Below are 100,184 nucleotides of genomic sequence, written 5' to 3'. Positions count from 1 at the left end.
TCTGGGCCCTCTTTTGCTTGATGGTAGGCTACGCCCAGGGACTCTCTACTCTGGTGGGGGACTATCTTAAGGAGTCGGGGCATTGCTTTGCTTGGACACTCTTCATTTATATCGTAACTTATTCATCGGACTTGATATGATAGGGTGATGAGGAGATAGGGGGGCAAACAACGGACTTGGTAGAGTTTTTAGCTGTTCTAATTATCGTTATACCAAGTCCGGTTGATTGGCTATGATGCAATACTTCACGTTGGGGAATAGAGAATGTTCTACCGGAACAATGTAGGAGTGCAAACGCACTGTACATAGTTAAACTGATTACTCGGACTTGATATTACAAACTAATGTACCTCATCGTAGAGGAAAGTGCCGCATAGCGCTGCGCACTCTAGCAATAGGTACGAATAGCAAAAGTTTGTATAGCACTACGTTTTATGGTTAGGACAGTTCTAAATCCTATAAGTCTTTCACAGTCTACTGTTGCCTGTTGCCTATTGCCTTAAACCATAACCTAACTTTCCTCACCAACTCCTTTTCTGCTATATAGCTTATGGGGTGATTTTCGGCGATCGCGATCGCCGATCCTCTAAGAGTTCTAGAATTGAGTCAAGACCAAAGTTTTCTCCGAGTGACAAAAGAGGCATATCAATTGACTTTCTCGATCCGAGATCCAGAGGTTGGAGGCAAGCTGGGTTTTAATTCTTCCGGTAGCCTCGATACAACTCCCCATTGACGAACGAGTTTGTTAAGGAAGGCTTCTTGCTCTTCTCGAAAATCTTCGTAGTAGCTACCCCCATTAAACATAGCAAACCAAACGACCCCGTTTTGGGCAGTGGGCAAGGCTCCACCCAGGGTACTGACGGCGTAGAGGCTGCCTGATTTGAGGACGGCAAATTTGGGTAAAGGGCGTGACGTTAAGATGCCTTCGTCTTCTCCGACAATAGCAACTACATCACCGATGGTCATTTGATGGGGTTGTAAAAGTTTTTGAATCCCTAAGAATAGGCCGATTGCCGCTCGTGGGGACATTTGGTTTTCTTCCCCTAATCCCGATCCATTAATGAGTTTAATCTCGGCTGGAGGGACACCAGAAAGAGTGGCCGCTTTTTGGGCGACGGTTCCTGCACTTCCCACCATGCCAGCAAACATTTCTGCCATGGGATTATTGCTGTATTGGTTCATTTTTTTCAGCAATTCGGCGACGGGAAGGGAGGAATAACGCACAAGGGGTTTAACGTTAGCGGGTGTTGTGGTTGTTGTCTTGATCAAGCCACCCGTACTCAGTTCCGGTTGCGGGGTATTGTCAGGTAGGGTTTCATATTGCAGATAGGCTCGATCCGGCCACAGTTGCACGTTTAAGCCTTGACGCAATAGAGCGCCAGAGGTTTTAGGGTTCTCTTCGTAGTTCATGTAAAAGGAACCAACAATGACTAAATCCCCCGTCACTTGTTTGATCCCCATATTCATTAAAGCATTACCGAGGGCGATCGCATCTTCCCAGACAAAGAAGGGGTCGCGATCTCCAATAATCACTAAATCCCCATTAATCACTCCATTCTCTAGGGTTCCGGTATAGCCAATTTGAGTAACAAATTGATGTTTCGGGCCAAACGTGTCTAATACGGCTAATGTGGTGGCGATTTTGGTTAGAGAGGCGGCGGGTAATAACGTTGTCCCTTGATAATTCGCTAATAGGGTATCTCCAGACTGCATCCATACCCCTTGATTGGCTTTAGGATATCCCTTATTCGCCATTGTATCTAGAGTTTCCTGCACTTGAGCATTCACCTGGGGATCGGGATTTTCTGGGGCAGCCAGTTGAGTCGTGGGTTGCGCCGCAGGGGTAGGACTGGGTGAGGGAGTTGGTGTGGGGGTTGCCACTTCTGGAGTTGTGGGAACCTCCGGTTGAGAAATATCGGGGGGCGGTGCTGGTGGCAGAAAAGAATCTTCTTCTTCACACCCGATCAGTCCGAAAGCGGCGATCGCCGGTAAAATCACCCCAACACCCAAACGAGAAATGACACGCAACATCATAATTACTGCCTGTTCCTAATCTGCTTTTAAAAGTTACCACAGTGCGAATAGGGGATAGGGTAGGCAGGAGAAGAAGCGATATTATTCAAGTGCGACAACTCTTTCCCTGTCCACCCTACGATGATTTACTGGGTTTTTCCTATTCCCTATTCCCTATTCCCAGCGCCCAGCACTACTCAAACGTTACCACAGTGCGAATTGAACTGCCTTCATGCATCAACTCAAATCCCTCATTAATCTGCTCAATTGGCAATACATGGGTAATTAAATCATCAATATTAATCTTCCCTTCCATATACCAATCCACAATTTTCGGGACATCTGTTCGTCCCCTTGCCCCTCCAAACGCTGTTCCTTTCCAAACCCGTCCCGTCACCAACTGAAACGGGCGAGTCTTGATTTCTTGTCCAGCTCCTGCTACACCAACAATCGTGGAAACGCCCCATCCCTTATGACAAGATTCCAACGCTTGGCGCATCACCTCCACATTGCCAATACATTCAAACGTATAATCTGCACCGCCTTTCGTTAAATCCACCAAATAAGGGACTAAATCTCCTTCCACCTCCTGGGGATTGACAAAATCCGTCATGCCAAATTTTTCCGCCAAAGCTCGTTTTTTGGGATTCAGATCAACGCCTATAATGCGATCGGCTCCTACCATTTTTGCCCCTTGAATTACATTTAAGCCAATCCCCCCTAAGCCAAACACAATGACCTTAGAACCCGGTTCTACTTTTGCCGTATTAATCACGGCTCCAATTCCTGTTGTTACCCCGCAACCGATATAGCAAACCTTATCAAACGGGGCATCTTCGCGAATTTTGGCTACGGAAATTTCTGGGACAACGGTATAATTAGAAAAGGTTGAAGTGCCCATGTAATGATGGAGCATCTCGCCATTAAACGCAAACCGACTGCTGCCATTGGGCATCACGCCCCGTCCTTGGGTAGTGCGGATCGCTTGGCACAAGTTTGTTTTTAGACTGAGGCAATATTCACACTGGCGACATTCCGGAACATACAGAGGAATCACATGATCGCCGGGTTTGACACTGGTGACCCCTGGGCCAACTTCTACCACAACACCTGCGCCTTCATGACCCAGGATCGCGGGAAAGAGTCCTTCTGGATCGGCCCCAGAGAGGGTATAGGCATCCGTGTGGCAAATACCAGTCGCTTTAATTTCAATTAATACTTCTCCAGCTTCCGGAGGTTGCAGACTGACGGTTTCAATGCTCAGGGGTTGATTAGGGGCAAAGGCAATAGCAGCTTTGGTTTCCATGGTTGAGGATGGCGATCGACTTAGAGGGAGATCATACCTTATCACGCTATGTATAGCAGGGAAAAGAATAGTTAGGACATTTTCTATTGCCGATTGCTATTCGTGCCTATTGCCCATTATTAATGGTTGGCGGCAACTGGATGTCGAGGAATAATGGCTTCCGGTTCTATAAAAGTGATGCTTTCTTCTAGAGGCAAGATACGGACTGCTTGATGATAGACGTTGACTTGATAAACTTGTTGGTTTGTCCAGTCTAGGGCGGTTAACCATCCACTGCGGCGATGGTAGGCTCCCGTGTCGATATCTAACCAGCCTTGTCCTTGGACAATTTGACCGGGCAACACACCAGGGAAGGTAAAGGTGATGGTGTGGCCGGTGATAATGGTTTTATCAGGGAAGTAAGGAGTGGGAATGCAGTGAAATTGATCGCGAATCCAACAGAGTTCATATTCGGTTTGCTCGTCGATGGGTAAATCGGGATGAACTCCAGCATGGACAAGCCAAACATCGCCGAGGTCGAGGTATAGGGGAAGATTGCTAATCCATTGCAGATGCTCCAGAAGGAGGTGGGCATCGTGATAACTACTCAGAGTAGCTTGTCCACCACTATAGAGCCATGCTTGGAGGGCGGGATAATGGATTTTGCCGTCTGGAAAACTGTCGATCAGTAGTTGTTCGTGGTTGCCTCGAATGCAGGGATAGCCACTATCACGAACGAAGTTAACGGTTTCTGCGCTTTTTGGCCCGCGATCGATCAGGTCTCCTAAGAAGTATAAGTCATCGCTCTCTACAGGAGCGATCGCCTCCAGAAGATGCATTAAGCCATCATAATTCCCATGGACATCACCAATAAAAACTCGTCGTCCTGTTGCTCCTATCATTGCTTTGTATTCCCTGTGTGCTAATCAAGTCGGTTCCGTACTGATACCATTTCTCTTTAACCTTGCCCTTAATCGATCCTTGGGAGGCAAGTGGCTCTGGGCCAATTGTTAAAGTGCATCATCATAGAGAATATGGTATGAGGAATCCAGGGTAAGTTGCCACAAGTTTCCTCAACACCCAGTTAGCTTTGCCGATCTCCTTTAAAATCTGAGCTATTTTGGTGTTTCTACAGTGTACTGACAAAGTTTAGTCCTGGACAACTGTTCTGGGGTTATTGAGTCAAAGCTTTAATAAAGCGTTCAAGTTCTCCGAAAATCCCCCCTCGCCGTTTCTGAGTCCGGGCGGCTTCTTCCGTATTTTCTCCGGTAGTAGCTCGGATTAAAATCTGATCTAGGACTTCGCCTACAGGTTTTTGCGGTTGTTCGGCAATTTTAGTATAAGTACCGTCTGCGGTTTCGAGCCAAACTTGCCAGGGATGGGGATGGCAGCGATAGAGGGCTGCACCTTCTAGGGGGCGGATGTAATAGCAGGAGTAGATTTGGCTTAAGAGTCTCTCGCGCAGTTGACGGGCCGTATAACCAATACCGACAACAGCGACATCTTCAAGTTTCGGGATTACAAGAATGATGGGACGATCGCCGGCTAAATTCACCAGACGCTCGACTTGTCCGACTTCTACGGATGAGGGGTTAACGATCAGAAAGCTCTCGTCTTCGGGGTCTATTTTATGATCAATGGGCGATCGGCTACTGCCTAAATCCGTGACTTTAAAGGGAGTTTCACCCCAGTCTCGACGGGCTAGAGCTGCCGCTCCGGTATCTGGAAAGAAGATCTTCGGTTGTCCCCCAAACTCTTGCAAAATAGGGATAAAGTCTTGGGCGAGTTTCTGCGCTTCTAGGGCAATTTCGGGAAAGACTAACTCTACTTGAATTAAGCGCATTCCATCTTCGAGGGCTTGCAACGTTGCTGCTTTCGCTTGGGCGATCGCCTCATCTAGAGTTTGGGGTAGTGTGGTCATGGGTGGTTGGTGTCTCTGGGGTTTCCAAGTATTCACAAGTATTCATTATTCATTATCCGTGGCTAGATCGCCTAACAACCGCTCCAGATAAGCCTGTCGCCACTGTTCCCGTTGCTGTTGCGTTTGCTCATCGGGTTGATAGGCTTCAATGTCTTCCAGGGAAAGGATACCTTTTTCCTGGGCTAATCGTTCGAGGGTATCCAGGCGATCGTGTAAGACAGAAACTTCACTGGCCAATGTCATAATCATCGTTAATAACCGATCTACTTTGGCATTATCTAAATAAACGGGGCGTTTTCCCTTGGCTTTCTTCACTCTGGTTATCCTCAAATTTTCACATCATTTTATCGGGAATTGGTAATGGGAAAAATTGGAATTATTCTAGCAACGTATAACCCCAATATGGAATATTTGCGCAAACAAATTGAGTCTTTGCGGGAGCAAACTTGGCAAGATTGGATGTGTCATGTGGTTGACGATCGCTCATCTGAAGCATGTCAAAGCCAGATTCAAGCAACGATCGCCGGCGATCGCCGTTTTCACTTCCATTCCTACTCGGAAAATGTAGGTTCGTATCATAACTTTGAGCGCGGATTAGAATTATGTGTAGGAGATCAACGGTTGGAGGCGATCGCCTGTTGCGATCAGGATGATATTTGGTTACCGGATAAACTGGAGCGTCAATGGCACGCTTTAGAGTCCCAATCTGCTCTTTTAGTCCATTCTGACCTAGAGCTAATCGATGCGCAAGATGACACTTGTCATCCTTCTGCGTGGGAATTTGAACAGCGATCTCCCCAAAATCTCACCCCCCAACTGCTGTTGCTGCGCAACACCTTAACCGGATGTACGATGATGTTTCGCCCCCAACTGCTCTCTCTCGTACTGCCGTTTCCATCCCGAAAGGGCGGCGATTGGTATCATGATTGGTGGATAGCGCTCATTGCTTCCCATCAGGGGAAAATTGCCCATATTTCTACCCCCTTGGTGCGATATCGCATTCATGACACGAACACTGTGGGAGTGGTGGAAAATGCCGGAACTCTTTCCCAAGAAGTGATGACTGGATTGCAGAAAGCTGAAAAACTCAGGGGAAGAAGCTATATCACCCATTGCAACTTGAACCATGCAGTGTGCGATCGCCTAAATCTCAATCCCCAAGAGGTAGAAAACAATCCTTTTGGCGATCGCCCCCTCAATTTTGGTTGGCCGATCTTAGAGCTAGGCTGGCGCAGTTGGCAAGCAGGCTATGGTTCCCAGGGGATTGCCCTGCGGGTTTTTGTCCATAAATGCCGCAAAGATGTTAAAAGATTATTAAGCAGGAGCGGGCCTAGCCTTCCAAACAACTCTCAATAACCGGTTTATGGTCGATTACCTGATTATAGGGGCGCAAAAAAGCGGGACAACTTCCCTCTATCATCATCTGATTCAACATCCAGGGATAAGTGCAGCGACGGAAAAGGAACTCCATTTCTTTAGCTTACACTTCGATCGCGGCGTTTCCTGGTATAAGGAACAGTTTCCCCAACCGGGAATCAAAGGGGAAGCGAGTCCCTATTATCTCTATCATCCCTGTGTTCCCCAACGGGTTCACCAATGTTATCCAGATGTGAAGTTGATTGTGCTATTGCGCGATCCGGTCAAGCGGGCAATTTCCCATTATTATCATGAGGTAAGGTGGGGATTTGAATCGTTGGGATTAGAAGCAGCGATCGCCAGTGAACCCCAGCGACTGCAAACAGAAGTGGAAAAAATCCAAGCCAATCCCCTTTATCATAGCTTTAACCATCGCCATTACAGTTATTTAGAGCGAGGTGTATACATCGATCAACTGCTCCGTTGGCAGCAATATTTTCCTCCAGAACAATTCCTGATTTTACTCGCGGAAGATTTTTATGCTCATCCCCAGGCGATCGCCGATCAAGTCTATGAATTTCTGCAATTACCGCCCTATACTTTAACTGACCCTCCCGTTTATGATGCTGGAGATTACCCCGACGTTTCTCCCCAACTGTATCAACAGCTTACCGACTATTTTACCCCTCACAACCAACGTTTATCTGTTTATCTTCATCAACCCTTACCTTGGACTATGACTAAACCATCCAGCCCCATTGATTATGAAGGCGCTTGGGATAATTACGCCCAAAATTGGACATCTACTGATCCTGACTATCAGCATGTTGGCGATGAATGGATCGGAAAAAAAGCCGGAGCTGCATTTTCCCTGTCTGAATACGAACAGTTAATCGAAACCCATTTAATCGCACCTTATATCGAATCCGGCGATCGCGTCCTAGAAATTGGCATTGGTGGAGGTAAAACCGCTGCCCTATTATTGAACTATTGTCAAGAGTTAGTTTGTGCTGATATTTCCGCCCAAATGCTCAAAGCTACTCAACAAAGATTAGGAACTGAACGGACATCCTACGTCAAACTTAATGGACTCACCCTAGAAGGCGTTGAACCGGCAAGTATTGATGTGTGTTTCTGTTACGATACCATGGTTCATATTGAACCGCGAGATATTTATAATTATCTAGTTCAAATCCCCCCACTTTTGCGCGGCAGACGACTCTGTTTATTCCACCATAGTAATATCCTCTCCCCCCTCGGATGGGAAAAATTCCTCAATGACTATCCCCATAATCTCCTCGGAAAACGAGATGGAACTGCTTTTTCTATTATGACCAATGAAATCATGGAAAAATTCCTTACCACCTTGGGCTATGAAATCTTAGAACAAAATACGGAATTAGTCCCCAGAGATTGTATTTGGATCTGTCGCGCTCCCGAACCCCTCTTCTCTCCTTGAGAGGCAAGGGGCTTCAGCCCCTTGCCCAACCCTTCTCTGTAACACACCCTACTGGATTGTTTCACCTAAAATAGTGCTTTGTTTGGTGTAAGCACGAAGAGTGCTTAAAAGCCTAGCTGGAGAGGGATTTATCCCTCACTACAAACAAAATCTAATGCATCGAATTAGCTGAAAAAGACACTACTGTCGTGACTGTCTAACTGTTTGTAAAAAAACATGAAAATCCTATTTTTACACCCCAATTTTCCCGCCCAATTCCGCCATTTAGCCAACGTCTTTGGCAGCAACCCCAACAATCAAGTCGTTTTCATTACCAAAAATGAACGCCCAGAATGGGTGATTCCCGGAGTGCGAAAAGTTCTGTTTAATCCCAGTCGAGAACCGCGACCCGAAACCCATCACTATGTCCGCCCCTTAGAAAGCGCTGTTTTGTATGGTCAAAGTGTGTATCGAGTTGCGGAGAAACTGAGAGCAGAAGGATTTATTCCCGATATTATGTATGGCCATTCTGGATGGGGGCCAACTTTATTTTTGAAAGAAGTTTTCCCAGAATCTCCCCTTCTGTGCTATTACGAATGGTTTTATCACGCTAGGGGAACCGATGCTGATTTTGACCCCTCAGAACCCCTTTCGGCTGATGATTTATGTCGAATTCGGGTTAAAAATGCTGGGATTTTACAAGACTTATATAACTGTGATTGGGGAGTTTGTCCGACCCAGTGGCAAAAGTCCCAATTTCCGCCAGAATTTCAGAGCAAGTTATCCGTAATTTTCGATGGCATCGACACAGATTATTTTAAGCCCAATCCAGGCGCAAAAATGAAATTCACCGGTGAAGGATACAGTAAATTTATTGAGCCACTCGATTTATCTGGAGTCGATGAAATCGTCACCTATGCCACTAGGGGAATGGAACCCTATCGCGGGTTTCCCCAGTTCATGGAATCGATTGTTTATCTTCAGGAAAAGCGCCCCAATTGTCATGTGGTGATTGTGGGAGAAGACCGAGTGTGTTACGGTAAGTCTTTGCCCGATGGAAAAACCTATAAGCAGGCCATGTTAGAGCGCCTAAACTTGGATATGTCACGGGTTCATTTTACCGGGCCTCTCCCCTATGGACTCTATTTACAAGTTCTACAAGCCTCTACTGTGCGAGTCTATTTAACCCGACCGTTTGTATTATCTTGGTCGATGATGGAATCCTTAGCTACAGGATGTTTAATCGTGGGTTCGGATACTGCTCCGGTACGGGAAATGATCCGGGATGGAGAGAATGGTTTATTGGTGGATTTCTTCTCACCGAAAGAGATTGCTCAACGGGTAGGTGAGGCTTTAGATAATCCCGATCAAATGGCTCCTTTGCGCGAAAAGGCGAGGGAATTAATTGTGGAGCAATATGCGCTCAAGGATTTGTTACCTAAGCATGTTCAAATTGTGGAAAATATTGCCACGGGAAATTTACCCAATGCGGATGGAGATGGGTTTACCCCCCAGATGAAAGCGTATATGCAAAATGGCAATGAGAAGGGGGCGAAGGGTAAGAAGAAGAAGAAATCTAAGGGGTTTGCCTTGCCATAATGGAGTAATTAGTAAGCGGTAGTCGGGAACGTCGTTCCCATGACGATGACGAAATCTATCAACCTGGAGAATTTGAGAGTATCTACACCTAATAGCACTTCGCGCTAGGGAATAGGCAATAGGCAATAGAAAATCCTATTGCCGAAACTCTTCCTGCAAGAAAGCTTCAGCACTAGCATGGTTTGATCTCAATCTTTACAAAATTAGAGGTTCAATTTTAGCCTGAACTTCCTCTACCACATCTTCTGGTACAGTCTCTTTAAAATCTACCTTCCTAGCTTGCCAATCCAAGCACTTAATTTGATCGACTAAGATGACTCCCTGAGTCTGTAGCTGCAAAGGCAACACCACCTCAAAAGGATACCCCTTCTGCTGTCGCGTAATTGGCATGAATAATGCCAGGGAAGTTCTCACATTGTAACTATACGGTGATACCACAAAAGCAGGTCGGGAACCTTTTTGCTCATGGCCTTTAGTGGGATTAAAGTTGATATAGACAATATCTCCTCGCTTGGGAACATAGCCATCTTCTGAAATCACCACACCTCGTTCCCCACAGCTACACCACTGTCTTGCTCTCTATGGCAATTTTCTGGAGTAATAGCGGTAACTAATTCTTCTAGGGAATAGGAGGAATGCGATCGCGGTTTAATCACCAAATTACCATCAATGACCACTAGATCAACGTCAGTTCCTTCAGAAAGAGGAATCTCCTGAGCTAGAGATTGAGGAATACGAATCGCTAGGGTATTTCCCCATTTAGCAATTTTGAAAACCATCGGTTGTACTTAACCTCTCAGTTAATACTGTAATCGTCCTGATTTTAACTACTGTATATACCTATTGCCTGACTTTCGTTATAAAATCAAGTTTGTGCTTACTGTAGTTTGTTATGAACCATCCCTCTCCTGCTGAATTTTCCACTGTAGATCGCCTGGGTGCTTTGTCTGCTGAAGAAACCGATGCTTTTTTGCAAAGCGTGCAAGCGCAAATGGTCGCTGAAGAGTTTGATAGTGGCGATCGCCAAGTGTTGCAGCAAATGGTAGAGTGCTTGGGCGACTCTAGAGGGATGGTGCGCCTCAGTTTTGCGGAAACCATCGGAAAAAGTATTGGTACACCTGCCACCCCGGTCTTATTGGAAGCTCTGCAACATCATACCAATGTGGTCGTGCGACGAGCAGCAGCGAAAACCTTAACCTTAATCGCTGACCCTACAGCAGTTCCCACGTTGGTGCAAGCCCTGCTCAATGATGATGATATGGTGGTTAAAGGCTCTTCTGTAGGTGCTTTAGCCAGAACCGGAGAAGTCGCAGTTCCGGCTCTACTGGAGATTCTCTCCAATCCCAACCATCCAGAGAATTATAAGGGATTAGTCGGTTGGGCATTAGCCTTTATTGGTTCGGAAGCGAAGGATTTGGTTTATGAACAAATGGATTCTGAGTCCCCGGAAGTGCGAGCAGCAGTGATAGAAGTGATTGTGCAAGTGGCTCAAGAAAATCCCGGAAACTGCGATCGCGAACTTGAGCTATTATTACAATCCTTAAATGATGCTGCCTCTATCGTGCGCTGTGAAGCCGCAACCGCGTTAGGCAATTTGAAATATACCAAAGGCATTCCTCCACTTTTAGAGCTACTCCAGCATTCAGAGGCAGAAAGTCGCAAAAGCGCAGCTCTATCCTTAATGAAAATTGGCGACTTGACTGTGATAGACTCCCTACAAACCGCCTTAACTCAGGAGAGCGAACCCCCTGTAGCGCAAGTGATTAAACTGGCAATCACGAAACTGGAAAATAGCGTCCCAGAAGACGATGATTGGGACGAAGAGTAATGAGTAATGGGTACACCACTTTTCCCGAATACCATGTCTCTTTCAGGTTACCATTCATCAATCTTGGATAGACAAGGGGCTAAGAGTAATTTGCCCCTCAACAAAAGAGTTTAGTCGGTTTCATGGATGATCGCCTCTTGCCTCTGAGTCCATGCTTAAAACAATAGGTTGAGAACCCCATTCCAGCCTAAGAATATAGCCATACCTAGACCAATGGTGAACAAGAGATTCTGAGTCGTTGTGGCAATCAGAACAGCGCTGATCGCCCCGACTAAGCGAGCATTCATCCAACTCATATCTAGCCCACCATCACTGATTAACACTTCTGGCACCACAATCGCCGTCAACACCACAGGCGGGACGTAGCGCAAGGCATTCAATAACGAGGGAGACAGGGTGATATGGTGACTCGCCCCAAAGATGACATAGCGAATCGAGAACGTGACGATCGCCATTCCCGCAATCATAAGTTCTTCATGGATCATAGCTGTTCACTCCCACAGAATTACAGTTCGATTGAATTTCATAGATTCGGTCTGGGTTTGAGAACCCGTTCGCTGAGGACACCAGCAGTAATTCCAGCGATCGCCGCTACGATCAGCCCCAGTTTGTGAGGTAAAGGATAGGCAAGCAGAGCAACCATCCCAGAAACGAGGGTGGCGATCGCCATGGGCTTTGTTTTGACATAGGGCACAATCATGCCGATGAAAGTAACAGACATGGCAAAATCAAGTCCCCAATTCGCAGCATTGGGTAGAGTCTGACCGATCGTAATGCCAAGCAGCGTGGACAATTGCCAACTGACATACATCGTCACTGATGCTCCCAAAAAGTACCAGTGCTTCATCGAAGCACCATCAACCTGTTCGTAACGTCGAATGGCAATGGCAAATGACTCATCTGTGAGAAAAAATCCCAGAATCGCCTGCCAGCGTTGGGGCAGGGATTGGACGTAGGGAAGGAGGCTAACCGCGTACAGCAAATGGCGAAGATTGACGATAAAGGTAGTCAACACAATCAGCAGCCAGCCTGTTCCTGCCGCCATTAGACCCACAGCAATGAACTGAGACGATCCCGCAAATACAAAGGCTGACATTGCCAACGCGCCACTAATGGATAAGCCATTGCTGGTCGCCAACGTACCAAAGATAATGCCAAAGGGAATCGCCCCGATAATCAGCGGCAAGATATCCCGCGCGCCAGTCCAGAATTCAGCCTGGGGAGATAGAATCCGCCTCTTTGAATGAGAACCTTCTTGAAGTTGGATCATTGAGGATAGCCAGTAGACTTGATGATGGCTAGCCTATCAGGATTAATTCCGGTTAATCTTGTACGTTTTTGCAGCCTCGGACATACTGTCCTGGAGTGAGTCCAACTATTTTCTTGAAGTGGCGGTGAAGATGGCTTTGATCGGTAAAGCCTGTTTCCAACGCAGTATTGATAATGGACCAGCCTGCTGCGAGTAACCGTTTAGCTTGGTAAACGCGCACTTGGTTGAGATAGGTGTGGGGTGGCAAGCCGACCTGTTTGCGGAAGGTGCGCAAGAGTCGCAATGGAGTTAGATCCACCAAGTTAGCCAGTTCTTCGAGGGAAATATTGGTATGGTAGTTGGCATTTAAATACTCGCGTACCTGTTCAACGGTTGAATGTTCTTGACCGATGGGTTTGACCCAGGAGCGATCGCTTGCATGGGCATTAATCAGTTGCGCCATGCCCCACAGAAAGCGGGATTCCCGTTCTAAGGGGGATGGCATAGCTTCGAGGCTGCGATGCAGTTGGAGAAGTAAGTGATTGAGGCGTTTATCGTGAATGAGGGGTGAGGCAAAATAGGGAATTCCCTTGGGGCGTTCGGCTAATTCGGTGGCAGCTTGCTGGAGCCAATCAGCGGCGGGCAAGAGCGTGCGATAAGTCCACCCTGTTTCCAAGACTGCCCCTCCTGTATGAATCGCCCCCGGTTGGGTCACGACTACGCTCCCGGGTGGAGCAATGTAGGTATCGCCTTCATATTCAAACTCCATTGCCCCAGATTCCACAATGGCGATGCCAAAGCCTTCGTGAGCATGGCGCGAGAAGGAATAGGTAATGTAGGTGGCGTGCAGCATTTCCAGATCGTTGAGGACTGGATCGCGCCAAAATTTGACCTGTTCGGTTGTGGATATCTGATGCGCCATATCGGATCAGCCTCGGGTTCATAACCCTGACAGGGAATATTTCCCAGTCTAATGGATGAGTTGCGATCGCTGTCTTGGATGTTTTTGCAGATAGTACGGGTTTCTTCTGCTGCTTAGTTTTCCGGTGATCGCCCCATCTCTTGACTCTATGTCAAGAAGTCGTTACTCCAGCAAGAATGAATTCAACTGCCGTTTCAGTTTGCTGTTTAACCATTTCAGCACTCAGGAGTGCTTTCTCGCTCTTGAGATACTTCAAGTTTTCATAGGCATCAAAGTAGAAAGAACAAACCCCTAAGATATTAATGGCGGTCAGAAATGGATCGACCGGTCGAAATTTCCCTTCAGCAATTCCTCGCTCCAAGATCTGAACAATGGATTGAAACCCAGCTTCCCAACCGGTCTGTTCGCCGTAGCGTCCTTGATTCTGAATGGCTTCTTGAAACCAGAGCATTCCATGCCAACGATGACTCACCTCAAACTCGATATAGTTGCGCACAACCGTTTCTAATGCCTGTTCAGGAGATAATCTCTCCACATCAATGGATTGAAAGGCCTGGTTAATTTCATCAACCAGCTCCTGCAAGACGGATTGATACAAGGTTTCTTTGTTTTTAAAGTAGTAGCAGAGCATTGCTTTAGTCACTCCGCTACGCGTGGCGATCGCTTCCGTCCTTGCGCCAGATAAACCATACTGTGCAAATTCTTCAATCGCGGCGGCCAGAATATTAGCTTTTGTCACTTCCGGATTACGCCTTTGTTTCTCTTTCTTGGCAGTAGGGTCAGATGGCTTGGACACGATCTAGAGCATTTTCCTAAACAGATTACTCTATCCAGCCTAAACCTTATTTTCCCTCAAATGAAGGTTTGCGGATATTGGATGGACTCAGGAAGTGGGTCTACTGCTGCTGGAATTATGAGTTTTTTGTCCATGCAAACTCCATTTGTTTTGCCGTTCTTAGAGCCAACGCCTCCTCAGTAACTTTTCCTACAATATGTAGGCTCATATCTATCCCAGCAGATATGCCTCCAGATGTTAGCAAGTTACCCTCATCAACCCATCTAACTCCTTCGACTACATCTAGTTTTGGGAACAATCGCCTTAGATCATCGGTATCTTCCCAATGAGTTGTAACTTTGTTGGATTTGAGTACACCAGCTTGCGCAAGTAAAAACGCACCTGTACACACTGATGCAACGATTGATGCTTTATTTGCCTGTAGCGATATCCATTCTATAACGTGAGTCTTCCTCATCTCATGAATGTGTACCCCCCCAACCACGATTAGAAGATCAATCGAAGGGTGATTGGAGAAGCCAAAGTTTGGCAGCACCATATAACCCCCTCTAGCTTTGATTGGTTCATTCGACTCTGCTACTAAAAACACATTGAAAAGATCGACTTCTTCACTAAGCCTAGCAGCCGTAGAAAACACCTCGAACGGACCAGAAAAATCTAATACTTCTGCTTCTTCATAGATATATATCCCGATATTCATTTGATACTCCTTTTACTCATAACGGCAGCGTTGTACGGCGGTAGGTGGTCTTAAATACTCACCGACAACCTATCTTCTATCCTGTACCAACGTAGTGTTCGGTTGCTGGTATAGACTAAAATTTTAGGTAGATTTAAGCTGTTTTTCAACTGAATTTTATCCGCATGACTCACTCCGATCGGGTAAAACATTTAGCTGCTCTCGATCGCTGGGCGAACCGAATGGGCGAAAAAAGACTCGAAAACGGTGAATTATATTAATGGCTAAATTGATGAGGCTTTACCTCTGGACTCCATTTAAGACCAATTCAATAGCAGCCTGGGTGTACTGCTCGATCGTGTCTGCATTGAGTAAATCTCGATCGGGAGTTAAGTGCTTCAGATTTTCATGGGCATTTCCATAAAACACACAGACTCCAATAATATTGAGGGTCGTCATATAGGGATCGAGGGGGCGAAATATTCCGGCTTTGATTCCCCGCTCTAGGAGTCCGGTTAATAAATCGATCGCCTGTTGCCAATTGGTTTGGGTAAAATATTTCCCTTGGTTTTGACTTGCTTCCTGAAACAGCAGCATTCCTCGATGGCGATGTTGGGTTTCATAGGCGATCGCCGCTTGCATCACCGCAGCTAAAGCGCGATCAGCAGATAAAGACTCAAAATCAATTTGGGCGATCGCTTCTTGCATCTCCGTTGCCGGACGTTGCAACACTGTCTGATACAGTCCTTCCTTGCTCTCGAAATAGTAATAAATCATCCGCGAGGCAACCCCCGCAGCCTTCGCAATTGTATCGATTCTCGCCCCTTTGAGTCCATGCTTGGCGAATTCGATCTCCGCCGCATCTAAAATTTGCTGCTTCGTTTGCTCCGCATCGCGGACTCCACGATTGGACTTCGATTTTGAAGTTAATTGACTTGCCACAACTATCTGAGCTTTAGCGTTCAGTCTCCATCATAGTGGTTCGAGAGCGTTAACTAAATATTTAATCCAGGGTTGACATCTGTGTTTTATCCCTTGCATACTAATGAATGAAATTTTTAATTCATAAAATTCGAGGGGCACATGACACACAATTCTTTAACGGTAGGCAGCCATGCTATTGTCATTGGCGGCAGTATGGCAGGACTCCTCACAGCAAGAGTTTTAGCTGACACCTTTGAGCAGGTGACGATTATCGAGCGCGATCGTTTTCCTACCCAAGATCCTGCTCCCCGGAAAGGCATCCCTCAAGCGACTCAGCTTCACATCTTGCTCACCCGTGGTCGTCAAATCATGGAAGAATTCTTTCCGGGACTGGAAGCCGAACTGATCGAAGCCGGAGCAGTCGTCATAGACATGGGGGGAGATGTTGAATGGTTAAATCCCTTTGGTTGGGCTGCCCGTTTCCCCTTTGGATTCCAGGCATTTTCCTTTAGTCGATGTATTCTCGATTGGTTGATTTATCAGCGTGTATCAAAATTGGACAACATTGGCATCATTGAATCGAGCCATGTCACGGGTTTACAAACCAATGCCGACCAAACTGCTGTTACTGGTGTTTTCGTGCGTCAGAGAGGCGACGATTCCCAGCCCTTACAACCCCAAGAACTCACCGCCGATTTAGTCGTCGATACCAGTGGCTACAGTTCCCAAGCGCCGAAATGGTTGCAGGCGATCGGTTATGATGCCCCCGAAGAAACCACCATCAGCACCTCAATGGGCTATGCCAGCCGCCTCTACGAAATTCCCCCTAATTTTTCGGAAAACTGGAAAGGCGTGTATATTCAAGCTGCTCCCCCCCAACGGACAGAGATGGGAGTTCTGTATCCCATCGAAAACAACCGTTGGATTGTTGGCGTTTGTGCCACCGCACCTCATCGCCCATCCAAACACGAAGCTGACTTTCTCGAAGCTCTGAAAAATCTGCCCAGTCCACATATTTATAACGCCGTTAAAAATGCTCAACCTGTTACAGACATTAGCATTTATGCTCCCCCTGGAAATCGTCTACGCCACTACGAACGCCTCAGTCGCCAACCCCAAGGATTTATCGCATTAGGAGATTCAGTTTGCTCGTTTACGCCAATTTACGGACAGGGAATGACTGTCGCTGCATTAGGGGCAGTATTATTGCAACAGCGTTTACAAGACACTGATTTAGCTCAACTTCCTCATCGCTTTCAAAAAGAGCTTGCCCAAGTTAATACTACCCCTTGGATTGCAGCAACGAGTCAAGATGCTAAATATCCGAGCGTGCAAGGATTAACTCAGCCACCGAGCGCGATCGCAAAAGCGATCGGTTGGTATATGGATCGACTCATCCAACTGACGACAAAAGAACCGCAAGTGACCTTGACTCTATTTCAGGTTTTTCATATGCTTGAACCATCAAGTATTCTATTTCATCCGTCAATTGTCTGGCGAGTGATTCAACAATTGTTAGTGCGATCGCCTCAACCCAAGTTAATGCCAGTAGAATAAAAACTTATCGATCCTTTGGAGTTTTGTAATGCTGAAACAATTGACACAGATCTAAGTACAGGACAAAAGGCTTGAAAAGAAGAAGCAGATGGGGTTTCATCAGAATTAGCGTCTTCATCAGAAACCTCATGAACCACTATAGCCAATTAAAGAAAGCTCTCCAACCCCATTTGGGATGGCATGGAACTAGTCTGGCTTTGTTCTTACTGGCATTACTGAGGGAAAGTCCTTACCAACCGGAGTCCTCTTTTCTCATTTGAGAAAGGGTAAGTCTCAACAACTGCAAGGAGTCTGTCGGGTTTGGGGCATGAGAATCTCTGTTGAGTCTTTGCGCTGTCATTAGTCCCCAAGGGAATACAGGAGAGTTATTCGCTGGGTTGAAATTTATCTTTTTTGAGTATTTCCGGGTGTTAGGCTTAAATCGAATCGATCGCCTGAATTAATGTGTATTGTAATGAGGTATGTCTTTATGATAAATAGAAAACTAACCGTTATATGTTTAGCAATACTAATAGTAGTAATTATAATATTTAATCCCTATGACGATGTTTTTTAAACGCTGGGTAAACAAAGAAAATTGATTCAATCATATTTGATAAAAATACCCCTATTAAAAATTTGCCTTCTGATTATTTGTGTTTTCATGAGGTTAAAATAAATGGTGATAATATAGGAATTACAGTATCATATAGTGGTGGTTGCAAGATGCATCATTTTCAATTAATAGCATATTTTTATTTTAAAAAAGTACACATACTCAGGCTGAAGTTGTTTTATCTCACAATGGAAATAATGATACTTACGAAGTCTCTGTGACTGCAACATTGACAGATGAATTAACACCATTAAAAGAAGAATACTTAAAAATTTATCCAAACTCATATGGCTCTATTCTTATTCTAAGAATTAAGGATTTAAGTCAAGAAGACAGTTGTAAAACTATTGAATACCAAGTTAATTAGTGTAGCAATTATCATCCGTCAAAAAATAATAAGAAAATATCTATTTTACATCTTCGATAACTCAATTACTCAACTCTACTATTAATCCCTTCTCATCCGGCCTATGAAGCCACTTTCAATCTCCTTACTTGCCTTCTCCCTTTTAGGATGTATAGCCTCAACCCTGATAAGTTCTTCAAATTCCTCCTCCCTAACCTGCCTAGGGATAGAAGCAGGTTATAGTTCCTCATTTGGTCATGCTTTAGCAGTGAGCGATCGCTACCTAGCCATTGGAGATCCTGGTGCTAATCGTGTTGTGGTGTATAGGCTAAATACTAATAAGCAGTGGTCAAGAATCCAAGAAATACATCCTCCACAAGACTCCATAATTGCTCAAGCTGGAGTTAGCTTTGGCTACGATCTAGACTTTGATGATGGAGTCCTGGTAATAGGAGCTTATAGCCAAGTTGCATTAGAAACTGATGGCACAAACCAAGATTTTGGAGCAATTTACTCTATAGCGTTTCTCTCTTCTATGAGGTACAGCTTGAAGCCTTAGAACCTAAGCTATACCAGCTATTGCGATTCGTGCCTATTGCCTAGCGCGAAGCGCTATACTTCTTTAGAAAACGATGAAACCTTTTTTGAGGTTGAGGAAATAATCTCATCAGTAGTCCCCGTGCGCGAGATGCTTTGCTGGCTGACTCGGCTAGAGTTGTAGAGTGGCAGGTTCATATTGGCTGAGAAAGCGAGCGCACCCAATATGAACCCGCTCAATGTTTTCCCTCAGAAGCACTTGACAGCATAACTAAACACACGTTTAATTAACTAAACGCCTGTTTAACTTACGCTAATTCATTATGCAACCGATTCTTCCTGGTGCGCCTTGGCTAATCGCGCACAAGTCCATGCTGGGGATCAATCACCCCTATAAAGTCACCTTGAATGCCCAAGATTATGTCCTTTGGCAGAATTCCTCTGGAGAAGTTTTCGCTCTCAATAACATTTGTCCGCATATGCAAGCTCCTTTATCCAATGGCTGGATTTGTGAGCAGCGCAATACGATCGCCTGTCCATTTCATGCTGTAGAATTCGATGGGTCGGGTCGCTTGTGGCGAGAAGGTCAATTGAGTCGAGCGCCATTGGCTAACCCCTTAGAGTTAATTATTGATGGCGATTTGATCTGGACTTACGGTGGTTTTGAGCCTCGGCTCCCTGTCCCTGAGTTGCACCGACAGGTTGCTTCTGAGTACGAATTTCTAGGTGTAACAGCCCAGAGAAGCATTCAAAGTGATTTTTTGAGTAGTCTGATGATTAACTATGACCACGATCATCAAAATGGCACTCATCGAGAATTTTTTAAAGTTAAATCCTGTCAGTCGAAATTCGTGACTAAAGAGGGCATCTACGCCAAGGTTTCGCAAACTGCTGAGAAGGACGACTACACGGCAGAGGAAATTACTGCAAATCCTATGCTAGGAGCTATTCCAGAGGTTATGCAGAATTTTCTAGAGTATGTATTTCCATCAACACAGTTCTTTTGCTTGGTTTCTCCCGATGTTCAAACCTATCAAGGTCATATTCTTTATCCGGAAACAGAGACGACCACCAAAACATTTATTGTGCTCTATGCAAAATTCAGCGATCGCGCACTGAAATCAGTCATGCAAGAATCCTTACTCAATATGGCTTCAATTGTGGTTCAACAAGACGTTGAATGTCTTGAAAGTTTGTATCCACGGCAAAACGCTAAAATTCATCTGCCTAATGAAGAAATTATGTTCTACGCAGAAGACCTTTATCAACACTGGAACTCGATGCTTACGCTCTAATGCAGTGGCAACTGGCACAGAAATAAACCAATTAGGACTTATGCAACGATTCCATATATAACCGATCGTGTTAATGCGTAAGTCCTACTATTGGTATTACCATCAACAAAGATAGATTCAAACCACAGGTGATGTTTCCTACTTTGCCCTGCTGCCTTGCCGAAATCCCTGCCAGTGCCGCCAGGTTCCTCGTACATAATGCCACTGTTGGTAGGTGTGGTAGGCAACGAATAGCAAAAAAACGTAAGCCGAAAACTGACGTAAAGTAAAACGTCACAGTCATTTTTACATGGGCTGCTTATGGATTTACTCCTTTCAACGTTGGTCTTCTTTAGCTGAAGAATTAGGGTATCAAATCCCAAGAATCACACGACAAACCAATCTCCGCATCTCCCGCTCAATCATCATAGAGTTCCCTCCTGGGTTGATAAAAAATCAAATGATTCATACCCTCACTCAGACTCGGAGGCGCACCCCAAAGCTGGCGGTACATAGTTAAGATTACCTCTTCAGGAACTTGGCGATCGCGCGATCGATTTCTCGCCAAACACTCCTGTAACCTAGTTCTAATCCAAATCCCGGTAATCGAAGAAAACCCTAATTCACGGCCAAGCTGAATCACGTCGTGGCGGTTGGCTCGTTTCGCATTCGTTGCATCATAAATCGTTGGTGCCCCTTCGAGCAGAGCTGACTGAAACTGTAACCTGACTTGATTCCAGATTAATCTCCAATCCCCTTGAACTGCGGCATTTCCAAACAATTGCCGCCGAATAGCATCAGTAGAAACCAGTCGATAGGTCGGCCAAGCCGCCATCAACTGGTGAGCTAGGGTAGACTTCCCGCTACCTGGAAGACCAATTAATAGAATCAGTCGGCAGGAGTCAGTCATCATCCTTGATTAAAAGAGGATCTCCATTACCCTAAATCTTGAGTAGACTAAATCACTGTACCATCGGGAATAGTGGCATTTTTAATAATCACCACCACTCCACCACGAATTAAAAAGCCTAGCTTTTCAGTCTCTTTATTGTTTCCTTCTTCCACCTGGTCTTTATTAATAATTTTGACATTGCGACCGATGCGAGCATTCTTATCAATAATTGCCCCTCGGATCGTGCTTCCTTCGCCAATTCCCACTGGAACCTTTCCTTTCTGAATCCCGGAGTGGCGTTCAGCAAACGGTTCGTAGAAGTCTGAACCCATCAGCATGGAATCTTCGACCACACAATCGGCTTCTACGCGCGATCGCACACCCAAAACCGAATGATGGATAGTACAATTCTTGAGAATACAGCCCTCTGCCACAATCGATTGAGTCACCTTCGCCTCCAATAGCTTAGAAGGAGGTAAGAACCGTGAACGACTATAAATCGGGGCGGTTTCATCATAGAAACTAAACGGTGGAGTCGGTTGTTCCGTTAGCGCCAGGTTCGCTTCATAAAACGCCTTAATCGTTCCGATATCTTCCCAATAATCATTGAACAGGTAGGCCTGCACTCTGTAATCCTGAGCCGCAGCAAAAGGTAGAACTTCCTTACCAAAGTCTTTTTGCGTCGGATTTTCCGTGAGCAGTTTGCCCATCAAATCTTTTTTGAAGACATAAATGCCCATGGAGGCAATATAGGGCTTTTGTTTCGCTTCTTCTGGAGAAAGACCCAAAATGGTCGTATCCACCGCCATTTTTTTCAGATCATCTCCCTTGGGTTTCTCACTGAAATCAATGATTCGTCCCGTCTCATCGATTTTCATTAACCCAAAATCAGAGGCACGTTCCTCATCAATAGGAACTACCGACAGGGTAATATCCGCCTGGCTTTCCCGGTGGTAGTTGATGAAATCCCGATAATCCATACGGTACAGATGATCTCCCGATAGGATCAAATATTCATCAATATCCCATTCTTGCATTAACCATAGATATTTACGCACCGCATCGGCTGTCCCTTCAAACCAACTGTCAGTGTCATTCGCCGTCTGTTGAGCCGCCAGAATTTCTACAAAGCCTTCCGAGAAGCTAGAAAAGCTATAGGCGCGAGTCACATGGCGGTTTAGGGAAGCGGAGTTGAATTGAGTCAGAACATAGATTTTGAAAATCTCGGAGTTGATACAGTTACTGACGGGAATATCAATCAACCGGTATTTACCAGCTAAAGGTACGGCTGGTTTAGCCCGTAGTTTGGTCAAAGGGTACAGTCTGGTTCCTGCCCCTCCTCCGAGAATAATCCCTAAGACATTTTTCACGAAAAAAACCCTCTTATATCAAAAACCAATAACTTTCCTAGTCCAGTGTCTGACTGAACCGGGCAGTTGGCAAGGGGGATCGCCCAGGAGCTTGGGTTAAGGAACGGTTATGTGAGTAGGGGGAGGATGGGGAGATGGGGAATTGAAGAACTCTGAATTATTGCGATTCCCTTAATTTTTAAGGGTTAATTTTTTAAGGGGGGTTTGGGGTAAGATGAGGGCGATCGCGACTAATAAGGCCGTAACTAGATTTAAGTCTTGGGCCTGAAGTCCCATAAAATTGGCATTCAGGGCAATAGCGATGGCTAAACGATACGCCAGTGCACCTAAAATGACGCTTAATGTACCTTGAAAGATGGTTTTTCCAGGGATAAAGGTTTCGCCAATAATCACGGCGGCTAATCCAAGGACAATAGTTCCTACTCCCAGGGTGACATCGGCAAATCCATAAATTTGGGCAAAGAGTGCCCCCGCCAGGGCAACCAGGGCATTGCTTAAGGCCATACCCACAATAATCATCATTCCGGGATCGACCCCTTGAGCGCGAGCCATGGTTGAGTTGGCACCAGTTGCCCGCAATGCCAAGCCCCATTGGGTTGCTAAGAGGGCATCTAGGCCAACTTTGAGCAAAATGACAATGATGACCAAAATGATGGGAATGACCACTTGACGGGGCACAGAGAGGCTATTCAGGGGAGTAAAGAGGGTGGTTTCTCCCAAAAGGGGAACATTGGGGCGACCCATGATCCGCAGATTGAGGGAATAGAGGGCGATCATGGTGAGAATGCTAGAGAGCAGATTGAGGATCTTGAATTGTACGGTTAGCCAGGCAGTGCAAGCTCCTGAAAGTGCCCCAGCAGCGATCGCCACTGCTGTGGCAATGATCGGATGCATTCCATTGACGATTAAGGTGGCAGCTACAGCACCTCCAAGGGGAAAACTGCCATCGACGGTTAAATCGGGAAAGTCAAGGACACGAAAGGATAGATACACGCCTAAACCGACGAGACTATAGAGTAAACCCAGTTCAATGGCTCCTAAGAGGGCAGTCATAAGCAACAATTAAAATTACAGAGCTTCGTGCAATGGGGAATAGGCAATAGACAATCCGCTCGATTCCCCTAATCTACTACCGTATCCGCCTGATCGAGGACTGACGCGGGAAGGGTTACACCCATGGCTTCGGCAGCTTTGGGGTTAACATACAGTTTTAGGGTATCGACGGATTCTACAGAGATATTACCAGGGGATTCTCCTTCCAAAATACGGATGACTTGTTTGCCGGTTTGTCGGCCAACATCATAATAATCAAATCCTAAGCTGGCGATTGTCCCCCGCTTTACAGAAGCAGTATCTCCAGAATAAATGCCAATTTTATTATCAATCCCCACTTGAATCACTGATTCTAGAGCTGAAACCACCGTATTATCCGTGGGCACATAAATTACATCGGCTTTCCCAACCAAATTTTGGGCAGCAGTGACTACACCACTGGAATTGGCAACGGTGGCTTCTTCGACGGATAATCCTTTAATTTGGGCTTGGTCTTTGAGTAAATTGACTAAGGAAACGGCGTTGGCTTCTCCGGCATTATAAATTACACCAATTGTCTTCAGATTAGGATTAATTTCTTGCATTAAGGACACATGGCGATCGACAGGAGATAGGTCGCTCACTCCCGTGACTAGACCACCAGGTTGATCGAGGTTTTCCACTAATTTGGCTGCGACTGGATCGGTGACCGCACTGAAAATTACAGGAATATCGGTACTGGCAGAAACGGCTGCTTGGGCGGATGGAGTGGCGATCGCCACAATGACATCCGGTTTTTCTGCTACAAACGCAGACGCAATTTGGGCGGCAGTTGCCGGTGAGCCTTGGGCGCTCTCCCACTTCCAGGTTAGGGTTCCTCCAGCCGTATATCCGGCTGCTTTTAACTCATCCTGTATGCCATCACGGGTAGCATCTAGAGCCGGATGTTCTACAATCTGAGTGACTGCCACAAAGGGCATGGTTTCTGCAGCAGGAGGAGCAGAGGAGTCTTGAGGGATTTGGGGAGTACATCCCCAGTTCAGGGCAACGAACAGCGTTGTACTGAGCAAACTTGAAAAGGAGTTCCACCGTAGAGTCATAGGAGAATAGGGAATTAAGAAATTAAGGAATTAGGGAATAGGGAAAACCTGGTTTTCCCTATTCCCTACTCTAATGGGAAACTGCGGGAATTTGAATCACAAAGGTTGCGCCCTGACCCAATTCAGAAACACAACTGAGTTGTCCTTGATGTTTTTCCACAATAATTTGATAACTAATAGCTAATCCTAAGCCGGTTCCTTTACCCACAGGTTTGGTCGTAAAGAAGGGGTCAAACAACCGTTGACGAACTTTTTCGCCAATTCCTGGTCCATTATCCTTTAGTTTGACGACAGCTTGGTTATTGTCGATTAATTCAGTCGTAATTGTGATTTTGGGTTCAGCTATATTAGACTCTTCCAAGGCATCAATCGCATTACTAAACAAGTTCATAAATACTTGATTAAGTTGTCCTGGATAGCAGAAAATCTTGGGTAATTTACCATAATATTTGCTTACTTCTACCCCTGGGCGATCGCCTTTGGCTTTTAACCGATTTTGGAGAATCATTAAGGTGCTATCAATGCCTTCATGGAGATCAACCTTTTTCATTTCTGCTTCATCCAATCGGGAGAAGTTACGCAGAGATAGGACAATTTCCCGAATCCGTTCTGCTCCCACTTGCATCGAGTCTAGGAGTCGGGGTAAATCTTCACTAATAAATTCTAGATCGATCGCTTCAATTTCTTCTTCTATTGGTTCTGGTGGATCGCGAAAGGTTTCCTGATAGAGTTGTAAGAGTCCGAGAATATCAGCCGTATAATCTCTTGCCGGAACTAAATTACCATAAATAAAGTTGACGGGATTATTAATTTCATGGGCAACACCGGCAACCATTTGACCAAGACTAGAGAGTTTTTCGCTTTGAATCAGTTGGGATTGGGTACGTTGCAGTTGTCTGAGGGTTTCTTCAAGTTCTTTGGCTTTGCGATCGGCGTTTTCCGCCGCTACAGTCGCCTGACGATAGAGTTCAGCTTGGCTAATCGCGATCGCCAACTGATCCGTGACAGTTTGTAATAATTCTACTTCATCCTCTGTCCATCGACGGGGGCCATCAAAATGGGCACAACTGACACATCCTAACTCGCCATAAGCCGTTTTAATCGGTAAAAAAAGGATCGCCCGATATCCTCGACTTTCATAAAGCTGATGAATTCCTGGGTCTTCATGACTGAAGACATCATCCACTTGGAGCATTTCTAGATTAAGTAAATTATTCAACAGCGGATCGTCAGCAGCTACTGGAAAACACCCCAATGCGGTTGGTAAAGTTTCCGTTTTTGCCTCTTTGACCACATTTACATATCCATAGGGAGAAAATTCTGGAGTTTGTAGTGTGTCTTCTCCCTGGGACTGATACCAACTAAATAAACACTGATCCACCTGTAACAAATTCTGAATTTCGACCACCGCTATGTCCAAAATCTGGTCAAGATTCAAAGAATTACGGACTTGAGAAGCCAAACGGTTAATCAACTCCTCCCGTTGGGCCATTTCTCGATAGCGAGTTTCACTTTTACGAATGGCTTCTTCAGAGCGCTTACGCTGAGTAATATTCTGCATTAAAGCCATACCCGCCATAATATATCCGTCATCATTTCTAACCGGTAGGGTCTGAATTAAATAAAAGTTTTCCCCCAAAGAAATTTCAAAGTGTTCCGTTTCTCCCGCTAACGCATTTTGGTAATGATATTCCATCAATTGACTGACCGATTGAGGAAAGATGTCTGCGGGAGTTTCCCCTTCTAATTTGTCTTTAGCTAATCGTAACTTCCCTAATTCTCGGCCTTCTGCCAGGGTAAACCGGAGGTCGAGATCGAATAAGACCACTGCACCATCCGGAAAATTTTGAGCCAATGTGCGATAGAGTTCCTCGCTTTTGCGTAAGGCCATCTCAGTTTCAAAGCGATAAGTAATATCATTATTAATTTCTAACAGGGCGGCTGGACGGCCCTGTCTATCTCGCTGAAGCGTCCATCGACTGGCAACAGTTACTGGAGTTCCATCACGCTTGGTTTGTTGTAATTCTCCTTCCCAATACCCTTGTTCTCGCAAAATTTTGTGAATAGTCGGTAAAGGGATACTAAATTCCGTTTGTAAGAGACTATGAATATTCTGATTAATCGCTTGTTGTTTGGTCCAACCATAGAGCTTATGGGCCCCATGATTCCAATATTTAATCGTTCCCTCTAAGCCCAGAATCATAATGGAATCATTGGCTAAATCCAGCATTTGTACATGCTGGCGTAGGGACTGTTCCACTTGTTGACGTTCTTCAACTTCTGCTGCTAGTTCAGCGGTTCTTTGTTCAACTCGATCTTCTAAGGTATCTCGATATTGCTCTAATTTTCCCTCTGATTCTTTGCGACGGGTAATATCACGGGCAACCCAAACCACAGTATCCATATCTAAGGGAGAGACTTTGGCCGCTAACCAAAAAATTTGGTCATTTAGGGTCATCGAGTATTCTACATCAATCGTTTTTTGGGTTTCTAAGGAACGACGAAGATTGGCAAGTAGGCGATGGGCATTTTCGTCAGGCATGAGATCGCTGATTTTCATGCCATAGAGTTCAAGCCGGTCTTGAGTAAAGAGGTTACAGTTGGTTGGGGCAACTTCTAGGATGTGACCTTCTCGATCGAGGACGAGGATCAAATCAGTCATGGCTTTAAACAGGGCCCTTAACTGGGTTTCCTGTTGTAGAAGGCTTAGTTCTGCCTGTTTGCGTTCAGTAACTTCAATAAATAGGCCATCTAGGAGCAGTTCATTGGGAGTAAAGTTATAGGGTAGATCGTCTAAAAATTGTTGTTCTAGCGAGTTTTGAGTATCTGGGGGGGAAGTGGAGCAAGCGAGCCATTTAATTTGACCTGATGTGGTAATAATTCGGCCTTCCCAAGACCAGGCCGATCGGTTTTGAATCGCTGTTGTGATAGAAGCTTTGTATTCTGATAAATCATCCGGATGGATTAATTCCTGAAACAGAAGGGGATGTTGCTCAAGGGCATCTGGATCAAGCTCACAGATTTTGGTGCAACCTGGACTAACATAAGTGAATTGGATGGGGTGTTCGGGTTTAAGAAGGAGTTGACAGATAATTCCAGGGACATTAGCTGTAAGTTTGTTAAACCGATTCTCAATTTTCATCCAAGCCGCCTCTGCTCGTTTACGTTTAGTAATATTTTGGGTGAACATGATGAGACCATTAATTTCTCCGGAAGAATTATGCCAGGGTCGAATATCCCATTCGACCCATTGCAGTTTTCCATCTTCTCCGAAAAAATAATGTTCTTCACACCCTTCATAGTTTCCTAATAAGCATTCTGTATGAATGGGTTTCCATTGTTCTGGGCAATGGGGAAAGGTGTCATAGAAGGTGAGGTTGTTTAGGGGGATATCCCTAAGACCATATTCACTCAGCCAGCGATCGCTGGTGAGTAAATAACGCATTTCTTGGTCGAACAAAGCCACAGCGGCAGGGGTTTGTTCAACAAATACTTTGAATAACTCTAGAGTAGGATTTGAACTGTCCATTCGCGAGCAGCGACACATCAGGTTATCCAGAGCTTAACTGAAAAACCCCGTGGTTGAAAATAGCTGATGTTCAGGAAATCTCTGGGATGGATTTTAAACTGGGGCTTTAAGGCAACATGAATTAGGGTTACTATAGTGCATTCTATCTCAGGATAGTTGATAGTGAATAGTTGAGAGTTGGCAGGCTTGCAATCTTATTGATCGACTATCCCTCAATTAACAGTCCTTCTAGGGTAGGGGTAAAGCTGGGGTAGGAAATGGCGGCTGCTTGGGCGCGATGAATGGTGGTTTTTCCTTGGGCATTGAGGGCGGCGATCGCCAAACTCATGGCGATCCGGTGGTCGGTATAGCTGTCAACTTCTGCTCCTTTGAGGGGGGTAGAGCCAATAATTTCTAAGCCGTCGGGGTGTTCGGTAATGTTGGCTCCCATACGGCTCAGTTCGGAGGCCATAACGGCCAGGCGATCGCTTTCTTTAACCCGTAATTCTGCCGCGTCTTTAATCACGGTTTTTCCTTCCGCAAAGGCAGCAGCGACCGCTAAGATGGGAATTTCGTCAATTAAGCGGGGAATTACGTCACCGCCAAATTCGCATCCGTGCAGACGGCTCGATTTTACTCGTAAATCGGCTACGGGTTCACCCGTCACTATTCTTTGATTGAGAAATTCAATATCGGCTCCCATTTGCTCTAAGACTTCTAATACTCCAGTGCGGGTAGGATTGATACCAACATTTTCAACGATCAGGTCGCTATCGGGAATGATGGCTCCTGCAACTAACCAAAAGGCTGCCGAACTAATATCTCCAGGAATAATAATGGATTGACCGGATAATTGAGCTGGCCCTACAACAGTAACCGAATGGGTTTGGGGGTCTGTTTTCACCGTTGCGCCAAAAGCGGCTAACATCCGTTCGCTATGGTCTCTAGATAGGGCGGGTTCGGTGACCGTGGTTTCTCCTTCTGCCATCAGTCCTGCCAGGAGAATACAGGATTTGACCTGGGCTGAGGCAATAGGGGAATGGTAATGAATGGGTTGGAGTTGGGTGCCTTGCACAGCTAGAGGAGCAAGGGTGTGGTTTTTACGTCCCCAAATTTGAGCGCCCATTTGTTTTAGGGGGTTAATCACTCTGGACATGGGACGCGATCGTAAGGAATGATCTCCCGTTACACTAAACAAGCGGTCTTTATGGGAGGCTAAAATTCCCAACATCAGGCGCATTGTGGTTCCAGAGTTGCCACAATCTAAAATATCAGTTGGCTCCTGTAGTGCTCCGAGTCCTAAACCGTTAACTTTAACTTCTTCGGAGTTAAGTTTTGTAATATTTACGCCCATGGCTCGGAAACAGGCGGCGGTACTCTGGGGGTCTTCTCCAATGAGCAATCCGGCGATCGTTGTTTCTCCTTGGGCTAAACTCCCTAACATCAGCGATCGATGGGAAATCGATTTATCTCCAGGCACTTGAATCTTGCCCTGTAGCGCTACCCCAGTTTTTGGGGGTTGAATGATCAAATCTTCATTAGGGCCAATTAAATTTAGGGTAACAATCGGGGCGGTCATGGAGATAAACTAAAAATAAGTGAAAATTAAGACTCTGTAGCGCAATCATACCCTATGGTGTTACAGGCTGGTAGGGGTTCACTTCTGAATCTGTCAATTGTTGTTCTCTCTTCATGTGATATGCTCAAAAACCACCGCAAACCTGTTAGTCTGTCTTTTTCCTCGACGGATCTTCCTATTTATTCGTTTGTGGAAACTGCCGCTACGTTATACCGTAAAGACCGAGACCGCTTTCATCTGTTACTCAATGAACCCGGACTCTACGACCGTAACCCAGAGATTGATCCAACCATTCCCTTAGCCGGGCCACCGCGATTATTATGGTTAGAGATTTCTGCTCATCGGGTAGTGATGACAATGCAGGGAAATGGCAAATTGAGTTATCGCCATTTCTGGGAACAGGGCATGTATGGATTATCTCGATATTGGCTCTCCGGAGAGTCTGCCCATGAGGTAGGACAGATGCGCTTACGCAATTTTACTCACAGTTTGATTTTAACGGGGTATTCCCAACCTGAACACTTGAGAATTGAGTATGAACTGTGGTGCGAGCGCCTCAATTTAGGTCAATATGTCTTATCCTTGGATATTCATCATTGAAAGGCAATAGGCAATGGGTAAGGGGTCAGAAAATTCTCCAGAAGAGGTGAATTGTCGGTATGTTTGGCTTTGTCAACATGAATCTTGTACTAGGCAAGGATCGGCTGAGGTTTTAGCTGCTTTTGAAGGGTATGCGAGTGAAACCGTTAAAGTAGAAGCTGTTGGGTGTCAAGGACAATGTAATCTGGCTCCAACGGTGCGGGTTTTACCAGATGAAACTTGGTATTGTCGGGTAAAACCGGAAGATGTATCTGAGATTGTTGAATCCCATCTTCAGGGAGGGGAACCGGTACAGAGACTTCTGCATCCTCGTATCCATTGGCAATATCAATATTACAGTGAATAACGATGAGTGGATTGCACCATGAATCGAGAGGAATTACATCAACGATATCATCAGGGTGAACGAGATTTTGGTGGATTAGATTTGCAAGAAATCGATCTCCATTCCTTAAATTTGAGTGGAGTTAACTTGAGTGGGAGTGATTTACGAGGGCAAATTTGCAGATTTATTATTTTACCTATTGTGAAGTAATTGAAATATTTGAACAAATACAAGACAAAAAAATATTGGTTAATTCAATATTTTTTTGAACTTTAAATCAAATTCTTCAAAAGAGATAGTTCCATTATTTTCATAATACTCAAAATCATCCAAAAAGTCTGCTAGTTCTCCTGATTCAATAGCTGAATAGTTTAATCCCACCACCAAACCAGGACAAATACCTAAAACTCTTGCTAAGGCTTCATGTCGAGTAGTAGGAGAATCATAGTTTTCTACTTGAAGTAGAGCATCATAGCGAGACCCATCAAAACTGTCTAATCGTTTACAGTTATTTCCATCTGGCTTTGTTAAAATAGTGTTAACTTCACTAATAAGTTTCTCTTTTTCAAAAGCTTTACATAATTTTTTCGCATCTCCTCCTTTAATCTGATTCCCGAATTCATGCAAAAGCATACCTTGACCTATTTGCCAACGATTTCCTCCACAAGTTGTATACTCATCGAGTATTAATCCTTTTTGATAAAGACAATACCAAAAGCAGCTACCGTCATAAACAAAGACACCAAGAGCCGAACATGAAAAAACTTTGAAAGGTGAAATGCAAAAAACACTAATGGTGCTAACGAACTATAGTGGTATTGCTTAAATATCTTTTTCCAATTTGTATCTAGGTTTTTAAACTTTAAATTTTGTTTTCGACCTAAATCATTTTCAAAATATGAAGCGTACAGAATTGTCACTCTATCGAAAGTTGAAGAGACATAAGCTTCTTCACTAATTTCAGACAAATAGTTGATTAATTCTTGTTGAGATATTCCATATAGAGTTAGATTACCGTATTGAATTCCCATATCCCTCTTGTATCAAACCTCGAACATTGAGAAATTCTGCTTAAATAGAGGAACCCTAAAATCCATCAAACATTAACGGGATAAATCCCGGTTGCTCTTCAATTCTAGAGATCTAATTTTGAATCGCTCCAAAACCACTTAAATCATAACCTCCTTCAGGCGCAACATGGGTATAGGCAAATAGGGCAATATCAGCCACCGTATAGCGATTTTCGACAAAAAAATCATGAATCCTTAAATGATTTTCCATTACCTCTAACGCCGCATATCCTCCCTGGCGTTTTTGTGTGATGGCTTCCTGATATTCCTGTTCTTTGCCTAAGATCGAAATCCCATAGCGAGGTGTAGCAATATAAGGTTCATGGCTGTACTGTTCAAAAAACATCCACTGCAACACCTGTGCTTGCTCCCATGAACTATCGGGATATAGATTCGTTCCTTGACTAAGATAGATCAAAATTGCATTGGATTCAAACAAAAAAAAATCTGGATCAACTTCAATCACCGGTATGCGTCCATTCGGATTTTTTAGCAAAAACTCAACCCTGCGACTTTCACCTTTAAGAATATTCACTTCAATGCGCTCAAATTCTCGTCCTAACTGAGTGAGACACAGACGGACTTTGTAGCCATTGCCGGAGGGCAAAAAATCATAAAGTTTGATCATTTTTATTTAAACTAACGTAATCACAGTTAATTCTGGAGGACAAAATAACCGACCAGGGGGATAAGTCCCCAATCCTCGATTCACATAAAGGCGATTGTGATTAACTTGGTACAATCCAGCCGACCATTCCCAATGCTTAACGACGCGATCGCACTTTCGTTGCAGTAAAGGGATATACTCCCGTAACCACTTAGGTGTTACCCTAATCACTCGATCTTGATAAGCGATTAATGGCCCCAATTGAGGTAACACAATTTGCCCCCCATGGGTATGACCGGATAACTGTAAATCCACACGCCATTGTTGCAAGACTTCCGCACTATCCGGTTGATGAGACAGCACAATGCGCGGTAATTTTGGCTCGAGATGGTCTAACACTGAAGCTGGATTGAATTCGGGCGACCAAAAATCTGGCAATCCCACCAAGGCTAATCCTTTTCCGAGAGGATAAATGACCTGATTCCACAAAACCTGAATCCCAATTTTAGTTAAAGCTTCAGTAATGATAAATTGAGTAGTCGGATAATAAAGATCGTGGTTTCCCAAAACGGCATAAATCCCTCGCCGAGACTCTAGCCGTTTCAAGCGTTTGACTAAAGCATGAATGGGATCGGGTTTATGGATGACAAAATCCCCTGTCAAGACCACCAGATCGGGATTGATGCGATTGCTTGTGCGAATCGCTTCGGTTAACAGTTCCTCAGAAAGTTCCACTCCATCATAATGAAAATCAGATAATTGGGTGATTTTCAGTCCTTGTAACTGTGGGGGTAAGTCCTTGACAGTAACTGTCAGAGTCTCAACGGTTAACGGCCCAGACAAAAATCTGTGCATAAGCGTTATCAACAATGTCGTGACTCTTTTAGCATAGCTTACAGCGTTTTGCAATCCAATCCGGAAATCGGTCTATCACTTAACAATCCATGTTAGAATTGGAACAAAACCTTAAGTTTGATTAAGCACTGAGTAGTCTAAGTCTAAAATATACAATGATTTAAAGGTATTGTGAACAGTGGAGTGAAAACTAGTATGGCTAAAGTAGCGATCTTTGGTGGTGGAGTTGCTGGAATGAGTGCTGCTCAGGAATTAATTGAGCGGGGATTTGAGGTTGAAGTCTACGAACTTAGAGAAATTCCGGGAGGGAAAGCCCGGAGCATCAACGTTCCCCATAGTGCTGCTCCCGGGAAAAAAAACCTGCCGGGGGAGCATGGATTTCGTTTCTTTCCGGGCTTCTACAGAAATGTGACTGATACGATGAAGCGCATTCCTTACAAGAATAATCGCCGAGGTGTTTTTGACAACCTAGTATCTCTCCCCTATCTCGCCCTTGGACGTATAGGTAAGAACTTAATTAAGTTGCCCGCAAGGTTCCCTCGCTCCTGTTGGGATTTGATTAAGGATCTCAAGTTAATTATCAAAGCCATCACCCAAGAACAAATCCCGACGAACGAGGTGAATTTTTTTGCAGCTCGCACTTGGCAGTTGATGACCTCTTGCCAAGAAAGGTTTATTGGAGAATACGAGAAAATCAGTTGGTGGGACTACATTGAGGCAGAAAAGATGTCCGAAGCCTATCAAGAGTTATTGGCACAGGGTTTAACCACTAGCTTAGTAGCGTCCCGCCCCAAATTGGCTAATACAAAAACGGCAGGGGAAATCTACATTCAATTCCTTTTTGGCTTTACCCGCACAAATGGCGCTGATCTCGTCCTCAACGGTCCAACCAATGATGTGTGGATAAACCCTTGGCTCGACTATTTGCGCTCCAAAGGAGTGAACTACTACCTACGCCATCGCCTGCGTAGCATTGAAGTTGCCAAGGGCGAAAACGGAAAGACGCAAGTCAGAGGGGCGATGGTGACCGATTTGGCAACGAAAACAGACAAGCACATTACCGCCGACTACTATCTCGCCGCAGTTCCGGTCGAGATGATGGCTGGCTTGCTCTCGGAGGAAATCCTCGACGGCGATGAGGCTCTGGCAACGATTAAATCCCTAGGAACGAGTACGGCTTGGATGAACGGCATTCAATTTTATCTGGATCGAGATGTTGTTGACCTAAAGGGACACATTCTGTATGTAGGTACGCCTTGGTCTTTGACTTCCATTTCCCAACAAGCAGTTTGGAATAAAGAGGAATTTCCCATGGAAGGATTTGGGGATGGCAAGGTGAGGGGGATTATCTCTGCAATCGCCTCCGATTGGGGATACTCCATCAATCCCAACACGAATGAAGTTAAGGTGGACTCTGGTTCTTGCAGCCTTTACCTCAGGGACAACAAGCCCGCCCAAGTTGCTTCTCCAGAGCAAATCAAAACCGAAATTTGGGAAGAAATGAAACACTCTCTCAAGAAAGACGGCAAACCCATTCTTAAGGATGAATACCTGCTCTCTTGGTTTCTCGACCCCGATATTACCCATAGTTCTGACTGGGTTGATAATCCAGAAAAATTAGAAGAAGTATTAAATCTCTATCTTCCGAATTCTTTTAAAGCACTCTTTTTGTGGATTCACCAGCACGAGCGCGATTCCGTCACTCTTGAAGAAATTGCCAATCATCTCGAGATCGACCAATATGGAGCGCGCTTGGAAGTGAATGCGTTAGTTGCCAAAGGTTTTGTCGGACCCATTCCTCGACCTAAGGACTGTCCGGGAGCTAGTCCGATCTCCTGTACTCCTCCGCAACCCGGCAACGAAACCCTGTGCTATTACAGCCGCCTGCGCCATGGTTCCTCCGCCAACATCAACAGCGAACCCCTCATGGTCAATGCGATCGATAATTGGAGTCTGCGTCCCTTGTCTTACAGCCAAATCCCTAACCTATTCCTCGCTTCGGACTATGTGCGAACGAATGTCGATCTGGCAACGATGGAAGGCGCAAACGAAGCTGCTCGCTACGCCGTCAACTCTATTATCGATGCTTCAGAGGCAAAAGTCCCCTACTGTAAAGTTTGGAATCTCCGTCAACCTATCATTTATTCATTGCATCGCTGGTCAGATCGCCAACGCTACCAAAAGGGCCTGCCGTGGAGTGGCAAACTCCCTTGGTATCTCAAGCCTTTGTTTCCCTTGGTTTTATTTTTGGGAATTCTAGAGATTTTGCTTTTGCAGATATGGAGGTGGCTCCAACAATTGTGTCCTTGGTTGCGTTAGTGGATTATATGCTCCGAGCTTGATTGAAAAAGCTCGGAGTATAACCGGTTTATAGGGGGTGTTGCGGTGGGATTGGATTTACCATTATAGATACATTAGAGCAGAATTGGATCTTTCCTGCCGCGCGATCGTGACTTGCTTTATCTATCTATTATTCCTCTGATTTTTTATATCCTTCCATATTGAATCATGCTCAAGCTGTCGCAGTATCAAATCTTGGCTACACTGTCGGAAAATGTGAATACAATTGTCTATCGGGCAGTCACGCAAACCGATGGTACTCCAGTGATTCTCAAAACCATCCGGAAAAATTATCCTTCTACGGTGGATATTGCCAGACTCAAGCACGAGTACGATATCGCTCGACACCTGGATATTTCCGGGATCGTCGCTCCCCTTACTTTAGATGAATTTCAGGAAAAACCAATTTTAGTATGGGAAGATTTTGGTGGGCGAGATCTTACTTATTGGTCGCACGAGAAACCGCTATCTGTCGAATGCGTTCTCTGGGTCGGACGGCAACTGGCAGAAACTTTGGGACATCTCCATCAAAAACGAGTGATTCATAAAGATATTAAACCCGAAAATATTATCTTTAACCCAGAAACCCAACAGTTAAAACTGACTGATTTTTCCATTGCCTCGCGCTTGTCTAAGGAATCGGCGACTATAAGCAATTCCAATCTTCTCGAAGGAACCCTCACCCATATCTCTCCCGAACAAACGGGTCGGATGAACCGGGCGATCGATTATCGCACCGATTTTTATTCCTTGGGGATTACCCTTTACGAACTGCTTGCGGGACAGCTTCCCTTCAAATCCAACGATCCGATGGAACTGATACATTGCCATCTGGCCAAAACTCCCCAGCCCCTTAATAGTGTAAATCCTCAAATTCCCGAAATCCTTTCGGGTGCGATCGCAAAACTCATGGCCAAAACTGCTGAAGATCGATATCAGAGTGCCTATGGCATCAAAGCGGATCTGGAAATCTGCTGGCAGCAATGGCGGGAAAGTCAAACCGTGCGCCCCTTTATACTAGCTCAACAAGACCGACGAGGAACCTTCTCGATCCCGCAAAAGCTCTACGGTCGCGAATCAGAAGTGCGGCAATTGCTGGCGGCCTTCGATCGCGTTAGCCAAGGTACTACCGAAATGATGCTGGTGGCAGGCTATTCGGGAATTGGCAAATCTGCCCTGATCAATGAGGTTCACAAGCCCATTGTAAGGCAGCGAGGCTATTTCATTAGCGGCAAGTTCGACCAGTTGCAGCGCAATAAGCCCTATTCTTCGTTGATTCAAGCCTTTCGAGAACTGGTGCGCCAACTGCTCGCAGAAACGGATCAGCAAGTTGCCACTTGGCGCGAAAAACTAACAACTGCCCTGGGGAAAAATGGTCAAGCGATCGTGGATGTGATTCCGGAAGTGGAGTCCATCGTCGGCCCCCAACCAGCTTTGCCGATCTTGTCTGCTTCTGAAGCCCAGAACCGCTTTAATCTCGTTTTTCGGGCGTTTATTGGCGTATTTACTCGCAAACAGCATCCTCTTGTCATGTTTTTGGATGACTTGCAATGGGCAGATGTCGCATCGTTGCAATTAATTGAACTACTCGTTACGGATTCTGACGGGCAATATCTACTGATGTTGGGCGCTTATCGGGACAACGAGGTGAGTGCAACCCATCCCTTAATGCGAATGCTCGAGGAGATTCAGGAGAGGGGGACAGCCCTAGAAACCATCGTTCTCAAAGCGCTAAACCCGACCCACATTACTGAGTTGGTCGGCGATACTCTACAGATGGAGCGATCCGAAATTGAAACCCTCACCCAATTACTCGTCCGGAAAACCCAAGGTAATCCCTTTTTCTTAACGCGGCTTTTTAAATACCTCTATGTTGAAGAAGTCATTAAATTTAATCTACAAATGGGTGAATGGCAATGGAGCACAAAACATTTACTCGATATTGAAATTACCGAAAATGTTGTGGATTTGATGGTGGAGGAAATCCAAAAATTACCCACAGCTACACAAAAGGTTTTGCAGTTGGCGGCCTGCGTGGGCAATCGGTTCGATTTGAAAATACTGGCAATTGTCAGTGAACAACCCGCCCAGATCGTTGCTGCCGATTTGTGGGCAGCACTTCAGTCTGGATTAGTCGTTCCCTTGAGCGATACCTATAAAATTCCGCAAGTCGTCGAGGACTGCGAAACTTTACAAATTGACTACAAGTTTTTGCACGATCGCGTTCAACAGGCAGCCTATTCTCTGATTCCCGAGGCAGAAAAGCAACAGGTTCATCTCAAGGTGGGTCGCTTACTTTGGCAAAGCATTTTGCCAGAAGAGTTAGACGAGCGTGTCTTTGACATTGTTAACCCGCTTAATATCGGCGCTGCTCTGATTGTCGAACCCAGCGAGCGGCTCGATTTGGCGCAACTCAACTTGCAGACCGGATGCAAGGCTAAAGCTGCCACAGCCTATGACTCGGCGATCGAATATCTCACGACAGGACGGAACTTGCTGCCAGAGGATGCGTGGCAAAGTGAGTACGACTTGACCTTGCAACTCTATACCGAAGCGGTTGAAGTAGAATATCTGCTAATACAGTTTGAAACTGCACAAGCCCTTTCGGAGATCGTTCTCGATCGCTCCCGAACTCTGCTTGATCAAGTCAAAATTTACGAGGTTAAAATCCAGTTTTTCATTGCCCAAAACCAGATGCTGGAGGCGATCGAGACTGCACTGCCAGTGTTGGAATTATTGGGCTACCCTCTGGAGACCAATCTGGCAAAGTTGCAATTAGCGAGACCCCTGCCCCAGTTGGATGAATTGGCGGATTATCCTGAAATGTGCGAACGCCAGCAATTAGCCGTACTTCAAATTCTAAGTATTATTTCTGGCCCCATTTACCAAGCCCGCCCGGATCTGTTGCTCTTTACTGTCTTCGAGATGGTGAACCTCTGTTTGGAATTTGGTCACTCCTCGCTGGCAGCATATGCCTATGGGATGTATGGTCTGATCCTTTGCGGGCCCCTCAATGACATTGCCTTGGGCTATCAATCCGGACAAATTTCTATGCGTATCCTGGAGCAATATCCTTCTGCTACTCTCAAGTGCAAAGTTCATATGCTCTTTAGCTCCTTCGTGGGACATTGGAAAGAAGCACATCACCGGACGATTAAGTCCCTAGAGCAGAAAGTAAATATGGGTCTCGAAACTGGAGATTTGGTTTATGCAGCCTATTGTGCGATGTGGTCGTGCGGCTACATGATGCTCACGGGGATGAGACTCCCGGATGTGGAGGTGGCGCAACAGACTTATGTGGAACTGCTGGCAAAAACGAAACAGGAGCATGGCTGGTATCCTGCCAAAACTTGGCGGCAGTTGACCCAAAACTTGCGAGGCAAAGTACCAGATGTGCAGATCCTTGAGGGGGAATATCTCAGCCGTGAGGAGGTAGGATACCTCGAAGCCTCGCAAAATCGCATGTTGCTGTTTTTTGTCTATTTTGCTGAGGTGATGCTGGCTTACCTGATGAAAGATTGGCAAACTGCTAAGGCCAAGATGGCGATCGCATCCCAATACCAAACATCAGCCTATGCTTCTATGCTCGCTGGAGGCTATGTTTTTTATGAAACTTTGGTGCAGTTAGCCATTTATTCAGGTTTACCGCCAGAAGAACAGACAACGACTTGGGAGTCCATTCAAACCAATACGGCTCAAATCGCTAACTGGGCGAGTCACGCCCCTCACAATTATCAAAGCAAGCACGAATTGATCTTAGCCGAACAGGCACGCATTCAAGGGCGAGCGCTAGAGGCAATGGACTATTACGATCGCGCGATCGCCACTGCCCAGTCCAACGGCTTTTTGGCAGAGACGGGCATTGCAGCCGAACGTGCCTCTGAGTTTTATCGGACCTTGGGACGGGAAAAAATTGCCCAGCAGTATTTGCTCGATGCGATCTATGGTTACGATCGCTGGGGAGCCTTGGCAAAAATCGCTGCCCTCGAGAACGATTTCCCCACGCTGTACAATAGCTCTCCTTCCCACAACATTACCTCAAGAGATACTACCGAAACTTACGGACAGGTCTTAGACTTTGATACAATCTTTAAAGCTAATCGAGTTATTTCTGGACAAATTGTCTTAGATAGATTGCTAGTAGAGTTAATGCATATTATCCTGCAAAATGCGGGGGCACAAACTGGATGTTTGATCGTTGTTAATGAAGATGATTTAGTGATTGAAGCATCAGGAAGTGTTGATTCTGAGGAGATTATAGCCCTTCAGAATCAACCCGTAGCAGAGTCTAATACGGTTTGTCATGCGATCGTGAACTATGTTGCTAGAACGCAGGAAAATTTAGTTTTAAATGATGCTTCTCATTCTGGTAACTTTACTCGAGATACTTATATTAAAATCAATCAACCTCAATCAATTCTCTGTATTCCCTTAGTCAATCAGGGTAAATTAATTAGTATGGTTTATCTGGAGAACAACTTAACGGTAGGGGCTTTTACTGATGATAGAGTAAATACACTACAGGTTCTTTCAGGACAAGCGGCGATCGCCCTAGAAAATGCGTATTTATACCGTAATTTAGAGGAAAAAGTAGAAACGCGAACTGCTGAACTGGCTTTAGCTAACGCAGAAATTAAAACATTAAATGAACAATTAACTTCCGAAAATCTCCGTTTGAGTTCAGAAGTGGATGTTGCCAGAAAAATTCAACAGATGGTGTTACCTAAGAAAACTGAATTAGAAGTAGTGGAAAACTTGGATATTGCCGGATTTATGGAGCCTGCGGATGAAGTTGGAGGGGATTATTATGATGTATTAAAGCAAGGCAATCGCATCAAAATTAGTATCGGAGACGTAACCGGTCATGGTTTAGAAAGTGGAGTGTTAATGTTAATGGCGCAAACGGTTATTCGCACTCTAGAAAACATCCAGGAAACCAATACGATTCATTTTTTAGAAATAGTTAATCAAACCTTATATCAAAACTTGCAACGCATGAACTCTGACAAAAATATGAGTTTAGCTATTCTAAATTACGAATGTGGCGTGATTCAGGTTAGTGGTCAACACGAAGACATTATCGTGGTTCGAGCCGATGGAGAACTGGAATTGATCGATACCCTAGATTTAGGGTTTCCTATTGGTTTGGAATTGGAGATTGGTGAATTTGTTGCTCAACAAGAGATTATCTTAAATCGAGATGATATTGTTCTCTTATACACGGATGGCATTATAGAAGCGGAAAATATGGAGAATGAGCTGTATGGGTTAGAGCGATTAACTCAATTAGCACAACAGTATCGGCAACATTCAGCGATGCAAATTCGTGACTTGATTATTGAAGAGGTACGCCAGTTTATTGGGCAACAAAAAGTCTTTGATGATATTACTTTGGTCGTACTAAAACAACGGTAAACTTAGAGCATTACGTTTTACCTACTAGAGAATAAACTAATCTAGTCCCGCAAAACATAGCCGACACCGCGCACCGTCTGAATTAATCGTTTTTCTTCGTTGGCTTCTAACTTTAAGCGCAGATAACGAATATAAACTTCAATGATATTGGAGTCGCCCATAAAATCATAGCCCCAAACCTGTTCTAAAATCTGGTCGCGGGTGAGAACTTGGCGGGGATGCATCAGCAAATATTCTAACAAATCAAATTCTTTGGCAGTTAGCTCGATCGCCCGATCGCCGCGCTTGACTTCCCGCGACCTGCGATCTAAACTCAGATCCTCAAAGGCTAAATACTCGCGCTCCGATTTCTGCACTCGGCGAATCTGTACCCGAATCCTGGCCAATAATTCCTCAATATTAAAAGGTTTGACCAGATAATCGTCTGCACCCGCATCCAATCCCGCAACGCGATCGCCAACTTCATCCTTTGCAGTCAACAAAATTACTGGAACATTCTCTCCAGTTTGGCGTAAACGGCGACATAAATCAATTCCACTTAACCCCGGTAACATCCAATCTAAAATCACTAAATCGGGTTTCAACTCTCGAATACGAGTTAATCCTGTCAACCCATCCCCCGCAACACTGACCTGGTATCCTTCGTATTGCAGTTCTAACTCCACAAAACGAGCGAGTTTTTCTTCATCTTCAATGACCAGGATATGGGAACTCATGACTGTAGACCTAATATCAATTAAAAATTCAGAAATGATATAACCGGAAACTTAACTCACCATGATACTATCGTTGATCGAGTAGGGGCGAAAAACCCTTCGCCCCTACAGATGGATGCCGATTAACCCAACCGTTCTAGGTAGACGACTCTTCACTAAGGATGCGATCGCTATATTGACTCGATTTGGCTAGATAAATTCCCCCTAAAACCGTAGCAAAAGCCATCATATTAATCAACGTCAATCCTTCGGCAAAAACAATCCAAGCAATCATCGCCGCAAAAACCGGATCGAGTAACAGGAAAATTCCCACTAAACCCGAAGACAGACGCTTGAGACTATAGGCTTGTAATCCTTGTCCCACCACTTGACAAACCACCGCTAAGGCAATCACAGAGAGCCATCCAGAGACCGTAATCGGAAAGAGTTGGTCTTCAGCCAGCAAGACAACCGGCAGGGAGAGAATTGCGCCAACACCACAGCACCACATTAAGATTACCGTAGCGGGAAACTTGTGGCGTAGAGTTTCAATTAACATTAAATTAGCAGCAGAAAAGACAGCCGATAATAGGGCAGCAATATCTCCATTCAGATGTTCAGCGCCGACTTGGAAATCATCGAGTCCCAGGGCGATCGCCCCAATCAGAGCAATGAGTAAGCCCATTAAAAATGGCCGATCAAAGGACTCACGGAAAATGATCCAAGCCCCCAGAGTTGTAAATAAAGGCGTTAGGTTATGTAAAATGGTAGAATTGGCTACACCGGTTAGGGTCAAAGACCAAGCCCAAAAGGCCAAACATCCCCAAAACATCACCCCTGCACTGATTAACAACATCACATCCCGTCGATTGAGCGGTTCAACGTTTGGGTTGGGATCTAGAGAATCGCTGTTTTTTGAGTGTTCTAGGGCATAAACGACCCCCAAAACGATAAAGGCAATCCAAAACCGGTTGAAAATTGTAGAAAATGGGCCCAACTCTCGTTCACTCAAGCGAATGAAAATGGCAGCAAAGGATAAAGAAGCGATCGCCAAAAAGACAGCTAATAGGGCAGATACGGTGGAACTGATTTTAGGAATTTTAGGTAAATGGGGTTGAATTGAGGGTAAGGCTCTGGTAACAGACATGATCTTAGCAAGGGTTATCCTTGGAGTAACAGGAGTAGCGGAAGGAGGTTGAGTCAATTTTTTAATCCTCTCCTTCCAATTATCTTAAGATTGCGATCGGATAGCTCAGACATCATTTTTGCAATTTGTTACACAATTAAACGGCTCTTCATTGAATCATCAAACTGAGACAATATAATGACCATGGGAAATCTAACCTGCTATCCTGAAAGGTGCAAGAGATTGTGCGATTCGATTGTGTAGCGATGCCTAGCATTATCACGCAGCGATGCCGAGCCTTATCGCATTAGCGATGAGTCACAGATCGCCACCGTCCACCTGGTTGTCCAACTTCCCTGATTATTGTTATCTATTCTTAAGCCACTATTCTGGATTCCCAGAATCTCCAGACGTACTAATTAACAATTCTCCCAAATCAAGCTCAAGACTAACCCTAAACAACCCTATGGATATCTCACCCAATGCACAAGTTATTCTTCCAGAACTCGCCCAGATTTATCGAGCGCTAGAATCACAACTCAATGAAATGGATCGCCATCGTGTCCCTTCCCTACAGGAATCTTGGCTGGAAGACGAAAACAAGACAGTTACAGTGATCGAGGACCGCTCAGACTGGAAAAAAGTGGTAGATCTGTGGCGGGAAGAAAACATGCCCTCAGAGCAAATTATCTTTATGTTCCATGAGATGCTCGATCTCTGGGAACAGCTCGAAATCGTCCATTGTCGCCAAAGCCTTCTAGAACTAGACAACCTTCTGCTCGATGAAGATGAAATTCTGTGCCTCAAATGCTTATATCCTGATGGCAACCCAGAAGCAATCACCCTTAAAGAGTTAGGTAAACTGTGGCAAAAACTCTTTCAACAATCAGATATGACCCAAGTGGGATCATTACTCACCCTCTTTCAAGACCTGAAAGCGGAAAAAATGACCGCCGTTGACCAACTCCGCGATCGCCTAGAAGACATTTTAGCTGAAGAACAAGGCAATCCAGACCTAGACCTAGACAGTGATCCCGAAAGCCTTGCCCCCCTCTATTCTGAAGAAGAACTCGATCAGGACAAAACCCAACCTATTGACTACAACGACTATAACCCTGCTGCATTTTCTCCATCTGCCCCTACCCAGTTTCCCAGTTCCACGGGTGCCCCCTTTGAAGATATGCCCACCGTGGTTTTACCGATGCAACTGTTTAGCCTCGATTATGCAGGAGCAACGGATAAGGGGATGCAACGAGACCACAATGAAGATAGTTTTCTGATTCATACCCAACTAGAACGCATTGAAGATAAAACTGGGCGTACCATTCATGCCAAAGGCTTGTATATTCTCTGTGACGGGATGGGTGGACATGCGGGTGGAGAAGAAGCCAGTATGGTTGGAGTGAACACCCTCAAAGAGTATTTTCAAACCCATTGGTTTGATTTACCCGATTCTGACTCTCGTTTACCTTCGACTGAATGTATTAGAGAAGGTATATTACAAGCCAATGAAGCCATCTATGACATTAATCAATCCCAAAGTCGTACCGGAAGTGGACGAATGGGGACTACCTTGGTTTTGGTTTTAATTCAAGACGTTCATGTGGCTGTTGCCCATGTGGGTGATAGTCGATTATATATGTTTAGTCGAAAACAGGGGTTAAGCGTACTGACTCAAGACCATGATGTTGCCCAACGGGAAATTAAGCGCGGATTAGAACCCGAATTAGCCTTTGCTCGTCCCGATGCCTATCAATTAACTCAAGCATTAGGTCCACGCCACAACGATTTTGTCAAACCGGATATTTATTGTTTTGAACTCAATCAAGATAGTCTATTGCTGTTAAGCTCCGATGGACTTACGGATAATGATTTAGTAGAAAAGCATGTGGGGACGCATATTGAACCTCTGATGAGTTCTCGTGCCAATCTGGAGCGGGGAGTGAGTGATTTAATCGATTTGGCTAACGAACATAATGGTCATGACAATATTACAGTGGTTCTAGTTCGGGCCAAGGTGCGCCCTAATTTAGGAGGATTAAGCCGTTAAGTCAATATTGAGTTGTTCTATACTGTTTGAGATACGTCAAGATGATACAAGGGACGATCGCCCTCACTCTATTAGATCCGAAGAAAGGAGAGCCACTGCAAAGCTGGAAATTTCCTCCTCAAGGGAAAGTTCGTATTGGCCGGGCCCAGGATAATGAAGTGGTGCTTTCTAATGATTTGGTGTCTCGGTATCATTTGGAGTTAGAACCCATTTCACATCAGACGGATGAAACGATCGCCTGGAAAGTCACTAACCGAGGCACAAATGGCACGCTGGTGAACCATCAAGCTATCTCCCAAATGATAATCGAGAGCAAAAGTCTGATCCAGTTAGCTGCTGGGGGGCCAACTTTAGAGCTTACCTTTCTGAATCAGACAATTGCTCCCCCTCCAACTACATCAGGATGCACCCATGAAGGCAATGCTCCGAATAATTTGTTTTGTATCCATTGTGGTCAACCCTTGCATGTTGAAAAACAAGTGCGGGATTATCGGATTTTGCGAATTTTAGGTCAAGGGGGTATGGGAACAACCTATTTAGCCTATCCTCCTCCATCGAAAAAAAGTTCATCTCCGTTAATCGTACTTAAGGAGATGAATTCTGATTTAGCCCGCATTGCCAAGGCTAGGGAGTTGTTTGACCGGGAAGCTCGCACCCTGAAGGGGTTGAACTATCCCGGAATTCCTCGCTTTTTTGATTCGTTTATTGAGGAGGGTAAAAAGTATTTGGCGATGGAGTTAATCCATGGTGAGGACTTAGAGCGCTTGCTCTATCAACAGGGGCCGTTTTCTGCACCAGTTGCCATTGAGTTGATGATTCAAACCTGCCAGATTTTGGGTTATTTGCATAGCCAATCACCCCCGATTGTGCATCGGGATATTAAACCGGCGAATCTATTGCTACGTCGCTTAGATCGTCAGATTGTGGTGATTGATTTTGGAGCAGTTAAGGAGATTGGAACGCCCTTGGGAACTCGGATTGGAGCAGAGGGCTATAGTGCCCCGGAGCAGGATCGAGGACAACCAGTAACCCAATCAGATTTATATGCGATCGGGCCGACACTTGTGTTTTTACTAACTGGAGAACAGCCGCTTAAGTATTATAAACGTCGCCGAGATCTCTCCTATCGTTTAGATTTGCAGTCTGTGGAAGCGATCGCTCCACCTCTGCGGGATGTGATTGAAAAGACAACAGCTCCTAAACCCCGCGATCGATTTCCCAATGCTGAAAGATTAGCGCAAGCTTTAGACTCTGCACTTTCAGCTATTACGGGATAAAGGAGTTTTGGGGTTTGAAACTTATTTTTTTGACAATGGGTTCTTGGCCCTTAGCGTTGCATTAGTCTTCCCATTCTTCTACAGCTAGGAGTTCACTCACCGGGTCTTGCATAGAGAAGTCATAGGCTTTCAATTCTTTTTTCCAATATTTCCACTGATCGCCATACAAAAATGCCATTTTCCAAATGCCATCTGTCGGTTTTAGGATATTAGAATCAACCAATGATTTCACTTTGGTTTGCAGTTTAAACATTGGGTGAACAACCTGTTGTTTCATACAACCTTGATTCATATTTGAAGTTTGTCAAATCTTTTCTATGTGTACTTTCCTAGTGGCGAGTTAGGTTTCTCGTGAGGATTCTGCAGAATTAGAGAACAAGAACAGCTAGGAATTATTTTTCTTGTTACTTCCTCACAATAGCATAACACGCTAGGAAAGGGAAGACTTGCATCGAAAAGTTTTTTTTATCCGTGAGGCAATAGGCAATAGGCAATAGGTAACAGGAAATAGGTAATCAGCTATCCCCGTGTCCCCATGCCCCCGCGTCTCCCCTTATCCGCCTACTCTACGGTCACCGACTTAGCCAGATTGCGAGGTTGATCGACATCAAGACCTCTAAGGGCAGCAATGTGGTAAGCCAGTAACTGGAGAGGAATCACTGTAACCAAAGGAGAGAGAAACTCATCGACCGTAGGAATGGCTAAGATTTGGTTGAAAATATCCTGAGCTTCGAGGGAGTTTTTAGGGGTCACTCCAATTAAACGAGCATCTCTGGCTTTGGCTTCTTGGGCATTGGAGAGCACTTTTTCATAGAGATCTCCAGGAGTAGCGATCGCCACAACAGGCACTTTTGCATCTAACAGGGCAATAGGGCCATGTTTCATTTCACCAGCCGGATAGCCCTCTGCATGAATATAACTGATTTCTTTGAGCTTCAATGCCCCTTCTAAGGCAATAGGAAAATTGATCCCCCGACCCAAAAAGATAAAATCGCTCGTTTCATTAAACTGATGGGCCAACTCACCAATATAACGATCCTGCTCTTCAATCAGCCTCTCAATCAGCGCTGGTAATTCCCGTAACTTCTTGATGATACTCTCGATAACCTCCGGTTTCAGGGACTGACGGCGATCGGCTAAATCCAACGCCAAAGCATAAAACGCCATCACCTGAGCACTAAACGTTTTCGTTGCTGCCACTCCCACCTCTAAATTGGCATGGGTATTAATAATATAAGGAATCAACCGACCCAACGAACTTTCCGGCCGATTTGTAATGCCCAGCATTCGGGGTTGATAGGCACTTAAAGGGTGGGCCTTGCGCCGCTCTTGTTCCATCCCTAAAGCTGCCAGAGTATCCGCCGTTTCTCCTGACTGAGTAACCCCAATCGTTAACGTATTGGCTGTTAAAGGAGGGGGAGAGTAGCGAAACTCCGAGGCATATTGAACACAAGTCGGAATACCCGCCCACTGCTCTAGCAAATGCTTTCCAACTAACGCCGCGTGCCAACTGGTTCCACAAGCCACAATATAAATTTGCTCTAAGTTTTCATACAAGCTCTTAGGCAAATTGAGTTGCACCAGTCCCTGGGAGGAGACAGACAGGGAAGACTGGCTAGAACGGGTTTTATCCTGGGGTTGGAGATACCATTCGGGGTCAAAATAGGCATCAAGTTGGGTTCGCAGAACCGTTGGTTGCTCATAAATTTCTTTGAGCATAAAGTGGCGAAATCCTTGTTTTTCGGCGCTGCTGGGATTCCAGTTCAGGGTTTGGGGGTATTTAACCCGTCGCTCTCCCCGGAAATCATAAACTTCAACTCCCAGGGGAGTCAGACGAGCCATTTCTCCGTTATCTAAGGGCAGAATAATATGGGTATGGGAAACCAGAGCAGGGGTATCGGAGGCGCAGAAAAATTCCCCTTGACCAAATCCAATCACCAGGGGAGCTTGTTGGCGAACTACAATCAGTTCATCGGGAAATTGGGTCGAAATAACGGCAAGGGCAAATGCCCCCTCTAACCGGTTCACCGTTTGCCTCACAGCTTCTAGGAAAGAACTGGGATTACTCGATAAATAGTCAGAAATCAGATGGGGAATCACCTCAGTGTCTGTATCGGAAACAAACTCATGACCTTTTGCCTTCAATTCTTCTCGCAGTTCCCGATAATTTTCCACAATTCCATTTTGCACCACCGCCACCGTTTCCTGTTTATTCGTATGGGGATGAGCATTATACTCCTCCGGTTTACCATGAGTCGCCCATCGAGTATGGCCAATTCCCAACCGCGCCTTGTCTTCAACTCCCCTGAGCTTATCGCGCAAATTATACAACTTTCCTTTAGCTTTGATGGCGTGCAGTTCGCCTTCAGAAATCATGGCAACGCCTGCCGAATCATAACCTCGATATTCCAGCTTCTCTAATCCAGAAAGGAGAATATCCTGAGCTTCTTGAGTGCCAATGTAGCCAACAATTCCACACATTGAATCGATTACTCCGAGTTGTATTGATTACGAAACTGGGGGGTTGTAGACGGAGAACTAGGGCCACCCTGTTCCCCTTAGCTGTTTATGCTAACAGTTTCTTCGTGGGATTCGTTCATTCATCGGATGGTTCGGCAGAATTTTTCCGGAGATCGCCAATCCTCATTTTATTGAGTCTGATTTTTTACGGTTTCGGTTTCGTTTATTCTTTAGCAAGCGTCTCATCCAGCAAAAGGCCGACAGTGCCAGCGCTATACTGCCCAAAAATGCCACTAAAAAGGGATGAATCAGCTGAATATCGGTTATATTGTCACGGTTTTGGGAATCCCATGGCTGTATAATTAAACCGGATGTTGAGGCTAAAATTGCGCCTACACCGACCGCAAACCCCAAAGCTTGAATATCGTCTAGTAGATCTTCGTTTTGCTGTTGTAAGATGCGATCGCTCTCTGCTTGTTCGATCTCGACTAAACCGCGAATGGTGGCGATCGCACTGTCGAGGAGTTGTGAACCTTCACGTAGATAGGTTAAGTTGGCTTCAATTTGTTTTTGGAACCGTTGAAAGTCGCGATCGGCATACTCTCGCCAAAGAGTTAAGTCACTAGAGATATTCTTTTCCTAAGTACAGGACAAAAGTTGTATGGGCTGAAAGAGAGAGTCAGAAAAAGAGAGCGGGTCAATGAAAAAGCGGCGTAGGAGGTCAAAACCATAGCGAAACAAACTACGGGCAGGGCGACTATGAGCCTTAATCGTACGAATCGGCTTGTGATGTTGAGGATCTTCCATCCAGTTGCGGACGAGATCGCTTAAATTGGCACTTCCGGTAAAAACCACAGTAAGGCATGAGTATCCAGCAGGAAGCGCATTAGCTATAATCCTGAAACTCATCTAAGGTCGCATCAAAATCATCAGAGAGAGTAATGTGATCGTGATCGCAGCCAAACATAGGGGGGAGGGGGGCGCGGTACAAGCGGTACAAACTGTGGTAAAGACTGGATGTCTTCTTCTAAATCTTTGCGATCGTCGCACATCCCCTATATTGGCATTAAAATCATGCCGTAGAATGGAGCCGAATAAGGCAGGCTCTGTCACATTCAACTTTTGGCGAAATTCAGCAATTTTTTCCATCGGCAGTGAGATCAGCCTCTCGGTCATGTTAACCTTCCCTTCAGAATCCCCAATTCATATGCAGAGTTTTAACTTGGCATAATATCGTCAAGTTTGAGTTGTAACTCAGGAAACAGGTAAGAATGAATTGAGTCTCCCAAACGATATTGTTGCTGCTCATAAACGCCGTTTACCAATTGGCAAATCGTCAAAGTCGGTTGTTTGGGATTGCCGATAAATTGTAAGCCACCCAAACCTCTAAAGTCCACAATCCAATATTCCGGAATTTTCAAAAAAGCATATTCTTCCACCTTTCTCGCATAATCATCTTGCCAGTTGGTACTCACCACTTCAGCAACAAGGCAAACAGTACTTCCATTACAAATAACCGGTTCTTTTTCCCAAAGGGGTTCTTTGCTCAATTCATCTCGATCTAAAACAATAACATCAGGACGTAAAGCCGTAGCTTCAGCGTAAAGAGGTTTTATCAAACCAGTTTTTGGAATCAACCAATTGAGATGGGAACGAAAAATCTCCACATAGATTCTTCCTACAATACACCCCGCAACTGCTTCATGAGGCCCTGTGGGTTCCATGTCTCTGAGTTCTCCATCAATAAGTTCGTAGCGAGTATTATCGCCGTATTGGGTGATAAATTCCTCAAAGCTGAGAAGTTTGGCTTGGGTGTAAGTCATGGGTCGATATAGCTCAATATTTAATAATAAGTTATTTTAGTTTTCGACTTACCAAAAAGAGGGAGTTGAACAACTCCCCCTTGAAACTTGGCCTCAAGATTCAGGATGAACCCAAGGGCAAGGCATTAATGAATCCGCTTTTAGTAAGCTAGACCCATACTGCGGGTAGTTTCCGCGCCTAAGTAAACCCGGATACTTAAAAAGTCAGTAGGACAAGCGGTTTCACAGCGCTTACAGCCCACACAGTCTTCTGTGCGAGGGGAAGAAGCGATCTGTCCGGCTTTGCATCCATCCCAAGGAACCATTTCTAGCACATCTAAGGGACAAGCACGCACACACTGGGTACAACCAATGCAGGTATCGTAGATTTTTACTGAATGAGACATTGAATAATAACTCCCAACAACAGTTTGATAGTGATATGCTCTCACACTTATCGACAAAGGATAAGGTGTAGATAGCTCAGTCAGTTCTAGATGGCTCCAGAGTGCCAACCGAGTAGTTGAGAACGGAATGCTTTAGCCGCTCTATGGTTTGACCAGTTTAAGTTAGTCCAGTGTTATACCGGATCAAAGCTTAGTTTAGCGCAGGGGTTCAACTCAAAGAAACAAAAGGATGAGAAACTTTAAACAACTTGACAATTAGCGATCGCCAAAACCAGAAGGAAAAACTGCTCAATCTCTTGTTAAAACTAGGATAGAGGTGGATTGTCTACCAAAAGTCTAAAAGTGATGGCGATCGCCTATCCTCGTAAAATGAGCCAAACTGGAATCAAGATTTCCCTCCAAGAGTCAAATTTTGGTGATAAAGCGCGATATACTCCTGTCGGTAGTGTGGTTGATTAGTCATGGTAGCAGTAGCAATCTTAGCGGCAGGACGGGGAACCCGGATGAAATCGGAGTTACCCAAAGTCTTGCATCCCCTAGGAGGACGTTCTTTAGTTCAACGAGTACTTGAGAGTTGTCACCTCATTTCTCCCGTGCGTCAGTTGGTGATTGTGGGATATCGGGGGGATCTGGTTCAGGAATCTCTGACGGATTTACCGGGATTGGAGTTTGTCACCCAAAGTCAACAATTGGGAACCGGTCATGCAGTTCAGCAGATTCTCCCCTATTTAGAAGGATTCACCGGGGATTTACTGGTGCTTAATGGGGATGTGCCCCTATTACGACCAGAAACGATTAGTCATTTACTGGCAACCCATAAGAGCGAAGGCAATGGAGCGACGATTTTAACCGCCCAGCATCCCCATCCCAAAGGGTATGGGCGAGTTTTTTCGGATAGCGATAATCTACTACAACAAATTGTCGAAGACCGCGATTGTACGACAGCTCAACGACAAAATCGGCGGATTAATGCGGGAGTCTATTGCTTTAATTGGCCGCAACTGGCCGAGGTTTTACCCCAGTTAAAGTCAGAGAATGACCAGCAAGAGTATTATTTAACCGATGCGGTCAATTATTTAGACCGGGTGATGACCTTGGATGTGGAGGATTACCAGGAGATTTTAGGGATTAATGACCGCAAACAGTTGGCAACAGCCCATCAGATTCTACAAGACCGGATTAAAGAGGAGTGGATGAAGGCGGGGGTAACGTTGATCGATCCCGATAGTATTACCATTGATGATACGGTACAAATTGGTTCGGATGTGGTGATTGAACCGCAAACTCACCTTCGTGGAAACACGGTGATTGGGTCGGCGTGTCGGATTGGGCCAGGGAGTTTGATAGAGAATAGTGAGATTGGGGAACAGGTGACGATTCTCTATTCGGTGATTAGTGATAGTTGGGTAAAATCTAGTACGAGAATTGGCCCCTATGCTCATCTAAGAGGGCAGGCCGAAATTGGAGCGGGTTGTCGGGTGGGTAATTTTGTGGAGATCAAGAAGTCCCAAGTGGGCGATCGCACGAATGTAGCTCATTTGTCCTATCTTGGGGATTCCCAACTCGGTCAACAGGTGAATGTGGGGGCAGGCACGATTACCGCCAATTATGATGGCTACCAGAAGCATAAAACGGTGATTGGCGATCGCACGAAAACCGGTTCTAATAGTGTCCTAGTCGCTCCCATTACCATCGGTGAAGATGTCACCATTGGAGCCGGATCGGTGGTCACCAAAGATGTAGAAAATGATGCTCTAGTTGTCGCCCGCGCTCCCCAAAAAGTGCGTCCCGGATGGCGACCGAAAGAGGTTTCTCAGGATTAGGAGATAGGGGGATAGGGAGATAGGGAGACATAGAGATTTTCTCTTGCTTCTTGCCTCTTGCCTTTTTTTCCTATTCCCCATTCCCTAGCGCGAAGTGCTTAACTAAACACTTGGAACATCTCAGCTAAAACTGTGTTAGAAAAGAGGAAGCCTTCTGGATCGCTTAGAGAGATCTGACCTGTTGAAGGTAAGGGCTGTCCAGGAAGCCAAGGTTGTCCATTCGGGGTGTTGAGGTTAATCCATCCTTGTTGATAGTAGGGATACCAACTTGGACTCAACTGTTGCAAAGGAGGATAACCAAATTGATGGGTTAAGGTCTTTAAAGATAGACCTTCTGCAAGCCGAAGACCGAGCATCAGAGTTTCTAGAAACTCTTCGGTGGACGAGAGAGGAGGAGTGTCCATCACTCCCCCATCTTGCAGCCATTGATAGTAAGTTTTTCGGGTGCGGGGTCGAATAAATCGGATACCATCAATGTAACTAGCAGCTCCCATCCCCCACCCGTAGTAGGACTGGTTGTGCCAATAGACACGGTTATGGCGACAATGATATCCAGGGCGAGCATAGTTGGAAATTTCATAGTGATCGTAACCAGCTTGCCTTAAGATTTGGGAAGTTAAGCGATAAAATTGGGCACTGCTGTCATCGCTGGGAAGGATTAGTTTTCCTGCTTCATAGCGCCGCTCAAAGACAGTCATTGGTTCGATAATTAGGTCATAGATGGAGAGGTGGGGCGGGGAAATATCGAGGGCGATTTGTAGGGTTTTTTGCCATTGTTCAGAGGTCTGCTCGGGTAAACCAGAGATCAGGTCTATACTGAAGTTATCGACTTGTGCTTGATGAAGCCAACCGATCGCCTGATAAATTTCGTTGACAGTATGCGATCGCCCACACAGTTTTAAAAGTTGGTTATCAAAGGACTGTACCCCTAAACTAATCCGATTGACTCCTAGAGCAAGAAAACCTTGTAACTTCTTGAGATCGAAAGTTCCAGGGTCAATTTCCATGGAAATTTCGGCAGTGGAGGTTAACCCAAAGTGGCGTTCGAGGGTGTTTAACAGTTGCTCGAGTTGACTGACACTGAGCAAGGATGGGGTTCCCCCCCCAAAAAACACCGTCTCTAAGGATGAACCGCGAGGAGGAGTCTGTTCAATTTCAGAACTTAAGACCTCGATATAGTGAGAAATGGCTGGGGAATTGTCTCCCCAACGGCGATCGCCGACCACAGAAATGGCAAAATCACAGTAGAAGCAGCGACGACGACAAAAGGGAATGTGAAGATAAGCTGAACGGGGAATAACTAAAGATTGTTCTTGATGCTCCATGAGACCTTTCACCCCAGTTCGGTTTGCCGTCTTATGGATCGACAGCCTTGTGTATCGATCTCTTATAATATGGGTTATCTCTATCCTTTATGGCAATGAGTTTAGGGGGTTAATTCAGACCCCTCAATATTTATTCGTTCCCAATCAGGTCAAATGATGATTGACGCAATTATTATCATATCCTTTATCCTAGCAGGAATCGGTATCGGTTTCTACGGCGTAGAATTGCTTCCGACCCCAGTGTTAGACCAAGTGAGTAATCAAGATGGTCTGCGATCGGTCACCGCTGGATTTGCTGCCCTCATTATGGGAGCAGTTGGCTTATTTGTGCAAACCTCCTATCGCCGTTTAGAAGCCCAAGTGCGACAAATGCCGGTAGAAGTCCTCCTGACCCGTTCCATTGGTTTAGTCGTAGGTCTATTAGTCGCTAACCTGATGTTAGCGCCCCTGTTCCTGCTACCCATTCCCAAAGAATTTGGCTTCATTAAACCCTTGGTTGCCGTATTAGGCAGTATCCTGTTTGCCTTCTCCGGGATTTCCCTCGCAGATACCCATGGGCGGTCCTTTTTACGACTGATTAACCCCCATAGTATGGAAAGCCTATTACTGGCTGAGGGGACCCTCAAACCCGCCACTACAAAAATTGTGGATACCAGTTGTATTATTGATGGTCGCCTGGAAGAGTTACTCGCTACAAAATTCATTGAAGGGCAACTTCTTGTGCCTCAATTTGTCTTACAAGAACTGCAACTGGTGGCGGATGCGGGCAACGATCAAAAGCGGATTCGGGGTCGTCGGGGCTTAGAAATTCTCAACCGCATTCGCGAAACTTATCCCGATAAAATTGCTATCCACCCAGCCGATTATGAAGAGATTGCGACTGTAGATGCTAAGTTGGTGCATTTAGCGCAAGAAATTAACGGCACATTGCTCACCAATGATTACAATTTGAATCAGGTTGCCAGTTTACAGGAGGTGTCTGTCCTCAATATTAACGATCTCGCCCAGGCTATGCGTCCGGCTTATTTGCCCGGTGACGATCTGGACTTAAAAATTATTAAGCAAGGTCGGGAACCACAACAGGGAGTCGGATATTTGGACGATGGCACGATGGTCGTTGTGGAAGAAGGGGGACAGTATATCGGGGTCGAATTGCGTGTGGTCGTTACGGGTGCCCTGCAAACTTCGGCAGGACGGATGATTTTTGCCCGTCCTCAAGTCTCTGCGATCGCGTAAAATTAGGAGGAAAATTCCATTTCGATCATTACACAGCGAACTCTATTGATCGATAAGCGATAACAGTAACTGATAACGGTATAACGCCACTGGGGTGGAGAAGGCGCGGAAATAGTTGGGGTCTTGGGGTGAGAGATAAATGGCGGTAACTTGCTCGGCTTCAACCTCACCTGTTTCACTCAATCGATGATAAGCTGTGGTGGTTTCAACTTCGTTTAAGTAAATCTGTCCCTGGCTACGAAATACTTGTTGAGCCACTTCTGTACTGATAAAGTCGTTTTCATTGGGGGCTTCTGTCGCTCGTCCAGTGACCAGAGAGATTAATTGGCGATCGGAAGCAAAGCGAATAATTTGCCGATTGGGATCGTCAGGATCGACCTTAACCGATCGCAACCCCCCGTCACCTAAATAAGCACTAGCAATATGGGAGCCATTAAATTCCCGATCCGCCACAATAGGGTTGAGAATCTGATTTAGCGTTTTCCCCCACGACCAACCCGAATCTCCCTGAAACGGCAATACCCATTCACTCGCGGGTTGAAACCGCACCTCAAACTCGATGGGTTGATGCAAATATTGCCGATTTCCTTCAAAACCAGGGGTGACTAAATCGGGGGCTAACGGGGCAACCATGTCTTCTAAGGTACTGGTCACTTCCCAAGTGCCTTCCATCCAGTCAGGATAAACCAAATCGCCTGTGGCTGCCATTACAGGGGGTTTGCTGTCCCAATGGGGAAACTGTTGCAGGCGATCGCCTAAAGGCCCTGCCCAAACTGGACAGGCGATCGCCCATACCATCATGGTTAAAACGGCGATCGCTATCCCCTTAAAGAGCCTTTTCATAGCGCTCATAAGCCGTGACAATCCTTTGTACCAAAGGATGACGCACCACATCCGCTTGGGTCAATTTACAAAATCCCACTCCGTCCACATTCCTTAAAATATCTTCTGCCACCGCCAACCCCGATCGCTGATTCCCTGGTAAATCGGTTTGCGTTACATCCCCCGTCACCACCATCCGCGATCGAAACCCCAACCGCGTTAACACCATTTTCATCTGCGCCGGAGTCGTATTCTGAGCCTCATCGACAATAATAAACGAATTATTCAAACTCCGACCCCGCATATACGCCAATGGAGCCACTTCAATCACCCCTCGCTCCATCAAACTGGCAATTTTCTCCGGCTCGATAAACTCATAGAGGGCATCATAAAGCGGGCGTAGAAACGGGTTGACCTTCTGTTGGAGATCTCCAGGTAAAAACCCCAACTTTTCCCCCGCTTCTACTGCTGGACGAGTTAGAATCAACCGCTCATACTGGTTATCCAGTAGCGCTCTAACCGCCAGAACTGCCGCCAAATAAGTTTTTCCCGTTCCGGCCGGGCCAATACAAAACGTCAGATCCTCAGTCCGAACTGACTCCACATAACGCTTCTGGGCAAAGGTTTTCGCCCGAATCTCCTCGCCACGACGGGTACGAGCGAGGACATTTTTCTTCAAATCCTGATGTTCATCCTCTCGCCCCGTATCCAGAGCATGACGGGCCGTGAGGACATCGACACCAGAGAGCAACTTGCCTTTACCCCAGAACTCTTCGAGCGATCGCACCAAAGCCGAACACAACTCTACTTGCTTCGCTGTACCCGAAATCAGCAACTCCTGCCCCCTCAGCACCACAGTTGCTCCCGTTTGTCTACTGAGGATTTTCAGATTTTCGCCCTGGACTCCCGATAATGCGATCGCACTATCGGGACTGGGCAGTTCAATGATTACTGGTTCATTGCTCATAATTCACCACAATTGGAGCAACCCCTAGGAAGTCGTCTAGTTCTCATTGGCGATAAGGCCCTTGAACTCGACGCGGTTCAGGTCGCGATCTCCTTCGTGGTTTATCTCGACTCTCTCGAACTCGAACCTCTTCATGAGTCCCATGGCGTTCATGGCGATCGTCAGACACATGGAACCCACCATACACATCCAAATAAGCCGACTGTCCAGCCGCTTGAGCTGCCGTAGACAGCACCGTTCGGATCGCTTCTATATTGCGGCCACCTCGGCCATAGACCTTCGCCTTATCCTTCGGCGAAAACGCCACTCGTATCCAGACCAGAGGTTTACTCGTAGACCTCTCACAATCGAGCTTCAACTCCTCTGGAAACTCTAGAAACGGATGAATCAGCATCCGCACCAACTCCAAATAATCTGGCGTTGGTAAAGTCGATTGTGGGGTCACCTCATTAGTTTTCGGGGGTTGTTGCTTTGAGTTGTTCAAAGACATTCGCTTTTTCAAGGATGTTACGCACAGTATCAGTCGGTTGAGCGCCTTGTTTTAAGCGCCGTACAATTCCCGGCACATCAAGGCGAGTCTCATCCGTTCTTGGATTATAAAATCCCAACTCTTCCAAAGGACGAGCTTCCCGACGAGTCGTACTGGGCATCGCCACAATCCGATAGCTCACTTCCCGTTTTTTGCCAAATCGTTTCAATCGTAACTTGATCATCGCTTTCCTTCAGCAGTATGCTTTTCGATTTTAGACACTAAACTCCTAATCTTACCATTTTTTCACCGCTACACCCATAATTAACAATTCAGAATACAAATCCTCTCCGTACCTCCGTGTCTCTGTGGTTCATCCCCCTCATCTCATGTTCACCTTTTTAAGCTGGCCAAGCTACTACAACTGTCCAAATCCCTTCTTCTTCTTTTTCTTCTTCTTCTTGGGCGCTCCACCATAGCCTTGCCAACCAGGAGCAGGAGGCCGGCCGCCCCCGCCTCCAGGGAATCCTGCGGGTAACCCCGGAAACTGGCCTTGCCCCATCTGTTGCATCATCGATCGCATCTTTTGGAAATCACTCACCAGCTTACTCACATCTTTTTCCGAATGGCCAGACCCTTTCGCAATCCGCCACCGACGACTCGGAGAACTCGACAACAAATCGGGATTCTTACGTTCCTCCGTTGTCATTGAACCAATCATCGCCTCCGATCGCTTCAACTGCACCTCACCCTGTTCCAACTGATCCGCATTCAACTTACCCATCCCTGGAATCATCTTCATCAGACCCCCCAGAGACCCCATACTTTTCATCAGCCGCGTCTGCTTGAGGAAATCGGTAAAATCAAACTGGGCCGAAAGGATCTTTTCCTGCATCTTGGCTGCATCGGCTAAATCCACCTCTTCCTGGGCCTTCTCCACCAGGGTCAGCACATCGCCCATGCCCAAAATCCGAGAAGCCATCCGATCTGGATAAAACGGTTGTAGAGCCTCGACCTTCTCCCCAACCCCAATAAATTTAATCGGTTGCCCGGAAATACGCCGCACCGAGAGCGCTGCACCCCCGCGACTATCCCCATCCATTTTCGTCAGGATAGCCCCCGTGATGCCAATCTGTTCATGGAACGTATGAGTCAGATTTGCTGCCTCCTGACCCATCATCGCATCCACCACCAACAGCGTCTCATGGGGGTTGACAGCGGCCTTAATGTCTGCCAATTCGGCCATCATATCGGCATCAATTTGCAGCCGACCCGCCGTATCAATAATAACGGTGTCAATCCCCTCAGCCTTCGCTTTCTCCACCCCTTGCCGGGCAATCTCCACCGGATTCGCATCCGACCCCAGCTCAAACACCGGCACATCAATTTGTTTTCCCAGGGTAATCAACTGATCGATCGCCGCCGGACGATACACATCTGTGGCTACCAACTGACAAGAGCGCTCTTGTTTGCGCAAATACAGCGCCAACTTTGCCGAAGCCGTCGTTTTCCCTGTTCCTTGCAACCCCGCCATCAGTACCACCGTCGGAGCCTTTTCCACCTGGGCTAGGGGTGCATTCTCTCCCCCCATCACTGCCACAAGCTCATCATGAACAATCTTGATAAACTGCTGATCCGGGCGCACCCCGCTCACCACTTCCGCCCCTTGGGCCCTTGATTCGACCTCAGCAATAAAATTCTTCACCACTTGCAGATTTACATCCGCTTCCAATAAGGCGCGACGGACTTCCCGCAGGGCTTCTTTAATGTTGCTCTGACTAATTTTATCTTGTCCCCGGAGGCTTTTCCAGGCAGACTCTAGGCGATCGGCAAGGGCATCAAACATAGACTAATAATCTATTGACTCAGGTTAAGTATTGTAGGCGCGATGGAAACGCAATGCGGCCATAGCTGACCTGAGAGCATTTTAGCGGAGGGTTTGGTTGGCTCGCAATCGAGTGCAACATTTAACCGAATCAAAGGCGATTTTCATACTATTTTCTTTATGATTTGTCAATCTAAACTTAGACAACTGTAAAAAATCTTTGAATTTCAGTAAAATTGCTCTACAATTTTGGTGCTTCGTATCTTAACCCCGTCACCTTAGATCAAACTATATGCTCTTAACCAAGTCCCGTCCTATTCCCACGACCCACACTACAGAGCGTACCATTGGGCGTAACTACCAAGGGTTAATCCTCCTACTGTTGATTACTCTGGGCTTGGTTGGAGGGATTGGGACTCGGTTAGTACATCTGCAACTGCTTCAAGGGACAACCTACGAACAAGAAGCTAAAAATAACCGCATTCGGGTGATTCCCAAACATCCCGGACGCGGTAAGATTCTAGATCGCCATGGCAAAATTCTTGCCGGTAGTAGTCTTTCTCACTCCGTCTATCTTTGGCCCCTGGCTAGTCGTAAAACTGAATGGCCCACCACCCTCCAACGACTCTCAGAAATCCTCAACATTCCTGAATCAGAAATCCAAAGCCGTCTGGATCAAGCAGAATATACCTCTCCCTACCTCCTACGGATTGCCAGAGGACTCACTCCCGAAGAAGTGACTGCCCTGGCTGAATATAGCCGGGAGTTAGAAGGGATAGAAGTAGATGTAGAAGCAGCGCGGGAATATCCGTATAAAGAGGTCGCATCTCATGTTTTAGGATATACCGGAGAAGTCAACGAAGAAGACTTAGAGAAAGAGGAAAATCAAGGCTATCGTCTCGGTGACATTATTGGACAAATGGGGATTGAAGCGGCCCTAGAAAAAGAACTACGCGGGGGATGGGGAGGTCGAGAGGTAGAAGTAGACAGCAAAGGGCAAGTGGTACGCATTCTCGATCATAAAGCAGCTAAATCTGGTGATGATATCCGTTTGACCCTGGACTTAGACCTGCAAATGGCAGCAGAAGCAGCTCTAGGGAATACGAAAGGGGCGATTGTGGCCATGAATCCCCAAAATGGCGAAGTCTTAGCCATGGCCAGTAATCCCAAATTTGACCCCAACATCTTCTCTGGGCGAATTAGTGAGGCACAATGGAAAGAACTACAAGGAAAAGACCATCCCTTTGTCAACCGGGCACTGCAAGGCTTTCCCCCTGCTTCTACGTTCAAGATTGTGACCACCGCAGCAGCCATTGAATCCGGGATCTACTCTCCCCACACGGTTTTGGGAACTTACCCCTATATTCAAGTGGGAGGAATCAAGTTTTGGGACTGGAACCGGGTTGGTTTTGGGCCTTTAGATTTTACTGGAGCTATGGCTTGGAGTAGTGATACGTTCTTCTATCAAATTGCCCAAGGAATTGGCGGAGAAATCTTGATTGATTGGACGCGAAGATTTGGATTTGGGCGCAAAACTGGAATTGAACTACACCGAGAAGAAGCGGCAGGTTTAGTCGCCGATGATGCTTGGAAGCGGGAAAATATTGGGTACGAATGGTTTGTCGGGGATACGGTAAATATGTCTATTGGCCAAGGGTTTTTATTGTCTTCTCCTCTGCAGGTGGCTATGATGTTTGCAGTGGTGGCTAATGGTGGGGATTTAGTTAAACCTCATTTGGTGAAACAAGAGGGAGACGATCATATTTGGCGCGAGTCTTTAGGCCTGAGTCCGATTACCGTTGAAATTTTGCAAACGGGATTACGTCGAGTGGTTAATGCGGGTACGGGAACGGTAATGAATAGTCTTTCTTTACCGGTTAATGCAGGTAAAACAGGAACGGCTGAAGATCCCCCCCGTTTATCCCATGCTTGGTACGGGGGATATGCTCCGTTGGATAATCCAGAAGTGGTGATTGTTGCCTTTGGGGAAAACTCTGGAGGAGGTGGCGGTAAGTTTGCTGCGCCGAAAGTACGTCAGGTAATGCAAGCTTATTTTGAATTAAAGAAAAAGCGTAATTCACAGTAAGAGGGAATAGGCAATAGGCAATAGTTTGTATAGCTTAAGTTCTAAGGCTTCGAGCTGTACTTCATAGAAGAGAGAAATGCTATAGCATCGACAGAAATGGAGTCAGTTCACAGCAAACCCATCATATTGCCGCATAAATGGCGCATGATAAGCTAAAACAATCTCTTCTTTCGGTATCCCTAAGTCAACTAACTCATTGGCAATTCCTACTTCTGTACCATCATGTTGAATCCATATTTTATGATTGAGAATATCAATATGAATCAGGGGGCCAAAAATACGCATGTGGCGATTCCAGCCTGCATGAAAAACTTGGTAATGATCCTGCTGGTGGTCAAAAAATGTATACACTTCAATCTCACCATTAGCCGGTTGTGCCGAACCATAATGATTGAGTATTTTTTCAATACTTTGGCGATAATACTCTAATTTTTTCTCTGTTCTTTCCATTGTACAATTACCTGTTGATTCGGATCGAAAACCAAAATTTCTAATTGTGCTTCTTCAAGAGTGGTTTGAGCAAAAGGACGACAAAAAAACTCTTGATAGGTGAATAACGGAATGGCTAGATAAAGTGTTCGTTCTGGCTCTTGTTTTCTTAACGCTACTCGATAGCTAAAACATTGACCAATGGCCAAATGAAATTCATAAATCGTTGATGGGGCAAGAAAACTTTTTACCTCAACAGCAATTTTTTCTAGACCTCGTTCTGCGGCAATTAGCTTTTCTCCAGCAAGATCGATTTGAATACGAGCACTGTCAAAATCTAAGTAAAGAGGATCGTGAGTAATGTCCCATTCTTCTTTAACCAAGGCTATTTTAACCGTATCGTGAAAATAATCTTTTGCCGCCATGAAAGACTTAAAATTTAATCTCTATAAATCCTTATTATAACTCATACCTTCCTTCAATTCTCTTCAATTGAGATATAGTGTAGGCGTTGGGGTCTATTGGGCTTCAACCGTTTTTGATGTGTTTCTATCTTTACGGTTAGTCATGTCCAGGACGAGCGGTGTACTGTTGTGTCTGGCTTATATTGTGGGATTGCTGCTGGTTCCGGTTCCTGGTGGAAATTATGCCATGCTGGTGTTGGGAGCGATCGCCGCATTGACGCTTCCCCGATATTGGCGGATGGGGCCCAAGTCTGGGATATGGTTACTGGTGGGAATTGTGGGATTTCTAGCCAGTTTTTATTTTCATGTTCGCACTCCCCAACCCCCAGGAATAGACCTAAGTGCTTGGATGGGTCAACCGGTGATGGTGCAGGGAAAGGTACTCAGTGAACCTCGGTTGACGCGATCGCACCGTATTCAGTTTAAACTTAACATTAGTCAAATTGAAGACCAGCCGGTTCAGATCAATGCTTACACTACGGCTCCCTTATTGCAAGCCACAGGATTACATCCCGGTTATCAAGTAGAAGTGAGGGGAAGACTGTATGAACCGCAACCCGCAAGTATCCCTGGAGGGTTTAATTTCCGGCACTATTTAGCTCGTCAGGGGATGTTTATTGGCCTGAGTGCCGAAACTCTCAAATTTGAGTCTAATCAGGCTTCCTGGGGCTTGTGGTGGATGCGTCAGCGAATTGTACGTTCCCTAGTGCAGGGGTTAGATGTACCTCAAGGTGTAGTCATCAGTTCCATGGTGCTGGGTCGTCGAGCTGTAGATTTACCCTTTGATATTCGGGATAAGTTTATTCAGGTGGGACTTGCTCATGTTTTGGCAGCCTCTGGGTTTCATGTGTCTCTGCTATTGGGGTTAGTGTTAACGTTAACGCAAGAATTATCCAAGCGCATCCAGTTTCGGGCGGGTGTGACCATCCTAATTCTCTATAGTGCTTTAACGGGATTTGCACCTTCGGTGTTGCGAGCTTCGTTAATGGGGTTTGGGGTTGTTTTAGGGAAGTTGTTAGACCGTCGAGTAAATATTTTAGGTTCATTATTATTGACGGGAACACTCTTGCTTTTGGTTAACCCATTGTGGATTCAAGATTTAGGATTTCAGTTAAGTTTTTTGGCGACATTAGGGTTAGTTATGACCGTTCCCGTGTTGATGGAAATGTTAGATTATATGCCACCAGCGATCGCCTCTGGGTTGGCCGTTCCTATCAGTGCATTTCTCTGGACGTTTCCCCTACAGTTGTATCATTTTGGCGTACTGCCTCCCTATGGAACTTTAGTTAACTTGGTCACTCTACTCTTAGTCATAGTTCTGACACTGGGGGGAATGGTTTCAGCTTGTGTTGCTTTGATTTGGCCATTTTTAGGGAGCTTGGTCTCTAGTGTTCTCTATTATCCCACAGTCGCGTTTCTGGCGATTATTGAGGGGTTTACTGAGCTACCGGGTAATTCGGTGGCAGTGGGTAAAATTTCGGTGGTTCAGTTGCTCGTGCTGTATGGTGTATTTGGGTTGTTTTGGCTCAAGGACAGGATCGGAATTAAGGGGAAGAAGATGCTACTGGGAATGGGGATTAGTTTGGCGATCGCCGTGGTGGTGATTCCCTTATGGTACAGTCAACAGTATAGGTCTCAGGTGACGGTGTTTGCGACTCGTCCCCCAACAGTAGCGATTCAGAATCGAGGTAAAGTGGTGTTGGTGAATACTCCAGATTTTGGAGTAGCTCAGTATACCCTAATTCCATTTTTCCAATCCCAAGGGGTGAATCAATTGGATGCTGGAATAATGCTTACTAGACAAGAGCGCGCGATACAGGGGTGGTTAAAGATTTTGGACACATTACCCATACGCCGATTTTACCAGATTGGTGACCCCACAACCCAGGTAGAGCAGAAGATTGAGGAGGAGGTAAACACCTATCAAGTCTTACAGGTAAATCAGGGTTTAAAGTGGAAAACCTTGAGCATTAAAGGCTTGAGTTTAGATCCACAAGTTTTGGAATTTCAGTTAGAAAACCAACGTTGGCTGGTGTTAAAAGGGAGTGGTTTCACAGAGAATTTTTGTGAGGTGCAGTCCTGGTGTAGTTCTCAGGGTCATGAGACAGTGTTGATTTGGTCTGGTCGGGGGTTAGCGGGAGAGGTGATAGAAAAAATACAGCCAAAGGTGGCGATCTCTCTTTCTGAGGATCTCGATCCAGCCATTTTATCCGCATTGACAGCCATAAATACCCAAGTGTTTTTAACCGGAAGAGATAGAGCCATTCAATGGAATTCTCAACGAGGATTTAGCACCACTTCTGATTCACAATCTCAGAACGATGTTGCATTTTGAAGTTTAGGATTTATAATCAAATCAGGAAATTAATCAATTTTTATGCTAATCGAGTTTAGTGTTACCAACTATCGCTCAATTAATGAATGTCAAACTTTAAGTCTGGTGGCTTCTGAAGATGTGGATCGGTTCTGGGAAAGCCATACGTTTGCCGCACCCAATTCTAAGGATCTACACTTGCTCAAGAGTACAACAATTTATGGGCCGAATGCGTCGGGAAAAAGTAATTTAGTTCGCGCTCTGAAAACCTTTCAAAATATTGTCATCAATTCCGCCAGTCGAATGCAAGAAGGAGATGAATTTGATGTTCAGTTTTTTGTTCTGGAATATGAAATGAAACCGACCCTCCATATTCTATACTCCAGCAGTATTACAGAATTAAAAATTATATTTATTCAGAATAAGATTCGCTATGAATATGGAGTGATTTTATACAAAACTCATGTAATTGAAGAATGGTTAATTGCTTACCCGAAACAACGAGTGCAAACTTGGTTTACTCGCAAACATAATATTGACAATAAAGATTTGAGGCCTAGAGATCGTGGGTATGAATGGTCGTTCCCCAGCTTAAAAGGTGAAAAGCAACGAATCAAGAATTTAGTGCGCCCCAATTCATTGTTTTTATCCCATGCAGCTCAAAATAATCATCCTCAACTGCTAGAGGTGTTTAATTGGTTCAAGACGAATTTAAATGTGATCACAACGCTGGAGTCTAAAGACAACCATCGAGCATATACGGCTAATAAATGCATGTCCGATCCAAATTTTCACAGTAAGATTTTTAAATTACTGAATCAATCTAATAATGAAATCGATCATATTAATTTTGAAGACGGAAAAATTGTTTTTGCCCATAAGACCTATGAAAAAGGCACTTCTACTCATAATATTCCACAAAGTTTGTTGATCGATGATGAGTCTGATGGGACACAAAGACTGTTTGAATTAGGGGGAGTATGGATTGAAGCGTTACAAGAGGGCAAGGTGATCGTCATTGATGAACTCGAAAGAAGCCTTCATCCTACTTTAGCTCGTAGTTTGGTAGAAATGTTCCATACTCCAGAGACGAATCCCCACCATGCTCAGTTGATTTTTACAACCCATGATACCACCCTTTTAGATCGAGATTTGTTTCGCCAAGATCAAATTTGGTTTACGGAAAAAAAGCGACAAAAGACGCATTTATATTCACTATTAGAATTTCGTCCCCGTGAAGATGAATCGTTACAAAGAGGTTATTTACTCGGTCGCTATGGTGCGATTCCATTTGTAGGAGGTCTGAAAATTTAATCATGCCACATAAAGGAAAATCGAAGAATGAATTGAGACGTAAGCAGGGCGCTCGAAAGCCGAAAGACTATTTTCTTATTGTGGTAGAGGGTGAGACAGAATATCAATATTTTCAATCTCTGAAAGAGGAACTGCAATTAGTGACAACTAAGATTAAAGTAGTTCCAGCGTCTAGAGGAAAGAGTGGTGATGCAAGAAAAGTGGTGCAAGAAGGGAAGCGATTGCAAGAGAAAGAAAAACCCGATCGCCTCTATTGCGTATTTGATGGCGATCGCCCAGAATTTGAGATAGCGTGTAAAATGGCTAGAGATGATGAACAGATCTTCTCAGTTCCCTGTTTTGATTTATGGTTTTTACTACATTTTGAGTATACGAGTCGTCCATTGACCAGCGATCAGGTGTACCAAAAATTGGACAGAATATTTAAGAATAAGGATATTCTTAAGCGTAATGAATCTTATACAGATGAAAAAGGGTGAGATTATTATAAGCATCTCCGAAAAGAACAGGAGAGGGCTATTCAACATACGAAACGGTTAATGAAAGAGCAAGAGGACAATGACTCCAATAACCCCTTAACCAAAGTTCATTTATTGGTTGAGTAGTTGAAAAGGGCGAAAATGATGTGATGAATGTTTTCTAGGGACACACAGCGATCGCCTATTCCTCATTGCCTCATTACCCTAATGGCTCCGGTAAAGTAAGGTGGCGCGGGTGAACAAATTTACCCTCGAAGTTGAGGGCTTTGTCTTGGAACATGCGGGAGTTGGCCAGTTCTTGGCGCAGTTGGGCCCGTTCTAAGGAGTCGGGAGTGTCGGCGATCAGGTGGATGAGGAGGCGAGTCGCGATCTCGCGGCCAGAGACTTGGATGCGTTTTTTGGTGGGGTTGAAAAGGATGCCATACCAGAGGGATTCAGGATGATCCATGTGACTGAAACCGCCTTGAGTATCGTAAGTGCAAAGTTGGCTGAAGATGCGGGTGAGGCTGAGGTGGTGCTGGTACACGAGGATACCGATCGCGCGCACGAGGGCAATTTGACCTACAGGGCGAAACAACATATGACCTGCACCATCATGGCTTTCAAAGCTAAACCGGCGTAGGTCGGTACTCAACGTTCCCATTTCTAAGGCTTGGTAGCTGGGCAGAGTGGCAAGATGGTCAAAGAGGGTAGAAAAAGTGGCCATAGCTTCTTCGAGTTCTTCATCTTCCGGGCGTAGGGGAATCAATCCTTTTTCAGTAGGGTTCCAGTGGGGATAAGGATGCTGAAGATAGGCTTGAGCCATATCTTTGAGGGCGGGGAGAGTGGTGAGAACGGTGGATTTGGTCGAGACAGTGGCGCTGTCGAAATTAACTCTAGGGTGACGATCGCCATCTGCTTTCAGCAGGGAGTGTTTAACAGCAATACGACGGGCAACAATAGAAAATCCATCATCTTCATTCAAAAGCGCCAGTTGACCAGCACTGAGGCGCACCGCCATCAGGTTGACATGGACAAAAATAGAGCGGATGCGACTCCTAGCTTGGTCGCGGGTTTCGCCAGGGAGAACGGCGGGAATAATTTCTAGACCGATGGTTTCTTGCCCCAGGCTTTGTAGTTGACTGGGGGTGATGGGGTAGTGCTGGTAGAGATCTTCGGCCGTGATGCTCGAGCCAGTAGGCTTTTTGTTTTTCTTATATTTGGGTAGGGAACCACTACGGATCAGTTCCATCAGGCCTTGGATACCCATGAGCCGATGTTGGCCGTCGAGGGCAAAGAGCGAGAAACTGGGATCGAGGTTAAGCAATCCCAGAGTTTGCTCGCGGTTCAGGGGAGTAAATTGGGCGGCTGACTCAGTGGCGAGATCTCCATCCCATTCTGGAGCGTAGGGTTCTTCGACCCAAGGAGCGTCAATCACGGCGAGGAGGGGAGGAAATTTGTGGTTGGGACGGACAGCGAGATATTGGGCTAAGGGGGCTTGGCGGGACCAGTCGAGGGGGCGCTGTTGCAGTTGTTCAATGGTTTCAGCATCCCGGATGGGATTGTGAGTTTGGGGGTCGAATTTTTGTTGAAACAGAGGCAGTTGGTAGGCAAAACGAACCCGATTAGAGACCCATTCGAGGGTCACAGAGGCCAAATAGGCTTGGCTTTCTCCCATTTGGGTTTTTTGTACGAAGAGTTGGTGCGGGTGGCGATCGAGTTCGTCGAAGATGGTCATTGGGGAATTAAGTAATGAGTAATGAGTGGGGAATTAAGGTTAAAGTTGATTATCTCATTGATATCAGCCCGTTGTTTCTCCAGGGTTGTGGACTCTCCCTGGATCGGTTTGCTTTGTGTCTCCCTCCCTATTGCTCATGTTTAGGCCAGGTTTAGGGGTACAATAGCCTACGGTTAGCTAAAACGGCGGGAGAGCAACGTGCTCTGCCGTTATCAAGTGTTCGTTATTCTCCCCTGATCATGCCTAAAGTTCTCGTTTGCGATCCTATCGATCAAGCTGGAATTGATATCCTATCTCAAGTTGCTCAAGTTGACATCAAAACTGGCCTTCCGGTTGAAGAACTCATGAAAATCGTTCCGGAATACGATGCCCTCATGATTCGCTCAGGAACCCGTGTCACCGCAGACATCATCGAAGCAGGTGTACAACTGAAAATCATCGGTCGTGCCGGGGTTGGGGTTGATAATGTAGATGTTCCCGCTGCTACCCGCAAAGGGATTATCGTCGTTAATTCACCAGAAGGCAATACGATCGCCGCTGCTGAACAGGCCCTGGCCTTAATGCTATCCCTGTCCCGTCATATTCCCGATGCTAACCAGTCTGTGAAAAATGGCCAGTGGGAGCGCAAAAAGTTTGTCGGCACTGAAGTCTATAAGAAAACCCTAGGAATTGTTGGCTTAGGCAAAATTGGCTCCCATGTAGCCGCAGCCGCTAAAGCGATGGGAATGAAGCTCATTGCCTTCGATCCCTTTATCTCCGCAGAACGGGCGGATCAATTGGGCTGTCGGCTGGTGGATATGGATGTTCTCATGCAAGAATCCGATTACATTACCCTCCACATTCCCAAAACTCCAGAAACGGCCAATTTAATCAATGCCGAGTCTTTGGCAAAAATGAAACCCACTGCCCGGATTATTAACTGTGCTAGAGGGGGAATTATTGATGAAGCGGCCTTAGCTGAAGCCTTGAAGAATGGTCAAATTGCTGGTGCAGCCCTTGATGTATATGCCAGTGAACCCCTGGGTGAATCTCCTTTGACGGAATTAGGTAAAGAGGTGATTTTAACCCCTCATCTAGGCGCTTCCACGACGGAAGCCCAGGTCAATGTCGCGGTTGATGTGGCTGAACAAATTCGGGATGTGCTTCTGGGACTGCCTGCACGCTCGGCAGTGAATATTCCCGGACTACATCCGGATGCATTGGAACAGTTGCGCCCCTATTTGCAATTGGCGGAAACGTTGGGTAATCTGGTTAGTCAGCTTGTGGGCGATCGCGTAGAAAGCCTCAATATTCACCTACAAGGGGAACTGGCCAATAACCAAAGCCAACCCATTGTCATTGCCGCACTCAAGGGTTTGCTCTCACGAGCGCTGCGGGAGCGTGTTAATTATGTGAATGCCTCTATCGAAGCTCAAGAGCGAGGCATTCGCGTGATTGAAACCCGTGATGCCAGTATCTGCGATTATAAGGGGTCTCTGTTGTTGCAAGCAAAAGGTCCCTCAGAAGAACATGAAGTCACCGGTACACTCCTGGGTGATGGCGAAATTCGGATTACTATGGTTGATGGATTTCCGATTAACGTGCCACCCAATCAGCATATGCTGTTTACCCGTCACCGAGATATGCCAGGGATCATTGGTAAAATTGGCTCTTTGTTGGGTAGTTTTAATGTCAATATTGCCAGTATGCAAGTCGGACGGCAAATCGTGCGTGGCGATGCGGTCATGGTACTGACGATTGACGATCCCTTACCCGAGGGGATTTTAGAGGAGATTCTCAAGGTTGCTGGAATTCGGGATGCCAATACAGTGATGTTGTAGCCTTTAGGGACTGTAGGAGCGAAAGATTTTTCGCCCCTACAACCTGGGTTGAGGTAAAAAACAGGCTGTATCTGATCGCCCAACAGACCCCAATTAGGTTAGGATGAGACCTAATTAAGCAACCGTGATGGGCACACCTGCAAACCAGCACATATGAAAGCCTGGGAATTTCTCATTCAAAAAGACGGCGATCGCGCCTGGTTACCCCTAGAACCCCCTAGTGTAGAAGTTTTAGAGGGACAATATCGTCTAGTCCTGCGCTCTAACTATCCGCAAACGGCGATCGCCATTCACCTCAGCTACCAATTGCAACCCTCCTCCCCTCCCCAAGTTCAAACTCGTCAGCACCACACCAACAAAGAAGGCCTGATGGTCGTCTTTCCCTACACTTACCTGAAACCAGGACTGTGGGAAATTACTTGTATTGCCCATCCTCCAGACCAACCTCCCCAAAGCTATCAAGTTTCCCTAGAATCGTTATGTCTAGATCCAGAACCAGATGAAGTAGAAGAAGAGATAGAATCCGAAGCGCCCCAAGAACTCAAAGAATCCGAAAAACCCGAAGCCTATGATAGTAGCTTCTTTGACGTTCCTCCTCCCCCAGAACGACCCAAACCGACTCCAGTTTTAGGCTCCTCATCATCCTGGGAAAACCTGGATCTGTCCTCTTTAGAACTCATTCTCGATCGCACCATGTATGTGCAAACCAGCAACACTCCCATTACCATAACAGGGCAGTTACGCAGCGATCGCCCCCAAACCTTTCCCCAACCCATCGGCCTGCAACTGGCCATTACTCTGCAAAACCCCCAAAACCTGGAAATTCTCCAAGCACTTAAACACCAGCTTATTGTGCAAAGCCTACCCGTTCCCTTTGAATACAGCTTTAACTTACCTCCCTTAACCTCCCTGTGTTTTATCCTCGGACAAGCTCAACTCTTTGACTCCTGGTCAACTCCAGCTCTTCCCGCTCAAGGCCCCCAAACTCCGCCAACCCCCCTCACCGAAACCCAATTTAGTATTACTACCGGTTTGCAACAACTCATGGAGGCCATTACCGATCGACGAGATACGGAGGAAACCAGCAAACCGTCCATTCTGCCCTTCCCTCTAACGAGCGATTCCATCCCTCCGCCTCCGGCTGTCAACCCTCCCACTGTCAACCTCGACCTATTCAACATCGCTAAAGAGTCCCCACCAGAGACCGATCAACCCTGGAAAGCGTCCGCATCCCCTTCCCTTCCTCCCCAACTGTTTCCCCCCTCTGACTCTCCCAAAGTCAAATATCTGCAATTACCCTCACTCCAAGGCATCCAACCCCCTCCCGATCGCGATTTACCCCAGCTTCCACCTTCATCTGAACTCCCCAAACCGAAGCTCAATCTCACCTTACCCCCCCTGAATCTCAACCACCAAGCCCAGGAAGAAACGCCCGAACTCCCAGAACCCTCTCCCCCTTCCCCCGTAGATGAAGCATTTCACTCCCTACATCTGCAAGATAAATTTAGCGAGCGACTCAACGATCTAGCTAAAGAAGCAGAAGATTGGGTAGAAGGTAATACCAACTCAGAAGAAGAAGAGGCGATCGCGGCAGACTTTGAAGAAGATAATGTGATTGAAGGCGAGTTAGTCGAAGAGGACTCTACCCATAGTTTAGAAGGTACCGCCAGTTTTCCCTTGCTCCTCGCGCCAGCAGAAGAGTCCCAAGAAATTGTCTTAGATCGGAGCTACACCCAGGCAGATATTGGATCTGAGACTCCAGAAGAATCATCTGAACCAGAAGCCCTATCTTTTCCACCTCCTTTACCGACTCCCCTCTTAGAAGCACCAGAGCGGGACTGGATCGCTGAAGAAATTATTCCCATTAAAGCCTCTTTAGCCACGCGATCGCCCCATATCCACATTAAATACTGGTTAGTAGATGCCCAAACCCGTACCCTCTTAGAAGAACCGCGCTGGATCGTCGATCTGGTTCCGGATGGTCGAGATCGTCGCAGTATTCTGTTTAACTTTACTGTCCCCAAAGGAGCCATGGAAATCCAATTTGAGGCGATCGCCGTCGAACTGATCGGTCAGCGGGAAAGCCATAAAACCAGTTTCCGCCGCCTGATCGTTCCCCCCAACTTACGCCAAGTCACGTTTGAGGAACTCGAACCCTAGGGCAATTCCTGATGCAATTGCTAAACTAGGAAAAATCTGATCAATAACTCGTGACCCATGTCCTTAATCTCCAAACTCTCCTGTCTCAGCCTAACCTCCCTCCTGGTTAGTCTCACCTCCCCTGCATTAGCTCAACTTCCCCTTACCCCTGCCAGTTTTGAAGACTTCCTTCCCACCTTATTAACGCCCCTCGAACAACAAGCTTATCAGGCGATCGGACAAGAAAAAGCCCTAGAATTAGCCCAACAAACATGCAGCGCCTTAAACTCTGGACAAACCCTCCAAGAACATATCAACACGGTAGCTCAACAACTCGCTGCACAAGGCGTTACCGAAACACAAGCACAAGCCGTTGCTGGATTCAGTAGCAAAGTCATGGTTGCTGGCGTTGCCACCCTTTGCCCCGAACACCTCACCAACTTACAACAACTTCAACTCCCCAGTCCTTAAACACTCAACAATCAACAGGGAAAAGCATCTCGTTCTCTGTTCTAAATCACTAATCCCCAACTATGCCCATTATTCTCACGCTGACTGTTGTTGTTCTTGGTTTAATTTCTTTCATTACAGAATGGCTACCTGCCGATATTACCGCTCTCTCCATTGCCATTGCTTTAATGTTACTGGGACTGGTCACTCCTGAAGAAGGGATTTCTGGCTTTAGTAATCCTGCCACAATCACCGTTATGGCCATGTTTATCCTCAGTGCAGGAATCACCAAAACCGGTGTGATTCAAGTTGTCCGGAACCGGATAATCCGTTGGGCAGGAAATCATCCCTCTCAGCAAGTTTTCGTCATGGGTTCAATTGTCGGGCCTATCTCAGGATTCATTAATAATACCGCAATTGTAGCCATTTTTTTGCCGATTATTGAAGAATGGAGTAAACGCCAAAAAATTTCACCCAGTAAGTTACTCATTCCCTTATCTTATTCCACAATTTTAGGCGGATTGCTCACCTTAATCGGCACATCAACCAATATTCTCGCCAGTGGTGTATCGGCTCAACTTGGCTATGGTGAATTTTCAGTCTTTCAGTTTACCAAATTGGGAATATTAGTATTTATTATTGGCCTCACCTATTTAGCTTTGGTCGCGCCCAAATTACTCCCCGATCATCAAACTCACCTTGTAGGAGAAGATTATAACCTTAAAGACTATGTCAGTGAAGTCGTCATTAGTCCGCGATCGAGCTTAATTGGTAAGACGTTACAAAGAACCAAAATTCAGCGTAAATTTGACTTAGATGTACTCGAAATTATTCGTGATAAACAGCGCTTTTCCCAACCTCTAGGGGATAAAGTTCTAAATGCCGGTGATATTCTCGTGATTCGGAGCAGTCGAGACGAATTACTCAAAATTCGAGAATCCAGGGGACTAGAAATTTTAGCCGATGTCAAATTTCAAGAACAACCCATAGAAAAAGTCATCGCTTCAGGAGAAGAAAAAATTGCAGAAGTTCTAATTTTATCGAATTCAAGATTGATTGGAACTACCTTAAAAGAATTGCGATTTAGACAACGCTACAATGCGACCGTATTAGCCATTAGAAGAGGTGCAGAATTCGTCCAAGGACGACTTGGTAAAATCCGATTGAAATTTGGGGATTTGTTATTAATTCAAGGGCCAAGACAGAGTTTCTTGGGTTTACAAACGACCCGTGAGTTACTGGTTTTAGAAGAAAAACCTGTAGATATTTCAAGGCGACAAAAAGCAAAGACAGCTCTAGGAATTACAACCGGAGTGATTTTGTTAGCCGCTTTTAATATCTTGCCGATCTTGGTCAGTTCTTTAACTGGTGTAGTGTTAATGATTATGACGGGATGTTTAAAACCAGGGGAAATTTATGGGTCTGTGCGCTGGGATGTCATTTTCCTCTTAGCCGGTTTAATTCCCCTAGGTATAGCGATGAATAAATCTGGTGCAACTCAATGGTTGGCTCAAAACTTAATCCATTTAGGAGGAAATTTTTCGGGTTATTGGATACTGTTCTTTTTCTTTATTATCACTTCCCTGCTTACTGAAATTCTTTCTAATAATGCCTCCGTCATTCTAATGTTACCCATTGCTGTGGAAGTCGCTAAAACCCTAGACTTGAACCCCTATGCTTTTATGTATGCGGTTGTTTTTGCTGCTTCCAATAGTTTTATGACTCCGATTGGATATCAAACGAATGCCATGGTGTATAGTCCAGGAGGCTATAAGTTTTTTGACTTTACCAAAGTGGGCGCACCTTTAAGTATCTTAATGATGTTTACAGTTCCCTTATTGATTAACTTTATCTATGGTTTATAGGGAACGGGTAACCGGTAATGGTAAACATTCCTTTCGCACATAAATACAGTGTCGCGTGGCTTGACTGAGTGGAGTGATAAAGGCATCTATCCAGATTAAATTTCCTCTTAAACTGCGTAGGGTTTGGTTGAGGATTTTTTCCTCGTCCTGAGTCCAGCGCCCCCGATATAAAATGACCAGACCCCCTGGTTTCAAAAAGGGAAAGGCATACTGTACACAGACTTCAGCGTTGGCTACAGCTCGGATTAAACAAAAATCATACTGTTGATAATAGTCGGGTTGGTGATGAATCTGTTCAGCTCTGCCCACAGTAGCCCTAATATCGGGTAACTTTAGGGTGGCGATCGCCTCTTCTAAAAACAGGATCTTCTTTTGCGTACTATCGAGCAACGTTAACTCTAATTGCGGATAAATTGCTCCTAAACTAAACGCCACCGGAAATCCAGGAAATCCTCCCCCAGTGCCAATATCCAGACCTCGCAGGGGTCGATCCGTAGTCCACGGTTGGAGCGGTAAATCTTGCGGTTGAGGGGAAGATAGACCAAACGCCAGAGGGCGAATAGAATCCCATAAATGCTTTTCCCAAAACTCGGTTGGCTCAGTAATGCGGGTTAAATTCATGTGACGATTCCCCGCTAAAATTAAGCCATAGAGCTGCTGGAATTGATCTAATTGGCTGGGGGTAGGTTGCCAACTCATCGTTTGTTGCCAAATCTCCAGAGAAGGAGGTAAGGGAGGAATGGATTGCAAAATCTCCATTTGTCACAAGTTATAGCGCTTCGCGCTAGGGAATAGGTAATAGGGAATAAGGTCGGAGAATTGGATCACCATTGGCTATCACGAAAGATATCGATTCCATAGAACCAACAATTAGGGGGCTAGGAGATCTAGCCCCCCAGCACATCAGGGATTTACCTGATTGTGGCAATCTACGCTTCCTCGTTGTTTAACAAGTTCTGAATCTGATTTAAAGCGGCTGCACCAATATTGAAAAGGGCCCATCCTCCAGCTATAGCGATCGGTAGTAAAACAATGACTACACGCCAATCCATAGTTTTTTCCTCCAGATTCAGTAAAGTTTTTTATCGGTTTATCTTACTTCTAGTTGTACCGCAAAGTGAGACGCTTTTGACATTCTATGCTCTAAAGAGACGCAGATTCTTCAGGAAGTACATGAAGACGGGGCATAACCGACTCCCATTCTTCCTGGTATACTCTCAATTCCTCAAGTCACCAAATCTGGAAAGCAGTCATGAATGGCTGGATGGACAATATGATTATTCTTGATATTCACTCCCTTGGCCAAAGCAGGATTTTGCTTCAGAGCGCCGACTCCCGCATGGGCTAATTGCAACACATAGGGCAGCGTGGCATTATTCAAGGCTTGGGTTGCTGTCCAAGGTACGGCTCCTGGCATATTGGGGACACCATAATGGACAACCCCTTCCTCTATATAGATGGGTTGGGTGTGGGAAGTGGGGTGCAGGGTTTCGATACATCCCCCTTGATCAACGGAAACATCAATCAGCACCGAACCAGGTTTCATTCTCCCCACTAAACTGCGGGCAACCAATTGAGGGGCACGACGACCTAAGACTAATACAGCCCCAACAAGCAGATCTGCCTCGGGAACCACTCGTTCAATTTGGGCCGAATTACTATAGAGCAATTCCACTCTGGAACCAAATAGGGTTTCTAGCTCTGCCAGGCGCTCCACATTAATATCTAGAATTTGGACTTTGGCTCCCATTCCTATGGCAATGCGGGCGGCTTCTGTACCAACGACACCGCCGCCAAGAATGACTACTTGTCCGGGACTAACTCCTGGAATACCGCCTAATAGAACTCCTCGCCCCCCCTGTTGTCGCTCTAAGAAACGGGCCCCAAACTGCACAGATAGCCGGCCAGCAATAACGCTCATGGGCGTGAGCAGGGGTAGGCGACCATCGGGTAATTCTACGGTTTCATAGGCAATCGCCAATGTCCCCGATTTTATTAATTTTTCCGTTAAGGGGCGATCGGCCGCCAAATGTAGATAAGTAAACAATAACTTTCCAGAAGTCAAAAACCCATACTCAGAAGCTAACGGTTCCTTTACCTTTACTACCAACTCCTGATCCCATGCCAGATCTGGAGAAGGGACAATCTTTGCCCCCACATCTAAGTAATCTCCATCTATGAACCCAGCCCCGTCACCTGCTCCAGTTTCCACAAAGACCTGATGACCCCGTTCAGTCAACACCCGTACACTACTAGGGGTGAGTCCCACCCGAAATTCTTGATCTTTCCGTTCTTTAGGAACTCCGATATCCATCAATTACCTCTTCATGCTGAAATCCCTCTAGATCCAGCTTATATCAATTAAAAATTAAAAATGGGTAAGTGGGGCAAATTAGCTGACTACGAGGCGATCAGGGATCTAGAGGCTTTCTGCCTTTCCTACTCCCTATTCCCTAGGGAATAGCCTGTATTGCTTAGGGTCTAAGGTTTCAAGCTGTACTCCTCCAGAAGAGAGACGTGCTATATAACTGCTCTAGGGTATTCCTGACTGAGCAGAAAGGACTCAAATGGCATTATAATTAGGGGAAATATTAAGAATTGTAAACTTTAACGACTTTTATCCTCAATTATGGCTGAACTCAAACCCACTGTATCCCCCAAACTCCCTCAACCCAAACTCGGATTTAACGATTATGCCGAGCGCCTCAATGGTCGAGCCGCCATGGTCGGTTTTAGCGTTACTCTAGTCATTGAATACGTCACCGGACAGGGTGTTCTAAGTTGGTTAGGATTAAATTAAAGGGCAAAGCAAAAGGCCCCAGTCTCTTGTGAACGTGAATCTTCATAGAGAAATGATCTGAGGACAACAAGTAGGGGCAAACAAGATGCAAGCCCCTACTGCCTTTTCTAGAGCGCCAAGCGCTCTAGCTAATCCTGATCATCCTCCATTGGATCATAGATTAGCTCTTCCTCCTCCAAATCTAAATCCATATCGATCGCCGGCTCGGCCTTTTTTGCCTTTCCTTTCGGGGTTTTGCCCTTTTTAGTCCCTGCCTTCTGGGCGCTCGATTTTGGATCTAAACGGTAGGCTGTGCGGTCATCGACCACCAAATCCTGCAAATCATCCACATCCGACTCTGAATTATCAAACATCGGATATGACATATTCCGGCCAGTCGGAGCAGAAAACTCATCAGACCTTACCCCATATTCGGAATCATCAGACCCACCCGAATATCCATGGCCAGGCAAGAAGCTGTCTGATAGACCCGATCCCACAATTTCGTCATCGAGATCCCCCCTCGTATCATAATCCGGGGCAATTTGGCCCCTAAACCCATCCTCATAGGCATTAAACCCAGTTCCTGCCGGAATTAAGCGCCCGATAATCACATTTTCCTTCAAGCCCCTCAACCAGTCCGACTTACCCTCGATCGCCGCCTCCGTCAGCACCCGCGTCGTCTCCTGGAAACTCGCCGCACTGATGAAGCTATCTGTATTCAGCGAAGCCTTCGTAATCCCCAGCAACACCGGCGTATACTTAGCCGGCGCGCCCCCGGTAATCGACATCGCCTCGTTCACTTGCTCTACTTGGTACAACTCCATCAGCTCCCCAGGCAACATCGTCGTATCTCCCCCATCATCTAGGCGCACCTTAGAAGTCATCTGCCGAACAATCACCTCAATATGTTTGTCCGCAATATCAATCCCTTGGGACTGATAAACCCCTTGCACCGCATCCACCAAAAACTGTTGCACCTCAGCCAAAGCCGCCATCGCCGCTTCGTAATGGGACATTCCCTGCTCCAAATACCAGCCAAACTTAATCTCGAGCAGTTCGTGGGGATTTTGTTGACCATCAGAAATCGGGCCTCCCGCTTCCACCCGTTCTCCTTCTACCACCATCAAGCTCTGGCCCGGCAGCAGCGTATACGTGGTCAAAGTCCCATCAATTTCCACCACCCGGATGGCTCGCACGTCATCTTCCCCTTCCACCGTTTGGATTTCTCCAGGACGACGGGCTAAGACACAGGCTTCCTTCGGTTTGCGCGCCTCCAGCAGTTCTTCAATCCGGGGCAGACCTTGAATAATATCCCCCGTCTTCGCCCGCTCGAAGACCAACAGAACCAACTTATCCCCCCGTTGGACCAGTCCCCCGTCTCCCAGGTGCAACACCGCACCTGGAGAAACTCGGTAGGGACGGGCAGAACGCAGGACTAGAGTTTTGTCGGTGGGGTCAATAAATTCAACCTTGCTCGACTCTGGAAGCCGAATGCCCGGCGCAACCTCCTCTCCCGCCACCAGTAGGTCTCCTTCCTTCACTTGGAGCTGGTCGATTTGCTCTTGCAGATCTAGGGTTCGGCGATCGCTCCCTCGAACCACCAGCAACCGCCGCACCTGCTCATCCTCATCCCGAAGCCCAGCAATTTCCCCTGGGGAATTACACAGAATCTCCGTTGAAGCAATCACATCCCCAGCCCCAACTTGGGCCCCATCGGCCACCAACAGTTGCGTCCGGATTTGTCCTTGGGTCAGGTCTGCTATTCCTTCCCGGCGAATCAATAGAGACTCTAGAATCACCAACTGGAGGCGCATCACTTCAATCACCTCTCCCTCTTCCGTCGTTTCGTTCAACTCCGGAGCCGGCACCAGTTCAATGTCGGCCACCAATTCTAAGCCCTGCAAAGAACTCGCTCCCGCACTCGAGGTTTCGCCCGCATAGTCTGGGTTAATCTCCAGGATTAAATGGGTGCGCACCAAGTCTACCCCTTGAACCGACTTAATCCGCTCGCCATCCTTGTAGGGCAACCGTTGCGCCGTGCGCAGTTGAATCAAATCTTTTTCCCCTGTCGAAGTAGACGGCCCCGGAGGATTATCCGAGACGGGGTACTCCGCCACCGGGCGCAACAGGGCACCCATCCCTTCTGGGGTTTGGACAATCTCTAGGGTGCAGAGCTGCTCGACTTCTTGGCCCATCACCCTTTCTGGGGGACGGACGATGCCTTCCGCGGGCATCTGTTCCGGGTCCGTAATCAGATGGAGTTCTCCCGGTTTAATGATGATTTCCCGCAGAATGTCGTTTTTCTGCACCACCGTCACAATCCCAGAGGTTTGGCAGAAGATATCTTTGACCACCTCTGTTCCCGCTTCTACATATTGCCCATCTTCGACCATCAGCAGGGAAATATCCTTGTTCACTTCGTGGGACTCTTCCGGAATCCAGAGTAGGGTTCCCCCTTTCACCACCTCTTGTCCGTATTTGCTCGTGCCGCTGCGCCGTTTCGTTTCAATGCCCGCATAACGGACCGTTCCCCCTGTCAGGGTGCGATAGCTCTGGTCAATCAGTTCGGCAACGACTTGGCCAGAGGTCACTTTACTTCCCGGGGTGGCCAGCAGGGAAAACTGCTCGCCCTCGCGGGTCGTGATTAAGTAGATTTCCTTGCTGCCTTTGTCTTTAATTGTCACCGTTGCCTGGTCTAAAGTGACTTGGGCGGTGATAATTTCCACTTCCCGCCCTTCCGGGCCATCGGGCAGCCGCACAAGTCCCCCATGTTTGGTGGTGATGGTACTCATGGCCAGGACATCGAGCGATCGCACCTGGTCTTGGTTTTTGACCACTGGTTTGGCATCCGAGGGCAGGTTATAGACTTCCCCAGATAAGACCCAAATCAGGCCGCCTGTCCGGGCAATCACCGTCGTTGCCCCTTGGCGATCGCGTTTTTCTTCCGGGATGATGCCTTCAAAACAGACTTCTCCGGCAATATCCGTACTCACATCCTTCGTTGCCCGCTCCGTCGAACGGCTCGCTGCCCTCGAAGGAGGCGTATTGGCAATAATCGTCCCGGGTTTAATCATCTGCCCATCTTCGACCAGCAGACGAGACCCCGCACTGATGGGAATTTTGTGGATATTGTGTTTTTTCTTCTGGTCAAGAGCACCCCCACTCTGCTGGGTTTGGCCCGCCTCCAACTCCCGAATTTCCACATCCACAATCAGCTCCAGCACCCCTCCTGTTTCTACCCGAATTTCTTGGCCCTGTTTGCTTTTAACCTTACGGGTTTTGACTTCGGCATAGTTGATTTTGCCCCCCGTCGGAGCCAGGATATCCCGGGCTGCCCCAGAGAATACGCCCCCCGTATGGAATGTCCTCATCGTGAGCTGGGTCCCCGGTTCGCCAATCGACTGGGCGGCAATAATCCCCACTGCTTCCCCTAAATCCACTGGGGCATGGTGGGCCAAACTCCAGCCGTAGCACGCCTGGCAAACCGAGCGCGCCGCTTCGCAGGTCAGAGGCGATCGCACTTTGACCGTTTTCCGGTGTTGGGCCACTGCTTTGGCTAGCTCTTCACTGAGCCAATCATTGCGCTTGGCCACCAACTCCCCGGTTTCCGAGACCACATCTTCAGCCAAAGAGCGACCCAACAGGCGATCGGCTAGGGGAATCAGGGTGCGATCACCCTCACACATGGCTTCAACCGTAATTCCCCGGGCTGTTCCGCAGTCGAGTTCCCGAATAATCACATCTTGGGACACATCCACCAAGCGCCGGGTTAAATATCCACTATCTGCCGTCCGGAGCGCCGTATCCACCAGACCTTTTCTGGCTCCATAGGAGGAAATAATATACTCGGTTACTGTTAACCCTTCCCGGAAATTGGTTTTAATGGGCAAGGAAATAATTTCCCCCTGGGGATCGGCCATCAGCCCCCGCATTCCCACCAACTGACGCACCTGGGAAATATTCCCCCGTGCCCCAGAAAACGCCATCATATACACGCTATTCAGGGGATTAGTCGCTTTAAAATAGCGGACCACTTCATCCTTGAGGGCTTCACTGGTGGAGTTCCAGGTATCAATTACCCGTTGAAATCGTTCTACTTCTGTAATTTCACCCTTAGAATAGCGCAATTCAATTTCGCGGATTTGTTCTTCAGCAGCTTCGAGTAATTCTTGTTTGGATGGAGGAATCTGCAAATCATCTACACTGATACTGACTCCAGCACGAGTGGCAAAGCGAAAGCCCAGATTTTTGAGCCGGTCTGCCATTTGGGAAGTTCGAGCGCTACCGTATTGGGTAAATGCAGCAGCAATCAGTTTTTTCAGTTGGCCTTTATCAATAACGCGATTTTTGAAGATCATGGGAATTAGGGAATGGGGAATAGGAAATAGGGAATGGGGAATAGGGAATGGGGAATGGGGAATTCCTCTATGACCCATTCCCCTTCTGCTGCGTGAAGCACTTATTGGTCAGAGAAGTCAGTAGAAATCGATTCATAGGTCGGTCGATTGGGCGATCGCCGGCCGGTTCCTTCTTGCATCAAGTCGATTTCCACATCACTGGAATCTCCATCTTCACGAGTTTCGACTTTATGCACCCCAATGTCTAAACAGAGGGATTGCAATTCTCGCATCAGCACCTTAAACGATTCTGGCGTTCCCGGTCGGGGAATGGCTTTACCTTTAACGATGGCATTGAGAGCCTCATTTCGGCCTTGCATATCATCAGATTTGACGGTCAATAACTCTTGCAAGGTATAGGCGGCACCGAAGGCCTCAAGCGCCCAAACTTCCATTTCTCCGAACCGTTGTCCACCCTGTTGGGCTTTTCCACCCAAAGGCTGTTGAGTTACCAAGGAGTAAGGGCCAGTTGAGCGAGCATGGATCTTGTCATCTACTAAGTGAACCAATTTCAGCATATAAGCTTTACCCACCGTAATCGGGCGGTCAAAGGCCTCACCTGTGCGACCGTCAAACAACTGGATTTTGCCTGCATTTTTGGGGTCATAGAGCCACTCTTTACCCGTGTAATGGGCAGCTTCTTTGAGTTTGTTATGTACTGTCGCCCTAGACATTTCCCGGCTGTGCATTTCATCAAAGGGTTGGAGCTTAAACCGTCGCTCTAGGTTTTCACCTGCCCATCCCAACAGACACTCAAATACTTGACCCACATTCATCCGGGAGGGAACCCCTAGGGGATTTAAGACGATATCCACGGGCGTGCCATCGGGCAGATAGGGCATATCTTCAAGGGGCAAAATCCGGGAAATAATCCCCTTATTCCCATGTCGTCCTGCCATCTTATCGCCCACTTGGATCTTCCGTTTTTGGGCCACATAGACACGGACGACCATATTGGCTCCAGGGGGCAGTTCATCCCCTTCTTCGCGGGTAAAGATACGCACGTCTACCACGCGCCCCTTTTCACCATTGGGAACTCGCAGGGAGTTATCCCGCACATCCCGGGCTTTTTCACCGAAAATGGCTCGGAGGAGTTTTTCTTCTGGGGGTTGATCGGATTCTCCCTTAGGAGTCACTTTACCGACGAGGATATCCCCAGATTCTACCCAAGCACCTTTACGGATGATGCCACCTTCGTCTAAGTTGCGCAGGGAATCTTCACCGACGTTGGGAATTTCGCGGGTGATTTCTTCGGGGCCGAGTTTAGTTTGCCTAGCTTCAATTTCGTATTTTTCTACGTGGATGGATGTATACAGATCTTCGGAAACCAGACGCTCGGAAATCAGGATTGCGTCCTCGTAGTTGTAGCCTTCCCAAGGCATGTAGGCTACTAGGATATTTTGACCTAGGGCCAACTCTCCCCCTTCTGTGGCACTGCCGTCAGCCAGAATTTGACCGACTAAAACGCGATCGCCTTCATAAACAATGGGACGCTGAGATAAACAGGTATCTTGGTTTGACCGTTGATATTTTTGCAACTGATATTCAACGATCTGGGGAATCGCTCCTTCTGAACCCTCCTCCGATGTTTCTGGATCGGAAGTGACCTGAATCTTGGTTGCGTCTACAAAGCTAACGACACCATTGGTCTTGGAGACAATTACCATGCCGGAGTCGCGGGCAGCTTGGGGTTCCAGACCTGTCCCCACTAAGGGTCGTTCTGGCCGGAGTAGGGGGACAGCTTGCCGTTGCATGTTCGATCCCATCAGGGCACGGTTCGCGTCATCATGTTCCAGGAACGGAATTAAGGAGGTTGCCACCGAGATAATCTGTACGGGAGAAACGGCTACATAGTCTACCTGGGTGGGGGCAGCAGTAGTAAATTCCTGGCGATAGCGCACGGGAATAATCTCCCCTAAAATTTTGCCCTCTTCATCGCAAGAAATGTCTCCGGGAGCTACCTGGAGGTCGTCTTCTTCATCAGCCGTCATGAAGAGGGGAGTTAGGTCTCGGCGTACATATCCGTTTTCTACAGGATAGTAGGGGGTCGCAATAAAGCCGAATTCGTTGACCTTGGCGTGAGTGGCCAAGGAACCGATCAATCCCGCGTTTGGTCCTTCTGGGGTTTCAATCGGGCAGATGCGACCGTAGTGGGAGGGGTGAATATCCCGTACTGCAAAGCCCGCTCGTTCGCGGGTGAGTCCTCCTGGCCCTAGGGCGCTTAAGCGCCGTTTGTGGGTCAGTTCTGCTAGGGGGTTGGTTTGATCCATGAATTGGGAGAGCTGGGAAGAGCCGAAGAACTCTTTGATCGCAGCTACAAGCGGCTTCGGATTGACCAGGGAGGTGGGGGTCAGGGAGTCAGAGTCAGAAACAGTCATCCGTTCGCGAATGATACGTTCTAGGCGATTTAATCCCACTCTGACTTGATTTTGTAGAAGTTCTCCTACGGAGCGAATCCGCCGGTTCCCCAAATGATCGATGTCATCAATACTACCGAGATCGAATTCAAGGTTAATCAGGTAGTTGATGGCAGACATGATGTCTTTGGGGGTGAGAACTCTGATGCTGGCGGGGACAGTTAAGCCCAGTTTTCGGTTCAGTTTATAACGCCCTACTTTGCCGAGATCATAGCGCTTGGGGTCAAAGAATCTGGACTCTAGGAGTTGTTGTCCACCGTTGACAGTAGGAGGTTCTCCAGGGCGCAGTTTGCGGTAGAGTTCGAGTAGGGCTTCTTCGTCGGAGAAGTCTCCTTCTTTTTCGATGGTTTTTTGGAAGTAGTCAGGGTGACGCAGACCTTCCAAGATTTCACCCGTACTCATGCCTAGGGCTTTCAGTAGGACTTGAGCGGAGAGTTTGCGGGTTTTATCGATTCTTACCCAAACGAGGCCGTTTTTGTCGGTTTCAAATTTGAGCCATGCGCCTCGGTTGGGAATTAGGGAGGCGTTGTAGGTGCGACGGCCGTTTTTGTCGGTTTCGGATTTGTAGTAGACTCCTGGAGACCGGACAATTTGGTTGACAATGACCCGTTCTGCCCCGTTAATAATGAAGGTTCCGCGATCGGTCATTAAGGGCAGTTCGCCAATGAAGACTTCTTGTTCTTTAATTTCTCCAGTTTCTTTGTTGATCAGGCGGGTGGGCACATACATTTGCACGGCATAGGTTGCGTCCCGGCGTTTGGCTTCGTCTACTTCGTATTTGGGACGTTTAAGTTTATAGTTTTTGCCAATAAAATGAAGTTCGAGTTTTCCGGTATAGTCAGAGATGGGAGAGAAGCTATCGAGTTCTTCAATTAATCCTTCTTCTAGAAACCAGCGAAAGCTTGAGCGTTGGATTTCGACCAGATCGGGTAGGGTAAACTGGGTGGAAGTTTCGGTAATCTGATTCATTATCAAGAGTGGGTAATTAGCTAGGCAAATTTAGGGAATAGGGAATAGGGAATAGGGAATCAATTTTTCCGTGTCTGCGTGTCCTCTCCTCCACGCGTCTTTGCGTCTTCACGTCTGTGTGTCCCTCTATCTTCCGATACCCCCATCTACAACGTGGGCAGTTGAAAGAGGGTTTGGGCGTTTTGGGTAGTTGAGAGTGCTAGGGTTTCTAAGGGGATGTCTCGCAGGGAGGCGATCGCCTCTGCCACATAGCGAACATAAGCCGGTTCATTCCGTTTGCCTCGTTTGGGGACAGGAGCTAGGAAGGGACAGTCGGTTTCGATCAGGAGGCGATCGCTGGGCACCATTTGACAGGATTCTTGAATTTGAGTGGCTTTTTTAAAGGTGACTGTGCCACTAAAGCTAATATAAAACCCTAGGTCTAAAAACCATTGGGTTTCTTCTGGTGTTCCTCCCCAACAATGCATCACCCCTTTGAGTTCTCCATGGGTTTGGTAAAATTTTCTCAGGTATTCAGCTAAGGGGGCTGCTGCATCCCGACAGTGAATAATCACGGGTAAATCCAGTTTATAGGCAATTTCCAGTTGCGCCCCTAGGGCCTGCTGTTGTTGCTTTCGGTTACTCGCTTTGTAAAAATCTAAGCCTGTTTCCCCGATCGCCACCACTTTGGGATCGCTTTGGGCTAAATTTAAAATTTGCTCCCCTATTTCTGGAACCCAATCCTGGCTCTCTAGGGGATGGAAACCAACGGCAAAATAGAGTTCCTCATACTGGTGGGCTAAGGTTTGGATACTTTCAAATTCCTTGGGGGTCACACAGGAATGGATCAATTGAACCACTTCGGCTGTAGACCATCGGTTTCTTATATCGTCTCTTTCTTGATTGTACACATCAAAGTTGATGTGTACATGGGTATCGATTAACTGCATGATTCTCCCAAATTTCAGGGTTTAACAAGCACTCTCAAGGGTCAGCAATAGCCGAAACCGCTTTACCCAACTCTCGATCATTAACCGAATCCTGGCGATCGGTCCCAAATTTTCAGGAGGACAATCTTGGGCTGATGACCCAGGGGGAAGGAGTTTGGGGTGAATTGACGGTGGGTTAGGAGATGAAGTTACCCCAAACTGACAGGGGATTAGAATGGGAAAGGCTTCAGGAGGCCGCTGGAGTTTCCAGTTTTTTCAGCGCTTTGGCTAGACGGGCTTTACGACGAGACCCAGTGTTCCGGTGAAGTACGCCTCGTTTTACCGATTTATCAATTTTGCTGTACGCTTGATTCATCAGGGTTTGAATTTCCTGCGCTTTTTCTGGGCTAGGGCTGGCGCTTTGCTCTTCAACGGCGGTAAAGAATTTTTTCATCAGAGTCCTTACCGCAGATTTATAGGCTTTATTCCGGAGACGATTACGTTCAGCAATTTGAACGCGCTTGATAGCAGACTTGATGTTAGGCACGGTGTTTAAACTTGGGGTAACAGTAACAGTATTCGGGATAGACCCGATATTAAGATTAAGTGTCAGACATTCGAGTATAGCATTTATTCTGCTCAGTTGGATCTTACCCGACCCGTCAAATCCACGTTAAGCTATAAGATGACGATGACCTGGATTAAGGGGGTGAAACCCTTGGGTTGCTTCTGGAGTCTGGGTTGCGTCAATGGGGAGACTTAACGTGGCAATCAATCTAACCTATGCTGAGAATTATTAGCCAGCGATCTGAAGCAAAAGCAGAATTACGGCGGATTTGCGATCGCACCTTTGATGAGGAAATGGTTCATAAAGAGGCGACGGTTCAGCAGGTGCTGCAAACCGTAAGGCGCAACGGCGACGGGGCCCTTTTGGACTATACGGAAGAGTTTGATGGCCAACGACTCGAGGTGAGTCAGTTGCGCGTCAGTGCCCTGGAATTAGAGGCAGCCTATCAGCAAGTGGATAAACCGTTGTTGGATGCCATTGAGTTGGCCAGTCGTCAAATTGAAGCATTTCATCGCCAACGCGCTCCTAAGTCTTGGGTCCATTTTGGGGAACATGAAGTGGTGTTGGGCAAGCATTATACCCCGGTTGACCGGGCGGGAATTTATATTCCGGGAGGACGGGCCGCTTATCCGAGTACGGTGTTGATGAATGCAATCCCAGCTAAGGTTGCCGGTGTCCCCCGAATTGTCATGTGTACGCCACCTGGGTCTAATCAAGGCATTAGTCCAGCCGTGCTGGTCGCTGCTCAGTTGGCTGGGGTGGATGAGATTTATCGGATCGGAGGCGCTCAGGCGATCGCCGCCTTAGCCTATGGTACACAAACAGTTCCCAAGGTAGATTTAATTACGGGGCCGGGAAATATTTATGTGACGCTGGCCAAGAAAATGGTCTATGGGGTCGTGGGAATTGATTCGTTGGCGGGCCCCTCGGAAGTGCTGGTGATTGCCGATAGTGAGGCGAACCCGGTGCATGTGGCCACAGATTTGTTGGCCCAAGCAGAACATGACCCGATGGCGGCGGCAATTTTAATCACGACTGACCGCACGTTAGCTAGACAGGTGGCTACGGAAGTGGAGCAACAGCTCATTAACCATCCGCGACAAATTCTGACGGAAAAGGCGATCGCCCATTATGGGTTAATTGTGGTCGTCGAGTCTTTAGACGAAGCCGTAGAACTCTCTAATTTGTTTGCCCCTGAACATTTAGAACTGGAAGTAGCTGAACCCTGGGATCTGCTGCCTCAAATTCGCCATGCTGGAGCAATTTTCCTCGGCTATTCGACTCCAGAAGCAGTGGGAGATTATTTAGCCGGGCCCAATCATACTCTACCGACTTCAGGAGCGGCTCGCTATGCCTCAGCCTTGGGGGTAGAAACCTTTATGAAACATTCAAGCTTAATTCAATATTCCCCCACTGCCTTAAATAAAATGGCCAGTGCCATTATCACTTTGGCTGATGCAGAAGGGTTGCCCTCCCATGCCCATTCTGTACGGGTGAGAACCTCTTCTCCAGAGCAAGATTAGGGCGTTATGAAGGAGCAGAATCATCCCCAGTTGTATCGATGGCTCAAGGATCGAATTAGGCGATCGCCAGGGGGCAAAATTACCTTTGCTCAATATATGGAATCGGTGCTATATCACCCTGAATTTGGCTATTACAGTACCTATCAGACGGAAATTGGCAAATCTGGCGATTACTTCACTTCGGCCAGTCTAGGAGCAGATTTTGCCCAGCTTTTGGCCCGTCAATGGGTGCAAATGTGGCAGATTTTGCGCTGTCCCACTCCCTTTTCAGTGGTAGAAATGGGCGCAGGAACCGGATACATGGCGGCCGATGTCTTAAGGGAGTTAGAAACCTACGATGTCGATTTTTTTCAGAGTCTCGATTATCGGATTGTGGAAAAATCTCCGGGATTAAGGCAGATACAGAAACAAAATTTAGCGCCTTGGTTAGAGGAAAAACCGCGAGTTCATTGGTGCAACTGGGCAGATTTAGATTCGATTCAGGGCTGTTTTTTTTCTAATGAATTAGTCGATGCGTTTCCGGTACATTTAGTCGTGCGTTCTGGGGAGAAGCTGCAAGAAGTGTTTGTTACCCTGGACAATCAAGACAATGTGGTGGAAGTTTTAGGGGAGTTATCTACTCAAAAATTAGCTCAATATTTTGAGCATTTGGGCATTGATTTATGCTCGGATGCCTATCCAGAGGGCTATCGCACGGAAGTGAATTTAGCGATGCTAGACTGGCTAGAGGCGATCGCCAGCCACTTAGAGCGCGGTTATGCGATCGCGATTGATTACGGATATACGGCCCAACGATATTATCAACCCGGGCGCACAATGGGAACGCTACAATGTTATACGCGCCACCATCGCCACGATTGCCCCTATATTAATATCGGCTATCAAGATATCACGGCCCACGTTGATTTTACCAGCCTAGAGCAGGAGGGCAAACGCTGGGGACTAGAGCCATTAGGGTTTACAGATCAAGGGTTGTTTTTAATGGCGCTCGGACTCGGCGATCGCCTGGCAGCCTTATCCGAAAGTTCCCTTTCTATTACTGAACTGTTCAGCCGTCGAGATGCCTTACACCAGTTAATCGATCCCCTAGGTTTAGGTGGGTTTAAGGTATTAATCCAGGGGAAGGGATTAAGCGAACAGGAGAAAGGCAACGTGTTAAAAGGTTTAGCCCATCCTTAGATTGGTTTAAACCCTTTGAGATATTTTTGATAGAGTTAAATCGCTACAAAATACCGTACTCAACCCGTTGGACAGATCCTAAAGATTAACCACTGGTTAAAAATATCCTCAATGGGTTCTATAGCGCTTCGCGCTAGGGAATAGGGAATAGCTTGTATGGCTTAGGTTCTAAGGTTTCAAGCTGTACCTCATAGAAGAGAGAAACACTATATAAGATTCAACCTCCGTAATAAAAGCGGATTTCTTTATCCTTTAATGGGGCAAAGTCTGCATCGAGTAACTTTTTATTGAGTTCATCTTGAGGTAAATGCTTGGCTCCAATGCGAACAATGCGCGATCGCATCGTATTACTGACTCCACTGCGTTGGCGATTAGCTTCCAAACCCATAACGTTATGATATAACTCTAACTTGGCTGAGGGAATGGGACTGCCATCTAAATCAATTCCTTGGGCGATCGCCACATCCACTGCATCTGCACCCGTTGTTTTCTGTTCTTCTGAGGCCATTTTTATTATTACCTTCACATTAAAATCAGCTTACAATAGGCCAAAATATAGAGTCAAGCGTTGAGCGCAAGTTTTAGAAGGTTAACTTGTATAGTACGAAGCGCTAGGCAATAGGAAATAATCACCCATTACCAGCGCACAATGCCCTAAAAACTAGGATTTAGTAGAATTATTTAATCGACGAGCTAAAAGTCTTGATTTTAAAGCTATCTCAATTCTTTCCAACACCTTGGTCATCCCTGTTGTATTAATCATTTCTGGGGTAAGCTCGACATTTTGAGCAGCTTGCATAGCTTTTTCCGTTAGAGCATGGCTCGCATAACCCGTAATAATTAAAACTAAATCAGCACTGGCGATATGACTTTCCATTTGTTGAGCCATTTGTAAGCCATCTTGAGCTGTACACCAATTTAAGTCCACCTTAGATGCTCGCAGACGATTCTTGACGGCTGTTGCTAATTTATCATGACCTCCAAATACCACAACTTTCCCCTCCAAAAGCATGTAGGGATTCGGTTGTTTTTCCGATACCCGATGGCGAGTTTTGGGCTGAACATTACGAGGTAATTCTACCCTAGCTCGGTTTTCCATGGCTTTATCGTAGATAAAATTTAGGGTTTGGTCATGGCTGCCTCGCAACCGAGCGACGGGCCCTTCTTTGCTATATAAATTGATTTGATGGATGAGAGCTTCAACCACTTCATCTAGTCCTTGAATGGCTTTGAGGTCTTGAATATAGGGGCGAATGGCAACGGCTGCATCGGTAGCACTATAAAAGTCTTCTTGTTCGGCAATCATATCGAGCAAATCAGCTTTTAATTCTTGCCGCCAGCGATAAGTTTGCTCGGCTAACTGTTCATCGAGTAAGCGTTCTTCATTTAGAATGAGTTGGCGATCGGCCACTTGGGCAGCTAAAATAGGAGCTTCTTCGAGTTGTTGACGTAAATCAGCAGCTTTTTCTTCTAACTTTTGTCGGGTAACACTATCACCTAAACTGAAATTATCAAAGTCAGTGAGGGTTTTTTCTACATCTGCTAATAAAGGTTTCAGTCGTTTTTCAATTTCGGCCACAGCAGATTGAACCTGTTCATCCCGTTGTTGCTCTAAACGGGTGGCTTCAAGTTCAAGTTTAGCTGCTGATAATAAGTCTTGAACTGAGTTTTCTAAATGATCTAATTCTGAGATATCCATATTCATGATCGATTGAAGATAGGTAAACGTTACTGGAGTCTGCCTTAGATGTGTCCAACCTGCGCCGTAACCATCCAAAAGAGACATTAAGTTTATCTTATGATCTTATCGTTGATTGCGGTCAGACTGGTAAGTTAGCTTTAACTGTTTATGTCTTCTGGCGATCAGTGTTAGGATGACTGGGGAGTGGGTAAAATTTGGAGAAAAGGAGTGTTGGTTCACGATGAAGGCGATCGCTCCATTTTCCCAGACCCTCTGAATCCGATCAACCCCATCAATCATGCAGTATCGACGATTTGGCAGAACCGATCTCCCGATGCCTATCTTCTCCTGTGGAGGAATGCGCTATCAATACAAGTGGCAAGATAAGGCTCTATCGGAGATTCCAGAAGATAATCAGAAAAATCTAGAAGCAACCATTCGCCGTGGCTTAGACCTGGGAATTACCCATATCGAAACGGCTAGGGGATATGGCACATCAGAGCTACAATTGGGTCAGATTTTACCGAAATTGCCCCGCGATCGGTTCATTATCCAAACCAAGGTTTCTCCCCAAGCCGACCCCGAAGTCTTTCGCCAAAACCTTGAAACTTCCCTCCAGAACCTGCAACTCGATACCATCGATCTGTTAGGCATTCACGGAATTAATACTCAAGAGATTATCCATCAAACTGTTCGTCCTGGAGGCTGTTTAGATGTGGCTCGCGAGTACCAAAAACAGGGCAGAATTCGCTTTATTGGCTTCTCTACTCACGGCCCCACGGATATCATTACCCAAGCGATTGAAACGGGTGAATTTGATTATGTAAACCTCCATTGGTACTACATTAATCAACGCAACTGGCCGGCTATTGAAGCGGCTCAAAGGCATGATGTGGGAGTGTTTATCATTAGTCCTTCGGATAAAGGAGGACAACTCTATAAACCGCCGCAAAAACTGGTAGATCTTTGCGCTCCTCTAAGTCCGATGGTGTTTAATGACCTGTTTTGTCTGAGTCATCCCCAAGTCCATACTCTGAGTTTAGGTGCAGCCTGTCCGAGTGATTTTGACGAGCATCTAAAGGTATTATCCCTTTTAGATCGGGCGGATGAAGTCTTAACACCTATTCTGAGTCGTTTGCAAGAAGCGGCGATCGCCACTTTCGGGGAAAATTGGTACAAAACGTGGCATGTTGGCCTGCCGACTCCTGAAGCTACTCCCAACCAGATCAATATTCATACCATTCTCTGGCTCAGGAATCTGGCCCTAGCCTACGATTTAGTCGAGTATGCCAAAATGCGCTATAACCTGCTCGGTAATGGCAGTCACTGGTTTCCCGGCAATAAAGCCCATAACCTCAAGGTTGACCTGGCTCCCTGTTTAGCCAACAGTCCCCATGCCGATATTATTCCCGATCTTCTCCGAGAAGCCGACCAATTGCTGGGTGGGCAAGAGGTCAAGCGCCTATCCCAGTCGTAATCAATTAACACTTCGGCTACGCTCAGTGACCCGTTAAAAATTAAAAATTAAAAATCATGTCTGCTTTCGGAGTGAGATTTGTCTACAATAGGAATCAATGATGAACTTTACGTCAACACAAACCTATGCCTGCAAAAACCAGCGAAAATTCCGATAAGCAGAAAGCCCTGAAAGCCGTTCTCACCCAGATTGAGCGTAGTTTTGGTAAAGGTGCAATCATGCGCCTGGGTGATGTGGGGCGGATGAAAGTCGAAACCATTCCTACAGGGGCACTCACCCTAGATTTAGCCCTAGGGGGAGGGTTACCCAAAGGGCGAGTGATTGAAATCTACGGCCCAGAAAGTTCTGGGAAAACCACCTTAGCACTCCATGCCATTTCTGAAGTCCAGAAAGGGGGAGGTGTAGCCGCCTTTGTGGATGCCGAACATGCCCTAGATCCCACCTATGCCTCAGTTTTGGGTGTTGATATTGAAAACTTGCTCGTTTCCCAGCCCGATACGGGAGAAATGGCTCTAGAGGTAGTCGATCAGTTGGTGCGATCGGCTGCGGTTGATATTGTAGTCGTAGACTCTGTAGCAGCTTTAGTCCCCCGCTCAGAAATTGAAGGCGATATGGGAGATGCGCCCATGGGTGCCCAAGCCCGATTGATGAGCCAAGCTATGCGTAAAATCACGGGTAATATTGGCAAATCAGGCTGTACCGTGATCTTTCTCAACCAACTGCGGCAAAAAATTGGTGTCGTTTATGGCAATCCTGAAACCACTACTGGCGGTAATGCCCTCAAGTTCTATGCCTCTGTTCGTCTCGATATCCGCCGTATCCAAACTTTGAAAAAAGGTTCAGAAGAATACGGGATTCGGGCGAAAGTGAAAGTAGCTAAAAACAAGGTTGCTCCTCCCTTCCGGATTGCCGAATTTGATATTATTTTTGGTAAAGGTATCTCCTCTATGGGCTGTCTTTTGGATATTGCCGAAGAGACTGGAGTGATTACCAAAAAAGGTGCTTGGTACAGTAAAGATGGTAATAATATTGGCCAAGGACGAGATAATACCATTCAGTATATGCAGGAGAATCTTCCGTTTACTCAAGGGGTGGAAAATCAGGTACGCCAGAAACTCGATATGGGAGCGGTGGTTTCTGCTAACTCCGTAACCCCAGTCAGTGAGGAGGACGTTAATGGATTGACTAATGGTGGTGATTTACCCGATCTCAACGTTGAGCTTGAAGAGGAGGAGTTAGAATTGTAGCCAACCTACAGTGAGTAGTGTAGGTTGAATTGGTGTTGGGTGTCGTTCCTCAACCCAACCTACACTCTTACGCCCAAAATTAAGCTTGCCAGCCCATTACCCCTCTGCCATTACCTATTACCTATGACCCCATTGGTTTTGGTCACAGCCTGCGGTACTCTAGATCCGGTAAGTCTATCTCAGAATTACTCTTATTTCACGTCCCCTTGACAAGATGTTACAGAACTAATCGCAAACATGAAGATTTTATTTGTTGCCGCAGAAGCAGCACCATTGGCTAAAGTGGGTGGTATGGGTGATGTCGTTGGTGCACTGCCCAAAGTCTTACGAAAAAAGGGTCATGATGTGCGGGTTTTCATGCCCTATTATGGTTTTTTACCGGATAAAATAGATATCCCGGAAGAACCGGTTTGGAAAGGAACAGCAATGTTCCAAGATTTTGAAATTTATCAGGCTTTTTTACCTAAATCTGATGTGCCGCTCTATTTGTTTGGCCATCCTTCTTTTTCGGGGCGCAATGTCTATTTTGGCGAAGATGAAGGATGGAGGTTTACGTTATTTGCGAATGCGGCTGCTGAGTTTGCTTGGAATTATTGGCGACCCAGTATTGTCCATTGCCATGATTGGCACGCGGGCATGTTGCCGGTGTGGTTGCATGAAACACCAGATATTAATACTGTGTTTACGATTCATAATTTGGCCTATCAAGGTCCTTGGCGTTGGTATTTAGACCAGATTACTTGGTGTCCTTGGTATATGGAAGGCCATAATACTATGGCAGCAGCCGTGCAATTTGCTAATAAGGTGACGACGGTTTCGCCAACTTATTCGGAACAGATTAAAACCTCAGAATATGGTGAAAATTTAGAGGGTTTACTTTCTTATGTGAGCGGTAAAAGTATCGGTATTTTGAATGGTATTGATACAGAGAGTTATAATCCACAAACGGACAGATATCTGTATCAGAATTTTAATGCAGATACGTTGGAAAAACGCCCGATAAATAAGGTTTCTTTACAGGAAGAAATTGGATTGGAAGTTAATAAAGGGGCGTTTTTAATTGGGATGGTTACCCGGTTAGTTGAGCAGAAGGGGATCGATCTGGCGCTGCAAATTCTGGATCGGTTTATGGCGTATACGGATGCCCAGTTTGTGTTGTTGGGAACGGGCGATCGCTATTATGAAACGCAAATGTGGGATTTGGCTTCCCGCTATCGAGGACGGGTTTCGGTTCAGTTGCTCTATAATGATGCCCTAGCTCGACGCATTTATGCCGGATGTGATGCGTTCTTGATGCCGTCTCGGTTTGAGCCTTGTGGCATTAGCCAAATGTTAGCGATGCGTTATGGTTGCATTCCCATTGTGCGTCGTACCGGCGGTTTAGTGGATACGGTGAGCTTCCACGATCCGGCGAAAGAGTTAGGAACTGGGTATTGCTTCGATCGCTACGAACCCCTAGATTTGTTTAGCTCTATGATTAAGGCGATGGAAGGCTTCCGATATAAGGAATATTGGAAAAAACTGCAACAGCGAGCGATGCGCCAAAATTATAGTTGGGATCTTTCAGCAGATCAGTATATCAAGATCTATGAGGAAATCTTCCCGGATGCTCCTCCTCCGCCTCCTCCAGCTCCTAAACCACAGGAAGAAGAAGAAACAAAAGAAACGGCAGCAGAAGAACCGAAGCCTTCTGCTGGGAGTACCAGTTTATAGTTTTTTGTTTCCTGAGAACGAAGAGACTCTCTGATGCAATTCAGAAGAGTCTCTTTTTCATGGAGTTAAGGGGAACAGCAGGAGATGTTTTACCCTTTCTGTTGAAAGCTTGTCATTCACCAAAGCTTAAGAAAGGAAAGGGTAAAAGCTGTTTTTCCTTTTCTCTCTTGCTTTTACCCCTTGCCTCAAATCTAGTTAGTCTTCTCTCCAGTCTTCTCTGCCCAGTAAATCAACAATGCGATCGCGCAGTAAATATCCGTGGTTTTCTAATTCTAATTCTACAGATTCCCATTCTCGACTGGGAATATAACGGCACAAACTGTAAATCGGCTGTAACCTCTCGACGGAACCCACATCAACTAAATGACGGGCTTCATCTTTAATCATGGTGATTGAGTATTGCAGAGTTGGCATCATAATCCACACCTTTTATCTTATCGGTACAGGGTCGTAATAACACAGGTTAAGTATAAATACTTGAGTCTTTTGCTTCATTCTCCTATTGTGAGGGATATTGGGTATTTTTCTGCAATCTCTTTATGATTTTTAATGATTGGAGATTTGGCGAGCAATTTCATAACTAAGAAAATCATGGGCCATATCCGTTTCGGGAAAAATTGCCCGTGCTTCAGTTAATAAATCTTCCAGTTGTAGGGCGTTGCCTGGGGCATATCGGGGACTAAAATGGGTGAGCATGAGTTGCTTAACTTTGGCAGCTAGGGCAACTTGAGCGGCCATAGTAGAAGTAGAATGGAGGCGATCGTAGGCGAGTTGGGCATCTTGATGGGCAAAGGTAGATTCATGTACTAGTAAATCAGCATTTTGGGCTAAGTCTACTGCTCCTTCACAAAAGATAGTATCGGTGCAATACACAAAACTTCTGCCCACTTGAGTGGGGCCACAAAGTTTCGCACCGTGAATTTTGCGCCCGTCAGGGAGCGTAATCCATTCTCCTTTTTTCAGCTTGCCATAGAGGGGGCCGGGCGGAATGCCAAGAGACTGAGCGCGAGCAACATCAAAGCGTCCTGGACGGTCTTTTTCTTGCACTCGATAGCCAAAGGCGGGAACTTTATGTTTTAAGGGGCCGCAGATGACGCGATATTCTGCATCTTCATAAATTACACCGGGTTCTACAGTATGCACCTTAACTGGATAGGAAAAGTGGGTTTGGGAATAGCGGATACATCCTTGCAGGTATTCGCTCAGTTTGGGAGGGCCATAAATATCGATTTGTTCCATGCTTCCGGCTAACCCACAACTGGCAAGTAAACCCATCAGGCCAAAGATGTGATCGCCATGCATGTGAGTCACGAAGATTCGCCGAAGTTGGCTAACTTTGAGATCGCTGCGTTGGAATTGGTGCTGAGTCCCTTCTCCGCAGTCAAAGAGCCAGAGTTCAGACTTTTGAGGAAGACGAAGGGCGATCGCCGAAACATTACGCGATCGCGTAGGGACACCGGAGCTAGTTCCAAGAAAAGTTATTTGCACGCTAGGGTATCAGGGGGACTGCTTTCTCTATTTTAATCGAAGAGGTATTCAAGTGGGTTTCATTTCCCTGTAACTTTATCAATTTAATTGTTCATGATTGAAGCCATAAATTCTTCACCGGTTAGTCGTGGGTGATCGCCTGCTAAATCATAGAAGTGGGGCTTTTGGTCAATGAAGATTTCTCCGGCCAGATTGAATTGGGTTGAATCATCAAACGTGCCCATCCAAAGCATATATTGATCTGCCTCTTTCAAACGATAGAAAAGATGAGTCCCACAACGACGACAAAATCCTCGCTCGGCCCATTCTGATGAATCAAATCGACTGATATTTTCCTCTCCTTCAAATGTGACTTGACCAACACTCACAGCAAATGCAGGGCCACCTGTCCATCGTACACAGATGTTGCAGTGACAACTATGAACATCTGTTTCTATCCCTTCGGCCGAGTAGGTAACTGCACCACACTGGCAATGTCCTGTTGCTTTCATGGGAACTCCCTGGAATAAAATTTTCCGCTCTCAAGTCTACCTTTAAAGTGCTACTCACTGGTAACAGTTTATCGGTAATGGGTCAATTGTCTTTTTCTTTAAGATTGCCCATTTTTAAGAGAGCGTAACGTTTTCATAATGTCCCGAGGGTCAAGGCGTTGAGTGTAATCTGCATTGATAAAAGATAGAGCAACTTTACCATCTTGACTAATAATGTAGGTTGCTGGAATAGGTAATTCAAAGGTTTCATCACCATTGTAAGCGGGAAGATCGATGTCAAAGCTTTGATAGAGGACTCGGAGAGATTCTGGTAAGCGAAAGACTAAACCATAGCTTCGAGCGATGGCATTACCGCGATCGCTGAGAACATCAAATATGAGTTGATTTTGGTCAACTGTGCCAGATGAATGATCAAAAGTTTGAGGTGAAATGGCAACGAGAGTAGTTCCTAGATCTTTTAAGTTGGGAGAGATGCGCTGGAAAGCTTGTAATTCTAGGTTGCAAAACGTACACCATTTCCCTCGATAGAAGGAAATGATCACTGGCCCGACTTTAAGTAACTCACTAAGGGTGATGGTTTTCCCCATTGTATTCGGTAAGGAGAAGTCAGGAGCTAAGTCTCCGTTTTGACAGGCTTGCTCGATAATCCCAGAGTTCTGTAATTCTTCAGTTGCTTCCTTGAATCTGGCTTTAATGCTTGCAGAGAGGTCAGCAAAAACAGCTTGGGATGTCTTATTTAAATGTTCGGTTAAACCCATAAATATCCCTTGATTAACTCACTATCTTGTCTAGAATACTAGATTAAAATTAATCTAGGGTGAGAAATTCTAGAAGTTTTAGGATCGCTGGCTACTCAAATCCCAATAAGCTGCTTTCTTTCTTTCCCTGTCAACGCCCAGCAGGTAGCGCTATAATCTACATTAGGTCTAAATTCAATGAAAAATTTCCCCATTCCCTCATTCACTACTTCCCCCTCCTAATGTTACAACCGGAACAAGTTTTATCGGTTCAATCAACTTCTTCCCAACCTCTAGAATACCAGTTACACCGGAAATTGGGGCGGACGGCAGCAGGTCGGCAAACTTGGCTGGCAACCGATTTAAGGGTGAATGAACCGGTAACCCTTAAGTTGTTGGCGTTTAATCCCCAGATGCCATGGGATGAGCTGAAGTTGTTTGAGCGGGAAGCGCAGGTTTTGCAAGCGCTCGATCATCCTTGTATTCCTGAATATCGGGATTATTTCTCTTTGGATCAACAGATGGGGGGAGGAGTTCCTTGGTTTGGGTTGGTGCAGGAGTATATCCCAGGGGTGTCGTTGCAGGAGCAGTTGGAGAATGGGGCGCGTTTTTCGGAAGAGGAAGTGAAGGAAATTGCAGCTTCGGTTCTGAAAATTTTAATCTATTTACACCGCCTAAGTCCCCCAGTGCTACATCGCGATATTAAGCCCAGTAATATTATTCTTGGTGAAGATCGGGAAGTATACTTAGTCGATTTTGGTGCAGTACAATCCCAAGCAGCGGTAACTGGAGTAACGTTTACGGTGGTGGGGACAAGTGGTTATGCACCGTTGGAACAGTTTTGGGGACGTGCGGTTGCCGCATCCGATCTGTATGCATTGGGGGCAACGTTGATTCATGTAGCGACTGGGGTTCCTCCGGTGGATCTGCCCCATCGGGAAAATCGCATCCAGTTTCGCGATCGCTCGACACTTAATCCCTATTTAATCACTTGGATCGAGAAAATGACCGATCCAGCCCTAGAGAAGCGGTTTAGCAGTGCCCAGGAAGCTTTCGATCAGCTCTATAACCAACCAGTAGCGATCGAAACAGCCCAGAGTACTAAGTTTCGCCATGTCCCGAAACCGGACAATACACTGATTTATATTTGGCGATCGCCCACTACCTTAAAGTTAGAGGTTCCCTCTAGATTTCAGCGCAATACGTTGAGAACTACTGCCATCGTTCTACTCTGCTTGATGATTATACGATCGCTGTTTATCAGTATTCTCAGTTTGCTTCAGAATCCGATCGTTTTGCTGGTTGGCTTTTTGGCGATTGTTACCCTGATTTTATTATTTTCAGCGACTGAAATTGAAGTGACGTTTGAGAAAAATAGTTTTAAGATTGAAAAGAAAGTTTTGGGTTACAGTTACCTCACTCATACCGGGGTGTCCGAGCAGTTAATGGGGGTATTTATTCATCATGAAAATTCTGCCACGATGGTGAAACTCCATTGCCAAAATCCGACTGGGGAATATACTTATGCGATCGCAGGAGCGTTAAGTCCCAATGAAGCGGCTTGGCTCACCCATGAAATCCAAGACTGGCTCTATTTGGGAATCGAGGGTGGGGAATAAGATCTGAGTAAAACTGAGTTTTACCCTTTCTTTTTATGAAACGATTCTTTCCCAAATAAATTGATGCAGTGCTTCTTCAGTTGTGAGAAATCCTACTGGGATAATGCTCGTCTGAATGTTTCGATGTTTAGATGTGGTTACCCCAATCTTTACCCTGGAACAGCAGGTATATCTCGGCGTAAGTCAGGTTCGTTGTGTACAAAGGTAATTTGTAATGTCCCGACTAGCTCTTGCTCTTTCAGCGTTGAGTCATGAGCAGGCATAAGCTGCTCCAAGCTCTCTTGGCTCAACTGCAAACCTGTTTCCTGTAGCGTTACAGCAAGTCTGCTCAAATTAGCGATCGGAACCTGGAAGTTGATGCAGATCAGGAGATTTGAGTACAGGTGAAAGTCGGTAATCCAAGCTCCAGCTTGATGAATTGCCTCACTTACACGATGGGTTATCCCAATTCGTTTTTAATAAACTCTGTAGGACCTCAGGGGGTGACAACAGGCTTTAATCTAAGGCTACGCTTGGCTTTGAGCCTTTAAGATGCCCAAAAAATCTCAGGGATTTTTTGGGCAAGTAACCCTCTAATCTGATGCTATGGTTATGCGATCGCGACCATTGAGTTGA

Annotated in this window: 85 protein-coding genes and 1 pseudogene; 33 read left to right on the top strand and 53 right to left on the bottom strand. The window is 46.1% G+C overall.

Annotation, left to right across the window (positions count from 1 at the left end; all coding sequences use genetic code 11):
- Positions 1-645: 645 nt before the first annotated feature.
- From PN466_RS02940 to PN466_RS02920, 5 genes are all read right to left on the bottom strand, one after another.
- Positions 646-2,034 (bottom strand): D-alanyl-D-alanine carboxypeptidase, encoded by a 1,389-nt coding sequence (locus PN466_RS02940; RefSeq protein WP_271936831.1) that lies wholly within the window; start codon positions 2,032-2,034, stop codon positions 646-648.
- A 172-nt stretch (positions 2,035-2,206) separates the two neighbouring features.
- The gene (locus tag PN466_RS02935; protein ID WP_271936830.1) at positions 2,207-3,319 is read right to left on the bottom strand and encodes an S-(hydroxymethyl)glutathione dehydrogenase/class III alcohol dehydrogenase; all 1,113 of its coding nucleotides are present in this window, start codon (positions 3,317-3,319) and stop codon (positions 2,207-2,209) included.
- Between the two features lie 119 nt (positions 3,320-3,438).
- A complete protein-coding gene (locus tag PN466_RS02930; protein WP_271936828.1) occupies positions 3,439-4,200 on the bottom strand; it encodes a metallophosphoesterase family protein in 762 nt (253 codons plus the stop codon).
- 272 nt (positions 4,201-4,472) lie between these two features.
- Positions 4,473-5,219 carry a DUF1995 family protein gene (locus PN466_RS02925; protein WP_271936826.1) on the bottom strand — a complete coding sequence of 249 codons (747 nt, stop codon included), beginning with the start codon at positions 5,217-5,219 and terminating at the stop codon, positions 4,473-4,475.
- Positions 5,220-5,264: 45 nt separating this feature from the next.
- Positions 5,265-5,534 carry a hypothetical protein gene (locus tag PN466_RS02920; protein ID WP_271936824.1) on the bottom strand — a complete coding sequence of 90 codons (270 nt, stop codon included), beginning with the start codon at positions 5,532-5,534 and terminating at the stop codon, positions 5,265-5,267.
- Between the two features lie 45 nt (positions 5,535-5,579).
- On the opposite strand from PN466_RS02920, the gene PN466_RS02915 reads away from it, so the two are divergent.
- The 3 genes from PN466_RS02915 to PN466_RS02905 all read left to right on the top strand — a co-directional run bounded on the left by PN466_RS02915 (position 5,580) and on the right by PN466_RS02905 (position 9,612).
- Positions 5,580-6,575 (top strand): glycosyltransferase, encoded by a 996-nt coding sequence (locus PN466_RS02915; RefSeq protein ID WP_271936822.1) that lies wholly within the window; start codon positions 5,580-5,582, stop codon positions 6,573-6,575.
- A 7-nt stretch (positions 6,576-6,582) separates the two neighbouring features.
- Positions 6,583-8,034, top strand: coding sequence for a sulfotransferase domain-containing protein (locus PN466_RS02910; RefSeq protein ID WP_271936820.1), 1,452 nt, complete (start codon positions 6,583-6,585; stop codon positions 8,032-8,034).
- A gap of 216 nt (positions 8,035-8,250) precedes the next feature.
- Positions 8,251-9,612, top strand: coding sequence for a glycosyltransferase family 4 protein (locus PN466_RS02905; RefSeq protein ID WP_271936818.1), 1,362 nt, complete (start codon positions 8,251-8,253; stop codon positions 9,610-9,612).
- 195 nt (positions 9,613-9,807) lie between these two features.
- On the opposite strand, the gene mazF is transcribed toward PN466_RS02905, so the two are convergent.
- Both mazF and PN466_RS02895 read right to left on the bottom strand, forming a co-directional pair.
- Positions 9,808-10,152 carry an endoribonuclease MazF gene (mazF, locus tag PN466_RS02900; RefSeq protein ID WP_390889963.1) on the bottom strand — a complete coding sequence of 115 codons (345 nt, stop codon included), beginning with the start codon at positions 10,150-10,152 and terminating at the stop codon, positions 9,808-9,810.
- Entirely contained in the window at positions 10,149-10,391 is a 243-nt protein-coding gene (locus PN466_RS02895) for an AbrB/MazE/SpoVT family DNA-binding domain-containing protein (RefSeq protein ID WP_271936814.1), read from the bottom strand. The genes mazF and PN466_RS02895 overlap by 4 nt, the downstream gene beginning before the upstream one ends.
- A 113-nt stretch (positions 10,392-10,504) precedes the next feature.
- Here PN466_RS02895 and PN466_RS02890 point away from each other — a divergent pair, with 113 nt between their 5' ends.
- Complete coding sequence (locus PN466_RS02890) at positions 10,505-11,440, top strand: HEAT repeat domain-containing protein (RefSeq protein ID WP_271936813.1); 936 nt, start codon at positions 10,505-10,507, stop codon at positions 11,438-11,440.
- 155 nt (positions 11,441-11,595) lie between these two features.
- Here the strand turns inward: PN466_RS02890 and PN466_RS02885 are convergent, their stop codons facing one another.
- The 6 genes from PN466_RS02885 to PN466_RS02860 all read right to left on the bottom strand — a co-directional run bounded on the left by PN466_RS02885 (position 11,596) and on the right by PN466_RS02860 (position 16,034).
- Positions 11,596-11,925: an AzlD domain-containing protein gene (locus PN466_RS02885; RefSeq protein WP_271936811.1), complete on the bottom strand. Its 330-nt coding sequence runs from the start codon at positions 11,923-11,925 to the stop codon at positions 11,596-11,598.
- 38 nt (positions 11,926-11,963) lie between these two features.
- Complete coding sequence (locus PN466_RS02880; RefSeq protein WP_278002967.1) at positions 11,964-12,710, bottom strand: AzlC family ABC transporter permease; 747 nt, start codon at positions 12,708-12,710, stop codon at positions 11,964-11,966.
- Positions 12,711-12,762: 52 nt separating this feature from the next.
- Positions 12,763-13,611 (bottom strand): AraC family transcriptional regulator, encoded by an 849-nt coding sequence (locus PN466_RS02875; protein ID WP_271936807.1) that lies wholly within the window; start codon positions 13,609-13,611, stop codon positions 12,763-12,765.
- 151 nt (positions 13,612-13,762) lie between these two features.
- Complete coding sequence (locus PN466_RS02870; protein ID WP_271936806.1) at positions 13,763-14,407, bottom strand: TetR/AcrR family transcriptional regulator; 645 nt, start codon at positions 14,405-14,407, stop codon at positions 13,763-13,765.
- A gap of 115 nt (positions 14,408-14,522) precedes the next feature.
- Positions 14,523-15,107: a DJ-1/PfpI family protein gene (locus PN466_RS02865; RefSeq protein WP_271936804.1), complete on the bottom strand. Its 585-nt coding sequence runs from the start codon at positions 15,105-15,107 to the stop codon at positions 14,523-14,525.
- Between the two features lie 279 nt (positions 15,108-15,386).
- The gene (locus PN466_RS02860) at positions 15,387-16,034 is read right to left on the bottom strand and encodes a TetR/AcrR family transcriptional regulator (protein WP_390889962.1); all 648 of its coding nucleotides are present in this window, start codon (positions 16,032-16,034) and stop codon (positions 15,387-15,389) included.
- Between the two features lie 135 nt (positions 16,035-16,169).
- On the opposite strand from PN466_RS02860, the gene PN466_RS02855 reads away from it, so the two are divergent.
- From PN466_RS02855 to PN466_RS02840, 4 genes are all read left to right on the top strand, one after another.
- Positions 16,170-17,567: an FAD-dependent oxidoreductase gene (locus PN466_RS02855; RefSeq protein ID WP_271936801.1), complete on the top strand. Its 1,398-nt coding sequence runs from the start codon at positions 16,170-16,172 to the stop codon at positions 17,565-17,567.
- Positions 17,568-17,887: 320 nt separating this feature from the next.
- Positions 17,888-18,010, top strand: coding sequence for a hypothetical protein (locus PN466_RS02850; protein ID WP_271936799.1), 123 nt, complete (start codon positions 17,888-17,890; stop codon positions 18,008-18,010).
- A 766-nt stretch (positions 18,011-18,776) separates the two neighbouring features.
- Positions 18,777-19,067, top strand: a complete 291-nt coding sequence (locus PN466_RS02845) for a hypothetical protein (RefSeq protein ID WP_271936797.1) — start codon at positions 18,777-18,779, stop codon at positions 19,065-19,067.
- A gap of 301 nt (positions 19,068-19,368) precedes the next feature.
- Complete coding sequence (locus PN466_RS02840; RefSeq protein ID WP_271936795.1) at positions 19,369-20,340, top strand: Rieske 2Fe-2S domain-containing protein; 972 nt, start codon at positions 19,369-19,371, stop codon at positions 20,338-20,340.
- Positions 20,341-20,737: 397 nt separating this feature from the next.
- Here PN466_RS02840 and PN466_RS02835 read toward each other — a convergent pair whose 3' ends face one another.
- The 6 genes from PN466_RS02835 to aroA form a co-directional block, all read right to left on the bottom strand.
- Positions 20,738-21,232 carry an AAA family ATPase gene (locus PN466_RS02835; RefSeq protein WP_271936794.1) on the bottom strand — a complete coding sequence of 165 codons (495 nt, stop codon included), beginning with the start codon at positions 21,230-21,232 and terminating at the stop codon, positions 20,738-20,740.
- A 44-nt stretch (positions 21,233-21,276) separates the two neighbouring features.
- A complete protein-coding gene (locus PN466_RS02830) occupies positions 21,277-22,581 on the bottom strand; it encodes a glucose-1-phosphate adenylyltransferase (RefSeq protein WP_271936792.1) in 1,305 nt (434 codons plus the stop codon).
- A gap of 171 nt (positions 22,582-22,752) precedes the next feature.
- On the bottom strand, positions 22,753-23,640 hold the full coding sequence (locus PN466_RS02825; protein ID WP_278002966.1) for an ABC transporter permease: 888 nt from the start codon (positions 23,638-23,640) through the stop codon (positions 22,753-22,755).
- Positions 23,641-23,702: 62 nt separating this feature from the next.
- On the bottom strand, positions 23,703-24,683 hold the full coding sequence (locus PN466_RS02820) for an ABC transporter substrate-binding protein (protein ID WP_271936789.1): 981 nt from the start codon (positions 24,681-24,683) through the stop codon (positions 23,703-23,705).
- A 100-nt stretch (positions 24,684-24,783) separates the two neighbouring features.
- Complete coding sequence (locus PN466_RS02815; RefSeq protein WP_271936788.1) at positions 24,784-28,242, bottom strand: PAS domain S-box protein; 3,459 nt, start codon at positions 28,240-28,242, stop codon at positions 24,784-24,786.
- A gap of 205 nt (positions 28,243-28,447) precedes the next feature.
- A complete protein-coding gene (aroA, locus tag PN466_RS02810) occupies positions 28,448-29,800 on the bottom strand; it encodes a 3-phosphoshikimate 1-carboxyvinyltransferase (RefSeq protein ID WP_271936787.1) in 1,353 nt (450 codons plus the stop codon).
- A 120-nt stretch (positions 29,801-29,920) separates the two neighbouring features.
- Here aroA and PN466_RS02805 point away from each other — a divergent pair, with 120 nt between their 5' ends.
- Genes PN466_RS02805 through PN466_RS02795 form a run of 3 tightly spaced genes read left to right on the top strand, consistent with a single transcriptional unit; the run spans position 29,921 to position 30,935 of the window.
- On the top strand, positions 29,921-30,400 hold the full coding sequence (locus PN466_RS02805; protein ID WP_271936785.1) for a hypothetical protein: 480 nt from the start codon (positions 29,921-29,923) through the stop codon (positions 30,398-30,400).
- 13 nt (positions 30,401-30,413) lie between these two features.
- Positions 30,414-30,746, top strand: a complete 333-nt coding sequence (locus tag PN466_RS02800; protein ID WP_271936783.1) for a (2Fe-2S) ferredoxin domain-containing protein — start codon at positions 30,414-30,416, stop codon at positions 30,744-30,746.
- An 18-nt stretch (positions 30,747-30,764) separates the two neighbouring features.
- Positions 30,765-30,935, top strand: coding sequence for a pentapeptide repeat-containing protein (locus PN466_RS02795; RefSeq protein WP_271936781.1), 171 nt, complete (start codon positions 30,765-30,767; stop codon positions 30,933-30,935).
- A 39-nt stretch (positions 30,936-30,974) separates the two neighbouring features.
- Here the strand turns inward: PN466_RS02795 and PN466_RS02790 are convergent, their stop codons facing one another.
- The 4 genes from PN466_RS02790 to PN466_RS02775 all read right to left on the bottom strand — a co-directional run bounded on the left by PN466_RS02790 (position 30,975) and on the right by PN466_RS02775 (position 33,257).
- Positions 30,975-31,358, bottom strand: coding sequence for a hypothetical protein (locus PN466_RS02790; RefSeq protein ID WP_271936779.1), 384 nt, complete (start codon positions 31,356-31,358; stop codon positions 30,975-30,977).
- Between the two features lie 53 nt (positions 31,359-31,411).
- Positions 31,412-31,756: a hypothetical protein gene (locus PN466_RS02785; RefSeq protein ID WP_271936778.1), complete on the bottom strand. Its 345-nt coding sequence runs from the start codon at positions 31,754-31,756 to the stop codon at positions 31,412-31,414.
- Between the two features lie 112 nt (positions 31,757-31,868).
- Positions 31,869-32,429 carry a glutathione S-transferase family protein gene (locus PN466_RS02780; protein WP_390889961.1) on the bottom strand — a complete coding sequence of 187 codons (561 nt, stop codon included), beginning with the start codon at positions 32,427-32,429 and terminating at the stop codon, positions 31,869-31,871.
- Positions 32,430-33,257 (bottom strand): metallophosphoesterase, encoded by an 828-nt coding sequence (locus PN466_RS02775; RefSeq protein ID WP_271936775.1) that lies wholly within the window; start codon positions 33,255-33,257, stop codon positions 32,430-32,432. It lies immediately after the preceding gene.
- A gap of 171 nt (positions 33,258-33,428) precedes the next feature.
- On the opposite strand from PN466_RS02775, the gene PN466_RS02770 reads away from it, so the two are divergent.
- Complete coding sequence (locus PN466_RS02770; protein ID WP_271936772.1) at positions 33,429-35,576, top strand: hydroxysqualene dehydroxylase; 2,148 nt, start codon at positions 33,429-33,431, stop codon at positions 35,574-35,576.
- A gap of 189 nt (positions 35,577-35,765) precedes the next feature.
- On the top strand, positions 35,766-41,012 hold the full coding sequence (locus tag PN466_RS02765) for an AAA family ATPase (protein ID WP_271936771.1): 5,247 nt from the start codon (positions 35,766-35,768) through the stop codon (positions 41,010-41,012).
- Positions 41,013-41,053: 41 nt separating this feature from the next.
- Here PN466_RS02765 and PN466_RS02760 read toward each other — a convergent pair whose 3' ends face one another.
- Positions 41,054-41,728 (bottom strand): response regulator transcription factor, encoded by a 675-nt coding sequence (locus PN466_RS02760; RefSeq protein ID WP_271936770.1) that lies wholly within the window; start codon positions 41,726-41,728, stop codon positions 41,054-41,056.
- 136 nt (positions 41,729-41,864) lie between these two features.
- Complete coding sequence (locus PN466_RS02755) at positions 41,865-42,854, bottom strand: DMT family transporter (RefSeq protein ID WP_271936769.1); 990 nt, start codon at positions 42,852-42,854, stop codon at positions 41,865-41,867.
- A 445-nt stretch (positions 42,855-43,299) separates the two neighbouring features.
- Here PN466_RS02755 and PN466_RS02750 point away from each other — a divergent pair, with 445 nt between their 5' ends.
- Both PN466_RS02750 and PN466_RS02745 read left to right on the top strand, forming a co-directional pair.
- Positions 43,300-44,883 carry a serine/threonine phosphatase gene (locus PN466_RS02750; protein WP_271936768.1) on the top strand — a complete coding sequence of 528 codons (1,584 nt, stop codon included), beginning with the start codon at positions 43,300-43,302 and terminating at the stop codon, positions 44,881-44,883.
- Positions 44,884-44,924: 41 nt separating this feature from the next.
- Positions 44,925-46,160 carry a protein kinase domain-containing protein gene (locus PN466_RS02745; protein ID WP_271936766.1) on the top strand — a complete coding sequence of 412 codons (1,236 nt, stop codon included), beginning with the start codon at positions 44,925-44,927 and terminating at the stop codon, positions 46,158-46,160.
- 61 nt (positions 46,161-46,221) lie between these two features.
- On the opposite strand, the gene PN466_RS02740 is transcribed toward PN466_RS02745, so the two are convergent.
- The 5 genes and pseudogenes from PN466_RS02740 to psaC form a co-directional block, all read right to left on the bottom strand.
- Positions 46,222-46,437: a DUF4327 family protein gene (locus tag PN466_RS02740; protein ID WP_271936764.1), complete on the bottom strand. Its 216-nt coding sequence runs from the start codon at positions 46,435-46,437 to the stop codon at positions 46,222-46,224.
- A 284-nt stretch (positions 46,438-46,721) separates the two neighbouring features.
- Entirely contained in the window at positions 46,722-48,641 is a 1,920-nt protein-coding gene (glmS, locus tag PN466_RS02735; protein ID WP_271936762.1) for a glutamine--fructose-6-phosphate transaminase (isomerizing), read from the bottom strand.
- A gap of 618 nt (positions 48,642-49,259) precedes the next feature.
- Positions 49,260-49,406 (bottom strand): annotated as a pseudogene (locus PN466_RS02730) (IS4 family transposase); the annotation flags it as partial.
- Between the two features lie 431 nt (positions 49,407-49,837).
- Positions 49,838-50,443, bottom strand: coding sequence for a Uma2 family endonuclease (locus PN466_RS02725; protein WP_271936761.1), 606 nt, complete (start codon positions 50,441-50,443; stop codon positions 49,838-49,840).
- 140 nt (positions 50,444-50,583) lie between these two features.
- Positions 50,584-50,829: a photosystem I iron-sulfur center protein PsaC gene (psaC, locus tag PN466_RS02720; RefSeq protein WP_012307203.1), complete on the bottom strand. Its 246-nt coding sequence runs from the start codon at positions 50,827-50,829 to the stop codon at positions 50,584-50,586.
- 321 nt (positions 50,830-51,150) lie between these two features.
- On the opposite strand from psaC, the gene PN466_RS02715 reads away from it, so the two are divergent.
- Both PN466_RS02715 and glmU read left to right on the top strand, forming a co-directional pair.
- Positions 51,151-51,288 carry a hypothetical protein gene (locus PN466_RS02715; protein WP_271936756.1) on the top strand — a complete coding sequence of 46 codons (138 nt, stop codon included), beginning with the start codon at positions 51,151-51,153 and terminating at the stop codon, positions 51,286-51,288.
- Between the two features lie 2 nt (positions 51,289-51,290).
- Positions 51,291-52,652 (top strand): bifunctional UDP-N-acetylglucosamine diphosphorylase/glucosamine-1-phosphate N-acetyltransferase GlmU, encoded by a 1,362-nt coding sequence (glmU, locus tag PN466_RS02710; RefSeq protein ID WP_271936754.1) that lies wholly within the window; start codon positions 51,291-51,293, stop codon positions 52,650-52,652.
- Positions 52,653-52,750: 98 nt separating this feature from the next.
- Here glmU and hemW read toward each other — a convergent pair whose 3' ends face one another.
- Entirely contained in the window at positions 52,751-53,977 is a 1,227-nt protein-coding gene (hemW, locus tag PN466_RS02705) for a radical SAM family heme chaperone HemW (RefSeq protein ID WP_271936753.1), read from the bottom strand.
- Positions 53,978-54,133: 156 nt separating this feature from the next.
- Between hemW and PN466_RS02700 the strand changes: the two genes are divergently transcribed.
- Positions 54,134-55,213 (top strand): PIN/TRAM domain-containing protein, encoded by a 1,080-nt coding sequence (locus PN466_RS02700; RefSeq protein ID WP_271936836.1) that lies wholly within the window; start codon positions 54,134-54,136, stop codon positions 55,211-55,213.
- A 42-nt stretch (positions 55,214-55,255) separates the two neighbouring features.
- On the opposite strand, the gene PN466_RS02695 is transcribed toward PN466_RS02700, so the two are convergent.
- The 5 genes from PN466_RS02695 to ffh form a co-directional block, all read right to left on the bottom strand.
- Entirely contained in the window at positions 55,256-56,065 is an 810-nt protein-coding gene (locus tag PN466_RS02695) for a DUF6816 family protein (RefSeq protein ID WP_390889960.1), read from the bottom strand.
- Positions 56,040-57,002: a PhoH family protein gene (locus PN466_RS02690; RefSeq protein ID WP_271936751.1), complete on the bottom strand. Its 963-nt coding sequence runs from the start codon at positions 57,000-57,002 to the stop codon at positions 56,040-56,042. Before PN466_RS02690 ends, PN466_RS02695 begins: the two co-directional genes overlap by 26 nt.
- Before the next feature lie 43 nt (positions 57,003-57,045).
- Positions 57,046-57,447 (bottom strand): KH domain-containing protein, encoded by a 402-nt coding sequence (locus PN466_RS02685; protein ID WP_271936750.1) that lies wholly within the window; start codon positions 57,445-57,447, stop codon positions 57,046-57,048.
- A 4-nt stretch (positions 57,448-57,451) separates the two neighbouring features.
- A complete protein-coding gene (gene rpsP, locus PN466_RS02680; protein ID WP_271936749.1) occupies positions 57,452-57,715 on the bottom strand; it encodes a 30S ribosomal protein S16 in 264 nt (87 codons plus the stop codon).
- 174 nt (positions 57,716-57,889) lie between these two features.
- The gene (ffh, locus tag PN466_RS02675; protein WP_271936748.1) at positions 57,890-59,317 is read right to left on the bottom strand and encodes a signal recognition particle protein; all 1,428 of its coding nucleotides are present in this window, start codon (positions 59,315-59,317) and stop codon (positions 57,890-57,892) included.
- Between the two features lie 271 nt (positions 59,318-59,588).
- Between ffh and mrdA the strand changes: the two genes are divergently transcribed.
- Positions 59,589-61,382, top strand: a complete 1,794-nt coding sequence (gene mrdA, locus PN466_RS02670; protein WP_271936747.1) for a penicillin-binding protein 2 — start codon at positions 59,589-59,591, stop codon at positions 61,380-61,382.
- A gap of 102 nt (positions 61,383-61,484) precedes the next feature.
- Here mrdA and PN466_RS02665 read toward each other — a convergent pair whose 3' ends face one another.
- Together PN466_RS02665 and PN466_RS02660 are read right to left on the bottom strand one after the other, a co-directional pair.
- Entirely contained in the window at positions 61,485-61,832 is a 348-nt protein-coding gene (locus PN466_RS02665; RefSeq protein ID WP_271936745.1) for a XisI protein, read from the bottom strand.
- Complete coding sequence (locus tag PN466_RS02660; RefSeq protein WP_271936743.1) at positions 61,808-62,236, bottom strand: element excision factor XisH family protein; 429 nt, start codon at positions 62,234-62,236, stop codon at positions 61,808-61,810. The genes PN466_RS02665 and PN466_RS02660 overlap by 25 nt, the downstream gene beginning before the upstream one ends.
- 142 nt (positions 62,237-62,378) lie before the next feature.
- On the opposite strand from PN466_RS02660, the gene PN466_RS02655 reads away from it, so the two are divergent.
- The 3 genes from PN466_RS02655 to PN466_RS02645 are packed head-to-tail and all read left to right on the top strand — an operon-like array spanning position 62,379 to position 66,382.
- Positions 62,379-64,610: a ComEC/Rec2 family competence protein gene (locus tag PN466_RS02655; RefSeq protein WP_271936741.1), complete on the top strand. Its 2,232-nt coding sequence runs from the start codon at positions 62,379-62,381 to the stop codon at positions 64,608-64,610.
- A 42-nt stretch (positions 64,611-64,652) separates the two neighbouring features.
- The gene (locus PN466_RS02650; protein WP_271936739.1) at positions 64,653-65,903 is read left to right on the top strand and encodes an AAA family ATPase; all 1,251 of its coding nucleotides are present in this window, start codon (positions 64,653-64,655) and stop codon (positions 65,901-65,903) included.
- A gap of 2 nt (positions 65,904-65,905) precedes the next feature.
- Positions 65,906-66,382 (top strand): RloB family protein, encoded by a 477-nt coding sequence (locus tag PN466_RS02645; RefSeq protein ID WP_271936738.1) that lies wholly within the window; start codon positions 65,906-65,908, stop codon positions 66,380-66,382.
- A 199-nt stretch (positions 66,383-66,581) separates the two neighbouring features.
- Here PN466_RS02645 and PN466_RS02640 read toward each other — a convergent pair whose 3' ends face one another.
- Complete coding sequence (locus PN466_RS02640; RefSeq protein ID WP_271936737.1) at positions 66,582-68,099, bottom strand: DGQHR domain-containing protein; 1,518 nt, start codon at positions 68,097-68,099, stop codon at positions 66,582-66,584.
- A 239-nt stretch (positions 68,100-68,338) separates the two neighbouring features.
- Between PN466_RS02640 and serA the strand changes: the two genes are divergently transcribed.
- From serA to PN466_RS02620, 4 genes are all read left to right on the top strand, one after another.
- Complete coding sequence (gene serA / locus PN466_RS02635) at positions 68,339-69,919, top strand: phosphoglycerate dehydrogenase (RefSeq protein WP_271936735.1); 1,581 nt, start codon at positions 68,339-68,341, stop codon at positions 69,917-69,919.
- 153 nt (positions 69,920-70,072) lie between these two features.
- A complete protein-coding gene (locus tag PN466_RS02630; protein WP_271936734.1) occupies positions 70,073-72,079 on the top strand; it encodes a hypothetical protein in 2,007 nt (668 codons plus the stop codon).
- 57 nt (positions 72,080-72,136) lie between these two features.
- Complete coding sequence (locus PN466_RS02625) at positions 72,137-72,529, top strand: DUF732 domain-containing protein (protein ID WP_271936733.1); 393 nt, start codon at positions 72,137-72,139, stop codon at positions 72,527-72,529.
- Between the two features lie 62 nt (positions 72,530-72,591).
- The gene (locus PN466_RS02620) at positions 72,592-74,373 is read left to right on the top strand and encodes an SLC13 family permease (RefSeq protein ID WP_271936731.1); all 1,782 of its coding nucleotides are present in this window, start codon (positions 72,592-72,594) and stop codon (positions 74,371-74,373) included.
- Here the strand turns inward: PN466_RS02620 and rsmG are convergent.
- The 3 genes from rsmG to ald all read right to left on the bottom strand — a co-directional run bounded on the left by rsmG (position 74,368) and on the right by ald (position 76,687).
- The gene (gene rsmG, locus PN466_RS02615; protein WP_271936729.1) at positions 74,368-75,132 is read right to left on the bottom strand and encodes a 16S rRNA (guanine(527)-N(7))-methyltransferase RsmG; all 765 of its coding nucleotides are present in this window, start codon (positions 75,130-75,132) and stop codon (positions 74,368-74,370) included. The two genes, PN466_RS02620 and rsmG, sit on opposite strands and share 6 nt — an antisense overlap.
- A 170-nt stretch (positions 75,133-75,302) precedes the next feature.
- Entirely contained in the window at positions 75,303-75,425 is a 123-nt protein-coding gene (locus PN466_RS02610) for a photosystem II protein Y (protein ID WP_271936728.1), read from the bottom strand.
- A 173-nt stretch (positions 75,426-75,598) separates the two neighbouring features.
- The gene (gene ald, locus PN466_RS02605; protein WP_271936727.1) at positions 75,599-76,687 is read right to left on the bottom strand and encodes an alanine dehydrogenase; all 1,089 of its coding nucleotides are present in this window, start codon (positions 76,685-76,687) and stop codon (positions 75,599-75,601) included.
- Positions 76,688-77,002: 315 nt separating this feature from the next.
- Between ald and PN466_RS02600 the strand changes: the two genes are divergently transcribed.
- A complete protein-coding gene (locus tag PN466_RS02600; protein WP_271936726.1) occupies positions 77,003-77,173 on the top strand; it encodes a hypothetical protein in 171 nt (56 codons plus the stop codon).
- A 128-nt stretch (positions 77,174-77,301) separates the two neighbouring features.
- Here PN466_RS02600 and PN466_RS02595 read toward each other — a convergent pair whose 3' ends face one another.
- From PN466_RS02595 to rpsT, 4 genes are all read right to left on the bottom strand, one after another.
- Positions 77,302-81,513, bottom strand: a complete 4,212-nt coding sequence (locus PN466_RS02595) for a DNA-directed RNA polymerase subunit beta' (protein WP_271936833.1) — start codon at positions 81,511-81,513, stop codon at positions 77,302-77,304.
- 101 nt (positions 81,514-81,614) lie between these two features.
- Complete coding sequence (gene rpoB / locus PN466_RS02590; protein ID WP_271936724.1) at positions 81,615-84,938, bottom strand: DNA-directed RNA polymerase subunit beta; 3,324 nt, start codon at positions 84,936-84,938, stop codon at positions 81,615-81,617.
- 146 nt (positions 84,939-85,084) lie between these two features.
- Positions 85,085-85,867, bottom strand: a complete 783-nt coding sequence (locus PN466_RS02585) for a TatD family hydrolase (RefSeq protein WP_271936722.1) — start codon at positions 85,865-85,867, stop codon at positions 85,085-85,087.
- 226 nt (positions 85,868-86,093) lie between these two features.
- Entirely contained in the window at positions 86,094-86,393 is a 300-nt protein-coding gene (gene rpsT, locus PN466_RS02580) for a 30S ribosomal protein S20 (RefSeq protein ID WP_271936720.1), read from the bottom strand.
- Positions 86,394-86,629: 236 nt separating this feature from the next.
- Here rpsT and hisD point away from each other — a divergent pair, with 236 nt between their 5' ends.
- Together hisD and PN466_RS02570 are read left to right on the top strand one after the other, a co-directional pair.
- Positions 86,630-87,937, top strand: coding sequence for a histidinol dehydrogenase (gene hisD / locus PN466_RS02575; protein ID WP_271936718.1), 1,308 nt, complete (start codon positions 86,630-86,632; stop codon positions 87,935-87,937).
- A 6-nt stretch (positions 87,938-87,943) separates the two neighbouring features.
- Positions 87,944-89,116: a class I SAM-dependent methyltransferase gene (locus PN466_RS02570; protein WP_271936716.1), complete on the top strand. Its 1,173-nt coding sequence runs from the start codon at positions 87,944-87,946 to the stop codon at positions 89,114-89,116.
- 217 nt (positions 89,117-89,333) lie between these two features.
- Here the strand turns inward: PN466_RS02570 and PN466_RS02565 are convergent, their stop codons facing one another.
- A complete protein-coding gene (locus PN466_RS02565) occupies positions 89,334-89,624 on the bottom strand; it encodes a small RNA NsiR4-regulated ssr1528 family protein (protein ID WP_271936714.1) in 291 nt (96 codons plus the stop codon).
- A 153-nt stretch (positions 89,625-89,777) separates the two neighbouring features.
- Positions 89,778-90,902 carry a DUF2325 domain-containing protein gene (locus PN466_RS02560; protein ID WP_271936713.1) on the bottom strand — a complete coding sequence of 375 codons (1,125 nt, stop codon included), beginning with the start codon at positions 90,900-90,902 and terminating at the stop codon, positions 89,778-89,780.
- A gap of 193 nt (positions 90,903-91,095) precedes the next feature.
- On the opposite strand from PN466_RS02560, the gene PN466_RS02555 reads away from it, so the two are divergent.
- From PN466_RS02555 to glgA, 3 genes are all read left to right on the top strand, one after another.
- Positions 91,096-92,274, top strand: a complete 1,179-nt coding sequence (locus PN466_RS02555) for an aldo/keto reductase (protein WP_271936711.1) — start codon at positions 91,096-91,098, stop codon at positions 92,272-92,274.
- 125 nt (positions 92,275-92,399) lie between these two features.
- Entirely contained in the window at positions 92,400-93,521 is a 1,122-nt protein-coding gene (recA, locus tag PN466_RS02550; RefSeq protein ID WP_271936709.1) for a recombinase RecA, read from the top strand.
- A 237-nt stretch (positions 93,522-93,758) separates the two neighbouring features.
- Positions 93,759-95,234: a glycogen synthase GlgA gene (gene glgA, locus PN466_RS02545; protein WP_271936707.1), complete on the top strand. Its 1,476-nt coding sequence runs from the start codon at positions 93,759-93,761 to the stop codon at positions 95,232-95,234.
- A 195-nt stretch (positions 95,235-95,429) separates the two neighbouring features.
- Here glgA and PN466_RS02540 read toward each other — a convergent pair whose 3' ends face one another.
- The 4 genes from PN466_RS02540 to PN466_RS02525 all read right to left on the bottom strand — a co-directional run bounded on the left by PN466_RS02540 (position 95,430) and on the right by PN466_RS02525 (position 97,971).
- Complete coding sequence (locus tag PN466_RS02540) at positions 95,430-95,651, bottom strand: DUF4327 family protein (protein ID WP_271936706.1); 222 nt, start codon at positions 95,649-95,651, stop codon at positions 95,430-95,432.
- Between the two features lie 129 nt (positions 95,652-95,780).
- Positions 95,781-96,722, bottom strand: coding sequence for a ribonuclease Z (locus tag PN466_RS02535; protein WP_271936705.1), 942 nt, complete (start codon positions 96,720-96,722; stop codon positions 95,781-95,783).
- An 83-nt stretch (positions 96,723-96,805) separates the two neighbouring features.
- Complete coding sequence (locus PN466_RS02530; RefSeq protein WP_271936704.1) at positions 96,806-97,213, bottom strand: GFA family protein; 408 nt, start codon at positions 97,211-97,213, stop codon at positions 96,806-96,808.
- 98 nt (positions 97,214-97,311) lie between these two features.
- The gene (locus tag PN466_RS02525; protein WP_271936702.1) at positions 97,312-97,971 is read right to left on the bottom strand and encodes a peroxiredoxin-like family protein; all 660 of its coding nucleotides are present in this window, start codon (positions 97,969-97,971) and stop codon (positions 97,312-97,314) included.
- Positions 97,972-98,192: 221 nt separating this feature from the next.
- Between PN466_RS02525 and PN466_RS02520 the strand changes: the two genes are divergently transcribed.
- Positions 98,193-99,569: a serine/threonine protein kinase gene (locus PN466_RS02520; RefSeq protein WP_271936700.1), complete on the top strand. Its 1,377-nt coding sequence runs from the start codon at positions 98,193-98,195 to the stop codon at positions 99,567-99,569.
- Between the two features lie 149 nt (positions 99,570-99,718).
- On the opposite strand, the gene PN466_RS02515 is transcribed toward PN466_RS02520, so the two are convergent.
- A complete protein-coding gene (locus PN466_RS02515; RefSeq protein ID WP_271936698.1) occupies positions 99,719-99,901 on the bottom strand; it encodes a hypothetical protein in 183 nt (60 codons plus the stop codon).
- Positions 99,902-100,184: the final 283 nt, after the last annotated feature.

Source organism: Roseofilum reptotaenium CS-1145, from assembly GCF_028330985.1.
Classification (GTDB): domain Bacteria; phylum Cyanobacteriota; class Cyanobacteriia; order Cyanobacteriales; family Desertifilaceae; genus Roseofilum; species Roseofilum reptotaenium.
The sequence above is the reverse complement of the archived record's forward strand: the minus strand, read 5'-3'. Positions and strand labels throughout refer to the sequence as shown.

Bases quoted from the DNA above. Each gene is read 5' to 3' on its own strand.
- aroA (WP_271936787.1), bottom strand. From the start codon at position 29,800: ATGACCGCCCCGATTGTTACCCTAAATTTAATTGGCCCTAATGAAGAT.
- PN466_RS02805 (WP_271936785.1), top strand. From the start codon at position 29,921: ATGCTCAAAAACCACCGCAAACCTGTTAGTCTGTCTTTTTCCTCGACG.
- PN466_RS02660 (WP_271936743.1), bottom strand. From the start codon at position 62,236: ATGGCGGCAAAAGATTATTTTCACGATACGGTTAAAATAGCCTTGGTT.
- PN466_RS02855 (WP_271936801.1), top strand. From the start codon at position 16,170: ATGACACACAATTCTTTAACGGTAGGCAGCCATGCTATTGTCATTGGC.
- PN466_RS02910 (WP_271936820.1), top strand. From the start codon at position 6,583: ATGGTCGATTACCTGATTATAGGGGCGCAAAAAAGCGGGACAACTTCC.
- PN466_RS02665 (WP_271936745.1), bottom strand. From the start codon at position 61,832: ATGGAAAGAACAGAGAAAAAATTAGAGTATTATCGCCAAAGTATTGAA.
- PN466_RS02880 (WP_278002967.1), bottom strand. From the start codon at position 12,710: ATGATCCAACTTCAAGAAGGTTCTCATTCAAAGAGGCGGATTCTATCT.
- PN466_RS02525 (WP_271936702.1), bottom strand. From the start codon at position 97,971: ATGGGTTTAACCGAACATTTAAATAAGACATCCCAAGCTGTTTTTGCT.
- psaC (WP_012307203.1), bottom strand. From the start codon at position 50,829: ATGTCTCATTCAGTAAAAATCTACGATACCTGCATTGGTTGTACCCAG.
- PN466_RS02520 (WP_271936700.1), top strand. From the start codon at position 98,193: ATGTTACAACCGGAACAAGTTTTATCGGTTCAATCAACTTCTTCCCAA.
- PN466_RS02940 (WP_271936831.1), bottom strand. From the start codon at position 2,034: ATGATGTTGCGTGTCATTTCTCGTTTGGGTGTTGGGGTGATTTTACCG.
- serA (WP_271936735.1), top strand. From the start codon at position 68,339: ATGCCTAAAGTTCTCGTTTGCGATCCTATCGATCAAGCTGGAATTGAT.
- PN466_RS02555 (WP_271936711.1), top strand. From the start codon at position 91,096: ATGCAGTATCGACGATTTGGCAGAACCGATCTCCCGATGCCTATCTTC.
- PN466_RS02655 (WP_271936741.1), top strand. From the start codon at position 62,379: ATGTCCAGGACGAGCGGTGTACTGTTGTGTCTGGCTTATATTGTGGGA.
- PN466_RS02600 (WP_271936726.1), top strand. From the start codon at position 77,003: ATGGCTGAACTCAAACCCACTGTATCCCCCAAACTCCCTCAACCCAAA.
- rpsP (WP_271936749.1), bottom strand. From the start codon at position 57,715: ATGATCAAGTTACGATTGAAACGATTTGGCAAAAAACGGGAAGTGAGC.
- PN466_RS02890 (WP_271936813.1), top strand. From the start codon at position 10,505: ATGAACCATCCCTCTCCTGCTGAATTTTCCACTGTAGATCGCCTGGGT.
- PN466_RS02905 (WP_271936818.1), top strand. From the start codon at position 8,251: ATGAAAATCCTATTTTTACACCCCAATTTTCCCGCCCAATTCCGCCAT.
- PN466_RS02935 (WP_271936830.1), bottom strand. From the start codon at position 3,319: ATGGAAACCAAAGCTGCTATTGCCTTTGCCCCTAATCAACCCCTGAGC.
- PN466_RS02745 (WP_271936766.1), top strand. From the start codon at position 44,925: ATGATACAAGGGACGATCGCCCTCACTCTATTAGATCCGAAGAAAGGA.
- PN466_RS02835 (WP_271936794.1), bottom strand. From the start codon at position 21,232: ATGATGACTGACTCCTGCCGACTGATTCTATTAATTGGTCTTCCAGGT.
- PN466_RS02885 (WP_271936811.1), bottom strand. From the start codon at position 11,925: ATGATCCATGAAGAACTTATGATTGCGGGAATGGCGATCGTCACGTTC.
- PN466_RS02570 (WP_271936716.1), top strand. From the start codon at position 87,944: ATGAAGGAGCAGAATCATCCCCAGTTGTATCGATGGCTCAAGGATCGA.
- PN466_RS02795 (WP_271936781.1), top strand. From the start codon at position 30,765: ATGAATCGAGAGGAATTACATCAACGATATCATCAGGGTGAACGAGAT.
- PN466_RS02540 (WP_271936706.1), bottom strand. From the start codon at position 95,651: ATGATGCCAACTCTGCAATACTCAATCACCATGATTAAAGATGAAGCC.
- PN466_RS02775 (WP_271936775.1), bottom strand. From the start codon at position 33,257: ATGCACAGATTTTTGTCTGGGCCGTTAACCGTTGAGACTCTGACAGTT.
- PN466_RS02815 (WP_271936788.1), bottom strand. From the start codon at position 28,242: ATGGACAGTTCAAATCCTACTCTAGAGTTATTCAAAGTATTTGTTGAA.
- PN466_RS02650 (WP_271936739.1), top strand. From the start codon at position 64,653: ATGCTAATCGAGTTTAGTGTTACCAACTATCGCTCAATTAATGAATGT.
- PN466_RS02695 (WP_390889960.1), bottom strand. From the start codon at position 56,065: ATGAGCGCTATGAAAAGGCTCTTTAAGGGGATAGCGATCGCCGTTTTA.
- PN466_RS02565 (WP_271936714.1), bottom strand. From the start codon at position 89,624: ATGGCCTCAGAAGAACAGAAAACAACGGGTGCAGATGCAGTGGATGTG.
- PN466_RS02620 (WP_271936731.1), top strand. From the start codon at position 72,592: ATGCCCATTATTCTCACGCTGACTGTTGTTGTTCTTGGTTTAATTTCT.
- PN466_RS02915 (WP_271936822.1), top strand. From the start codon at position 5,580: ATGGGAAAAATTGGAATTATTCTAGCAACGTATAACCCCAATATGGAA.
- PN466_RS02690 (WP_271936751.1), bottom strand. From the start codon at position 57,002: ATGAGCAATGAACCAGTAATCATTGAACTGCCCAGTCCCGATAGTGCG.
- PN466_RS02640 (WP_271936737.1), bottom strand. From the start codon at position 68,099: ATGACCATCTTCGACGAACTCGATCGCCACCCGCACCAACTCTTCGTA.
- PN466_RS02560 (WP_271936713.1), bottom strand. From the start codon at position 90,902: ATGTCTCTTTTGGATGGTTACGGCGCAGGTTGGACACATCTAAGGCAG.
- PN466_RS02790 (WP_271936779.1), bottom strand. From the start codon at position 31,358: ATGCTTTTGCATGAATTCGGGAATCAGATTAAAGGAGGAGATGCGAAA.
- glmS (WP_271936762.1), bottom strand. From the start codon at position 48,641: ATGTGTGGAATTGTTGGCTACATTGGCACTCAAGAAGCTCAGGATATT.
- PN466_RS02610 (WP_271936728.1), bottom strand. From the start codon at position 75,425: ATGGATTGGCGTGTAGTCATTGTTTTACTACCGATCGCTATAGCTGGA.
- PN466_RS02800 (WP_271936783.1), top strand. From the start codon at position 30,414: ATGGGTAAGGGGTCAGAAAATTCTCCAGAAGAGGTGAATTGTCGGTAT.
- PN466_RS02725 (WP_271936761.1), bottom strand. From the start codon at position 50,443: ATGACTTACACCCAAGCCAAACTTCTCAGCTTTGAGGAATTTATCACC.
- PN466_RS02700 (WP_271936836.1), top strand. From the start codon at position 54,134: ATGATTGACGCAATTATTATCATATCCTTTATCCTAGCAGGAATCGGT.
- PN466_RS02875 (WP_271936807.1), bottom strand. From the start codon at position 13,611: ATGGCGCATCAGATATCCACAACCGAACAGGTCAAATTTTGGCGCGAT.
- hemW (WP_271936753.1), bottom strand. From the start codon at position 53,977: ATGGAGCATCAAGAACAATCTTTAGTTATTCCCCGTTCAGCTTATCTT.
- PN466_RS02925 (WP_271936826.1), bottom strand. From the start codon at position 5,219: ATGACCACACTACCCCAAACTCTAGATGAGGCGATCGCCCAAGCGAAA.
- PN466_RS02930 (WP_271936828.1), bottom strand. From the start codon at position 4,200: ATGATAGGAGCAACAGGACGACGAGTTTTTATTGGTGATGTCCATGGG.
- PN466_RS02630 (WP_271936734.1), top strand. From the start codon at position 70,073: ATGAAAGCCTGGGAATTTCTCATTCAAAAAGACGGCGATCGCGCCTGG.
- PN466_RS02530 (WP_271936704.1), bottom strand. From the start codon at position 97,213: ATGAAAGCAACAGGACATTGCCAGTGTGGTGCAGTTACCTACTCGGCC.
- PN466_RS02625 (WP_271936733.1), top strand. From the start codon at position 72,137: ATGTCCTTAATCTCCAAACTCTCCTGTCTCAGCCTAACCTCCCTCCTG.
- PN466_RS02645 (WP_271936738.1), top strand. From the start codon at position 65,906: ATGCCACATAAAGGAAAATCGAAGAATGAATTGAGACGTAAGCAGGGC.
- rpoB (WP_271936724.1), bottom strand. From the start codon at position 84,938: ATGAATCAGATTACCGAAACTTCCACCCAGTTTACCCTACCCGATCTG.
- PN466_RS02595 (WP_271936833.1), bottom strand. From the start codon at position 81,513: ATGATCTTCAAAAATCGCGTTATTGATAAAGGCCAACTGAAAAAACTG.
- PN466_RS02785 (WP_271936778.1), bottom strand. From the start codon at position 31,756: ATGGGAATTCAATACGGTAATCTAACTCTATATGGAATATCTCAACAA.
- hisD (WP_271936718.1), top strand. From the start codon at position 86,630: ATGCTGAGAATTATTAGCCAGCGATCTGAAGCAAAAGCAGAATTACGG.
- recA (WP_271936709.1), top strand. From the start codon at position 92,400: ATGCCTGCAAAAACCAGCGAAAATTCCGATAAGCAGAAAGCCCTGAAA.
- PN466_RS02765 (WP_271936771.1), top strand. From the start codon at position 35,766: ATGCTCAAGCTGTCGCAGTATCAAATCTTGGCTACACTGTCGGAAAAT.
- PN466_RS02755 (WP_271936769.1), bottom strand. From the start codon at position 42,854: ATGTCTGTTACCAGAGCCTTACCCTCAATTCAACCCCATTTACCTAAA.
- rsmG (WP_271936729.1), bottom strand. From the start codon at position 75,132: ATGGAGATTTTGCAATCCATTCCTCCCTTACCTCCTTCTCTGGAGATT.
- ffh (WP_271936748.1), bottom strand. From the start codon at position 59,317: ATGTTTGATGCCCTTGCCGATCGCCTAGAGTCTGCCTGGAAAAGCCTC.
- ald (WP_271936727.1), bottom strand. From the start codon at position 76,687: ATGGATATCGGAGTTCCTAAAGAACGGAAAGATCAAGAATTTCGGGTG.
- PN466_RS02740 (WP_271936764.1), bottom strand. From the start codon at position 46,437: ATGAAACAACAGGTTGTTCACCCAATGTTTAAACTGCAAACCAAAGTG.
- PN466_RS02840 (WP_271936795.1), top strand. From the start codon at position 19,369: ATGCAACCGATTCTTCCTGGTGCGCCTTGGCTAATCGCGCACAAGTCC.
- mrdA (WP_271936747.1), top strand. From the start codon at position 59,589: ATGCTCTTAACCAAGTCCCGTCCTATTCCCACGACCCACACTACAGAG.
- PN466_RS02895 (WP_271936814.1), bottom strand. From the start codon at position 10,391: ATGGTTTTCAAAATTGCTAAATGGGGAAATACCCTAGCGATTCGTATT.
- PN466_RS02585 (WP_271936722.1), bottom strand. From the start codon at position 85,867: ATGCAGTTAATCGATACCCATGTACACATCAACTTTGATGTGTACAAT.
- glmU (WP_271936754.1), top strand. From the start codon at position 51,291: ATGGTAGCAGTAGCAATCTTAGCGGCAGGACGGGGAACCCGGATGAAA.
- PN466_RS02760 (WP_271936770.1), bottom strand. From the start codon at position 41,728: ATGAGTTCCCATATCCTGGTCATTGAAGATGAAGAAAAACTCGCTCGT.
- PN466_RS02750 (WP_271936768.1), top strand. From the start codon at position 43,300: ATGGATATCTCACCCAATGCACAAGTTATTCTTCCAGAACTCGCCCAG.
- PN466_RS02865 (WP_271936804.1), bottom strand. From the start codon at position 15,107: ATGAATATCGGGATATATATCTATGAAGAAGCAGAAGTATTAGATTTT.
- glgA (WP_271936707.1), top strand. From the start codon at position 93,759: ATGAAGATTTTATTTGTTGCCGCAGAAGCAGCACCATTGGCTAAAGTG.